The sequence below is a fragment of the Bradyrhizobium sp. NAS80.1 genome (assembly GCF_001908205.1).
GTDB lineage: Bacteria > Pseudomonadota > Alphaproteobacteria > Rhizobiales > Xanthobacteraceae > Bradyrhizobium.
This window is the reverse complement of record NZ_LGHL01000037.1, coordinates 1-113,967: the sequence shown is the minus strand read 5'-3', so window position 1 is coordinate 113,967 and position 113,967 is coordinate 1. Positions and strand designations below refer to the sequence as shown.

General features: G+C 63.7%; 108 protein-coding genes and 3 pseudogenes (1 of these 111 only partly in view). 52 read left to right on the top strand and 59 right to left on the bottom strand.

Features of this window, described 5'->3' with window-relative positions:
* A pseudogene (locus AC629_RS09585) lies at positions 1–574 on the top strand (cation diffusion facilitator family transporter) (its annotated part extends 98 nt beyond the left edge of the window); the annotation flags it as partial.
* 26 nt (positions 575–600) lie between these two features.
* Positions 601–804: a GDCCVxC domain-containing (seleno)protein gene (locus AC629_RS48480; protein ID WP_084804562.1), complete on the top strand. Its 204-nt coding sequence runs from the start codon at positions 601–603 to the stop codon at positions 802–804.
* A gap of 222 nt (positions 805–1,026) precedes the next feature.
* Here the strand turns inward: AC629_RS48480 and AC629_RS09575 are convergent, their stop codons facing one another.
* Positions 1,027–1,374: a hypothetical protein gene (locus tag AC629_RS09575; RefSeq protein WP_143199023.1), complete on the bottom strand. Its 348-nt coding sequence runs from the start codon at positions 1,372–1,374 to the stop codon at positions 1,027–1,029.
* Between the two features lie 16 nt (positions 1,375–1,390).
* On the bottom strand, positions 1,391–1,945 hold the full coding sequence (locus AC629_RS09570) for a hypothetical protein (RefSeq protein ID WP_245331777.1): 555 nt from the start codon (positions 1,943–1,945) through the stop codon (positions 1,391–1,393).
* 544 nt (positions 1,946–2,489) lie between these two features.
* Between AC629_RS09570 and AC629_RS09565 the strand changes: the two genes are divergently transcribed.
* The 7 genes from AC629_RS09565 to AC629_RS48475 all read left to right on the top strand — a co-directional run bounded on the left by AC629_RS09565 (position 2,490) and on the right by AC629_RS48475 (position 7,794).
* Entirely contained in the window at positions 2,490–3,224 is a 735-nt protein-coding gene (locus AC629_RS09565; RefSeq protein WP_245331782.1) for a phosphorylase family protein, read from the top strand.
* 154 nt (positions 3,225–3,378) lie between these two features.
* Positions 3,379–3,780 (top strand): hypothetical protein, encoded by a 402-nt coding sequence (locus tag AC629_RS09560; RefSeq protein WP_143199022.1) that lies wholly within the window; start codon positions 3,379–3,381, stop codon positions 3,778–3,780.
* An 86-nt stretch (positions 3,781–3,866) separates the two neighbouring features.
* On the top strand, positions 3,867–4,601 hold the full coding sequence (locus tag AC629_RS09555) for an MMPL family transporter (protein WP_084804544.1): 735 nt from the start codon (positions 3,867–3,869) through the stop codon (positions 4,599–4,601).
* Positions 4,602–4,738: 137 nt separating this feature from the next.
* Complete coding sequence (locus tag AC629_RS09550) at positions 4,739–6,010, top strand: hypothetical protein (RefSeq protein ID WP_084804543.1); 1,272 nt, start codon at positions 4,739–4,741, stop codon at positions 6,008–6,010.
* Between the two features lie 248 nt (positions 6,011–6,258).
* Positions 6,259–6,570, top strand: a complete 312-nt coding sequence (locus AC629_RS09545; RefSeq protein ID WP_084804542.1) for a hypothetical protein — start codon at positions 6,259–6,261, stop codon at positions 6,568–6,570.
* A 278-nt stretch (positions 6,571–6,848) separates the two neighbouring features.
* The gene (locus tag AC629_RS09540) at positions 6,849–7,508 is read left to right on the top strand and encodes a hypothetical protein (RefSeq protein ID WP_245331776.1); all 660 of its coding nucleotides are present in this window, start codon (positions 6,849–6,851) and stop codon (positions 7,506–7,508) included.
* Positions 7,509–7,521: 13 nt separating this feature from the next.
* Positions 7,522–7,794, top strand: coding sequence for a hypothetical protein (locus AC629_RS48475; protein ID WP_245331775.1), 273 nt, complete (start codon positions 7,522–7,524; stop codon positions 7,792–7,794).
* A gap of 885 nt (positions 7,795–8,679) precedes the next feature.
* Here the strand turns inward: AC629_RS48475 and AC629_RS09530 are convergent.
* Positions 8,680–9,081, bottom strand: coding sequence for a MerR family transcriptional regulator (locus AC629_RS09530; protein WP_245331774.1), 402 nt, complete (start codon positions 9,079–9,081; stop codon positions 8,680–8,682).
* Between the two features lie 90 nt (positions 9,082–9,171).
* On the opposite strand from AC629_RS09530, the gene AC629_RS09525 reads away from it, so the two are divergent.
* From AC629_RS09525 to AC629_RS09470, 12 genes and pseudogenes are all read left to right on the top strand, one after another.
* Positions 9,172–9,552: a mercuric transporter MerT family protein gene (locus AC629_RS09525; RefSeq protein ID WP_084804540.1), complete on the top strand. Its 381-nt coding sequence runs from the start codon at positions 9,172–9,174 to the stop codon at positions 9,550–9,552.
* A 13-nt stretch (positions 9,553–9,565) separates the two neighbouring features.
* Positions 9,566–9,796 carry a heavy-metal-associated domain-containing protein gene (locus AC629_RS09520; RefSeq protein WP_245331773.1) on the top strand — a complete coding sequence of 77 codons (231 nt, stop codon included), beginning with the start codon at positions 9,566–9,568 and terminating at the stop codon, positions 9,794–9,796.
* 61 nt (positions 9,797–9,857) lie between these two features.
* Positions 9,858–10,087, top strand: a pseudogene (locus AC629_RS48470) (GDCCVxC domain-containing (seleno)protein).
* Complete coding sequence (locus AC629_RS46645) at positions 10,077–10,232, top strand: hypothetical protein (protein WP_168195437.1); 156 nt, start codon at positions 10,077–10,079, stop codon at positions 10,230–10,232. The pseudogene AC629_RS48470 and the gene AC629_RS46645 overlap by 11 nt, the downstream one beginning before the upstream one ends.
* 650 nt (positions 10,233–10,882) lie before the next feature.
* Positions 10,883–11,626 carry a transporter gene (locus AC629_RS09510; protein WP_245331772.1) on the top strand — a complete coding sequence of 248 codons (744 nt, stop codon included), beginning with the start codon at positions 10,883–10,885 and terminating at the stop codon, positions 11,624–11,626.
* A 471-nt stretch (positions 11,627–12,097) separates the two neighbouring features.
* Positions 12,098–13,153: an alpha/beta hydrolase gene (locus tag AC629_RS09505; RefSeq protein WP_168195436.1), complete on the top strand. Its 1,056-nt coding sequence runs from the start codon at positions 12,098–12,100 to the stop codon at positions 13,151–13,153.
* 69 nt (positions 13,154–13,222) lie between these two features.
* Complete coding sequence (locus AC629_RS09500; protein WP_245331771.1) at positions 13,223–13,486, top strand: hypothetical protein; 264 nt, start codon at positions 13,223–13,225, stop codon at positions 13,484–13,486.
* Between the two features lie 537 nt (positions 13,487–14,023).
* A complete protein-coding gene (locus AC629_RS09490) occupies positions 14,024–14,233 on the top strand; it encodes a ferredoxin (RefSeq protein WP_018648108.1) in 210 nt (69 codons plus the stop codon).
* A gap of 58 nt (positions 14,234–14,291) precedes the next feature.
* Positions 14,292–15,512 (top strand): cytochrome P450, encoded by a 1,221-nt coding sequence (locus AC629_RS09485; protein WP_084804537.1) that lies wholly within the window; start codon positions 14,292–14,294, stop codon positions 15,510–15,512.
* A 32-nt stretch (positions 15,513–15,544) separates the two neighbouring features.
* Positions 15,545–16,867, top strand: coding sequence for an MFS transporter (locus tag AC629_RS09480; protein WP_084804536.1), 1,323 nt, complete (start codon positions 15,545–15,547; stop codon positions 16,865–16,867).
* Positions 16,868–16,870: 3 nt separating this feature from the next.
* Positions 16,871–17,533: a sulfite oxidase-like oxidoreductase gene (locus AC629_RS09475; RefSeq protein ID WP_084804535.1), complete on the top strand. Its 663-nt coding sequence runs from the start codon at positions 16,871–16,873 to the stop codon at positions 17,531–17,533.
* 26 nt (positions 17,534–17,559) lie between these two features.
* Positions 17,560–18,783 carry a bifunctional alpha/beta hydrolase/OsmC family protein gene (locus tag AC629_RS09470; RefSeq protein WP_084804560.1) on the top strand — a complete coding sequence of 408 codons (1,224 nt, stop codon included), beginning with the start codon at positions 17,560–17,562 and terminating at the stop codon, positions 18,781–18,783.
* A gap of 107 nt (positions 18,784–18,890) precedes the next feature.
* Here the strand turns inward: AC629_RS09470 and pdxR are convergent, their stop codons facing one another.
* Positions 18,891–20,318 carry a MocR-like pyridoxine biosynthesis transcription factor PdxR gene (gene pdxR / locus AC629_RS09465; protein ID WP_210419012.1) on the bottom strand — a complete coding sequence of 476 codons (1,428 nt, stop codon included), beginning with the start codon at positions 20,316–20,318 and terminating at the stop codon, positions 18,891–18,893.
* A 99-nt stretch (positions 20,319–20,417) separates the two neighbouring features.
* Here pdxR and AC629_RS09460 point away from each other — a divergent pair, with 99 nt between their 5' ends.
* Positions 20,418–21,332, top strand: coding sequence for a DMT family transporter (locus AC629_RS09460; RefSeq protein ID WP_084804532.1), 915 nt, complete (start codon positions 20,418–20,420; stop codon positions 21,330–21,332).
* Here the strand turns inward: AC629_RS09460 and AC629_RS09455 are convergent.
* The 16 genes from AC629_RS09455 to AC629_RS09380 all read right to left on the bottom strand — a co-directional run bounded on the left by AC629_RS09455 (position 21,311) and on the right by AC629_RS09380 (position 35,470).
* The gene (locus AC629_RS09455; RefSeq protein WP_084804530.1) at positions 21,311–22,366 is read right to left on the bottom strand and encodes a YeeE/YedE family protein; all 1,056 of its coding nucleotides are present in this window, start codon (positions 22,364–22,366) and stop codon (positions 21,311–21,313) included. The two genes, AC629_RS09460 and AC629_RS09455, sit on opposite strands and share 22 nt — an antisense overlap.
* 113 nt (positions 22,367–22,479) lie before the next feature.
* Positions 22,480–23,484 carry a quinone oxidoreductase family protein gene (locus AC629_RS09450; RefSeq protein ID WP_084804528.1) on the bottom strand — a complete coding sequence of 335 codons (1,005 nt, stop codon included), beginning with the start codon at positions 23,482–23,484 and terminating at the stop codon, positions 22,480–22,482.
* Positions 23,485–23,535: 51 nt separating this feature from the next.
* Positions 23,536–24,867, bottom strand: coding sequence for a phenylacetate--CoA ligase PaaK (gene paaK / locus AC629_RS09445; RefSeq protein WP_084804525.1), 1,332 nt, complete (start codon positions 24,865–24,867; stop codon positions 23,536–23,538).
* A 46-nt stretch (positions 24,868–24,913) separates the two neighbouring features.
* Positions 24,914–25,363 carry a hydroxyphenylacetyl-CoA thioesterase PaaI gene (gene paaI / locus AC629_RS09440; protein WP_084804559.1) on the bottom strand — a complete coding sequence of 150 codons (450 nt, stop codon included), beginning with the start codon at positions 25,361–25,363 and terminating at the stop codon, positions 24,914–24,916.
* Positions 25,364–25,464: 101 nt separating this feature from the next.
* On the bottom strand, positions 25,465–26,547 hold the full coding sequence (gene paaE / locus AC629_RS09435; protein WP_084804523.1) for a 1,2-phenylacetyl-CoA epoxidase subunit PaaE: 1,083 nt from the start codon (positions 26,545–26,547) through the stop codon (positions 25,465–25,467).
* Between the two features lie 2 nt (positions 26,548–26,549).
* Positions 26,550–27,053 carry a 1,2-phenylacetyl-CoA epoxidase subunit PaaD gene (gene paaD, locus AC629_RS09430; RefSeq protein ID WP_084804521.1) on the bottom strand — a complete coding sequence of 168 codons (504 nt, stop codon included), beginning with the start codon at positions 27,051–27,053 and terminating at the stop codon, positions 26,550–26,552.
* The gene (gene paaC, locus AC629_RS09425; protein WP_084804519.1) at positions 27,047–27,823 is read right to left on the bottom strand and encodes a 1,2-phenylacetyl-CoA epoxidase subunit PaaC; all 777 of its coding nucleotides are present in this window, start codon (positions 27,821–27,823) and stop codon (positions 27,047–27,049) included. The genes paaD and paaC overlap by 7 nt, the downstream gene beginning before the upstream one ends.
* Entirely contained in the window at positions 27,823–28,110 is a 288-nt protein-coding gene (gene paaB / locus AC629_RS09420) for a 1,2-phenylacetyl-CoA epoxidase subunit PaaB (RefSeq protein ID WP_015687593.1), read from the bottom strand. The genes paaC and paaB overlap by 1 nt, the downstream gene beginning before the upstream one ends.
* A 10-nt stretch (positions 28,111–28,120) precedes the next feature.
* Entirely contained in the window at positions 28,121–29,113 is a 993-nt protein-coding gene (gene paaA / locus AC629_RS09415) for a 1,2-phenylacetyl-CoA epoxidase subunit PaaA (RefSeq protein WP_084804558.1), read from the bottom strand.
* A 76-nt stretch (positions 29,114–29,189) separates the two neighbouring features.
* Positions 29,190–30,056, bottom strand: coding sequence for a phenylacetic acid degradation operon negative regulatory protein PaaX (gene paaX / locus AC629_RS09410; protein ID WP_084804557.1), 867 nt, complete (start codon positions 30,054–30,056; stop codon positions 29,190–29,192).
* A 201-nt stretch (positions 30,057–30,257) separates the two neighbouring features.
* Positions 30,258–31,028, bottom strand: coding sequence for an alpha/beta fold hydrolase (locus AC629_RS09405; RefSeq protein ID WP_084804517.1), 771 nt, complete (start codon positions 31,026–31,028; stop codon positions 30,258–30,260).
* A gap of 199 nt (positions 31,029–31,227) precedes the next feature.
* Positions 31,228–32,514 carry a DUF445 domain-containing protein gene (locus AC629_RS09400; RefSeq protein ID WP_084804515.1) on the bottom strand — a complete coding sequence of 429 codons (1,287 nt, stop codon included), beginning with the start codon at positions 32,512–32,514 and terminating at the stop codon, positions 31,228–31,230.
* 225 nt (positions 32,515–32,739) lie between these two features.
* Positions 32,740–33,195, bottom strand: a complete 456-nt coding sequence (locus tag AC629_RS09395) for a phasin (protein ID WP_084804512.1) — start codon at positions 33,193–33,195, stop codon at positions 32,740–32,742.
* A 222-nt stretch (positions 33,196–33,417) separates the two neighbouring features.
* Entirely contained in the window at positions 33,418–34,011 is a 594-nt protein-coding gene (locus tag AC629_RS09390; RefSeq protein WP_084804510.1) for a GNAT family N-acetyltransferase, read from the bottom strand.
* Positions 34,008–35,090, bottom strand: a complete 1,083-nt coding sequence (locus AC629_RS09385) for a PHA/PHB synthase family protein (RefSeq protein WP_084804508.1) — start codon at positions 35,088–35,090, stop codon at positions 34,008–34,010. Before AC629_RS09385 ends, AC629_RS09390 begins: the two co-directional genes overlap by 4 nt.
* Positions 35,087–35,470 carry a hypothetical protein gene (locus AC629_RS09380; RefSeq protein ID WP_084804507.1) on the bottom strand — a complete coding sequence of 128 codons (384 nt, stop codon included), beginning with the start codon at positions 35,468–35,470 and terminating at the stop codon, positions 35,087–35,089. The genes AC629_RS09385 and AC629_RS09380 overlap by 4 nt, the downstream gene beginning before the upstream one ends.
* Before the next feature lie 169 nt (positions 35,471–35,639).
* Between AC629_RS09380 and AC629_RS09375 the strand changes: the two genes are divergently transcribed.
* The 3 genes from AC629_RS09375 to AC629_RS50490 are packed head-to-tail and all read left to right on the top strand — an operon-like array spanning position 35,640 to position 37,017.
* Positions 35,640–36,554 carry an alpha/beta fold hydrolase gene (locus AC629_RS09375; RefSeq protein WP_084804505.1) on the top strand — a complete coding sequence of 305 codons (915 nt, stop codon included), beginning with the start codon at positions 35,640–35,642 and terminating at the stop codon, positions 36,552–36,554.
* Positions 36,555–36,571: 17 nt separating this feature from the next.
* Complete coding sequence (locus AC629_RS48465) at positions 36,572–36,811, top strand: hypothetical protein (RefSeq protein ID WP_245331770.1); 240 nt, start codon at positions 36,572–36,574, stop codon at positions 36,809–36,811.
* Positions 36,812–36,825: 14 nt separating this feature from the next.
* A complete protein-coding gene (locus AC629_RS50490; protein ID WP_502693004.1) occupies positions 36,826–37,017 on the top strand; it encodes an Imm63 family immunity protein in 192 nt (63 codons plus the stop codon).
* Between the two features lie 45 nt (positions 37,018–37,062).
* Here the strand turns inward: AC629_RS50490 and AC629_RS09365 are convergent, their stop codons facing one another.
* The 6 genes from AC629_RS09365 to AC629_RS09340 all read right to left on the bottom strand — a co-directional run bounded on the left by AC629_RS09365 (position 37,063) and on the right by AC629_RS09340 (position 44,900).
* Complete coding sequence (locus AC629_RS09365) at positions 37,063–37,737, bottom strand: spermidine synthase (protein WP_084804499.1); 675 nt, start codon at positions 37,735–37,737, stop codon at positions 37,063–37,065.
* Between the two features lie 125 nt (positions 37,738–37,862).
* Complete coding sequence (locus AC629_RS09360) at positions 37,863–41,099, bottom strand: bifunctional cytochrome P450/NADPH--P450 reductase (RefSeq protein WP_084804497.1); 3,237 nt, start codon at positions 41,097–41,099, stop codon at positions 37,863–37,865.
* Positions 41,100–41,230: 131 nt separating this feature from the next.
* Complete coding sequence (locus AC629_RS09355; protein WP_084804556.1) at positions 41,231–42,226, bottom strand: alpha/beta fold hydrolase; 996 nt, start codon at positions 42,224–42,226, stop codon at positions 41,231–41,233.
* A 22-nt stretch (positions 42,227–42,248) separates the two neighbouring features.
* Positions 42,249–43,799 carry a WS/DGAT/MGAT family O-acyltransferase gene (locus AC629_RS09350; RefSeq protein WP_084804495.1) on the bottom strand — a complete coding sequence of 517 codons (1,551 nt, stop codon included), beginning with the start codon at positions 43,797–43,799 and terminating at the stop codon, positions 42,249–42,251.
* A gap of 46 nt (positions 43,800–43,845) precedes the next feature.
* Complete coding sequence (locus tag AC629_RS09345) at positions 43,846–44,646, bottom strand: esterase/lipase family protein (RefSeq protein ID WP_084804493.1); 801 nt, start codon at positions 44,644–44,646, stop codon at positions 43,846–43,848.
* Positions 44,646–44,900, bottom strand: a complete 255-nt coding sequence (locus tag AC629_RS09340; protein ID WP_084804491.1) for a DUF6489 family protein — start codon at positions 44,898–44,900, stop codon at positions 44,646–44,648. Before AC629_RS09340 ends, AC629_RS09345 begins: the two co-directional genes overlap by 1 nt.
* Before the next feature lie 378 nt (positions 44,901–45,278).
* Between AC629_RS09340 and AC629_RS09335 the strand changes: the two genes are divergently transcribed.
* From AC629_RS09335 to AC629_RS09280, 12 genes are all read left to right on the top strand, one after another.
* Positions 45,279–46,880, top strand: a complete 1,602-nt coding sequence (locus tag AC629_RS09335) for an ABC transporter substrate-binding protein (protein ID WP_084804490.1) — start codon at positions 45,279–45,281, stop codon at positions 46,878–46,880.
* A 103-nt stretch (positions 46,881–46,983) separates the two neighbouring features.
* Positions 46,984–47,964 (top strand): ABC transporter permease, encoded by a 981-nt coding sequence (locus AC629_RS09330; RefSeq protein ID WP_084804488.1) that lies wholly within the window; start codon positions 46,984–46,986, stop codon positions 47,962–47,964.
* Between the two features lies 1 nt (position 47,965).
* A complete protein-coding gene (locus tag AC629_RS09325; protein ID WP_084804486.1) occupies positions 47,966–48,934 on the top strand; it encodes an ABC transporter permease in 969 nt (322 codons plus the stop codon).
* Between the two features lie 13 nt (positions 48,935–48,947).
* A complete protein-coding gene (locus AC629_RS09320; RefSeq protein WP_084804484.1) occupies positions 48,948–49,934 on the top strand; it encodes an ABC transporter ATP-binding protein in 987 nt (328 codons plus the stop codon).
* Positions 49,931–50,920 (top strand): ABC transporter ATP-binding protein, encoded by a 990-nt coding sequence (locus tag AC629_RS09315; RefSeq protein ID WP_084804482.1) that lies wholly within the window; start codon positions 49,931–49,933, stop codon positions 50,918–50,920. The genes AC629_RS09320 and AC629_RS09315 overlap by 4 nt, the downstream gene beginning before the upstream one ends.
* 81 nt (positions 50,921–51,001) lie before the next feature.
* Positions 51,002–52,807: a gamma-glutamyltransferase family protein gene (locus tag AC629_RS09310; RefSeq protein WP_084804480.1), complete on the top strand. Its 1,806-nt coding sequence runs from the start codon at positions 51,002–51,004 to the stop codon at positions 52,805–52,807.
* An 11-nt stretch (positions 52,808–52,818) separates the two neighbouring features.
* Positions 52,819–53,529 carry a DUF1028 domain-containing protein gene (locus tag AC629_RS09305; protein ID WP_084804479.1) on the top strand — a complete coding sequence of 237 codons (711 nt, stop codon included), beginning with the start codon at positions 52,819–52,821 and terminating at the stop codon, positions 53,527–53,529.
* Positions 53,526–54,515, top strand: coding sequence for an ABC transporter ATP-binding protein (locus AC629_RS09300; protein ID WP_084804477.1), 990 nt, complete (start codon positions 53,526–53,528; stop codon positions 54,513–54,515). The genes AC629_RS09305 and AC629_RS09300 overlap by 4 nt, the downstream gene beginning before the upstream one ends.
* Complete coding sequence (locus tag AC629_RS09295; protein WP_084804475.1) at positions 54,515–55,621, top strand: ABC transporter ATP-binding protein; 1,107 nt, start codon at positions 54,515–54,517, stop codon at positions 55,619–55,621. The genes AC629_RS09300 and AC629_RS09295 overlap by 1 nt, the downstream gene beginning before the upstream one ends.
* A 22-nt stretch (positions 55,622–55,643) precedes the next feature.
* Entirely contained in the window at positions 55,644–57,155 is a 1,512-nt protein-coding gene (locus AC629_RS09290; RefSeq protein ID WP_084804473.1) for an ABC transporter substrate-binding protein, read from the top strand.
* A gap of 10 nt (positions 57,156–57,165) precedes the next feature.
* Positions 57,166–58,107, top strand: coding sequence for an ABC transporter permease (locus AC629_RS09285; RefSeq protein ID WP_084804470.1), 942 nt, complete (start codon positions 57,166–57,168; stop codon positions 58,105–58,107).
* A 4-nt stretch (positions 58,108–58,111) separates the two neighbouring features.
* Positions 58,112–58,996 carry an ABC transporter permease gene (locus AC629_RS09280; protein ID WP_084804468.1) on the top strand — a complete coding sequence of 295 codons (885 nt, stop codon included), beginning with the start codon at positions 58,112–58,114 and terminating at the stop codon, positions 58,994–58,996.
* 141 nt (positions 58,997–59,137) lie between these two features.
* On the opposite strand, the gene cnbZ is transcribed toward AC629_RS09280, so the two are convergent.
* From cnbZ to AC629_RS09230, 10 genes are all read right to left on the bottom strand, one after another.
* Positions 59,138–59,890: a 2-amino-5-chloromuconate deaminase CnbZ gene (gene cnbZ, locus AC629_RS09275; RefSeq protein WP_084804465.1), complete on the bottom strand. Its 753-nt coding sequence runs from the start codon at positions 59,888–59,890 to the stop codon at positions 59,138–59,140.
* A gap of 9 nt (positions 59,891–59,899) precedes the next feature.
* On the bottom strand, positions 59,900–61,150 hold the full coding sequence (locus tag AC629_RS09270) for a response regulator (RefSeq protein ID WP_084804463.1): 1,251 nt from the start codon (positions 61,148–61,150) through the stop codon (positions 59,900–59,902).
* Positions 61,147–61,536, bottom strand: coding sequence for a response regulator (locus AC629_RS09265; protein WP_084804461.1), 390 nt, complete (start codon positions 61,534–61,536; stop codon positions 61,147–61,149). Before AC629_RS09265 ends, AC629_RS09270 begins: the two co-directional genes overlap by 4 nt.
* Positions 61,533–63,581 (bottom strand): sensor histidine kinase, encoded by a 2,049-nt coding sequence (locus tag AC629_RS09260; protein ID WP_084804459.1) that lies wholly within the window; start codon positions 63,579–63,581, stop codon positions 61,533–61,535. Before AC629_RS09260 ends, AC629_RS09265 begins: the two co-directional genes overlap by 4 nt.
* A gap of 54 nt (positions 63,582–63,635) precedes the next feature.
* The gene (locus AC629_RS09255; protein WP_084804457.1) at positions 63,636–64,619 is read right to left on the bottom strand and encodes an ABC transporter substrate-binding protein; all 984 of its coding nucleotides are present in this window, start codon (positions 64,617–64,619) and stop codon (positions 63,636–63,638) included.
* Between the two features lie 126 nt (positions 64,620–64,745).
* Positions 64,746–67,841: a MexW/MexI family multidrug efflux RND transporter permease subunit gene (locus AC629_RS09250; protein WP_084804456.1), complete on the bottom strand. Its 3,096-nt coding sequence runs from the start codon at positions 67,839–67,841 to the stop codon at positions 64,746–64,748.
* A 69-nt stretch (positions 67,842–67,910) separates the two neighbouring features.
* A complete protein-coding gene (locus AC629_RS09245; protein WP_084804453.1) occupies positions 67,911–69,104 on the bottom strand; it encodes an efflux RND transporter periplasmic adaptor subunit in 1,194 nt (397 codons plus the stop codon).
* 1 nt (position 69,105) lies between these two features.
* Complete coding sequence (locus AC629_RS09240) at positions 69,106–69,807, bottom strand: TetR/AcrR family transcriptional regulator (RefSeq protein WP_084804452.1); 702 nt, start codon at positions 69,805–69,807, stop codon at positions 69,106–69,108.
* Positions 69,808–69,943: 136 nt separating this feature from the next.
* Entirely contained in the window at positions 69,944–70,534 is a 591-nt protein-coding gene (locus AC629_RS09235) for a thiamine pyrophosphate-dependent enzyme (RefSeq protein WP_084804450.1), read from the bottom strand.
* Positions 70,531–71,082 (bottom strand): phosphonopyruvate decarboxylase, encoded by a 552-nt coding sequence (locus AC629_RS09230; protein ID WP_084804448.1) that lies wholly within the window; start codon positions 71,080–71,082, stop codon positions 70,531–70,533. Before AC629_RS09230 ends, AC629_RS09235 begins: the two co-directional genes overlap by 4 nt.
* Positions 71,083–71,189: 107 nt before the next feature.
* Between AC629_RS09230 and AC629_RS09225 the strand changes: the two genes are divergently transcribed.
* Together AC629_RS09225 and rocD are read left to right on the top strand one after the other, a co-directional pair.
* Positions 71,190–72,410, top strand: coding sequence for a cytochrome P450 (locus AC629_RS09225; RefSeq protein ID WP_084804446.1), 1,221 nt, complete (start codon positions 71,190–71,192; stop codon positions 72,408–72,410).
* 67 nt (positions 72,411–72,477) lie between these two features.
* Complete coding sequence (gene rocD / locus AC629_RS09220) at positions 72,478–73,695, top strand: ornithine--oxo-acid transaminase (RefSeq protein WP_084804444.1); 1,218 nt, start codon at positions 72,478–72,480, stop codon at positions 73,693–73,695.
* A 123-nt stretch (positions 73,696–73,818) separates the two neighbouring features.
* Here rocD and AC629_RS48460 read toward each other — a convergent pair whose 3' ends face one another.
* Positions 73,819–74,220, bottom strand: a complete 402-nt coding sequence (locus AC629_RS48460) for a hypothetical protein (RefSeq protein ID WP_245331769.1) — start codon at positions 74,218–74,220, stop codon at positions 73,819–73,821.
* A gap of 14 nt (positions 74,221–74,234) precedes the next feature.
* Between AC629_RS48460 and AC629_RS09210 the strand changes: the two genes are divergently transcribed.
* Positions 74,235–75,611, top strand: coding sequence for a Spy/CpxP family protein refolding chaperone (locus tag AC629_RS09210; RefSeq protein WP_245331768.1), 1,377 nt, complete (start codon positions 74,235–74,237; stop codon positions 75,609–75,611).
* 31 nt (positions 75,612–75,642) lie between these two features.
* Here the strand turns inward: AC629_RS09210 and AC629_RS09205 are convergent, their stop codons facing one another.
* The 9 genes from AC629_RS09205 to AC629_RS09165 all read right to left on the bottom strand — a co-directional run bounded on the left by AC629_RS09205 (position 75,643) and on the right by AC629_RS09165 (position 85,067).
* Positions 75,643–76,506, bottom strand: a complete 864-nt coding sequence (locus tag AC629_RS09205; protein ID WP_084804437.1) for a sugar phosphate isomerase/epimerase family protein — start codon at positions 76,504–76,506, stop codon at positions 75,643–75,645.
* Entirely contained in the window at positions 76,506–77,696 is a 1,191-nt protein-coding gene (locus AC629_RS09200) for a dihydrodipicolinate synthase family protein (protein ID WP_084804434.1), read from the bottom strand. Before AC629_RS09200 ends, AC629_RS09205 begins: the two co-directional genes overlap by 1 nt.
* A 10-nt stretch (positions 77,697–77,706) precedes the next feature.
* Entirely contained in the window at positions 77,707–78,858 is a 1,152-nt protein-coding gene (locus tag AC629_RS09195) for a Gfo/Idh/MocA family protein (RefSeq protein WP_084804433.1), read from the bottom strand.
* Positions 78,855–80,252, bottom strand: a complete 1,398-nt coding sequence (locus tag AC629_RS09190; RefSeq protein ID WP_084804431.1) for a beta/alpha barrel domain-containing protein — start codon at positions 80,250–80,252, stop codon at positions 78,855–78,857. The genes AC629_RS09195 and AC629_RS09190 overlap by 4 nt, the downstream gene beginning before the upstream one ends.
* Before the next feature lie 5 nt (positions 80,253–80,257).
* Positions 80,258–81,106 carry an ABC transporter ATP-binding protein gene (locus AC629_RS09185; protein ID WP_084804429.1) on the bottom strand — a complete coding sequence of 283 codons (849 nt, stop codon included), beginning with the start codon at positions 81,104–81,106 and terminating at the stop codon, positions 80,258–80,260.
* Positions 81,103–82,095, bottom strand: a complete 993-nt coding sequence (locus tag AC629_RS09180; protein ID WP_084804555.1) for an ABC transporter substrate-binding protein — start codon at positions 82,093–82,095, stop codon at positions 81,103–81,105. Before AC629_RS09180 ends, AC629_RS09185 begins: the two co-directional genes overlap by 4 nt.
* 52 nt (positions 82,096–82,147) lie before the next feature.
* Positions 82,148–82,957, bottom strand: coding sequence for an ABC transporter permease (locus tag AC629_RS09175; protein ID WP_084804428.1), 810 nt, complete (start codon positions 82,955–82,957; stop codon positions 82,148–82,150).
* Between the two features lie 268 nt (positions 82,958–83,225).
* Positions 83,226–83,933, bottom strand: a complete 708-nt coding sequence (locus tag AC629_RS09170; protein WP_210419011.1) for a TetR/AcrR family transcriptional regulator — start codon at positions 83,931–83,933, stop codon at positions 83,226–83,228.
* A gap of 285 nt (positions 83,934–84,218) precedes the next feature.
* Positions 84,219–85,067, bottom strand: a complete 849-nt coding sequence (locus AC629_RS09165; protein ID WP_084804424.1) for a VOC family protein — start codon at positions 85,065–85,067, stop codon at positions 84,219–84,221.
* Between the two features lie 209 nt (positions 85,068–85,276).
* Here AC629_RS09165 and AC629_RS09160 point away from each other — a divergent pair, with 209 nt between their 5' ends.
* Both AC629_RS09160 and rbsK read left to right on the top strand, forming a co-directional pair.
* The gene (locus tag AC629_RS09160; protein WP_084804422.1) at positions 85,277–86,170 is read left to right on the top strand and encodes a sugar kinase; all 894 of its coding nucleotides are present in this window, start codon (positions 85,277–85,279) and stop codon (positions 86,168–86,170) included.
* A 33-nt stretch (positions 86,171–86,203) separates the two neighbouring features.
* A complete protein-coding gene (rbsK, locus tag AC629_RS09155) occupies positions 86,204–87,112 on the top strand; it encodes a ribokinase (RefSeq protein ID WP_084804420.1) in 909 nt (302 codons plus the stop codon).
* Between the two features lie 45 nt (positions 87,113–87,157).
* Here rbsK and AC629_RS09150 read toward each other — a convergent pair whose 3' ends face one another.
* Entirely contained in the window at positions 87,158–88,378 is a 1,221-nt protein-coding gene (locus tag AC629_RS09150) for an NAD(P)/FAD-dependent oxidoreductase (protein ID WP_084804419.1), read from the bottom strand.
* A gap of 247 nt (positions 88,379–88,625) precedes the next feature.
* Between AC629_RS09150 and AC629_RS09145 the strand changes: the two genes are divergently transcribed.
* Together AC629_RS09145 and AC629_RS09140 are read left to right on the top strand one after the other, a co-directional pair.
* Entirely contained in the window at positions 88,626–89,420 is a 795-nt protein-coding gene (locus AC629_RS09145) for an enoyl-CoA hydratase/isomerase family protein (protein WP_084804417.1), read from the top strand.
* Positions 89,417–89,998: a histidine phosphatase family protein gene (locus tag AC629_RS09140; RefSeq protein WP_084804415.1), complete on the top strand. Its 582-nt coding sequence runs from the start codon at positions 89,417–89,419 to the stop codon at positions 89,996–89,998. Before AC629_RS09145 ends, AC629_RS09140 begins: the two co-directional genes overlap by 4 nt.
* Here the strand turns inward: AC629_RS09140 and AC629_RS09135 are convergent.
* The 4 genes from AC629_RS09135 to AC629_RS09120 form a co-directional block, all read right to left on the bottom strand.
* Entirely contained in the window at positions 89,991–91,331 is a 1,341-nt protein-coding gene (locus tag AC629_RS09135; protein ID WP_084804413.1) for a TRAP transporter large permease, read from the bottom strand. The two genes, AC629_RS09140 and AC629_RS09135, sit on opposite strands and share 8 nt — an antisense overlap.
* Positions 91,328–91,906 carry a TRAP transporter small permease gene (locus AC629_RS09130; RefSeq protein ID WP_084804411.1) on the bottom strand — a complete coding sequence of 193 codons (579 nt, stop codon included), beginning with the start codon at positions 91,904–91,906 and terminating at the stop codon, positions 91,328–91,330. Before AC629_RS09130 ends, AC629_RS09135 begins: the two co-directional genes overlap by 4 nt.
* 47 nt (positions 91,907–91,953) lie before the next feature.
* Positions 91,954–92,949, bottom strand: a complete 996-nt coding sequence (locus AC629_RS09125; RefSeq protein WP_084804409.1) for a TRAP transporter substrate-binding protein — start codon at positions 92,947–92,949, stop codon at positions 91,954–91,956.
* Between the two features lie 62 nt (positions 92,950–93,011).
* A complete protein-coding gene (locus AC629_RS09120) occupies positions 93,012–94,730 on the bottom strand; it encodes an IlvD/Edd family dehydratase (RefSeq protein ID WP_084804554.1) in 1,719 nt (572 codons plus the stop codon).
* Positions 94,731–94,906: 176 nt separating this feature from the next.
* Between AC629_RS09120 and AC629_RS09115 the strand changes: the two genes are divergently transcribed.
* On the top strand, positions 94,907–95,587 hold the full coding sequence (locus AC629_RS09115) for a GntR family transcriptional regulator (RefSeq protein WP_084804407.1): 681 nt from the start codon (positions 94,907–94,909) through the stop codon (positions 95,585–95,587).
* A gap of 301 nt (positions 95,588–95,888) precedes the next feature.
* On the opposite strand, the gene AC629_RS09110 is transcribed toward AC629_RS09115, so the two are convergent.
* Positions 95,889–96,713, bottom strand: a complete 825-nt coding sequence (locus tag AC629_RS09110) for an NAD-dependent epimerase/dehydratase family protein (RefSeq protein WP_084804405.1) — start codon at positions 96,711–96,713, stop codon at positions 95,889–95,891.
* Between the two features lie 91 nt (positions 96,714–96,804).
* On the opposite strand from AC629_RS09110, the gene AC629_RS09105 reads away from it, so the two are divergent.
* Positions 96,805–97,773: an SMP-30/gluconolactonase/LRE family protein gene (locus AC629_RS09105; protein WP_084804403.1), complete on the top strand. Its 969-nt coding sequence runs from the start codon at positions 96,805–96,807 to the stop codon at positions 97,771–97,773.
* A 285-nt stretch (positions 97,774–98,058) separates the two neighbouring features.
* Here the strand turns inward: AC629_RS09105 and AC629_RS09100 are convergent, their stop codons facing one another.
* Positions 98,059–99,489 (bottom strand): aldehyde dehydrogenase family protein, encoded by a 1,431-nt coding sequence (locus AC629_RS09100; protein WP_084804553.1) that lies wholly within the window; start codon positions 99,487–99,489, stop codon positions 98,059–98,061.
* A gap of 155 nt (positions 99,490–99,644) precedes the next feature.
* On the opposite strand from AC629_RS09100, the pseudogene AC629_RS09095 reads away from it, so the two are divergent.
* A pseudogene (locus tag AC629_RS09095) lies at positions 99,645–100,573 on the top strand (OB-fold nucleic acid binding domain-containing protein); the annotation flags it as partial.
* Between the two features lie 148 nt (positions 100,574–100,721).
* Here AC629_RS09095 and AC629_RS09090 read toward each other — a convergent pair.
* Both AC629_RS09090 and AC629_RS09085 read right to left on the bottom strand, forming a co-directional pair.
* Positions 100,722–101,492, bottom strand: a complete 771-nt coding sequence (locus AC629_RS09090; protein ID WP_084804401.1) for an SDR family NAD(P)-dependent oxidoreductase — start codon at positions 101,490–101,492, stop codon at positions 100,722–100,724.
* A gap of 219 nt (positions 101,493–101,711) precedes the next feature.
* A complete protein-coding gene (locus AC629_RS09085) occupies positions 101,712–101,999 on the bottom strand; it encodes a hypothetical protein (protein ID WP_084804552.1) in 288 nt (95 codons plus the stop codon).
* A gap of 135 nt (positions 102,000–102,134) precedes the next feature.
* Here AC629_RS09085 and AC629_RS09080 point away from each other — a divergent pair, with 135 nt between their 5' ends.
* From AC629_RS09080 to AC629_RS09070, 3 genes are all read left to right on the top strand, one after another.
* The gene (locus tag AC629_RS09080) at positions 102,135–103,535 is read left to right on the top strand and encodes a CoA transferase (protein WP_084804399.1); all 1,401 of its coding nucleotides are present in this window, start codon (positions 102,135–102,137) and stop codon (positions 103,533–103,535) included.
* A gap of 154 nt (positions 103,536–103,689) precedes the next feature.
* Entirely contained in the window at positions 103,690–104,934 is a 1,245-nt protein-coding gene (locus AC629_RS09075; protein ID WP_084804397.1) for an efflux RND transporter periplasmic adaptor subunit, read from the top strand.
* A gap of 28 nt (positions 104,935–104,962) precedes the next feature.
* Positions 104,963–108,079: an efflux RND transporter permease subunit gene (locus AC629_RS09070; RefSeq protein WP_084804395.1), complete on the top strand. Its 3,117-nt coding sequence runs from the start codon at positions 104,963–104,965 to the stop codon at positions 108,077–108,079.
* Positions 108,080–108,106: 27 nt separating this feature from the next.
* Here AC629_RS09070 and AC629_RS09065 read toward each other — a convergent pair whose 3' ends face one another.
* The 4 genes from AC629_RS09065 to AC629_RS09050 all read right to left on the bottom strand — a co-directional run bounded on the left by AC629_RS09065 (position 108,107) and on the right by AC629_RS09050 (position 112,382).
* Complete coding sequence (locus AC629_RS09065) at positions 108,107–109,018, bottom strand: amidohydrolase family protein (protein ID WP_084804393.1); 912 nt, start codon at positions 109,016–109,018, stop codon at positions 108,107–108,109.
* Between the two features lie 171 nt (positions 109,019–109,189).
* The gene (locus tag AC629_RS09060) at positions 109,190–110,620 is read right to left on the bottom strand and encodes a TolC family outer membrane protein (RefSeq protein WP_143199012.1); all 1,431 of its coding nucleotides are present in this window, start codon (positions 110,618–110,620) and stop codon (positions 109,190–109,192) included.
* A gap of 189 nt (positions 110,621–110,809) precedes the next feature.
* A complete protein-coding gene (locus AC629_RS09055) occupies positions 110,810–111,589 on the bottom strand; it encodes an enoyl-CoA hydratase (RefSeq protein ID WP_074119464.1) in 780 nt (259 codons plus the stop codon).
* Between the two features lie 139 nt (positions 111,590–111,728).
* Positions 111,729–112,382: a hypothetical protein gene (locus AC629_RS09050; protein ID WP_084804389.1), complete on the bottom strand. Its 654-nt coding sequence runs from the start codon at positions 112,380–112,382 to the stop codon at positions 111,729–111,731.
* A gap of 291 nt (positions 112,383–112,673) precedes the next feature.
* On the opposite strand from AC629_RS09050, the gene AC629_RS09045 reads away from it, so the two are divergent.
* On the top strand, positions 112,674–113,219 hold the full coding sequence (locus AC629_RS09045) for a sigma-70 family RNA polymerase sigma factor (protein ID WP_084804387.1): 546 nt from the start codon (positions 112,674–112,676) through the stop codon (positions 113,217–113,219).
* A 2-nt stretch (positions 113,220–113,221) separates the two neighbouring features.
* Positions 113,222–113,860, top strand: coding sequence for an NrsF family protein (locus AC629_RS09040; RefSeq protein WP_084804385.1), 639 nt, complete (start codon positions 113,222–113,224; stop codon positions 113,858–113,860).
* Positions 113,861–113,967 lie beyond the last annotated feature (107 nt).

Below are 113,967 nucleotides of genomic sequence, written 5' to 3'. Positions count from 1 at the left end.
GCTTTCGGCACCGCTCGAGGGGCTCGTTGTAAACGGAGCGGCGAGCGTTCTAAATGCTGTTTGGTGTTGGGTGCTTATCACCCGAGGAAAGCGGTTGCGATCGCCAGCTCTTGTCGCGGACGGACGACATCTGCTCTCGGATGTTCTATCGTCGGGCGGTGTCGTCGTCGGACTGTCCCTGGCCGTTGTTCTGGACTTGCCAATACTCGATCCTAGCTTGGCCGTACTCGTCGCTATCAACATTCTGTGGTCGGGGTGGCAAGTTCTAAAGGAATCAACGGGAGGGCTGATGGACCAAGCGGTGCCAGAGGCAACGCTTGCACGAATTAGACAGATCATCAGCGAACATGCCGAGGGAGCATTGGAGGCTCACGACGTTCGGACAAGGCACGCTGGCAGATTAATATTTGTCGAGTTCCACCTTGTCGTCCCCGGCGAGATGTCCGTCAATCAGGCCCATGATATCTGCGATCGGATTGAAGCGGCACTACGCGGAGACGATGAGCATAGCTGGATCACAATTCACGTTGAACCCGAAAGCAAGGCAAAGCACTCAGGCGTTCTCGTCCTTTGAGGTTCACGACGTCACGTGGAGAGCAGATGCAATTACAATCCACCCTTACCTGTCCCGCTTGCGGCCACCAAGCTATCGAGGTGATGCCACTAGATGCTTGCCTGTTCTTCTATGACTGCAAGGCATGCGGAACCCGGCTAAAGCCAAAGGCCGGGGACTGCTGCGTCTTTTGTTCATTTGCGACAGTCCAATGCCCACCCATTCAGATAGGCGCTAGCTGCTGCAAGTGAGGCTGTCTCACTTCGCGTTCTCCTTCTTTCGACTGGCCCCAAGCCACCACTGGTCGTCGGCTACGTCGGCTTGGCCGGAGGAACGACAAGGTCTCCTTTTGGGGCCTTAGCGGACAAGCCTTCGACCCGCTCTGATGTCCGATTTCGGGGCCAACGCGGACCGAGCCTAGGGCAGCCTCAACCTTCCGAACGGTTTTGAAAGGATCACGCTGGCGGGCTTCGTCAGAAGCCACAGGCTGCGTAGGTCTTGCGAGCAAGACGGTAGTGCGATCCGACTTCAACGAAGTCGACGTCGAGGCACTGATTGCCCTCGCGGAAATCGCGGGCAAGCCCTGGGCAATTGAGATATTCGATGTTGATCCTCCAGCGATGTTCCTGCGGGTTGTAGGTTGCAAAATCATGCTGCGCAGAGGCCGGTCCCTTGCAAAGCCCAGCGATGTATTGCCGGACCTCCGGGGGCAAATCAGAAATATGGTGCGCATCCCAGGGGTCGTGCTTGTTTATCGAGGCGGCTTGGATGACCGATCCTTGACATATCAGGACAGCCAACAGGCAGTGGCGCCAAGACATCAAAGCCTCCCTAAGGTCATTTGGTGGGGAGATTAATCTCCTCGCTGCTGGATTTCCATCCCGTATCGAAGTGCAGCTTCGAACGCTCATAAACATGGAGGTACAGCGGATAGACCTGCGCGATCACCGGGGTTGCGTCGTTGATGATGCTCATCTCCAGTGGGTCGGCTCGTTCTATCGCCTCAAACTTCGTGCGTAGCTTCTTGCGGGTCGCACTGTTGAGCGCGCGCTTCGTGTACTCGTCGAAGCTTGCGTAATCAATGCAAAGCCCGGTCATGGGGAGGCTCGGGATGCGCGTGAACCCGTTGTCAATCTGGCAGTCGAGGGCCGATCGGTATCGCGCCGGAAATTCCTTGAATACGATCAACTGTGCCCCGAGCCTATGAGCATGTCCCGCAATCCCTGAAGCCAGCACCTCGGCGCGGACACGATGGCAGGCTTCATCGCCATCAAGATGGCCTTCACCGGCGACGCAACCGATCATCAGCGTGCGAGCTCGCATCAGGCGCGGCCACAACCGACGAATGGCGTCGATGGGCACGCCAAACCGCGGGCTCGCTCCGACCAGCAAGTCCAGGTCCAGTAGGAAAAAAGGGCTGTACGGCACAAACCTGACCTACGGTGTCCTTGACGACGAAGTACCGATAATCGAACTCGGGATGAAGCGTATCCTCGACCAGTTCGTAATATCGATGATCCTTGCGCTCGTTCGCGAATGCGACCTGCCAGCGCGGACAGCACTGCAAGTCGCCACGCGCGACGACTTCGAGACGCAACGCGTATCGCATCGGCTCATTTCCCGAGACGTCGACAATTTGGCTAGTCGCGTGCGCAGTCATTGATTCCGACACGATCTCACGTTCGCTACGGTCCGCGCCCACAAGGCGTCATTTATCACGAAGCAACAACAACCAAATCTGACTTATCCGTCACAAAATAACTGACAACTCATTTGCAATTTGACATTCGAGCGGAACATTTCTGACAGTTCTGGAATGTGTTGACGCCGATATCCGTGTGCGAGCTTTGCGCAGCGCGTTGCGATCTTTTGGGGCACCTGCGATTTATCGTGAGCGCTGCCGGCTTGGCATTCTGGGAGTGGTCTCTTGGCAGCGGTGATTGGAGTCACGGGACTCGCAATTGAGGCGCGGATTGTTGCGGACCGGTACACGCACGCGATCTGCGGTGGTGATGGCCGCACACTCACGGAGTCTCTCGCATCCGCAATTGCCGGGGATTGCTGCGGTCTCATGAGCTTTGGCATCGCGGGCGGCCTTTCGCCTGGCCTCCGCTCAGGTACATGTATCGTAGGGTCCACGATCGTCGCGGAGACGATCGAGCTCGCAACTGACCGAAACTGGTCACAGGCGTTACTTCGACTAATCCCTGATGCCATTCATGGCGCAATTTCCGGCGTGCCAACTGTCGCGGCGCATCCGGAGGCGAAGCACCTGCTGCATATGAGCACCGGTGCGCTGGCAGTCGATAATGAATCCCACGTTGTGGCGAGCGTCGCCGCAGCACGCGATCTCCCCGTGACCGCCGTTCGCGTGATCATGGATCCGCTCACCCGCGAGCTCCCTGCTGCGGCTTTGGCTGCGCTGCGTGCGAACGGGACGATCGATCTCGCCGCACTGATCCACGCAATACTGAGGCGGCCTGGCGAATTGCCGACGCTGCTTCGGACTGCTCTGGACGCGTGGACCGGGTTCGATGCGCTGCTTCGCTGCCGTCGATTGCTTGGCCCGGGCTTAGGGCTACCTGCCTTGCAAGCACGCGAGCCAGAGCTAGCCCCGAGCATCGAAATTCCTATCTGCGGCTTGGACAGCCGCCACCTGGAGCGTTCATAAAGCGCGTTATCGCTGACCTGCCAATGGCAAAAGGTGCAAAGTGCCAACGAAAGGTCGTATGATCAGCCTTCAAATCAATCTCCGGTTAGTGAAGGGAGGCTGTTCCGCGACGGGCCTTGACCGAGAGATGGCGTAGATCAAGCAGCCGAGTTCGATGCTCAGATCAGCGATAGTTCGCGTCACCGACTTCTGCACACGCCATCCATGGTACGTGATCGCTCTCGCACTGGCTTTGTCGGCGTTCTCCGCCGGCTATACCGAACGGCACTTCGCCATCAAGACTGATGTCAACGAACTCATCTCGCCGGATCTGCCCTGGACCCAGCGGATAAAGGCCTTCCTGAAAGCGTTTCCGCAACGGGAGATCCTCGTCGTGGTCGATGCTCCGACACCGGAACTCGTCGAACAGGCGGCCAATCGACTCCAACAGGTGCTCGAAGCCCGTCCCGAGCTGTTCCCCTCGGTTCGCCAACCGGAGCGCGCGGAAGCTTTTTTGAGAGCAACGGGCTGCTGTATCTGCCGACTGCAGAGCTCAAGAAAGAAGCGGACTATCTGACGCGTGCGGACGTCCTGATTGGGACGTTAGCCGCCGACCCCAGTCTGCGAGGAACGCTCGATGCGCTGTCGCTCGGTCTCGCTGGCGTGCAGCGCAAAGAGGTCACACTCGACGACATGGCACGCCCGCTGACCATGGCCGCTGAGACGACCGAAGCCATCCTCGCGGGCCGGTTCGCAACCTTTTCCTGGCGGGCATTGGTCGGCGACAAACCCGCCGAACCGTCTGACTTGCGGCGCTCGATCGAGGTGCAGCCCAGGCTCGATTTCGGCGCGTTTGAGCCTGGCCGTGCCGCCACCGGTGCGATCCGGCAGGCCGCCGCGAGCGCGAATCTCGCAACAGACTATGGCGCACGCGTGCGCCTGACAGGGCTCATCCCAATCGCTGACGATGAATTTGATACTATCAAGCAAAACGCCGTGCTCAATGGCACGATATCGCTGCTCACGGTCTTGGCCATCTTGTGGGTGGCGCTGCGCTCGGCGCGTATCATATTTGCTGTGGTCGTCAGCATCACCATGGGCTTGGCAATTTCTGCTGCGTGGGGGCTGTTCCTGGTTGGCGCTCTGAATTTGATCTCGGCCGGATTTTTCGTCCTATTCGTCGGACTTGGCATCGATTTCGGCATCCAGTTCTCTATCCGCTATCGTGCCGAACGCCACGACTGCGAAGAACTGAGCACCGCCTTGCACAACACGGCAGTGAAAGCGGGGGGCCATTGGCGCTTGCTGCAGCGGCCACCGCGCTCGGCTTTTCCTCATTCCTGCCCACCGCCTATCGTGGTCTGTCGGAGCTCGGGCAGATCGCCGGCTCAGGGATGATCATCGCCTTCCTCACAAGCATCACCGTATTGCGAGCGCTGTTGGCCATCTTGAATCCGCACGCGGAGCAGCATTCGATTGGGTTTACGGCACTCGCCCCGCTGGATTGATTTCTAGAGCAGCATCGGACGGCGGTTGTGGCTTTCACGATTCCGGCCGTCGCGCTTGCCTCGCCGCTGCTGCTATTCCTGCTATTCGACTTCAATCCGCTGCATCTGCGCAGTTCAGAGGTCGAATCGGTCGCGGCCCTTCTGGAGCAGCGGAAGGACCCGCAGACGGAGCTTAATTCCATCGAAATCATTGAACCGAGCCTGGCTACAGCGGATCTGGTTGCGCGACGGCTCTCCGAACTCCACGAGGTCTCGCAGGTACTCACGCTCACCAATTTGGTGCCTGGCGATCAAGAGGAAAAGCTCAACCTCATTCGCGCATTGGCTGCGACGATCACCCCCTCACTCAATCCCCAGGATGTCGATCCTCCTCCGACTGACGACGAGACCATCGCGTCTCTGACCTCGACAGCCGATTTGCTTTCAGACGTCGCAGGCACCGAGCCAGGGCTGGGAGCAGATTCTGCCAGGCGGCTCTCCAGCGCGCTGTCGCGCCTCGCGAGGGCCGGTCCTGCGCTTCGGAAGAAGGCCGAGACCACAATCGCTGAACCGCTGCGGAACTTGCTCGAACGATTGAGGCAAGAGCTGAACCCACAGCCGATCATCACGGAAACTGTTCCTCGCGATATTGCCCGCCAATGGATCACTACTGACGGGCGTGCGCGGGCACGAGTGCTGCCGAAAGCAGATCCTGATGATACCCGCGCCCTGGGCGATTTCGTGACGGCTGTGCTGGCGATTGAGCCGAATGCGACAGGCGAGGCAGTGGCGCTTTACGAGTCAGGGAATACGGTCGTTCGCGCCTTCGTAGAGGCCGGGATTTTCGCATTGTCCGCGATCGCCGTGCTGCTGTGGATCACACTGCGTCGGATCGGAGATCTCCTGCTCACACTCGTACCGCTGCTGGTCGCGGGCGTCGAGACGTTGGAACTATGCGTCGTCTTTCGGCTTCCGCTGAATTTCGCCAATATTATCGCCTTGCCACTGTTGTTGGGCGTCGGTGTCGCGTTCAAAATCTACTACGTCATGGCGAGCAATGCCGCGCTTACCAATCCAGGCCGTCTTGCCAAAAATCCGGACCTGACGATGACCCTAAGTCGCTCCGATCTCGAAACCATGATGGCGGCCAGAGTCGAACTCAACCGCATGATCGCCTACGGAAAGCAGAAGCTCGACGCACACGAAGGTCCTTGGCGATCTACGATTGGCAGTCGTCGAGTTCGATCCGGGCTTCCAGATCATGCCAGGCACTGTCACGGGACAGACATTCGACGCAAGTGCATAGGCCAATCCCCTTGAGGAACTCGAATCGGAGTGGCTTGGCGAATAAGAGCGGACGCGGCCCCTGATGAAGCCGCATGTCTAATTGTCCTTCGGAGCCGCGCGCAAAGGACAGTAAGCCCGCTCCCCGGCCGCCCACCACTCGGATAGATCGGCCACTTCAGGGTTAATCGCTTGTTTACTTGGAGCGTGTATATTTCAAACTAATTTGTCGCGTCGAGTAAATAACCATGCCCGGTGCTCTCGGGTTACTTCGCTCGCGTGGCATGACCCAGGTCGTTGTGCTCGCGCTCATCTCGTTCGGCCTTGCTGGTTGCAGCGCCGACATGTCGACGCGCTTCTCGCAAGACTCCTATTCCGGTAATCCCCTTGCCTTCGACCCGCAGCCGACCGGTTCGGTGCAGTCGGCCGCGGCGGAGCGCCGTGAGCTGCCGCAATATGCGCCGCCGCAATCGCCATATCCGCAGTCGCCGCTCTATCAGTCTCAGCCCCTGCCGCCGCCTGCTGCTGCACTGCAACCCTCTCCGATGATAAGCTCCGGCAGGTCCGAGGGCGGGCACGGGGTGGCTCCCTATTGAAAGTCGGTGATTGCAACGCGCAATGCGCTGGCTCATAGAGGCAATTGGCCGAAGCAGTACGACACGGGCCGCCTGCAGGAAGAGCCTTGCGAGGGTAGGTTCCCACGTCGGCTGGTTGGGGTAGACCGGACATCGGCCCGCATTGCCTTGACCGCCGTTTTTGCCCCTTGGCGGACATCGGGTTGTCGCTAAATGACTGGTAAGTGAAGGCCCGCGGCCCATTCGACTGCTAATTTGGGCCGGCGCGATCCACTGTCTTCAGCCGGAACTGTTGCACCATGACCGATTATCACAATCCGGCATGGACAAAGGAAAGCCGCGTCCGCGGTACTCTCGACGATGTGATCATTGTCCCATTCGTTGTAGTTGCGCTCGCTGCCAACAAAATTCTGCGTTTCATCCTTTCAATCCTGATTCGGCTCCTCGACTACACCTTCCCTTTGGTAATAGAGATCGTCTGGCTTCCGTTCGTCGCTGCCAGGCTTCTCGGCAACGTCATCGTTGCTGCCATGAGCGGCGCGCTGCGTTTTGTTCCCCTTTCCGAGAGGAACTGTCGACGCTGGAGGATATCGATCCGCCGAAACTGGTCATGGCTCCGACGGAGGATAAGCTATCAAGCGTTCGAACGAGCTGTGCATCGTGCCTTTGAGAGCGGCATGGCGTGGGTATTCCGGAAATGCCGGCATCTCACGCCGGGCACGGCATTGCTCGTGATCCTGGGCGCAGTACTTTGGCTCCCGATCTCTTTTGGGGCAGCAACAGCGATGCACGCAGTATTGCTTTCGAAGGCCACGTCCTGGCCGGCATGGACGCAACTCTTGCATGCGCCGGCAACGGTCATCGCGAAGAGCAAGCTTTTGGTGCTACCGGTATACCCGGCAGCTTGGCCACAGGCCAAAAAAACACCCCCTCGTTCAGCTCGCATTCAAGGGCTATGAAACCCTCAAGCGCATGTATGTGATCAGAAAGGTCGGCGTTCGCTATCGGCAGGCGGAGCTCGCCGGCATCGCCATGATTGAGAGGCTCGAGCGCACCGTCGGCGTCGGATCGGCCGTGAGCTGGCTGCGCAACGCGCACGTTGCTGAGCATCTCGGCGTCGAGAAGCCCACTCAGAAATTGCGATCGTTCTTCTCTCGGTGGTCAATCAAGTTCTCTGCCGAATTTTACGAAGCAAAGGAACGGCAAGTCTCAGATGTCCGATCATCAAACAGCAGCGAGCTGTGAACGCGTGGAGGCGGCAGACGAGACCCACAGGGGTCTACCAAGCGGTCCTTGCGGAATCAGTAGAGAGTTGAGCTCGATTTACGGATCGTTAATTGTTTAAGTTGAATCCTAATAAGAGCGGGTCAGCGCGCCGGCGACAAATGACTGTCGCGTTCATTGGGAAAACCCGGATGGTTTTGCTGGGCACGGTACACCGACCAACTACGTGGGCGCTGGCAGCTAGCCTGCTGGTGTGGAGCGCCGGCACGGCCGGAGCAGAGAACGGTCAGATTGCAGCCGGGATTGCCGGCGGACTGATCGGCGGAGCCCTTATCGGCGGTGCCCTAGCCAGTCATCCTGTGTATGCACCCCCACCGCCGCCCGTCTACTATGAGCCAGCTCCTGTCGTTCTCGATGAGCCCTTTTGTCGGATTGTACGGGAAAGCTATTGGGACGGGTATGGCTATAGGGTACGCCGTGTTCAGGTTTGCGATTAAGCCTACTGCGCCACACCAGCGCCAGCCCGCGTACAGCCACGACGGATACGCGGCTCCGTTAATATCCCTAGCGTAATAGGCGCTGTGCTCCGCAAGAGCTGCGCTCAAATCGCAAGTAATAGACGGTACGTACCTAGCGTTGCTCGACTCTGAGTAAGATACAACCAAGTCCTGGTGATCGAGGAGCTTTATCGTATCCAGTCTCCCCTATGGGATTTGCACGGCTAGGGCGAGCAACATCTGTCCGGGAAGATTGCTCAAGGGATTTGTCAGAGACCGGCTGTCCCTTTGCTTCCGGTATCATTCACTTTCGCGGCCAGATGCAAGTCATTCGATGCGCGGCGGTTCTTGCATCGACAGGTTTTCACTCGGTCTACCGCGTGAGGAGCCGGTGGCCATCGGCTTCCAGTCATTTGGCGCGCTGAACGTCGAGAATATCCAGAACGGGGCATTCCGGAGCTGTTGTTGTCCCCGAACATCTGGCGACGGTCGCCGACAGCAAACGTTCCAACTTGCAGAGATCACCGATCTTCGCGCGGATATCGTCGGGATGGTGCGCCGCGATCTCGCGCACTTCGCGGCATGATGCCTTCTCGGGGCCGCTCAGCCGCAGAAGAGCGCGGATTTCATCAAGCGAGAATCCCAATTCGCGGGAGCGCCGCACGAATGCAAGGACGCGCCCTTCGCTCGGACCGTAGACACGCCGGCCGTTGGCCGCGCGCGAAGGAAGGGGCAGTAACTTGATCTTTTCATAGTAGCGAATCGTTTCGATGTTGACGCCGGTCAGTTCGGAAAGCTGCCCGATCGTCATCGCACTCGCATCCGCTCGCGAAGCAGTGATCCGGCCCATGTCCAATCCCCTTGATCCTGCAGTCGCTACAGGATCTAGGATGCCGCCATCATGGTCAAGGATGACTTCGCAAGCGAGTTCCAGCGTGGCCCGGTGTTGTTGGCGGCAAGCGCGCTCACCGGCGCGCTCGCTGCCTCGTCTTGCTGCATCCTGCCGCTGGTGTTGTTCAGTGTCGGCGTCAGCGGCGCATGGATCGGCAATCTGACGCGGCTCGCGCCCTATCAGCCTTACTTCATCGTCGTGACCTTGGGAGCGCTCGGCACGGGCCACTGGCTTGTGTACCGCGCCTCCGCCCCTGCCTGCGCCGACGGCGCTGCCTGTGTGCGTCCGCTACCAGGCCGCCTGCTCAAGGCCGTACTCGTTGTTGCGACTATCCTGGTCGTTGTTGCTCTCGGCCTGGACTTTCTCGCCCCGCTGCTGCTCAGCTCGTAAATGGAAGGTCACCATGAGCAAGTCTTTCGCATCTGCCACTGCGCTCGCGCTAAGCCTCCTGGCATCGTCGGTCGCGTCCGCCGCCGAGAAAACTGTCACGCTCGCGGTCGAGAACATGTATTGCGCGACCTCCCCCCACACCGTGAGGGCCAGTCTTGAAGCCGTCCCCGATGTCGTGAAGGTTGCTGTGTCGTTCAAGGAGAAGACTGCAATCGTGACCCTCACGACAACAAGGCCGATGTGAAGGCGCTCGCCAAGGCCACAACAAATGCCGGTTATCCTTCGGCGCCCAAGGGCTAACTGTCGTGATCCTTCAATCGGTCATTACCTGTCCGAGCTGTGGCACCGCCCGATCGGAGACGATGCCGACAGACGCCTGCCAGTTCTTCTATGTATGCACGGGCTGCGGAGAGCGGCTGCGGCCGAAGCAAGGCGATGCTGCGTGTTTTGCTCTTACGGCTCCGTGCCGTGCCCGCCCGTCCAGGCCGAGCGCGCGGTAACAACAGATGTCGCATCCTGTTGCAATGCGCCGTGACAAGCGCCGGCCCCGTCCGCTCCGCAGCGGTTTGTTGTGCGCTCGCGATGCCGTGCACGTGACCGGCCTGTCCGAGTTCACCCCGCCAGATCAGCAGATCGCGGTCGGCGAAATGCTTGCCAACCAGGAGCAGAAAATCTTCTGATGGATCAATCGCCACACCGACCGTAGTAGTTTCTCGCGAGTCGGTAGTGCGAATTCGAGCGTACAAACTCTTCGCGAAGGCAACGGTCCGAGTGGCGATAGGTGCGCGTTCCCTCGCAACTGAAATGTTCAAAGTGCAGTTTGACTATTCTCGCATTGTCGAGATAGGTCGCAAAGTATTGCGCGGCGGTCGGTCTCACTCTGCACATGCCAAAGACAGCATTTCGTACTTCTGCAGGGAGGTGATCGATACGCTCGGAACTCCATGGTTCGTCGTGCGGAAATCCGGCTCCCCGCGCAAGGGCGCTCGTGTGAGCACAAAGCACGAGCAATAGGATTGCAGAAAATCGAGGAAATGAGTGCGGTCTCCAAGCGGTCATTGCGCACCGCCTCCACTCAAGCTCACTCTCGAAGCATATCTGAAAATGCGGCCGAACCTAGCTTCTGCTTTCTAGAAACGTTCTTAAAACTACGTGCGGATTGTGCGGAATAACCGCCAAGCAAGGCTGTTTATCTCGCAACTGCATCGTTCTGGAGGCGGCGGGCTCCAGCATTGGAGCGCGATCACCTATGAGTTCGTATCAGCCGGGCCGTATGAAGCGGCTTGGGGCAGGTCTGCATTGTCGCGGATACGTTTTGGTTGCATTTCTCATGCTGACCGTCGCCGAAGCGCGAGCGGAGAGCTGTCCACAGCCGACCGATGAGATTGCTACAGACCGCCCGGACGTAACAAACTCAAGTCTCGTTGTGCCGGTCGGGAGCTTCCAGAGCGAAAATGGGGTCAACCTGAGTTGGCGAGACGGTGGCCGAACGGCGGACGGCACAAACACCCGGTGGCGGCTCGGTATTGCTCCCTGCCTGGAAGTCTTAGTGGACCTCCCAACCTTTTTCGCAAACGTGAAAGCGCCGGGCAGTTTGGGCTTCTCAGACATTGCTCCGGCCATGAAATGGCAAATCAGTCCAGTGCCTGGCAAGATCGATCTGTCGATGACGGTTGGTGTGGCGCTCCCGACCGGGGCCGTTGAAGTAGCTGGCCGTGGTGTTCAACCGTACCTGCAATTCCCGTGGTCATGGGAACTGCACGACGGCTGGGGTCTGAGTGGCATGTTCACCGAGTTCTTCCGTCCTGCTGACTTTACGAACAAGCAAATCACTGAGACGACATTTGTCATTGAAAAGAAGCTAACAGAGAAGATGAGCGTGTTTACGGAGTATGTCGGCGACTATCCAGCCGGTGGCAGTCCAAGCCAGCTCATGAACTCCGGCGGGTTGTACCATTTGACCCCAACGCAGCAGCTCGATTTCCATTTTGCGATTGGGCTTAACCACAATGCGCCGCGTTACATTGTTGGTGTCGGCTATTCGTTCCGCGTGGATGGCTTGTTTCGACAGTAACTCAGCATCGCTGTTGACGATCCGCGAGGAACCGAGTGCCCAACGACAGGAACTGTCCCGTTGGCGCCGCTGCAGCCGCAACCGGTTGCCGGCATCCCTCACTCCGTCTCACCTTTGTTTGCTGCTCCGCCGAGAGGCGGCTACTGGGCCGCTGGTCCCTCCGGGTGGCTGAGTCGGCGCCTGCATCAGTTGCTCGACGAAAAGCAGATTAGGCGCGCGTGGTCAGGCACATCCGAGCCCGACTCGAGCGGTTGAGGTTCTGACTTTTTCAACATATCCAGAAGGGCGGATGCGCTCGAAGCAGGCCCGGGCATCGACGACCCGAGGCCGCACATCCAAAGACCGCACGAGGTTACGTCCGTTGCGGCGCAAAAGAATGCTCGGCGATCGACCACCTGACGCGCGAAGCGCCCTATGGAATATGCGGATAGAAGTGGGTTTGATATCAGGGAGGAAAGAGGGAGGGACACTATGAAAAAATCAATCATCGCGCTGTTGGCTGCACTTGTCTGCGTGGCGCCTGCCTCTGCCCAGCAGGCGGCTATTGTCAAAAATGATATGCAGATCGACGGACTTGACGGGGGAATCAAGATCTTCATTCGCGAGAAAATGGTGCAAGGCAACACTCGGTTTGCCAATGACAACATCGTTCTTTTTCTGCATGGCGCGACCAGCCCCTCGACTTGCGACTTTGATCTCCAATACAAGGACTATTCCTGGGCCGACTGGCTCGTGAATCGCGGTTACGTCGTCTACATGGGCGACTATCGAAACTACGGTGGTTCGACCCGCGAGGCCGCAATGGACGAGCCCGCCACCAAAAATCAACCTGTCACGCGCTCATATCTTGCGCTGCGCGACATCGAAGCGATGGTCGACCATATCAAGCGTACGCGTGACGTACAGAAGGTAACACTGATCGGCTGGTCGTGGGGGGCCATGATGGGGGGCTATTATGCTTCGCTGCACTCTGAGAACGTGCAGAAGCTGGTAATGTACGCGCCGCTCTATAAGTTTAACGATCACACGAATCTTGGCCCAGGCAGCGGACTGCAGAACAAGCGCAAGCCGACGGAGTTCAACTTCGCATTGGGCGCGTATCGCGTGGCCTCTGAGGCGGCGAATACCGCGCGCTGGAACGGTGAGATTCCGGTCGAAAACAAGGACGAGTACCGCGATCCAGCGTTACCTGCCGCATTCTGGAACGAGTGTTTGGTGACTGACCCGACTAGCAACAGCCGAACGCCCCCAAGCCTGCGTGCGCCAAATGGTGTGCTGGAAGATTCGTTCTATCAGGCGACCGGCAGGCCCCTGTGGAACGCTGCGAATATATACGCCCCCACCCTGGTGATCGGCGGCGACTTCGACACCTGGTCGTTTCAGGAGGATCGCGCGGGCCTGATGCGTGAACTCATTCACGCTCCGATGAAGCGCAATGTTTTGGTCAAGGACGCCACGCATTTTGTTCTTTTCGAGAAGAACCGCGAGCAATTCCTCGAAGAAATCCTGAAATTCCTGAGAGAATAAATTGCGCGCGTCTGGCTGTGGTCCATGCATCAAGCAGCTTGACAATACAATCGTATTTGGGAGGGACGTATGTCGCGCGTTGCTGTATTGGCCGGAATTGCCTTGCTTGCTATTACAACGGCCACGGGGGCTCATACGCCAAGCCAGCCACCACATCAACTATTCAGCGAAGGCGACCTCAGACTGGAAAGCGGCGAGGTCATAAAGGATTTTTCGATTTCCTACGTCACCCACGGAACACGAAACGCTAAGAAGTCGAACGCGATCCTGGTCGTCACGGCGATCAGCGGTAATCATCACCGCATTGATTGGCGAGCGGCACCATCGCGATGAGACTGTCCATCATGTCGGGGTGACTGATGCCCCACTGCAGGACGGGTCCGCTCCTGGACCAGCCCGCTCATGACGGTGCGCATCTTCATGATCTCCTCGGCGACGAAGGTGCAGTCCTCGTCCCGCTTCATCTGCTCATGCATGATGGCTTCTGCCTCGAAAGCTACGAGCTTTCCGAAGTTTGGTCCGTGATTTCTGGGCGCTTGTTGTACGAAGGTTGTATGAGAATCGCAAAAAAATCCGCCTCGAGGATGCAGCAGAAGCGATTGCCGCCGCGGAACACTTGCCCGGCCTGTGTCTAGAGTATGCATTAAGCGTAGTGACCGCAGCGATTGTGCGTTTAGAAACTTTCGCAGCTTTTGGTGACGCTTTCGCAATTATTGCTGGACTGTCCACTATAAGTTTGCGCTTGACACGGGAAGCCTGTCGCGAATGTAATATACTATAACTTAGAACTCGCGGTGAGTGCCGCGAATAATCTCTGACACGAGGAACGCGCGGCCCTTTCAGGCCCGCACACACGCCGAGGAAGCCGCAATGGCAGAGCGACTCAAGGTTCACGTCGATCCCGACAAATGCCAGGGCCACGCGCGCTGCAAGGCGCTGGCGCCGGAGCTTTTCGAACTCGACGAATACGGCAACGCCCATGAGGCCGGAGACGGCACGGTCCCTCCGGGCCTTGAAGACAAGGCCTGGCTTGCCAAATCCAATTGTCCGGAAATCGCAATCGATGTGATCGAGGAGTAGCGCGCTCTCCGCCCGCTTGTGTGCCTTCAGCGACCACGCCCCCCGAGAGGTTCCCGAGATGTCCGACGTCAGCCAGCCCGCCGCCCATCCGCCCGTGACCGACTGGGTCCATGATTTCGACCACACCGATCCTCAGTGGACGGAAGATCCTTTTCCGATCTGGGACGAGCTGCGCGCCGCGAGCCCGGTCGTGCACACCGAGCGTTTCCTCGGCTGCTACATGCCGACAACCTATGAGGCGGTGCGCGAGATCGCCAACGACACCGAGCATTTCTCCTCGCGCCGAATCATCGTCCGTAATGTACGGCCCGAGATCGCCCGGAACGCCGCCCCGCCGATCACCTCCGATCCACCCGTGCACAAGCCGGCGAAGCAATTGCTGCTGCCGCCCTTCACGCCGGACGCGATGAAGAGGCTCGAGCCGCGGGTTCGCGCCATCTGCAACGAGCTGATCGACGACTTCATCGCCGCGGGCAGCGTGGATGCGGCAGCGCGGTACACAAAACACATTCCCGTGCGCGCGATCGCACATATGCTCGGCATTCCCGAAAGCGACAGCGACCTCTTCGTCAAGTGGATCCACATGATCCTTGAGCTCGGCATCAAGGACGAGAACATGCTGCTCCAGGCCGTGCAGGAGATGAGCGCCTATTTCAGCGGCCACATCGAGGAGCGCAAGAAGAAGCCGACTGACGACCTCATCTCCTACTTGATGAACGCCAAGGACAAGGAGGGCAACCCGCTCGAGGATTCGCACGTGCTGGGTTCGCTGCGGCTACTCCTAATCGCCGGCATCGACACCACCTGGAGCGCGATCGGCTCCTCGCTCTGGCATCTCGCCAAGACGCCGGCCGACCGCGAGCGCCTGATCGCCGAGCCCGGGCTGATCCCGACCGCTGTAGAGGAACTGCTGCGCGCCTATGCGCCGGTGACGATGGCTCGCGAGGTGGTCAAGGAGACCACGATTTCAGGCTGCCCGGTCAAGGCGGGCAACATGGTGCTCTTGTCCTTCCCGGCCGCAAACCGCGACCCCAAGATGTTTCCGGACGCTGACAAAGTCGTGATCGACCGGCGGGAGAACCGCCACGCCGCCTTCGGCCTCGGCATCCACCGCTGCGTCGGTTCCAATCTGGCGCGCATGGAGATGCAGGTTGCGCTGGAGGAATGGCTGAAGCGGATTCCGGACTTCCGGCTCGATCCGGCAGGCACGGTGACCTGGTCACAGGGCACGGTGAGAGGCCCCCGCCAGTTGCCATTTCTGCTCGGAAAGGCGATGTAAGCCTTTCCAAAAGACAAGCGGAGAGGCCGGGCGTGACCGAGTTAGCAACCAAACCGGCCTCCGAGCACTTTGACGTCGCCGACGCGAAACGGCGGATCAAGGCGATCTTCATCGGCTCGATCGGCAATCTGGTCGAATGGTACGATTTCTACGCCTATACAGCGTTCGCGCTCTATTTCGCCCCGGCCTTTTTCCCCGGCAACGACCCGGTCGTGCAGCAGTTGAACGCCGCCGTGGTGTTCGCGGCGACCTTCCTGATGCGGCCCCTCGGTGGCTGGTTCTTCGGCTACCTCGCTGACCATTTCGGCCGCCGCATCTCCCTGACGCTGTCGGTCGTCTTCATGTGCTTCGGCTCGCTGATCATCGCGGTGACGCCGACCTATGCCACGATCGGCTTTGCCGCGCCGGCGATCCTGGCCCTCGCCCGCGTGATCGAAGGCCTGAGCCTCGGCGGCGAATATGGTGCCAGCGCCACCTACTTAAGCGAAGTCGCAGATCCCAAGCACCGTGGCTTTTATTCAAGCTTTCAGTACGTCACGCTGATCGGCGGCCAGCTCACCGCGATCATCGTGCTGCTGCTCCTGCAAAAGGTCTTCCTCACCCCCGAGGAACTCAAGGCCTGGGGCTGGCGTATCCCGTTCGCCATCGGCGCGATGCTCGCGATCTTCGCTGCCGTGATGCGCCGCGGCCTGCATGAAACCGAGGCCTTCGAGGAAGCCAAGAAGAAAGTGCAGCCGACCGGCTCGCTCGCCAACCTGCTGCGCTATCCGCGCGAGCTGCTGCTGGTGGTCGGCCTCACCGCGGGCGGCACCGCGGCGTTCTACACCTTCACCACTTACATGCAGACCTTCGTCAAGCTCTCGGTCGGCCTGACCGAGGACCAGACCACGTTCGTGATCTTCGGCACGCTGATCTTCGCGACCATTCTGCAGCCGATCTACGGCGCCATCTCGGACAAGATCGGGCGCAAGCCGCTGCTGATCTTTTTCGGCGTGGCCGGCACACTCGCCACCGTGCCGCTCTTGATGACGCTGAAGGAGACCAAGTCGCCATTCATGGCATTCATTCTGATCTGCGCCGCCTGGCTGTTCGTGGCTGGCTACACCTCCATCAATGCGGTGGTGAAGGCCGAGCTGTTCCCGACCAACGTCCGCGCCCTCGGCGTCGGCCTGCCCTATGCCATCACGGTCTCGATCTTCGGCGGCACCGCGCCGGCGATCGCGCTTTACTTCAAGACCATCGGGCATGAGGAGTGGTTCTACTACTATCTCGCCAGCGTCATCTTCCTGTCGCTGATCATCTATTCCACCATGCGCGACACCAAGCACGCTTCCGCGATGCACCGCCACGAGTAGCTCATGGTCGACGACAGCGAGCCGCCCGACAGCAAGCTGACGCGCACCAAGGAGAAATGGGCGCGCGAGGGCCGCTTCCTCACGGGCCGGGTCACGCGCCCGGACGACCAGCGCCTGCCGCCCGGCCAGCATCTCACCAGGGATTGGCCGGTGCTCGATCTCGGGGTCGTGCCGCCGGTGCCGCGCGAGCGCTGGCGGCTCGACGTCTACGGTGCGGTTGACTATCCCGTGTTCTGGACCTTTGCCGAGTTCAGCGCGCAGAAGCAGGCACAATTCACTTCAGACATCCATTGCGTGACGACCTGGTCGCGCTACGACAACGAGTGGGAGGGGCTTGCGACGAGCGAGTTGCTCGCGGCATGCCAGCCGCGCGACGATGCGCGCTTCGTCGTGCTACATTCCTATGACGGCTACACCACCAACCTCGCGCTGGACGACTTCGCCGCCGAGGACGCTCTGCTCGCCCATAGCTGGTCAGGCCAACCGTTGACGGAGGAGCATGGCGGCCCGGTGCGGCTGGTCGTGCCGCATCTCTATTTCTGGAAGAGCGCGAAGTGGCTTCAGGCAATCGAATTCCTGACCAACGACGCGCCGGGCTTCTGGGAAGTCCGCGGCTACCATAACCGCGGCGATCCCTGGGCCGAGCAACGCTATTCAGGCGATTAGGTTCAAGCAACGACGGGGGGATGCCCATGCCGACGGAACGCTTTCAGTTCACGGGCGAAGGTGGCCATCAGCTCGCGGCCGCACTGGAGTTGCCGGACGGCGAGCCTGCGGCTTTCGCGCTGTTCGCCCACTGCTTCACATGCGGCAAGGACACGCTGGCAGCCAAGCGCATCTCGGTCGCGCTCGCGGCCAAAGGCATCGCGGTGTTGCGCTTCGACTTCACCGGGCTCGGCTCCAGCGAAGGCGATTTTGCCAATTCCACGTTCTCCTCCAACGTCGCCGATCTCGTGCGCGCCGCCGATCATCTGCGCGCGATGCGCAAGGCACCGTCGATCCTGATCGGCCACAGCCTCGGTGGCGCCGCGATTCTGGCTGCAGCCGGCCAAATCCCGGAAGCCAGAGCGGTCGCGACCATCGCGGCACCGTCCGATCCGGCACACGTCACCGGCCTGTTTAGGGAGCATATCGACGACATCCGCGCGCAGGGCGAGGTCGAAGTCTCGCTCGCGGGCCGCCCGTTCCGGATCAAGCGCGAATTCCTCGACGACATCGTCGAGCATGAGCTGATGAAGGACGTCACCGGCCTGCACAAGGCGTTGCTGGTGATGCAATCGCCGGTCGACGACACCGTCGGCATCGACAATGCGACCAGGATCTTCGTTGCGGCCAGGCATCCCAAGAGCTTCGTCTCGCTCGACCATGCCGATCATCTGCTGACGAAACCAGCGGACGCGCTCTACGCGGCTAACGTGATCGCGGCCTGGGCAAGCCGCTACATCGAAACGGAAAAACCCGCGAAGGCGATGGATGGCGCAGAAGAGCCGCGCAAAGTCGTGGTACAGGAGACCCGCAAGAGCAAGTTCAACCAGAACATCACAGTCGGCCCCCATCGTCTCGTGGCGGACGAGCCGGTGGCGGCCGGCGGCGAGGATGCCGGCCCCGGTCCCTACGACTTCCTACTCGCCGGTTTGGGCGCCTGCACCTCCATGACCATGCGCCTCTATGCCGACCGCAAGTCACTGCCGCTCGACCGCGTCACGGTCACGCTGAAGCATTCCAAGATCTACGCCAAGGATTGCGCAGAGTGCGAGACGCGCGAAGGCATGCTCGACCAGATCGAGCGCGACATCGCGATGGACGGCGCACTCGACGCCGAGCAGCGCAAAAAGCTGATGGAGATCGCGGACAAGTGTCCGGTACACCGGACACTGACCTCCGAGATCCGCATCGTCACGAAGGCTGTGGACTAGAGCCCCGTTCCGATGGAATCGGAACGGGGCTCTAGATTCTTGTCTGACGCGTTTTCTTTACGCGAACCGGTATCCACTTCGCTCGAAAACGCTTTGGCGCACTTGCACTAGAAGCACGACGCCATCGTCCGCACGGCCGCGCTGATCTCACTCTCGCGCCAGGCCGCAAAGCCGAGCAGCAGGCCGTGATCGCGTGGCCGGCCGAGCGACAGGCTGGACAAGGCGCGCGTTTCAACGCCCGCCTCGACCAACCGCTTGACCGCCGCCTGATCGACGCCTCCGCGCCTGAGGCGGGCGACGAGCTGGATGCCGCCCGAGGGCACTTCGACCGAAAGCACCTCCCCCAGATGGCGCTGAAGTCCCTCGACAAGATGATCGCGACGCGCGTGATAGAGCCGGCGCATCCGGCGCAGATGCGCGAGGAAATGCCCGTCGGCGATGAACTCGGCCAGCGCCTCCTGGACATGGCTGGCGGCGATCAGCCCGATGTGCCGCTGCGCGATCTCCAGGGTGCCGACCAGCGCCGGCGGCACGACGAGATAGCCGAGCCGGATATCCGAAGTCATAGCCTTCGAGAACGTGCCGACGTAGAAGACGCGGCCATGGGCATCGAGCCCCTGCAAGGACGGCACCGGGCGACTGTCATAGTGGAACTCGCCGTCGTAGTCGTCCTCCACGATCCAGGTCTTGCCGGGCCTGCTTAGCCTGAGAAACTCGGTTCGGCGGGCCAGAGACATCAGCCGGCCGGTCGGGTGCTGGTGCGACGGCGTCATGAAGATCAGCGTTGGCGCCGCCGCTCCCGGAATACGCTGCATACCCTGCTCGTCGAGCTTGATACCGGTCACGCGCGCGCCGGACGCGCGGAACGCAGCCGCGGCGCCGGGATAGCCGGGATCTTCGACCCAGACCTCGTCGCCTTGCGTTATGACAACAGCCGCTATCAACGTCAGCGCGGCCTGCGCGCTTGGCAGGATCAGGATCTGGTCCGCCGAGGCGCGGACACCCCTGCTGGTCGCGACATAATGCGCCAGCGCCTCGCGCAGGCGCGTTCGATTGACCGGTCCGAGCTCACGTTTGGCCGCACGCACGGCGCTGCGGCGCAGGCAGCGCGCCCAGACTTCATTCGGAAACTCCCGCGCATCTCCATGCCCTGGTCGCAGGGGCCGCAGCGGCGCCAGGTAGGACATCGGCCAATCGGTCTGTTTGAGCCTCGACGCCCAGGGTGAGAGCCGCGGCTTACCGGAGCGCACGCCGGATGCGACGGCGCCTGCCGCTTGACGTTCGCCGCCGTCGACTTTGACCACCGGACGGCGGCCGTGCGACGCCTCGAGATATCCCTCTGCCGCGAGCTGCTCGAATGCATAGGTGACCGTGTTTCGCGAGACGCCGAGATTGCTCGCAAGCCGTCGGCTCGACGGCAGCGTGCGCCCTTTACCGAGACGGCCGCTCGCGATCAGGCTTCGGAGCTGGCTCGTCAGTTGAGCCACCAGCGCCTCATCGCCGGTCCGCTTCAGGTCGATCAGGGCGGAGATCATGCCTTCAGAAACTGGCACCTAATTCCTTTACAATCTGGCACTTTTTCAGGTGCCAATCGGGATGCTATCCGCCGGACCGGACTGCTTCAAGGACCTCTGATGAACTCCCTGTCACCCCGAGCGGCCGTCGGCCTGTTCCTCATCGTCGTGCTGGCCTGGGGCGTGAACTGGTCGGTGACGAAGCAGCTCGTGCAGTTCGTCCCGCCGTTGTGGACTGCGGCGATCCGGAGCTGGATCGCGCTGGCCGGTCTCGCCGTGATCCTCGGACTGAGCAACAATCTGGTGATCCCGGAACGGCGCGACATTCCGGTCGTCCTGAGCGTGGCGCTGCTGCACATGACGCTGTTCTCGACCCTAGTCGCGGCCGGCCTGCGCTTCCTGCCCGCGAGCAAGGGCGTCGTGCTCGGCTACACCACGCCGCTCTGGGTCGCGATTGCCGCTCCCCTGCTCGGGAAGGACATGCTGACGGCGCCAAAGCTCGCCGGCGCCCTGCTCGGACTGATCGGCCTTGCCGTGATCCTGAACCCGGCGTCGGTGGACTGGACCAATGCAAGCGTCCTGCTCGGCGCCGGCATGGTGATCCTGGCCGCGATCTGCTGGGCCGCGAACATCATCTATATCCGCGCGCACCGCTGGATCGCCTCCCCGCTCCAGCTCCTGATCTGGCAGGTGCTGGTCGCCACGATCGTGTTGTCGGTCAGCGCGACAATCACGGACGGCCTGCCGCACGTGGAATGGTCGTGGAGGCTCGCATTACTGTTCCTGTACTCCGGACTGATCGGAACCGCGCTGGCCTATTGGGCGATGTCGATGGTCAACAAGAGCATCTCGGCGCTGACGACCTCACTCGGCACCACCGCAACGCCACTCGTCGGCATCGCCAGCGCTGCGATTCTGCTGGGCGAGCCGATCGACATCAGTCTTGCAGTTGCGGCCGGACTGATTGTCGCGGGTATCGGCCTTGCGACGCTCGGCGACCGGCTGCAGCGCGGTCAGAACATCGCGAGGGGCTGAACGCGCAGCGCACCGCGCAGGCCTGCCGTCGTTCCGAGCAGGATGCCGGCGACCGCAATGAACGAGCCTACCGCAAGCGTCGATACGCCCGTGAGCCCCTGCCCGATCGAACAACCGAATGCCATCACGCCGCCGATCCCCATTAGCGCCGCACCGCTGGCTGAGCGCAGCATGTGGCGTGGCGATGAATAACCTTCGAGATGGAAGCGACCGGTGGCAAGTGCGGTGACCAAGCTGCCGGCGAGGATACCGACAACCGTCGCGATGCCGAAATTCAGCGTCAGGCCGGTCGAGAGCATGGCGTATTGCAGCGCGTCGGCGATCGGCGCAATGAAGGTGAGCGAAGTCACCGGGACGGGATTGAAGTCGTCAGCACCGAGATAGCCGGTGACAAACCAGCCGGCGGCGACGAGGAGACCGACGATGACACCCGCAGCGATCTGGCCCGGCGAGCGGCGGAACGCCGGATGGGCAAAAGCAAACAGGACCAGCGCGACGACGGCCACGACAGCGGCCAACGCGCGCGAAACGACTTCGGAAGGTCCGAGCGATGCCAGCAGCGACGGCAGCGAATTGGCAATGACGGTGGTTTGGGAAGCCTGAACCAACGCAATACGTGCTGGTGCGATCAAGCCTTTGAGTGTCATCTGGGCGGCGATAGCGAGCACGATCACAACGACGAAGGAGCGGAGATTGCCACGACCGAGCAGCACCAGCGCGCGCGAGCCACAGCCGTTCGACAGCACCATGCCGTAACCGAACAGGAGGCCGCCGAGGAACAGCACCGGCACTGAAAAGGACTGTTGCAAATAGATCGACTTGCCGAGATCGACCGAGCCGCTGCCGGCGAGGAACTGGCTGGCGGCGATCGCAACCGCGACCGCCAGCGCATAGGTCCTCACCAACCGCCCATCACCCTTCGCAAGAATACCGCGCATGCTGCTCATCAGACAGAAACCGCTGAGCAGGCCAACGGCGCCGTAGACGAGGCCGATGACAAGGCCGGCGAGGATGACGAGTTGGGTGGATTCCATCGGTTGCTCTCAGACCTCTCGCCATTTTCTGTCATTGCGAGCGTAGCGAAGCAATCCAGACTGCCGTCGCGGAAAGACTCTGGATTGCTTCGCTGCGTTCGCAATGACGAGTTTCACGGCCGCAGGATCACCCTGTCGCGAGACGAGCTGGCGACGGCAACATAGGCCTCCCTGGCGCGCTCCAGCGGATAGACGGCATTCGCCTTGATCGGAAACGGTTTCAGATGACCGCTGGCAAAGCCGGGGCCGAGTTCGCGCAACACCGCACCGGTTGCAGCCGAGGACAGCCCGAGCGTGTCGATGCCAACATAGGTGTGCTGTCCCCGATAGAATTCGAGGATGTTGAACTGCACGATGCGGTCGATCGCGGCGATCAGGATCTGACGGCCACGCAAGGCGAGCGACTTGTGCGCGGCCTGGAAGTAGGGATCGCCGACCGTGTTGAAGACGATGTCGGCGCCCTTGCCGCCGGTCAATTCGCGCACGCGTTCCGCGACGTCGCTAGCGGAGGCGTCGATGACCTCGACGGGCGCGTTGGCATGGCCTTCATAGGCTTCCGCCTTGCGCACCACGCCGATCACGCGCGCACCCTGCCAGGTCGCGATCTGCACGGCGGCTTGGCCGACCTTGCCGTTGACGCCGAACACGAGCACCGTCTCGCCGGGCTTTGGAATGCCCGCGCGACGAAAGCCTTCCATCGCCGTGACGAAAGGCACGCCGATGCCGGCCGCCTCCTCCCACGACACCGTCTTCGGCTTCTCCACCACCGCGTCCGCCTCGACGACGAGATGGGTTGCGTGGCTGCCGTCGCGGCGGATGCCGAGATCGCCGGACGAGCCGAACACCTCGCGGCCCACCGTGCCGGCTGGGCCGTCGATCACCACACCGGCGTAATCGCGGCCAGGCGTGCGCGGGAACACGGCATAGGGCATCAGCCCGGTCGCGGCCTTGACATCGGATGGATTGACCGCCGCAGCCTTCACCTCGATCAGAAGGTCGTTCGGACCGCGCGTGAGGATATGGCGCTCGACAACCGGCGCAACCGCGGCAGCATTTTCGGCCTTGGCATTGAGGCGCACGCAGCGCGCTTCGACGGCTTTGGTATCGGTTGATGACATCGAAAGACCCACGATTTCTCGCGGGCCTTGTCGCCGTTACGGGTTGTCAAGTCAATCCTTCGGTCGCTTGTCGTAGAGCCGCTTGGCCTTGCCGAGCGAGCGCTCCAGGGTCGCCGGCGCGACCACCTGCACCTTGGAGCTGATGCCGATCGTATTCTTGATATGGGTTACGATCCGGTCGGCATGATCCACGAGCCCCCGACCGTCCCAGCTTTCCGGCCTTGCCTCGGCGATGATGGTCAGCTCGTCCATGCGGCCTTCGCGGGTCAGTTCCAGGATGAAGTGTCCGCCGCACCAGTCGGTCGCAAGCAGCACCTCCTCGATCTGGGTCGGGAACAGATTGACGCCGCGCAGGATGATCATGTCGTCGGAGCGGCCCGTCACCTTTTCCATCCGCCGCATGCCCGGCCGCGCCGTACCCGGCAGCAGCCGGGTCAGGTCGCGGGTGCGATAGCGGATCACCGGAAAACCTTCCTTGGTGAGCGAGGTGAAGACCAGTTCGCCCTTCTCCCCATCGGGCAGCACCGCGCCGGTCACGGGATCGATCACTTCGGGATAGAAATGGTCCTCCCAGATGTGCAGGCCGTCCTTGGTCTCGATGCACTCCTGCGCGACGCCAGGGCCGATCACTTCGGAGAGGCCGTAGATGTCGGTCGCGTCCATGTCGAAGGCATCCTCGATCTCACCTCGCATTGCATTGGTCCAGGGCTCGGCGCCGAAGATGCCGACCTTGAGCGAGCACTGGCGCGGATCGAGCTTCTGGCGCTTGAACTCATCGAGGATCGCCAGCATGTAGCTCGGCGTCACCGTGATGATGTCGGGCCGGAAATCGTTGATGAGCTGCACCTGCCGTTCGGTCATGCCGCCGGAGATCGGCACCACGGTGCAGCCGAGTTTTTCGGCGCCGTAGTGTACGCCGAGCCCGCCGGTGAAGAGACCATAACCATAGGCATTGTGGATGATCATGCCGGTGCGGCCGCCGGCCGCGCGGATCGAGCGCGCCATTACCTCCGACCAGGTGTCGATATCGCGTTGCGTGTAGCCCACAACGATCGGCTTGCCCGTCGTGCCGGAGGAGGCGTGCACGCGCACCAGCTTTTCGCGCGGCACGGCGAACATGTTGAAGGGATAGTTGTCGCGCAGATCCGTCTTCACCGTGAACGGAAATTTCGCGAGATCGGCGAGCTCGCGAAAATCGGACGGATGCACGCTGGCCTTGTCGAAGGCCTTGCGATAATGCGCGACGTTGTCATAGGCGTGCTTCAGCGACCAGGCTAGCCGTTGCGTCTGCAGCGCCATGATCTCATCGCGTGAGGCGCGCTCATGCGCATCCATCTCGGGACTATAGGCGTTGCCACCTTCCTTGAGCCTCGTCAGAGCCATCCTCGTTTCCCCACATCATTGGTTTGTTCTTTTCTTTATTGGCCTCTTATTGATCTTGCGGCGGCAGCCACGTGCCGGGAATGACACGCGAATGCCCGCGGAATTCCGCGATGACGGTGTCGCCCGCGGTGACGCGAACGTCATAGATCCCGGAGCGGCCGCCGCGGGTGATCTCCCTTGCCTTCGCAACGAGACGGTCGCCGAGCCTGCCCGGCTTGATGAAGGTGATCTGGCCCTGCGCGGCCACCACACGGTCATTGTGCGAGTTGCAGGCGAAAGCGAAGGCGGAATCGGCGAGCGTGAAGATGAAACCGCCATGGGCGATACGCTGGCCATTGACCATGTCCGGCCGCACCGTCATTGCGAGCGTTGCGAACCCCGGACCGACCTCGACGATCTCCATGCCGAGACCTTTGGAAGCATCGTCCTCCGCCCACATCGCCTCGGCGCAGGCGCGGGCAACGTCCTCAGGCGACAGGTCGGCTTTGACGTTCACGCGCTTCTCCCGGTCAAATATCTGCACATGATGTTCTGCTGGTTGGCTCAAGCTGTCAATTAATGCGACGCATTTGCATTGTTGGGATCTGATACGCCCGATCAGACATGGTCGTAGTCGACCACGACCCGCTCCGAAGATGGCTTCGCCTGGCAGGTCAGGACAAAGCCGGCCTTCAGCTCCCAGGGCTCCAGCGAATAGTTGATGTCCATCGGCGCCTCCCCCTCCACCAGCTTGGCGCGGCAGGTCGAGCACATGCCGCCCTTACAGGCGAAGGGCAGATCGACGCCGGCGCGCAGCGCAGCGTCGAGGATCGCCTCGTCCTCGGCGACCGGCACCTCACGGCGCTTGCCGTCGATGATCAGCGAGGCGATCGCCTTCGGCGGAGCGTCGGGAGCAACTTCCTTCTTCGGCCGCGGCTTGCCGCCAAACTCGGAGACAAAGCGCTCGACATGGATGCGCTCCTCCGCGATGCCGAGACTGCGGCACGTCGCCTCGATGTCCTCGCTCATGCCTGAGGGGCCGCAGATGAAGACGTGATCGACGCTGGCGGCCGGCACCAGCGAGCGCAACAGCACCCTCACCTTGTCGCCGTCGAGCCGGCCATGCAGAATCGGGATGTCCTGCTCCTCGCCGGAGATGACATGAAAGATCGAGAGGCGATCGATGAAGCGATCCTTCAGCTCCTCTAGCGCCTCGAGGAACATGATGTTGTCCGTCGATCGGTTGCCATAGAACAGGAAAAAGCGGCTATCCGGCCCGCGCGCGAGCGTGCCCTTGACGATCGACAGGATCGGCGTGATGCCGGAGCCCGCGGCAAAGCCGACGTGGATGCGCCCGGCATCATCAGGGGGAACCACGCCAAAGCGCCCTGTCGGCGTCATCACGTCGAGCTCGTCGCCGCATTTGAGTTCATCCGCCGCCCAGTTAGAAAACGCGCCGCCGTCGACCTTCTTCACGGCGATGCGGATCTCGCCGTCATCAGGGCCGGAGCAGATCGAATAGGAGCGGCGCACTTCCTCGCCATCCAGCGTGGTGCGGAGCGTCAGGTACTGACCGGGCGCGAAGGCGTAGTCGCCGGCGAGTTCGCCGGGGATGGCGAAGGTCATCGAAACGGCATCGGATGCCTCGCGGCGGAGATCGTTGACAGCGAGACGATGGAAACGTGGTGCGGCTGCTGACATGGTCAATGACACTTGAAATAATCGAAGGGTTCGCGGCAGGCCTTGCAGCGCCAGAGCGCCTTGCAGGAGGTTGAGCCGAATTCAGACAAGAGCTCGGTATTTTCCGAGCCGCATTGCGGGCACGTGACGGCCTGCTCGCCGAACAGCGCGCGCCGTGAGTTTGAAGCTTGCGGCGGCGCGATGCCGTAGGCGCGCAGCTTCCGGCGTCCCTCCTCGCTCATCCAGTCCGTCGTCCAGGCCGGCGACAGCACGGTGCGGACCTTTGGACGATGGAATCCTGCGCGCTCCAACGCGACCTCGATTTCGAGCGCGATCATGTTCATGGCCGGGCAGCCCGAATACGTCGGGGTGATCGCAACCTCGACATGATCGCCGTCGAGAACGACATCGCGAAGCACACCGAGATCGCCAATGGTCAAGACCGGAATTTCGGGATCGACCACGCCCGCCGCGGCGTCCCAGGCGCGCCGGCGCAGCTGACTATCGCGGTCGAGCACCGTCACCATGTCTGCCCCGGGAAGGTGCGCTGCATCGATTGCAGCTCGGACAGAAGATGGCCGAGATGCTCGCTGTGCCGGCCCGCGCGGCCGCCCTGCTGCATCCAGTCGTTCTGCGGCAGCACCAGCGCTGCTTCGCCGACGACATCCGAGAGCGTCGTCAGCCAGCGACCGCGCAGGGTCGCGGGATCGATGGCGATACCGGCATGGATCAGGGCGCGCTCGCCTTCATCGACGGCGAACATCTCACCGGTGAAGGCCCAGAGGTGATCGATTGCAGCCTGCGCGCGGGCATGGCTTTCGTCCGTGCCATCACCTAGCCGGATGATCCATTCCGAGGCATGGCGCAGATGATAGGCGCTCTCCTTCTCCGACTTGGCGGCGATGGCAGCGAGCGTCGTGTCGCGCGACGTCATCATCGCACGCCAGTACAGGTCGGCGAAGGCGGAATAGAAGAACTGCCGCACCAGGGTCTGGGCAAAGTCGCCGTTGGGCTGCTCGACCAGCAGCAGGTTGCGGTACTGCCTGACATCGCGCAAGTAAGCGAGCTTGTCCTCGTCGTTATCCTTGCCTTCGGCCTTGGCGGCATAGGTGTAGAGCTCGCGGGCCTGACCGATGAGGTCGAGCGCGATGTTGGAGAGCGCCATGTCCTCTTCCAGCATCGGCGCATGCCCACACCATTCCGACAGCCTGTGGCCGAGGATCAGCGCATCGTCGGCACGGCGCAGCGCGTAGAGCACCAGCAGCGTTTCGGAGACCTGGATGTTGGCGACGGGCATCACATGTGCCCCACTTCCTCGGGCACCTCGTAGAAGGTCGGGTGCCGATAGATCTTCGATTCCGCCGGCTCGAACATCATGCCCTTTTCGGCGGGATCGCTCGCGGTGATCGCGCTCGACGGCACGACCCAGATCGACAGGCCCTCGCCGCGGCGGGTATAGATGTCGCGCGCGGCTTGCAGGGCCATGGTGGCGTCGCTCGCATGCAGCGAGCCGACGTGCTTGTGCGCAAGCCCGTTTCGGCTGCGAATGAAGACTTCCCACAGCGGCGTGTTCGGCGTGGCCATCGTGATCTCCCTATTCCGCGGCTTGTGCGGTCTGACGCTGCGCGCGCTTTGCGGCATAGGCGGCTGCCGCCTCGCGCACCCAGGCGCCCTCCGCGTGGGCCTTGCGGCGCGCGGCCATGCGGTCGCGGTTGCACGGACCGTTGCCGGCGAGCACCTGCTTGAATTCGGTCCAGTCGATCTCGCTGTAACGCCAGTGCCCGTCGGCATCCTGCGTCATGCCGGGATCGGGGATAGTGAGGCCGAGATATTGCGCCTGCGGCACGGTGGCATCGACGAACTTCTGGCGCAGTTCGTCATTGGAGAAGCGCTTGATCTTCCACCTCGTCGAGGTGTCGCTGTGCTGGCTCGTGGCATCGGGCGGACCGAACATCATCAGGACCGGCCACCACCAGCGGTTCAGCGCATCCTGCGCCGTCGCCTTCTGCTCGTCCGAGCCGCGGCACAAGGTCAGCATGATCTCGTAACCCTGGCGCTGGTGGAACGATTCCTCCTTGCAGACGCGGATCATCGCGCGCGCATAGGGACCGTAGGAGCAGCGGCACAGCGGGATCTGATTCATGATCGCAGCGCCGTCGACGAGCCAGCCGATGGTGCCGATATCCGCCCAGGTCAGCGTCGGATAGTTGAAGATCGAGGAATACTTGGCCTTGCCCGCGAGCATGGCGTCGACCAGCTCCTCGCGCGATGAGCCGAGCGTCTCGGCGGCGGCATAGAGATAGAGCCCGTGGCCGCACTCGTCCTGCACCTTCGCGAGCAGCGCCGCCTTGCGGCGCAGCGTGGGTGCGCGCGTGATCCAATTGCCTTCGGGCAGCATGCCGACGATTTCGGAATGGGCGTGCTGGGAGATCTGGCGGGTCAGCGTCTTGCGATAGGCCGCCGGCATCCAGTCGTTCGGCTCGATGCGTTCCTCGGCATCGATGCGGACCTGGAACTGCGCAGCTCTAGCCGCGTCCTCGAGGCCGCGGTCGTCCGCCTCGGCCGTGTTCAGCGCCTGGGTATACATGCGCATCCTCCCATTTTATTGGGAGGCAATATATAACAAAAATTACTTCATGCAAGATATTTCTGTAACATAAAAATCAGGCCTCAAACCTCCTCTCCAGGAGCTTCCTTGCCGGCGGCAGCGGTCCCTTCTCGTTGGTTCCATGGCCATCAAGCCATTGTTCGGACGGGACGAGCAGCGCGCGATAGATCTCGCCGCAGAGGTCCCGCGCCGCCCTGCCCGGCCAATCCGCCGGCAGCAGGCTTTCGGGCAACAGCGGATCGCGCAGCACGACGCGGCGGTAATAGTGGATCAGGAGGATGCGAGCGGTGAAGGCGTCGGCTTCAGACAGCTCCGTGCCGCGCGCGATCGCGGCGCGGAGCGGCTCGAACGTCTTCATGAATTTCAGATAGGCGCCCGCGGTGCGGTCCAGAGGCCAGCTCGCGCTGAGCAGACGGCGGCCACTGGCATCTTCCGCCGAGATTTCGAGACGGATCGCGCCAGCGGCCTCGTCCGGCACCGGCACGCCCGACGGCGCGACCCAGACGCCGGGCAGCGGACTGCCGAAGCCGGCGTTGCGCAGCGCCTCGCGCGAGGCGTCGCGATCCTCGCCATTGCCGATCAGGAGCAGCTCAAAGCGACCGGTCCAGTCGGATGGCGGCGGATCGTAGATGTGGCGCGTCGCGGCCTCGAAGGTCTCGTGGCCCTTTTCGGCGAGGCGATAAAAGCTGTTGCGACCGACCTTTTCGCGCGTCAGCCAGCCATCGGCTGCGAGGCGCGACATCGCGGTACGGACGACGCCGCTGTCGATATCCAGGCTTTCGAAAAATTCCAGCAGCGTGCCGAGCCACACCGAACCGCCACGCGGCACGATGGCATCGCCGAACACGGTGATGACGATGGAGCCCGTACGCGACGGTTCACGCTTGAGCTGGTCGATGATGCGGGAGAGCGGATGCGCCATGCGCGAGGCATAGCGCGTTTGGTGCGGGCGCGACAATGGACGGGAGCGACAATGGAGGCGAGAGGCGGGCTCGATCCTTCGAGACGGCGCTTCGCGCCTCCTCAGGATGAGGTCTAATCGCGTTCGCGCGGCATCACCTACTGTCAATCCTCATGGTGAGGAGCGCGGCAAAGCCGCGCGTCTCGAACCATGCAGGCCTGCTCACCGGTGCGGATCGGGATACGCGAGGCTGCGCCAGCCACTGCGATCGAACGGCCGCCACTGGCCTTCCTTCTGCGCGAGGCGGTCGGCAACCGCATAGACGACGGCGGGATGATGGCCCATGCCGCAATGGCTGCTCTCGACCTCGATGCTCTCGGTCTGCGCTCCCGTTTTCTCCATGCAGCCCTGCCAGGCGCAAACGCCGTCGGTGCGGCTGAAGATGGCGGTGGTCGGCACCGGCGGCGGGGCGGCGAGCTCGCCGCCGAACTGCGGATCGACCTCGTCGGACTTCCGCCCGCTCGCCCATTCGTAGACGCGCCAGGCATTGGTCGAACGAGGGTCGCCCGCGAAGGGGCTGCCGAGCGTGATCACCTGACGCACGCGCTCCGGCATCATCTTGGCGAGCTGGCGCGCATAGAGGCCGCCGAGGCTCCAGCCGACCAGGCTGATCTTGCGGCCGTGCCTGTCGTTGAGCTCCTCGACCAGATCGACCATCGCATGCTGCACGCTCGGACGAAGGCCATAATTGCGGCCCTGGCGCCAGCCGCTTACCGCGTAGCCCTTGCCCGACAGAAACGTGCGCAGCGCGCGCGTGGACGCATCGGAGGCCACGAGGCCGGGCAGCACCAGCACCGGATGCCCGTCACCGCGCGGCGCGAGGCTGAGCAGCGGGAGCGCGCCGAGGAATGCGCCGAACTCGTGGATCGCACGCCCCTCCAGGAACATCAGGGTACGGGATGGCGGGCGCAGCGTCTGGGCAGTTGCGGTCATCAATGTTTCCCCTGGCAAGAATTCCTGGAAAGGCCGCCGGCGCGTGCCGGCAAATGGGCATGAGTCCAATACGCCGGCTTCTTGAACGTTCCGCAGCGCAACATGAATCAGCTAGGCGGCCGACTCCCGACATTCAAGCGGGAGAGACGCGCAGCGACAATAGGCCCGCGCGCTAATGCCAGCGTCCGTGACGCAAAAGTCACAGCAATCGGAGCAGGAGCTCGACGGAGTACAACGCGAGCCCGGCGAGGCCGCCGATCAGCGAACCGTTGAAGCGGATGTATTGCAGGTCGCGCCCGATGTTGATTTCGATCAGCGAGATCAGCTGCGCCATATCCCACGCCTTGACCTGATCGGAGATGAAGGTCGAGACGCCGCTCTTCTGGTCGGCGACAAAGCTGCGCAGCACCGTCACCAGACCCTTGTTGATCTCGCCGCGCAACTCGGCATCGCCGGCAAGCGCTTCGCCTGCGGCGACGAACATGCCGGCGAGATGATGCTGCAGCACCTGCGTCTCGCCGGAGGCGCTACGCTCGATGAAGGAGCGCGTGTTGGCCCAGACTGTGCGGGCGAGATCGGCGAGCTCAGGCCGTGCCAGCAGATCGCGCTTCAGGCCGTCGATGCGGTCGATATAGGCCTGGTCGGTGCCGAGCCGGTCGACGAAGCCCAGCACCATGCGGTCGAACTCGCCGCGGAACGGATGCTTGGGATCGCCGCGCACCTCCTCGAAGAAGGCGGTGGCAGACGCCACGATCTTGTTCACCAGAAACTTGTCGGCGCGATAGAGCCTGAGCAGGGTCGGCAACTCCGCGCGCACCTTCTCGCGGATCATCGCCATCGTCTCCTTCTGCTTCAGCGTGTCGTGTATCACGCGCAGGAAATCATCGAACAGGATCTGATGCCGTCCCTCGGCCACGAAGCCGCGCAGCGTGCCGGCCGCGAGCGGTGCGAGGTCGATCGACTGGAGCTGCGAGGACATGCGACGGATGATGAAGGTCATCAGGCCGGAGCTTTCGGTCGCAGAGACGGCCTCCGGCAGCAAGCGCAGCGCGAAGCGCGCAAGGTCATCGCTACGCTTGCGGTCGCGCAGCCAGTCCGCGACGAAGGAGCCGAAATCGATCTCCTTCAGTTTGGCCTCGACGGGACCCGCATCGAGGAAATGCACCTGGATGAATTCGCCGAGCTTGTCCGCGATGCGGGCCTGGTTGCTCTGGATGATGGCAGTGTGCGGGATCGGCAGGCCGAGCGGCCGCTTGAACAGCGCGACCACGGCATACCAGTCGGCGAGCCCGCCAATGGTTGCAGCTTCCGCAAAGGCAGCGATGAAGCCGAACACGGGATGCACGGGGAGAAGCCATTTCGCGACGATGAACAGCAGAAGCGTCGAGGCCAGCACCAGTGTCGCCAGCGCCTTGACGCGGCGTAGTTCGGCCGCGCGTTCGGCATCGCCGGGGGTGTCGAAGGAGAAGGTGGCAGGCGGAGTCATGGCTGAGGCCTAACGTGTCAGTCTCCGCGTGTCCCGGACGCGGTGCAGCGTGCAACGATGCACCGCAGAGCCGGGACCCAGCAAGCATCCGGCGCCGGATGGACCCCGGATCAGCAGTGCACCACGCCGCAAGAGCGGCGCGCTGCACACATCCGGGGAACGCAAGAGAAAAACAAAGGCCCGCCGAAGCGGGCCTCAAACTCAGTTTCTCGTCTCAGCGCCAGATCAGGCGGTCTTGGTGTAGACCTTGGCGAAGTTGTCCTGAGCAGACTTCGCGCCGTTGGCAGCGAGCTTGCCGAGATAGTCGGCGGTCGCCTTGGCGCGCGAGACGAATACTTCGCCGCGGGCGCGGAGTAGGCCCGATTGGATCTCGACGGCTTCGCTGATCGACTTGGCCGAAGCGAGCTTGTCGATGCCAGAGAAGAACGCCTCAGCGTCCTCGTAGATCGCCTGCTGGATGTTGCGGCTGATCTTGCCGGCCTCGGCGACGGATTCGGTCACCGCGTTCTCGACGGCGGCGGTCACGCGCTCGGAGCCTGCGAAAGCCTCGGCAGCACGGTCCTTGGCGGTATTGGCGGTCTTCTTGACGAACTCGCGAGCAGCCTCGGGAACTTCCAGATTTTGGATGTTCTTGAAAGCGTCCTTGAAGCCGTCGAAAGCAGTGTTCGTTTCAGTGGTCACAGGGGTCTCTCCATCCTCATTGGTTTGAGCTATGGGCTCACCCCGTCCGCATTGGCCCGGGGCACGTCCTATATGGCACAGTTAATTGTGCGGCGCAACATTCATGTTGCGACGCAATATCACGAAATCGTGAAAAATCTTAACGAGAGGCAATCTGCTGCCTCCCTCATCGTTCAGGTTCCCTGACACCGTGGGCCGGATACCTAGCGCTGGACGGCGCTCTTAGTGCTGGACGGCGCCTGGCAACCCATAGGCTTCCATCTGGGCCTGGACCTGCGCGATGTTGTGCCCGAGCACGACTATGTCGTGGGTCTTGCCATCGACGTCCCGGACGTGGTCCCGCAGCAGCGCCTCGGCCTTGAAGCCAAGGCTTTCGAACAGGGCGATCGCTGCCTGCTGGTCGACCGTCATCTGGACCGAGAGCTTTTCCAGGCCGGCGCCAAGCGCGAGCGCAAAGGTCTCCTGCGACAGCGCCTTCCCTACCCCCTTCCCGCGGACGTCGGGTGACACAACCATCCGGATCTCGCCGACATGCGGCGACCAGGAATGCGGATCGCGCACCAGCGTGCCGCAGCCGACGACCTTGCCATCTCTCACCGCGAGCAGGCTCCTGATCGCGCCGCGCTCGATCTCCTTGACCCAGGCCGAGAGCACCTTCGGCTCGCTGATATTGCGCGGCAGAAACAGGAGATCATGGGACGGCAGGCTTTTGCCGAAGGCAAGCACCGCGGCCTCGTCCGCGGGTGACATCAGGCGGATCTCGATGTCACCGGCGTCCGTGCTGACGTGACGCGGATAGGAACGCTGTTCGCTCATGTCGATCTCTTCCCCAGCCAGGAGTCCAGTTTCGGCCACAGCCGTTTCACCGCGTTGGCGCCGGCGACGAGCGAGACGTGGCCGCCCTTCAGCATCACCTCTTCCTTGTCCTCGGATCCGATCTTCGCGATCAGATGCTTTGCCGCGTCATAGGGCACGATGTGATCGTGCTCGGCGACCGCATGCAGGATCGGCACCTTGATGTTCTCGAGCCTCGCTGCGCGGCCACCGACCGACATGGTGTCGTTGAACAGCTTGTTGTCCCACATCAGGTCCTTGGTGATGGTGCGGAAATATTCACCGGCCAGCGGCAGCGTATCGGTCGCCCAGCGGTCGAACATGCGGTACGACTTGACGAACTCGTCGTTCCAGATGTTTTCCCAGAGCTGGATCTGGCTCACCGTACGCGAGGCCGGGCGCAGCATCTCGAACGACGACAAGATCATCTCCGGCGGCACGTTGCCGACGCTGTCGACAAGGCGGTCGACGTCGAAATAGCGTCGGTCGGAGAAATTCGAGAACAGCTTCATCTCTCGGAAATCGATCGGCGTGGTGAAGCAGATCAAATTCTTCATTGGCCCGTCCTTGAAGATCGAGCCGTAGAGCAGCGACAGCACGCCACCGAAGCAATAACCGATGACGGAGACGTCCTTCTCGCCGGAATCCTGTTGCACGCGACGGACGCAATCCGGAATGAAGTCGAGGACATAATCCTCCATGCGCAGGCTCTTCTCCTCCGGCCGCGGCGCGCTCCAGTCGAGCATGTAGACGTCGTAGCCGCGCCTCAGCAGAAACTCGATGAAGCTCTGGCCAGGCACGAGATCGAGAATGTAGCCGCGGTTGGTGGTCGCCATCACGATCAGAACCGGCACGCGGTAGATCTCGTCCGACATCGGCCGATAGTGATAGAGGCTCATCGTGCCGCGCGAATGCAGCACGTCCTTCGGCGTCGAGCCGAGCGTCGGACCGGAGGTCGAAAAATATTCGACGCCCTTGATGCTGCGCTGGATTGCGCGCTGCACCTCGGACTGGATGCGCTCCGGGATAGATGCGAAATCAAGTCCCGTCGGCGCGTTCATTTTTGCTCTCCGCTTTCGGAGGGCGGACGCTTCGTCCGTGGCGGCCGCGGCGCACCGTCGGAGCCTTGCGATATGCCAGAGCTTGCCGCCATCTGGCTGAGCATCGACTTCATCTCGCCGATCTGGGCCTCAATGGACTGCAGCCGCTCCGCAAGACCCGTCACCTGTTCGCGGCTCGGTAGGTTCATCGCGACGAGGTACTTCTCCATGAGCTCGCCCAGCTGCTTCTGAGCACCTGCAGCAACTCCTCCCGCACGGTTCATCGCTTGTGAAAACTCGGGCGATGACATGGCCTGGTTGGCAAAGGAGTTGAACCCCTTCTCCATCTCGCCAATCATCTTCTGCCACGTGGCGACCGGGTCGTTGATCTTGTCGGTCATCGGCGTCCTCCGGATGTCGAGAGCTGCGATGCCCTTCTTTTTTCGCCATACCACACCGTTGCGCCGTGCCGGTCAACCGGCAAGCAGCGGATGGGATGTCGCGTACACGGCTTCATTGCGACCGGAAACCGTGCGATACAGCATTCGTCAGCAGCAAGGGAACGCAGCCGTGATCGCCCATCAGCCGCCCCAGACAGTCCGCGCCAATGGCATCGACATCTGTTACGAGATCTTCGGCAACGACAATGCCGAGCCGCTGCTGCTGATCATGGGGCTCGGAGCGCAGATGATCCATTGGGACGATGCGTTCTGCGAGCAGCTCGCCGTGCACGGCTTTCGCGTGATCCGTTTCGACAATCGCGACATCGGCAAATCGAGCCATCTGACAGGCGGCAAACGATTGACGCCACTCGAGCTGTTGAAGCTGCGCTTCCTCAGGATTCCCGTTGCGGCGACTTACAAGCTGATCGACATGGCCAAGGATACAGTCGGCCTGATGGATGCACTGGGCATCAAGTCGGCGCATCTGGTCGGCGCCTCCATGGGCGGCATGATCGCGCAGGAGGTGACGCTGTCGTTTCCCGAGCGCGTGCGCTCGCTCACCTCGATCATGTCGACGACGGGCAATCCGCGCGTGCCGCCGCCGACACGTGAGGCTTCCGCGATGCTGATGGCGCCGCCGCCACGCAGCAAGGAAGAATTCATCTTCCGCTTCGGCGAGACCTGGAAGGTGTTGCGCGCGGGGTCTTTTCCGGAAGAGGAAGCGCTCGACCCTGATCGCGCCGAGCGCGTGTTCGCGCGCGGGCTCAATCCGGCCGGCGTCGGCCGGCAGCTCCGCGCTGTGCTTGCCTCCGGCAGCCGCAAGGAACGACTGCATGGCGTGAAGACGCCAACGCTGGTGATCCACGGCACGGTCGATCCCCTGGTCCATCCCGAAGGCGGCAAGGACACGGCAGCATCCATCCCCGGCGCAAAGCTGCTGATGATCGAGGGCATGGGCCACGCCCTGCCGATGCGCTTCTGGCCGGAAATTATCGGCGCCATCGACAAGCACGTGCGCGGCGCGGCGGCGCAGGCGGCGTGAGCGTGGGCCGATTGCGCATGAAGACCTTGCAGGAAGTCGAATCCGACGTCGCCGCGCTGGCAACCCGGGTCGGAGCAAATCGGAACGAGCTACCGACCTACGGCCACTCTCGCGACCTTGGATATCCGCATGTCGAGATCGATGCCAGCAGCTATCACTATGTGGTCGTCGAGCGCGGCCAGGAACTCGATCGCCAGTCGACCGTCGACTATGGCGACTGCTTTATTGGATATTCAAGGATGTCACTCACAGCCTAGCATTCTCGTACGAGTTGACCCATCGCGTTGAAGACCAGGACTGCCGCCGCATAGCCTTTCCACGACAGATCGAGCTTATGGGGCGCCTTGGTGCGGACATGGGCAAGCGCCTTGAACACGAGATTACTGATATTCTCATACGTTCGCCTTACGATGACGAGCCAACCAAAGCCGTCAATCGGATGCGGAAAGACAGCAAAACATAGCCAGACCACGCGAAGAGCAGTAAGGGCGGGCCGAGAGAATGCGGCCTAGCTCTTCCTCGCGATCCAGATCACATGGCGCGCGCCACCGCCTCTGCCGGTGGCGCGGACGTTGACTTCGTTGACATCAAAACCTGCGCTGCCAAGACGCTTGGTGAATGCCGGGTTGGGCCCCGACGACCAGACAGCCAGCACGCCGCCCGGCCGCAGCGCCGCCTTCGCCGCTTTCAACCCGCTCGCGTTGTAGAGCGCGTCATTACCCTTCCGGGTCAGCCCTTCCGGCCCGTTGTCAACGTCGAGGAGAATGGCATCGAAGGCCGAGCGCTGCGCCCGGATGATTTCGCCAACGTCAGTCTCCCGAATACTCACCCTGGGGTCATCGAGACTGTCGCCAAAGACCTCCGCCATCGGTCCGTGCGCCCAGCTGACCACCGCCGGCACGAGCTCTGAGACCACGATCTTTGCCTTGCTTCCGAGCACCGCGAGCGCCGCACGCAGCGTAAACCCCATACCCAGTCCGCCGATGAGGACGGCCGGCTTGGCGACCTTCTCGATCTGTTTCGCGGCAAGCGTCGCGAGCGCGGCTTCCGAGCCGGACAGGCGGCTGTTCATCAGCTCGTTGGTGCCGAGCTTGATGGAAAACTCCTTGCCGCGCCGCATCAGGCGGAGCTCGCTGTCGGAGCCGGGAATCCGGGCGGTATCGATCTTTTCCCAGGGAATCATGGGAGAGCTTTAGCACGATCGCAAATCGTAGGGTGGGTTAGCCGAAGGCGTAACCCACCGCTTTGCTCGCCGCCTGTCGCGAAGATGGTGGGTTACGCTTCGCTAACCCACCCTACGGTCTGAAGCTAGCCGCCCGCCCAGACGTCCAGCACGTAGCGGTTCTTCGCGCCCATCCCCTCGATCCAGCGCGCACCGGCGGCAGCATCGCTGCCGCTCTTCTCGCGACGGATCGCGACGAGGGCCGCCTTCACGTCGGGCTCCATTTTTCCGCCGTCGCCGCAGACATAGATGATCGCACCCTGCTCGACCAGCGGCCAGAGCTTGTCCTTCTGTGCGGCCAGGACATGCTGCACATAGGTCTTCGGCCCGTCCGCGCGCGAGAATGCCGTGAAAAGCTCGGTGATGCCGCTTGCCGCCAGCGCCTTCAGCTCGTCCGCGTAGAGAAAATCCTGGTCGGGATGGCGGCAGCCGAAGAACAGCATGGCCGGGCCGAGGACAGCCCCTTTCGCTTTGCGCGCGGCGCGCTCCTGGAGGAAACCGCGGAACGGCGCGAGTCCCGTGCCCGGGCCGATCATGATAATCGGCACGGATGGATCATCCGGGAGTCGGAAGCCTGCCTTGGTCTCACGCACCGTTGCGTGGATCGCATCGCCGGCACGCCGGTTGGCGAGATAGTTCGAGCAAATGCCCTTGTAGGTGCCGCGGCCCGAAGCAGCCGGCCCTTCGACCACGCCGACCGTGATGCTGCAGCGAGTTGGATCGACCGACGGCGAGGACGAGATCGAGTAATAGCGCGGCGCCAGCAGCGAGAGCATCTCCAGATAGACGTGGAACGGCAGTTCGCAGGCCGGATATTCGAGCAGCAAGTCGAACACCGATTTGCGCCTGGCTAAAACCTCGGTCCGATAGCGCTCGAGCGGCTCGGCCTCTTCTCCGACGAAGGCCAGCAGCTCCGGCTTGGTGATCGGGCAGCGGGTGTGCTCGGCCATGATCTGGATCTGCTTCCGTGTCGCCACCTGCTGCAACTCGACGAATTCGCTGAGCAGGCGGCCGACCGATACGGCCTCGCCGACCGGCAGCTGCGCGCGACGGCCTTCGGCGACCTGAAGCCTGATCTGGTCGGCGGGCAGGAAGCCGAAGCGGCGGGCAACCGAGTCCACCAGCGTCGGATCGTTGCGCGGGACGACGCTCAGATGATCGCCAACACGGTAGGCGATGCTGGACGGCAGCTGCACTTCAATATGGCGCGTCGAGCGCTCCGACGGATTGGACCCGCTCCTGTTCTGAAGTTCGTCATTGATCAGCACCTTCATCGCCACCGCGCCGCCCTGGGCCACGATGGTGTTGACGGCGGTCACCGCCACCGGCTCGATCGCGTAGAGCGGATCATCCTCCGCAGTGCGGGTGAAATTCCAGTCGATGCCGAATTCCTTGGTTGCGACCTGTGCGGCGGCCGGGAACCATTTCTGGAACTGGTCATCGAGATCGCCGCGCGCGTCCCCTTCCCCGCGCGGATAGACCGCGCGCGCACCATGCGCCGACAATTGCTCGTCGATGAAACGCGGCACCGATTGATAGGTCGCGGCCCAGTCGCTGTTGCCGCAGCCGAACACAGCATAGCGCACATTGGCAAAGGCATCCTTCGGCAAGTCGCCGCCGAGCCATTTGACGAACTGCGTCGCATTGTCTGGCGGCGCGCCGTTATAGGAGGCGCAGATGATCAGCACACCGCCCTCTTGCGGCAGCTTGCCGACGTAGTCGTCGAGCGGCCCGAGCTGCACGGCAAAGCCGTTGATTTCCGCAAGGTCCGCCATGCGCGTCGCAAGCTCCTCGGCGGTCCCGAGATTGGAGCCGTAAAGCACCAGCATCGGCGTATTGTGCCCGGGACGCGTCGTCGGCTGGCGCGGCGCCTTGGGCGCCGAAGCCGCCGCAGCAATAGGCCCGCCATAGGCGCCGCGCTCGCGATCAGCGCGCGGACGAACCCTGATCTTGAAGCCTTCCGGCTTCATGGTCAGCGTCTCCTTCAGATGCATCTGGTAACGCTGGTGATCGATCAGCCTGAAGCGCTGCAGGATCATGCCGAGCGCGAGCGCCGCCTCGTGCATGGCAAAGCCGCGGCCGATGCAGGCGCGCTGACCGTTGCCGAACGGCTTCCAGGCATTGACCGGCCGCTTGGCCTCCTCCTCACGGCTGAAATTCTCGGGGTCGAAGGCGTCGGGGTTCGGGCCCCAGACAGAGGGATCGCGATGCAGCGCCGTCACCAGGATCGTGGTGAACGTGCCTTTCCTGAGCTTGTACTTGCCGCCGCCGATGATCTCGTCCTGCAGCGGCGAGATGCCATAGGCGGGCGCCGGCGGCCACAGCCGCAGCGCCTCTTTCAGGATCTGCGTGATGTAGGTGAGCTGCGTCACCTGCTGGTAGGTCGGCTTCGCATTGACGTCATGGCCGAAGACGCGGTCGACCTCGTCATAGGCCTTCTTGAGGATATCCGGATGCTTCAGCAGCGCGTAGATCGTGTACGACAGCAATCCGCTGGTGGTCTCGTGACCCGCGATCAGAAACGTGTTGATCTGGTAGCGGATGTTGACGTCGTCGAGTTGCTCTCCGGTCGAGCGATCAACCCCGGTCATCATCGCAGCCAGCATGTCCTTCTTGTCGTCGACCCCCTCCGCGCTCTTGCGGCGCTCGGCGATGATCTCGTCGACCATCTTGTTCATGAAGGCGACGTCCTCGGCGAGCGTCTTGCGCCGCTTCTGCATCCACAGCTGCTCGAACGGCAGGCCGCGTGTCATCATGATGGTTTCGAGCGAGCGCACCAGCGACTCGACGAAGGGATGGTAGTCGCGCCGGTAGAAGGAGTTGAAGCGGTAGTCGAAACCGCACAGGCCGATCGTGTCCAGCGTCAGCGCGGTCATGTCGTGGACGACGTCGATCTCCTCGTCGGCGTTGAGGCGCTCCCATTTCTTCACAAGCTGATCAGCGATGTCGACCATGCTCGGATGGTAGGACTGCATGGCCCGATTGCCGAAGGGCTGGAGCAGGATGTTGTGCGCCTTGCTCCAGTTCGGTTCCCTGGTATCGGCCGTGAACAGGCCGTCACCGCCGACCGCGCGCACGCGCCGCAGCGCGCCGCGCACCGTCTTGTCGAAGCGCTTCTCGTCGGAGAGCTCGTCAACGAGATCGTGGCCCGACACGACGACGATCGGCGAGCCCATCATGTCGAGCCAGAAGATCGGACCGAGCTCCTTGGCCAGCCGCGTCAGGTGCTGCACGGGGGCGGCCGAGTCCAGCGACAGCATGTTGCCGACCACTGGCTTGGTCAGCGGCTGCGGAATCGGGTCCAGACGGTTCTTGGACGACATCGAAAGCGCTTCCCCCTGATCGCGTCATTCCGGGGCGATGCGCAGCATCGAACCCGGAATCTCGAGGTTCCGGATCTGGTCCTTCGGACCATCCCGGAACGACGTTGCCAACTACACTGACGACCGCGTCGTCATCCAAACCGCCTTCTACGCCACTCGATCAGCTTGGCGCTGACTTCTTGCGGCTTCTCCTGCTGCGTCCAATGGCCGCTGTCCCTTACCAGGTATTTCTCCAGATCGGCGACCAGCTTCTCCATGCCGTCGGCCGCCGAAGGCGGCAGCACGGCATCGTTCTCGGCCATGATCATCAATGACGGGACATGGATGTGGTGGTCGAGGCCTTTCGACTGCTCCCAGTTGCGGGTGAAATTCCGATACCAGTTGATGCCGCCGGTGAAGCCGGTCTTCGTAAAGGTGTCGACAAACACCTTCTTCTCCTCGGCCGACAGGATCGGCGTGCGCGGATCGTGCCCAGCATCATAGTTCGCAATCATCTGCGGAAACGCCAGGTTGATCCGCGGCGAGGCGCCGATGCCGGCAATCGGCTGTTCCGCCGGTGTGCCCTCGGGGCGCGCCACGGGCTTGCGCATGAAGGCATCGAAGGTCTGCTCGACGCGGCTGCCGAAGATCTTGTCCGGCTCACGCGCAGGATCCTGGAATTGCACGACGTACATCTGGTCACCGAAGCGCTGACGGAACAGCGCGATCGGATCGATCGGCGCGCGGTCCCAATGCGGCGTGTTGACGCCGACGACACCGGCGACGCGCGTGGGATGACGCAGCGGCATCTGCCAGACGACGAAGCCGCCCCAGTCGTGGCCGACGAAGATCGCCTGGTCGATCCCGAGATGATCGAGCAGACCGACCAGATCGCCAGTTAAATGCTCCATGTCATAGGCTTCGACCGGCTCCGGCCGGTCGGACGCACCATAGCCGCGCTGGTCGGGCGCGATCACCCGGATCCCGGCATCGCTCAACGCCTTGATCTGGTGGCGCCAGGAAAATGCGAGCTCGGGCCAGCCATGGCACAGCACCATCGGCGGGGTGTCGGTGACCGGGCCCGCCTCGTAATACCCCATGCGGATTCTGTTCGTCTGCGCGAACTTGAGCGGCGGCATTTCAATCATCATGAGAATCCTGGCAAATTCCCTATTCAGCCGCGCCCTTGATATCGGCCGCCGGCGGCGCGTAGGCTGCTTCCAGCGCTGCAAACTCCTCCGGCAGCATGTCGCACATCACCTGCACGTGCGGAATGATGTTTGCGCCGACGATGAAACCGAAATCGAGCTGGTCGCGATAGCTCTGCACGGTGATGTTGAGCGCCTGCCCGTGCGTCGAGATCGACACCGGGAAGATATGCAGCAGTTCCGCGCCGGCAGCATAGAGCGTCTGCCGCGGCCCCGGCACGTTGGACACCGTAATGTTGGCGGCCGGCGGCAGCACATCCGACAGGTTGGAGCGGCTGTAGAGCAAGGCCAGGATCTGGACCATGATCGGCGCGCCCAGCATCGAGATGTTGGAAACCTGGGGCATCAAGGCACGCAATGGATGCGACATCTCCTTGGACTTGGTCGATTGCGCGATGATGGCTTCCAGACGCGCCTTGGGGTCCGCGATGTTGGTCGCGATCGCGCAGATCATGCCGAACACCTGATTGTTGGCTTCGGTGTTGCCCTCCTCGCGCAACGAGATCGGCACCGCTGCGGTCAGTGATTTCGCCGGCAGCGAACCATATTGCTGAAGGTAACGCCGGACCACGCCCGAGGCGAGCGCCAGCACCACGTCGTTGAGCTTGCCGCCAGCCTGCTTCGCCAGCGCCTTGGATCGCGACAGCGAGATCGATACGCCGGCAAAGCTCCGCTCCGACGAGATCGTCTTGTTGAGCATGGTCGGTGGCGACATCATGCTGGCGAGGCTTTCCCGCGACTTCGGATCGGAGACCTTGCCGAGAACGTCGGACATGCTCTTGAGCACGGTCGGGATGTTGCCGGCAAAGCGCACCGCGCTCTCGATCTGGTACATCGCATTGTCAAACAGGATCGAGCCGATGTCGCTCTTGCCGGTGCGCGGCAGTTGCAGGTTCTTTGCGGCGGCCGAAGCGTCGAGCGGCTGGCTGAAGAGTTGCTGATAGGAATCGAGCAAGTTCGCCGCGATGTCGCGCGGCTCCTGTCCAGGCTTGGTACCACCGACCGGCGGATCGACCTGCCGCGGGATCGGCGAGATATCGTAGATCATGCTGGTCAGCGCCGCACCGGCGCCGCCGTCGATGGCGGCATGGTGCATCTTGGAATAGAGCCCGACCTCGTTGTCCTTCATGCCCTCGAACACATAGAACTCCCACAACGGGCGAGCGCGATTCAAGAGCTTGGCATGCATCCAGCCGACGATGCGCTCGAGCGTGGCGCGGTCGCGCGGCTGCGGCAGGCTGGCACGGAAGATGTGGCGGTCGATGTCGAACTGGTCGTCCTCGACCCAGGAGGGATGGTCGATGTCGAGCGGCGCCTTCTCCAGCCGCGCTTTCAGGATCGGCGCGATGTGCAGGCGCGAGACAATCATCGCCTTGAAGTCTTCGAAGAAGTCGCCCTTGTAGTCGTCGGGGAGGCGAAAGATCGCCATGCTGCCGACATGCATCGGCATTTCCGGCGTTTCCAGATAGAGAAACGACGCGTCCAGCGACGACAGCTTCTTCCCGTCAGCCATGGTTCCCTCCGCTCATATCGACGGGCGCCTTGGCCGGCACTTCTCGTCAGGCCGATACTGCCTGTTCGGGCGGGGCATATGCAATGGCAAACGGCCCTGCCCGGTCAAACGGCCAGAACTCACCCTCCGGCTGCGCCAGGCGGTCCGCCACCGCCCACAGCGCCGCGGGGTTCACACCGAGCCCGACGTGGCTCGCCAGGTAAACCTCGACGTTCTCGGCACGGTCCGAGGGACGTAACAGACAGGTCCGCCAGTTCACGATACCGTCGGCGCGCGAATAGATCGACGTCGCCGGGACCGGCAGATCACCGGCGATCGCCTTGCGCAGTTCGGCAAGATCCTCGACCCGCTCGCCGGACAGCGCCTCGTAGAGCTGCGTGGCGTTGGTCGCCCGCACGTCGTTGGCGAAAGGGCTGCCGAGCGTGACAACGTAGCGGACCATCTCGGGCGCCTGGAGCGCGAGATCGCGGGCATAGACGCCGCCAAGGCTCCAGCCGACCAGGCTGACCTTGCGCCCGGTCGCGGCATGGATCTCGGCGAGACGGGCATGCAAGGCCTCCCGCATCCGCCCCAGCCCGCCGATGTTGCGGCCCATCCGCCAAGCCTGCGCATCATAGCCGAGTTCGCTCAGATAGCGCCGCATCGGCGCCATCGAGAGATCGCTTGCAAGAAAGCCCGGCAGCGCCAGCACCGGATGGCCATCGCCCCTGGGCGCGCGCATCAGGACGGGCGACAGCAGCAAGCTCGCATTGAGTTCGAACAGCCCACGGGCCTCGGCAAGCAGCAGGCCAAGACCCGGCGGACGAAGCTTGCCTGACGCCTGCGATCCGTCCGGCCTCGATGGCATTACTTCTTGTCGCCGCTGCGCGTGCCGCCGAGGCCGGCCATTGCGACGAACATGTCCTGAAACCGCTCGGCGAGCTTCGGATCGAAGGTGAACCAGCTCTGGATCAGCGATTCCGGCGAGATCTTCTCGATGTTGCTTAAGACCTGCTGCTGCAGCTTGTCCATCACCGCCGTCTGCATCGGTGCCACGTCAGGCAAACCAAAGAACTGGCGGGCTTCGAGGGGGGTACAGTCGATTTCGATGTTAACTTTCATGTCCCCTCCAGGTGAGATTCGAGCGGCCTGTCGCAGTATCGCCGCGACACGGTGGGCAACGCAAGCGACCTGAGGGAGGCGACCGGGCTCCGGCTTCGGCGATCGGCAGGTATGGTCAATCAAATTAGCGCGGATGGCCGCTACGCCGGCGGGCGGGATTGTCCATCCCCCCGCACCGGAGGCTTCGCAAGCCCAAAGTCGAATATCACCCGTGAACCTTTCGCCCCAGATTGCCGGTCAGCATTGCTGCACAGCGGCGCAACTTGGCGCGTTCCTTGCTGGAATGTCGCTTGCACGGGTCGATAACTCTGGGCAACATGGATCGGGCCGCCCACCGAACAATCAAAAAACCATGGTGCGGCATGGAGAGGGTCAAGGATGTCAGTCGGACGAAGTCTGTTTGCGGCGACGCTCGCCGGTATGCTTGCGTTGACAGTCACGCCGGCGTCGAGCCAGACGCTGCGCTATGCCAACCAGGGTGAGCTCAAGTCGCTCGATCCCTATACGCTGAACGAGTCGACGACCCATGCGCATCTCGGCCACGTCTATGAGGGCCTCATCGAGCGCGACAAGGACTTGAAGATCATCCCGGCTCTGGCCGAAAGCTGGGAAACGCCGGAGCCGACCCGCTGGCGCTTCCATCTGCGTAAGGGCGTCAAGTTCCACAATGGCGATCCCTTCACCGCCGACGACGTGGTGTTCTCGGCAGAGCGCGTGCGCGCCCAGGGTTCGAACCTGCAGAACCGCCTCCCCGCCGACGCCAAGGTGATCAAGGTCGACGACTACACCGTCGATTTCGTCCTCAGTTCGCCCAATCCCATTCTCATAGGGCAATGGGACGTCTGGTACATCATGGACAAGAAATGGGCAGAGGCGAACAACGCGGTCGCACCGACGCCGGTCGCCGCCACAACGCCGAGCTACGCCTCGCTGCACGCCAACGGCACCGGTCCCTTCATGATCGACAGCCATCAGCCAGGCGTGAAAACCGTGTTCAAGGCCAATCCGAACTACTGGAAGAAGCCGGAACACAATCTCAAGGAGATCGTGTTCACACCGATCGCCTCCGACGCAACGCGCGTGGCGGCGCTTCTGTCCGGCGAGGTCGATGTCATCGAGCCGGTTCCGATCCAGGACATCCAGCGCGTCAATGCGAGTCCCAATGCAACGGTGCTTTCCGGGCCGGAACTGCGCACGATCTTCATCGGCATGGATGAGTCGCGCGACGAGCTGCTGTACTCGAACGTAAAGGGCAAAAACCCGTTCAAGGACGTCCGTGTCCGCGAGGCCGTCTACAAGGCAATCGATGTCGACCTGATCAAGAATCGCGTCATGCGCGGCCTCTCCACTCCGTCCGCCCTGATGATCGCACCGGAGCTCTATCCGCTCTCGAAGGAGTTCACGCGGCCGAAATCCGATCTGGAGGGCGCCAAGAAGCTGCTGACGGAAGCAGGCTATCCCGATGGCTTCGAGGTCACCATGGACTGCCCGAACGACCGCTACGTCAATGACGCCGCGATCTGCCAGGCCGTGGTCGGCATGCTCGCCCGCATCGGCGTCAAGGTGAACCTCCTGGCGCAGCCGAAGGCGCAGTATTTCGCCAAGGTGCTGAAGCCCGGCGGCTTCAAGACCTCTTTCTTCCTGCTCGGCTGGACGCCGGCCACGATGGACTCCCAGAACGTCCTGCACGACATCATGGGCTGCCGCGACGATCCCAAGGACCCGAACCGGGGCGAGGCCAATCTGGGCGGCTATTGCAACAAGCAGCTCGACGAGCTCACGGACAAGGTTCTCGTGGAGGCAGATCCGGCCAAGCGGGATCTCCTGATCAAGCAAGCCTTCGACATCGCGATCAAGGATTACGCCTACATCCCGCTGCACCAGCAGGCGCTCGCCTGGGGCGTATCGAAAAAGGTGAAACTGGTTCAGCGTGCGGACAACCAGGTCCTGCTCTACTGGGCCACCAAGCAGGAAGAGTAAGTGCAGGAACGTTGCGAAGTCCCGGAAGCCCTGGCTTCCGGGACTTGTCATTCAGGGTCGCGCAAAGATGCGCGTCACCGCTGAAGGGAGCTGAAAGGAAAAGATGCTCGCTTTCACGCTTCGCCGGGCAATCCAGGCCATCGGCGTCATGATCGCCGTCGGGATCATCGCGTTCTCGATGTTCCGCTTTGCCGGCGACCCCGTGAACCAGATGGTCTCGCTGGATACGTCGGGCGCCGAGCGCGCTGCGATCCGCCAATCGCTCGGGCTCGACGATCCCGTGATCGTGCAGTTCGGCCGCTATGTCGGCAACGCCGCGCAGTTCAAGTTCGGCATCTCCTACCAATTCCGCCTGCCCGTCACGGACCTGCTGATGGAGCGGATGCCGGCAACGCTGGAACTCGCGATCTGCGCGACCATCTTTGCGATGGTCTGCGGCATCCTGATGGGCGTCTATTCGGCGCTGCGCCGCGACACCTGGCTCGCGCATGCGTTCCAGGCGATCTCCCTGATCGGCATCTCGCTGCCCACCTTCCTGATCGGCATTCTCCTGATCTACCTGTTCTCGGTCACGCTCGGCTGGCTGCCCTCGTTCGGGCGGGGCGAGGTCGTGCATATCGGCTGGTGGACGACCGGACTGCTGACGTTGTCCGGATTGAAGGCGCTGATCATGCCGTCGATCACCCTCGGCCTGTTCCAGATGACGCTGATCATGCGGCTGGTGCGCGCCGAGATGCTGGAGGTGATGCGCACCGACTACATCCGTTTCGCCCGCGCCCGCGGGCTCACCACACGCGCGATCCACTTCGGCCACGCGCTGCGGAACACGCTGGTGCCCGTGATCACGGTTGCCGGCCTGCAGTTTGGCTCGGTCATTGCTTTTGCGATCATCACCGAGACCGTGTTCCAGTGGCCCGGCATGGGGCTCCTGTTCGTGCAGGCCGTGCAGAATGTCGATATCCCCATCATGGCGGCCTATTTGATGATGGTGTCCCTGATCTTCGTCACCATCAACCTCGTGGTCGATATCCTCTACACCATCGTCGATCCGCGTCTGCGCTCGACGGTCAGCCGGGCACACTGAGATGAGCGACGCGGTCGTCCAGCACAAAGTAGAACAACGCGGCCCGCGCGAGGCTCGCCCGAGTTGGCTCAAGCGCGCCCTCGACAGCGACCTGTTCTATTCGTTCCGCCGCTCCAGGATCACGATGATCGCCGCCGCGGTGACGCTGCTGTTCTTCCTCGTGGCGATCTTCGCCTCCTGGCTTGCCGTGCAGAATCCCTTCGACCCGGCGCAGCTTCAATTGATGAACTCGCGCATCGCCCCGCTCTGGACCGCCGACGGGCAGAGCCCGTTCCTGCTCGGCACCGACGAGCAGGGCCGCGACGTCTTTTCCGCGATCCTCTACGGCCTGCGCATCTCGCTCGTCGTGGGAATACTCGGCGTCCTGTTCTCCGGTGCGCTCGGCATCCTGCTCGGATTGACCGCCGGCTATTTCGGCGGCGCCGTCGACGGCCTGATCATGCGTGTTGCCGACGTGCAGCTCTCCTTCCCCGCGATCCTGATCGCGCTTTTGATCAACGGCATCGCCAAATCGGCGCTCGGCAACAAGCTCGACGAGATGAGCATGCTGGGCGTGCTGGTGTTGGCGATCGGCCTGAGCTTCTGGGTGCAATATGCCCGCACCGTGCGCGGCTCGGTGATGGTCGAAAAGAACAAGGACTATGTCGCGGCCGCGCAACTAATCGGCCTTCCGGCCCCCGTGATCATGTTGCGCCATGTGCTGCCGAACACGATGGGACCGATCCTCGTCATCGCCACCATCAATCTCGCGCTCGCCATCATCACCGAGGCGACGCTGTCCTTCCTCGGCTCGGGCATGCCCGAGACCATGCCCTCGCTCGGCACGCTGATCCGCATCGGCAACAACTACCTGTTCGCGGGCGAATGGTGGATCGTGGCCTTTCCCGGGTTCGCGCTCGCCGCGCTGATCCTCTCGATCAACCTGCTCGGCGACTGGCTGCGCGACGCGCTCAACCCGAAGCTCCGATGAGTACGCCGCGCCCATGACCGAACCCGTTCTCTCCGTCCGCAATCTTCAGGTCGAGTTCGCATCCCGCCGCGGCACGCTGCGCGCCATCGACGGTGTCTCCTTCGACATCGCCAAGGGCGAGGTGCTCGGCGTGGTTGGCGAATCCGGCGCCGGCAAGTCCGTCACCGGCCTCTCGGTGATCGGCCTGATCGACCCGCCGGGTCGCATCGCCGGCGGCGAGATTCATCTCGCGGGCCTGCGCATCGACAATCTGCCGCCGGAGGAGATGCGCCGCGTCCGGGGAAAACGGATCGGCATGATCTTCCAGGATCCCCTCACTTCGCTCAACCCGTTGTACCGGATCGGCGACCAGATCGTGGAGACGATCCGAACCCACCTCGATCTGTCCGAACAGGCGGCCCGCCGCCGCGCCATCGACCTGCTGGCCGAAGTCGGCATTCCCGCACCCGAAAAGCGCATCGACGGCTATCCCCACGAATTCTCCGGCGGCATGCGCCAGCGCGTGGTGATTGCGCTGGCGATTTGCGCCGAGCCGGAACTGATCATTGCGGACGAGCCGACCACCGCGCTCGACGTCTCCGTGCAGGCGCAAATCATCTCGCTGATCAAGCGGCTCGGGCGCGACCACGGCACCGCGGTGATGCTGGTGACCCACGACATGGGCGTGATCGCGGAAACCTCGGACCGCGTCGCGGTGATGTATGCCGGCCGCATCGCCGAGATCGGCCCGGTGCAGGACGTCGTGAAGAATCCGCTGCACCCCTATGCCAAGGGCCTGATGGGCGCGATCCCGACGCTCGCCGGCGACGACAAGCGCCTCGTGCAGATTCCCGGCTCCATGCCGCGGCTCTCGGCGATCCCGCGCGGCTGCTCGTTCAATCCGCGCTGCGCGTTCGCGTTCGACCGCTGCCGGGTGGAGCGGCCGGAGCCGTTGCCGCGCGGCGCACAATCGGTCGCCTGCCACCTTTATGACAGCGTGCCCGCGGAGAGCGCGGCATGAGCACCCCGTTCGTCCAGGCTACAAATCTGCGCCGCGTCTTCGACGTCTCGAAACCCTGGCTCAACCGCGTCCTCGAAGGCGGGCACCTCGAATATCTTAGGGCGGTCGACGGCGTCACCTTCGACATCCGGAAGGGCGAGACCTTTGCGCTGGTCGGCGAGTCCGGCTCGGGCAAGACCACGGTGGCGCGGATGGTGGTCGGCCTCTTGCCGCCCAGTTCCGGCGATGTCCTGATCGACGGCGTCTCCATGACCGCCCCGCGGCAGGCGCCGGCACGGCGAAAGCTGCGCCGCCGCATCCAGATGATCTTTCAGGACCCTTATGCGAGCCTGAACCCGCGCTTCCGGGTCGATGCCATCATCTCCGAACCGATCCGCGCCTTCGACCTGATCCAGGGCGAGCGCGACATCCAGGCGCGGGTTGGCGAACTCCTCACTCTCGTCGGCCTGCATCCCGACGACCGGCTGAAGTTTCCACACGAATTCTCCGGTGGCCAGCGCCAGCGGATCGCGATCGCCCGGGCGCTCGCCTCTGACGCGGAATTCATCGTCTGCGACGAGCCGACCTCCGCGCTCGACGTCTCCGTGCAGGCGCAGATCCTGAACCTGATGCGCGACCTCCAGGACAAGTTCGGCCTGACCTACATGTTCATCAGCCACAACCTCGCCGTGGTCCGTCACATGGCGAGCCGTGTCGGTGTGATGTATCTCGGCCGCATCGTCGAGATCGCGGAAGGGCGCGAATTGTTCGCCCGCCCACGCATGCCCTACACCAAGATGCTGCTGGGCGCCGTGCCTGATCTGGCCATGAGCGGCCGCCAGCGTATTCCGGTCAAGGGCGAGATCCCGAACCCGATCAATCCGCCCTCCGGCTGCGCTTTCAATCCGCGCTGCCCGCTCGCGTTCGACCTCTGCCGCAAGGAGACCCCGGAACTGATCGACGGCGTCGCCTGCCACGCGGTTAACACCGCGCCGGTACCGGCGTGACGCGCGCGTGCCATGCGGCCTGCGCATTTGGCCGCGGCCTAGCCCTGTGATCAAGTGCGCGCGCCGAAAATGAGGTAGCCCATGGCCAGCAAGATCAATCCCGATCCCTTCACGACGCGCCCCGAGATCGAAGGCACGTTCGGGGTCGTCGCCACCACGCACTGGATCGCAACCGCCGTCGGCATGGCCGTCCTGGAAAAGGGCGGCAACGCCTTCGATGCCGGCGTCGCCACCGCCTTCACGCTCCAGGTGGTCGAGCCGCATCTGAACGGTCCCGGCGGCGACGTGCCCATTATCGTGCATGACGTAAAGCGCGGCCGCACCGAGGTGATCTGCGGCCAGGGCCCGGCGCCGGCGCGCGCCACCATCGCGCATTACAAGAGCGAGGGCCTCGACATGGTGCCCGGCACCGGCCTGCTCGCCGCCTGCGTTCCAGGCACCTTCGAATCATGGATGATGCTGCTCCGCGACTACGGCACGATGCGCGTGCGCGACGTGCTGGAGCCGGCTATCTCCTACGCACGTGACGGCTACCCGCTGGTCGAGCGCGCCTGCGCCACGATCCAGACGGTCGAGCAGCTGTTCCGCAAGCACTGGCCGACCTCGGCCGCGGTCTACCTGCCCAACGGCGAGGTGCCGAAGCCCGGCACGCTTTTCACCAACAAGACGCTGGCCGCGACCTACGCCCGCATTCTCAGCGAGGCTGAAAGCGGCGGCGGTGGCCGCGACGCCGAGATCGAGCGCGCGCGAAAAGCCTGGTCGCAAGGTTTCGTCGCCGAAGCCATCGACAAGTTCTGCCGGACCCAGGAAGTGATGGACGTCAGCGGCTCGCCGCACCGAGGCGTCCTCTCCGCTGACGATATGGCGCGCTGGCAGCCGACGATCGAAGCGCCCCTCACCTACGACTATGGCCGCTACACCGTCTGCAAGGCAGGCGTCTGGAGCCAGGGTCCGGTGACGCTCCAGCAGCTCGCGCTCTTGAAGGGCTTTGCGCTCGACGGGCTCGATCCGACCGGACCGGAATTCATCCACCTCCAGATCGAATGCGCCAAGCTCGCATTCGCCGATCGCGAAAAATTCTACGGGGATCCGAAGTTCAGCGAGATCCCGATCGCGACGCTGCTGTCGGACGCCTATAACGACGAGCGCCGCAAGCTCGTCACCGACAAGGCCTCTCTCGATTTCCTGCCGGGCTCGGTCGAGGGCTTTGGCGGTGTGGTCAAGTTGCGCCGTGCGGAAGGCCAACGCGAGGCGGTCGGCGCGCTCGGCGCCGGCGAGCCGACGGTGGGCCGCTTCGGCGAGGTCCGCGGCGACACCGTGCATTTCGACATTATCGACAAGGCCGGCAACATGGTGTCCTCGACGCCGTCGGGCGGCTGGCTGCAATCCTCTCCGATCATTCCCGAGCTCGGCTTCTGCCTCGGCAGCCGCGCGCAGATGTTCTGGCTGGAGGAAGACCACCCCGCCGCGCTGGCGCCGGGCAAGCGGCCGCGCACCACGCTCTCGCCGACCATGGCGCTGCGCGACGGCGAGCCGTACCTCGCCTGGGGTTCCCCCGGCGGCGACCAGCAGGATCAATGGATCACGCAGCTCTTCCTGCGCCACGTCCATTGCAACCTCAACCTTCAGGAAGCCATCGACGCGCCGGCCTGGCACTCCGAGCATTTCCCGATCTCGTTCTGGCCGCGCACCGCGCGGCCCGGCGTGCTGGTGGTCGAGAACCGCGTGCCGAAGGCGACCATCGAGAATTTGCGCGAGCGCGGGCATATCGTGGAAGTTGGTCCCGACTGGTCCGAGGGCCGTCTCACCGCGGCCTCGCGCGTGGGTGTGCGACGGCGCGCCGCCGCCAATCCGCGCGGCATGCAGGGCTACGCCGCAGGGCGCTGACGGACAACGACATGACCTGGTCGATCATCGCGCGAGATCCTGCCACCGGCCAATTCGGCATCGCCGTTGCGACTCGCTTCTTCGCGGTCGGGGCGCGCGTGCCTTATATCGCAGCCGGCCGTGGCGCCATCGCGACGCAGGCCTTCGTCAATCCCTACTACGGCATCGATGGCGTCAGGCTCTTGCGCGAGGGCCTGAACGCGCATGACGTGCTGTCCACGCTGCTCGCGACCGACGACGGCCGCGAGAGCAGGCAGCTCCACATCATGGACGCGAGCGGCGAGATCGCAGCGCATACCGGTCGCGACTGCGTTGACTGGTGCGGGCACATCGAAGGCAGCGGCTTCTCGGTCGCCGGCAACATGCTTGCCGGCGCCGGCGTGCTCGACGAGACCGCAAGAACCTACATTGCTAATGGCAGCCTGCCCTTCCCGCGCCGCCTGCTCGCCGCCATGCGCGCAGGCGAGGCTGCCGGTGGTGACAAGCGCGGCAAGCAGTCCGCCGCGCTCCTGATCCACGGCGAGGAGGAATGGGCGGCGCTGGACTTGCGTGCCGACGATCATCCCGACCCGCTCGGCGAGCTCGAACGGCTCGAGCAAGTGAGCCAGGAGCTCTGGGTCCACTTCCGTGACTCGCTGCCGACGCGGCAGAACCCGGCCGGCAACACCGATCGCAGCGTCATCGACGCCAGCGTCGCCGCAGCACGTGCAGCGCGATCATGAGCGTGAGCCCTCTCATCGAGATTAGGGATCTTCGTATCCGCTTTCACGGTGACGACGGCCGCATTACCCACGCAGTCGACAGTGTCGATCTCAGCGTCGCCAATGGTGCGACGCTTGGCCTCGTCGGCGAATCCGGCTGCGGCAAGAGTGTCACGTCGCTGGCGATCATGGGGTTGCTGCCGAAACAAAGCGCGGAAATATCAGGCGCGATCCGCTTCGACGGCCTCGATCTCCTGCAGACGCCGGACCAGACCCTGCGTGACCTCCGCGGAAACCGGCTGGCGATGATTTTTCAGGAGCCGATGACCTCGCTCAATCCGAGCTTCACCATCGGCGACCAGATCATCGAGACGATCTTGCGCCATCGCGGTGGCTCGCGTCGTAGCGCGCGCGAACGGGCAGTCGAGCTGCTGCGGCGCGTTCACATCCCCTCGCCAGAGCGGCGGATCGATGAATATCCGCACAAGCTCTCCGGCGGCATGCGCCAGCGCGTGATGATCGCGATGGCGCTCGCTTGCGATCCACAGCTCCTGATCGCGGACGAACCGACCACCGCGCTCGACGTGACCTTGCAGGCGCAGATCCTGGAGCTGATGCGGGAACTGAAGGCGGCGAGCGGCGCCGCGATCATCCTGATCACCCACGACCTCGGCGTGGTCGCCGAAGTCTGCGACGAGGTCGCGGTGATGTATGCCGGCGAAATCGTCGAGCGCGCACCGGTGGACGAATTGTTCTCTGCGCCGCAACACCCCTACACTGTCGGCCTGCTCGGCTCGATCCCGCGGCTCGACCATCGCACCGAGCAGCTCGCGACGATCGAAGGCATGGTGCCTAACATGGCGCAGCCGCCCGCTGGCTGCCGCTTCGCCGCGCGATGCCCCTTCGTGCTGGACGCCTGCACCAGGGCGCCGCCGCCGCTGGTGGAAGTCACCCCCGGCCATCTCTCGCGCTGTATCCGCGCGCCGCTCGAACGCCTGGTGTCGTGATGGCGTTGCTCGAGGTCGAAGGCCTGGTCAAGCATTTCGTCGCCGAGCGCTCGCTGTTCGGCCGGGCGCTGGCGCACGTCAGAGCAGTCGACGGCGTTTCCTTCTCGCTGGAAGCCGGAAAGACGCTCGCTCTGGTCGGCGAATCCGGCTGCGGCAAATCCACCGTCAGCCGCCTCGTATTGCGGCTTATCGAGCCGGATGCGGGCACCGTGCGGTTCGACGGGCGCGACCTCCTCGCCCTCGACGCCAACGATTTACGGGCCTTTCGCCGCGAAGCGCAGATCATCTTCCAGGACCCTTACGCCTCGCTCAATCCGCGCATGACTGTCGGCCAGATCCTGAGCGAACCGCTGGCACTGCACGATCTCGTGCCGGCGGCGCGACGGCGCGAGCGCGTCGAGGAGCTGCTGCGGCTGGTGGGCCTCGAGCCGCGGCTCGCGCGGCGTTATCCGCACGAGTTCTCCGGCGGCCAGCGTCAGCGCATCGCCATTGCCCGCGCACTCGCGGTCGAGCCGAAACTGATCATCTGCGACGAGCCGGTCTCGGCACTCGACGTCTCGATCCGCTCGCAGATCCTCAACCTGCTGCGCGAGCTCCAGGGCCGGCTGGGACTGGCCTATATCTTCGTCTCGCATGACCTCGCGGTGGTCAAGCACATCGCCGACCGCGTCGCCGTGATGAATCTCGGCTGTATCGTCGAAGAGGCTGACGCGGACGCGCTGTTCGCCCAACCCCGGCATCCCTATAGCCGCGCCCTGTTGTCTGCGATTCCCCTGCCGCAGCCTCACGCCAAGCAAGCGAGAGTCATGCTGGAAGGCGAGATCCCGAGCGCGCTCAATCCGCCGGCCGGCTGTCGCTTCCACACCCGCTGCCCCTTCGTGGTCGATCGCTGCCGCACCGAGGCGCCGGAGCTGGTGGCCGACGGCGCTGGCCACGCCACCGCCTGTCATCGCGTGGGCGAGCTGCCGTCGGCCGACGCCATCCTGCCCGCAGCGGGCAGGTTCACTCCGGAACTGGCAAAACTAGTCGCAGCCTTCAGCCGAAAGACGGAAGGCGCGGGGCCGGCCGGTGTTGGTATACAGAGTGCAAAGCCTACGACGACGTAGCCGAAGCAATGGGGACTGTCCGATGAAGATGTTTCGCCTGGCCGCAACGTCCGCCGCTTTCCTGCTGTCACTTGCCGTAGCCGCGCAGGCCCAGACCACGCTGCGCATCGGCCTCGCCGAAGACCCCGACATCCTCGATCCCTCCATGGCGCGCACCTATGTCGGCCGCATCGTGTTCTCCGCGTTCTGCGACAAGCTGTTCGACATCGACGAGAAGCTCAACATCGTGCCGCAGCTCGCCCTGTCGAGCGAGACCCTCGATGACGGCAAAGGCCTCGTCATCAAGCTCCGCCCCGGCGTGAAATTCCACGACGGCGAGCCGTTCGATGCGGAGGCCGCCAAATTCTCACTGGAGCGCCATCTGACCTTCCCCGGCTCGTTCCGTAAACCGGAGCTCGCCTCGGTCGACCACATCGAGGTGGTCGATCCCCTCACCATCAAGCTGGTGCTAAAGTCGCCGTTCTCGCCGCTGCTCGCCCAGCTCACCGACCGCGCCGGCATGATGATGTCGCCGAAAGCGGCGAAGGAAGCCGGCGACAAGTTCGGCCTGCGCCCGGTCTGCGCCGGTCCCTACAAATTCGTCGAGCGCGTTCAGCAGGACCGCATCGTTTTCGAGAAGTTCGCCGACTACTGGAACAAGGACAACGTCTTCATCGACCGCATCGTGTTCCAGCCCATCGTCGACGCCACCGTGCGGCTGGCGAACCTGAAATCCGGCGGCCTCGATCTGATCGAGCGCGTGCTCGCCACCGACCTCAAGGAAGTGCGCGCGGATTCACGGCTGAAGGTCGCCACCGCCATCGAGCTCGGCTATCAGGGCATCACGCTCAATATTGGCAAGGACAAAGCCAAGGGGCCACTCAGCCAATCCGCCAAGGTGCGGCAGGCACTCGACCTTGCCATCGACCGGGAAGCGATCAATCAGGTCGTATTCAACGGCGAATTCCAGCCTGGCAATCAATGGGTCAATCCTGATCATCCCTACTACCAGAAGTCCCTTCCGGTCCGCGGCCGCAACGTCGACAAGGCCAAGGCGCTGCTGAAGGAGGCTGGCGTGACGCCGCCGGTCAGCGTCGATTTCCTGGTGCCGAAGGGCGCTGAGACGGAGACGCCGGCGCAGGTGATTCAGTCGATGGCCGCCGAAGCCGGGTTCGACATGAAGATCCGCGTCACCGAATTCGCGACCGGGCTCAAGCAGGCCGAGGCCGGCGACTATCAGGCCTATATGCTCGGCTGGAGCGGCCGTGTCGATCCCGATGGCAATAGCTATGTCTTCCTGCACAGCAACGCCCCGCAGAACTACAGCGCCTGGAACAACGCCCAGGCCGACAAGGCCCTCGATGATGCGCGGCTCGTCACCGACCCCACCGAGCGTAAGGCCATCTACGAAACGCTGGCGAAGCTGGTCCAGGACGAGGAGCCGCTCCTTTATCTCTATCACCGCCGCATCATCATCGCGCACACCACCAAGCTCGAAGGCTACAAGCAGATGCCCGACGGCCTCGTGCGTGTCATCGGCCTCAAGCTGAAGTGACGATCAGAGGATGCTGAACTTCCTCGCCCGCCGTCTTGCGCAGATCGTACCGACACTGTTCTTCGTCTCGGTGCTGATCTTCTCGCTCCAGCAACTGCTGCCGGGCGATCCGGCGCTGGTGATGGCGGGCGAAGAGCGCGATCCGGCCGTGATCGAGCAGATCCGGCACCAATACCGGCTCGATCAGCCCGTCCCCGTGCAGTACGCCTACTGGATCAAGGGCGTACTGGCTGGCGATTTCGGCGAGTCGCTGCGCAACAAGATGCCGGTGCGCGAGCTGATCGCACAGAAGCTGCCGGTGACGCTCCAGCTCGGCTTGATGGCGATCGTGATCGCGTTTCTGATCGGCATTCCCGCCGGCATCGTCGCCGCCGTGAAGAAGGGGTCCGCTTGGGACTACGGCGCCAATCTGTTCGCGCTGTGGGGTATCTCGACGCCGAACTTCTGGCTCGGCATCATGCTGATCTTCCTGTTCTCGATCGAGCTCGGCTGGTTGCCTGCCTCGGGCTATGTACCGCTCTCCGAGAACTTGCGCGCGAGCCTCGCCGCCACCGTCATGCCGGCCTTCGTGCTCGGTAATGCAATTTCCGCGATCCTGATGCGGCACACGCGCAGCGCCATGCTTCAGGTGCTGGAAAGCGACTACGTCCGCACTGCGCGCGCGAAGGGACTTTCGGAGCGCTCGGTGATCCTCAAGCACGCCATGCGCAATGCACTGACGCCGATCATCACGCTGAGCGCGCTCGAACTCGGAACACTGTTGTCAGGCGCGGTTCTGACCGAGCAGATCTTCTCCATTCCCGGCTTCGGCAAGCTGATCGTGGACGCCGTCTTCAACCGCGACTACGCGGTCGTGCAGGGCGTGGTGCTGGTGACAGCCACGGTCTACATCACGCTGAACTTGGTCGCCGACATCGCTTATATCCTCGTCAATCCGCGGCTACGGGGCTAGATCCATGAGCGATGCCGCGCTGCCAGGACCCGTCATACAAGCTTACGAGCTGGACAGCCCGGCACGCCGCGCGCGTCGGCGGCTGTTCAAGCGCAAGGCGGCGGTACTCGGTCTCGTCGTTCTCACGATGTTCATCGCTCTTGCAATCCTCGCGCCGATCATCGTGCCCTACGATCCCGTCGCGACGAGCTGGAGCCTGGTGCGCAAGCCCCCCACCGCGGCGCACTGGTTCGGCACCGACGAGTTAGGGCGCGACATCCTCAGCCGTGTCGTCTACGGCGCGCGGGCCTCGCTGCTTGCCGGCCTGATCTCGGTCGCGATCGCGCTCGGCGTCGGCGTGCCACTCGGCCTGCTCGCCGGCTATCGCGGCGGCTTCACCGATGCGCTGATCAGCCGGATCACCGACGCGATGCTGGCCTGCCCGTTCCTAATCCTGGCGATTGCGCTGGCGGCGTTCCTCGGTCCGAGCCTCGGCAATGCCATGATCGCAATCGGCATCTCGGCAACCCCGATCTTCATCCGCCTGACCCGCGGCCAGGTGCTGAGCGTCAAGGCCGAAGACTATGTCGAGGCCGCGCGCGCTCTCGGAAATCCGCCCTGGCGGATCGCATTCTCGCACATCCTGCCGAACATCCTGCCCGCGCTTCTGGTGCAGGCGACGCTGTCGATCGCGGCCGCCATCATCGCCGAGGCGGCGCTGTCCTTCCTCGGCCTCGGCCAGCAGCCACCGGCTCCGTCCTGGGGCAGCATGCTCAACGCCGCGCAGCGCTTCCTGACCCAGGCGCCATGGATGGCGATCTGGCCAGGCCTTGCGATCTTCCTCGTGGTGCTGTCGCTGAACCTGCTCGGCGATGGCCTGCGCGACGCGCTCGATCCGCGCCAGCGCTAGACGTCCCTCATGGTGAGGAGCGCGCTCTTCGCGCGCGTCTCCGGACAATGCTTCGCATCGCCGGTAGAACCAGAGGCCCCGCTCTCGCCAACGGCCATCCTTCGAGACGCGGCCTGACGGCCACTCCTCAGGATGAGAACCTCAAATGACAACCTCGCGCATCACGCGGCGGCAATCCATCTCATATTCGAGATCGACCACCGGGGGACGTGCAAAATGCCAGGTCAAGCCCGACCGCAGTGCCCCGCGGCGGACCAGCTCGTCGACGAGCGCGTGGTGGAAGTCGTGCACGGAATAGGCCTGCACCCCGGTCGTATCCTTCCAGCCGAAGCCGAAGCCGAAGGCGGCCATCCGGCTCTCCATCTGCGAGGTGGTGGTGAAACGCACCTTCTCGCGTAGCCCTTCCAGGCTGAGGTCGCGGTAGCGCACCGTGCGCTCGACATAGGTCCCGCTGCCCTCGCGTGCTTCGGCACCGCCGGCGATCACGAAGGTCGGCGCCGTCGAGCGTGTCGGGCGCGTGAAGGAGAAGGCATAGAACGACGGCTCGGACGGCGGGTCGATCTCGGGACAGACATTGCTGCGCGCAACCGGATTGGTGGTGCCGTCGAAGACGCCCCATTCGGACAGCGTCTTCACATAGTGCAGGTTGAACGCGCGAAAGCCTTCTTCGCTGAAGGCCGCCGGTGAGCGCAGCTCGCAGGCGCAGAACGCGGTCAGCGGCCGCCCTGCCTCCTGGATGAACTTCGCCGCGAGCGCAAATCCCTCGGCCAGCGGCACGAGACGGTCAAAGCGAACGCGCTCGATCTCATAGCCGTCATCCGCGGCCGCGCCGGCCGAATACTGGAACACCGACGGAATGAAACGGTAATTGCCGAGCGAGAATTCACGCGTCATGTCGAACCCCTATTCCAGTTGAATGCGAATGCCCTTGGCTCCGTTGAGAAGGCGCCTCAGGTGAAAGCCGGCCAGCGCATCGTCTGCATGCATACCGACCAGCGCGGCAAAGGCCGGCATGGCCGCAGCGTCGCCGGCCTCCATCTTGGCAAAGGCCCGGGAATACAACGCGGTTTCCGGCGCATCGAATTTGGCCGGTGGCAGCGGCTCGAACGCGCGCAGCGGCTCGCTGCGTCCGCGCAGCATCAACTCGCCCACGGGGCGGCCTCGAAAATTCTCAGCCGCCTCGGCGACGCTTGAGCTGACGCAGATGCGGGTACCCAGTTGCTTGTTGGCAGCTTCCAGCCGCGCCGCGATGTTGATGGTGTCCCCATACGCGGTGTAGTCGAAGAAGCGGTTGCCGCCGAAATTTCCGACCAGTGCCGGCCCGACGTGAATGCCGATGCGAGTGGCGCCGAAATTCACGCCCCTGCCTTTCTGGCGCGCGCAAAAGTCCCGTGCCCAGGTATCGAGATCATGGGCGCAGGCGACCGCACGCGTCGCATAGTCCGGCTGATCTCCGGGCGCGTTGAACAGCACCTGGATCGCATCGCCGATGATCTTGGCCACCGTCCCCTCGTGCGCGAAGACGACTTCGGTCATCCCGCCAACATATTCGTTGAGGAGCTCGCCCAGCATCTCGGGCGGTGTGCTCTCGACCAGCGACGTGAAGCCGGTAATGTCCGTGAAGATGGTCGCGATATCGCGCCACTGCACCTCGATCCCTTCACCCTCTCCGGCCGCCGCTAAGCGCTTGGCGAGCTCGGGAGAGAAATGGCGCGACAGCGAGGCGTGGGCGCGTTCGGCCTCCATCTGGCGGCGCCGCACCTCACGCAACATCTCGACATGGCGGATCGTCTTCTGGATCGTCATTTCCAGGTCGGAAAAGTCGATCGGCTTGGTGAGGAAGTCGAACGCGCCGCGGTTCATCGCGGTCCGGATGTTGCTCATATCGCCATAGGCAGAAACGATGATGGTCGACTTCTTGTCCTCCGCCTCCTGAAGCTTCTGCAACAGCGACAGCCCATCCATACGCGGCATGTTGATGTCCGAGACTACCATGTCGACGTGCGGATTCTGTTCGAGCGACTCCAGCGCCTCAAGACCATCACGCGCGAACATGATGGCGATGAGCCCGTCGCGGATCTGCCTGCGGAACTTTTGCAGGATCAGCGCCTCGAGATCCGGCTCGTCATCGACGAAGAGGATGGTCGCAGTCATGCGGCTTGCTCGAGCCTCGTGTCGATCTCCTGCCGCAGCAACCCGAAATCGATCGGCTTGGTGAGAAGTGCGACCGCGCCGCGCTCGATCGCCTTACGGCGCGTCTCGGCATCGCCATAGGCCGTAATCATGATGACGGGAACGTCCGGACGTTCTGCGCGCACCTTGGGCAGCATGTCCAGCCCGCTCATGCCGGGCATGTTGATGTCCGACAGGATCAGGATCAGCGAGGGTTCGCGAACCTCGGCGGCGCGCTTCAGCGCGTCGGGCGCGGACGGCGCGAATTCCATCTGGAAACGGCCGGCACGCAGGTCTCGCCGGAACTGCTGCCGGAACAGCGCCTCAACGTCGGGCTCGTCATCAACGACCAGGATGTAAACGTTCAAGGCTTGCCTCCGGTAGTGTCCCCTGCCGCCATCACACGCGGCAGCGTGATGATGAACTCGGTGAATACACCGGGCTCGGTGCTCACGTCGATCGTGCCGCCGTGCTGTTTCACAACGATGTCATGGCTCATGGAAAGGCCGAGCCCGGTCCCTTCGCCGGCCGGCTTGGTGGTGAAGAAGGGATTGAACATTTTCTCCTTCACCTCAGGCGGAATTCCGATGCCGTTGTCGCGGATCCGGATCTCGACCTTGCTGCCGAGGGTTCTGGTCGTCGCGCTCAGGGTCGGTTCGAACCCGGCCGCTGCGCTCTCCTTGTGCTTCGTGGCGGCATAGAAGCCGTTCGAGATAAGGTTGAGAAAGACGCGCGTAATTTCCTGCGGATAGATGTCGATCAAGCCGGCGGCGGGGTCGAAGTCGCGCTTGAGCGTAACGTTGAAAGCGGGCCGTTCGGCACGTGCGCCGTGATAGGCCAGATTGAGGCTCTCTTCCACGATCGCGTTGATATCGGTCGGGCGATGCTCGCCTGAGCCCTCGCGCGAATGCAAGAGCATGTTCCGGACAATGGAATCGGCGCGCTTGCCGTGCTGCACCACCTTCTCGAGATTGCTCTTGAGCATGGCGGTCAGCTCGTCGATCTCTTCCTTGGTCTTGCCGTCGAGCGCTGCCGTTTGCAGGACCTCGTTGAGCTCGTCGATCAGCTCGGTCGACACCGAGGAGAAATTGTTGACGAAGTTGAGCGGGTTCTTGATCTCGTGGGCGATCCCCGCCGTGAGCTGGCCGAGCGAGGCGAGCTTCTCGGTCTGGATCAGGCGATCCTGCGCGGCGCGCAGATCGTTCAGCGATTGCCGCAGTTCCGCGGTCCGCTGCTCGACCTTGTTTTCGAGGTCGGCATAGGATTCCTGCAAGCGCGCCCCCATGTCGTTGAACTGATGGGCAAGCCCCTCGAGCTCATCGCCGGTCTTGATCGAGATGCGCTGCGAAAAGTCGCCGCCGCCGATACGCTCGGCGCCGCTGCGCAGCGCCTGGATCGGCCCGACCATGCGGCGCGCGAGGAAGATTCCGGCGAGCACCGCGAAGATCGAGGCCACGAGCAGCACGAGTGCAAGCCGTTCCAGCGAGGCATAGAGCGCCGCATAGGCCTCCTCGACCGGCAACTCGACGAACATGGTCCAGCCAAGCGGGGTGATCGGTGCGGACGCTGTCAGGACCTTCTGTCCCTCGATATTGGTCGCCTCCTGCAAGGCGTCCGGCATGACGCCGCCGCTGGCTTGCGCGGCGCGCACCTGCGCCAGTCCCGACATGTCGGTGTTGCGCAGCACCAGGCTGATGTCGGGATGTGCGATCAGACGCCCCTCCGGGCCGACCACATAAGCGTGGCCGTGCTCGCCGACCTTGATCTGGGACACGACGTCCCAGATCAGCTTGAGGTTCACCTCGGCGATGCTGACGCCGGCATCCTTGCGCGCACCGGCGAGCGCCAGCGTCATGTAGGGCTCCGACTCCCGGCGAAAGTAGACCGGCCCATAATAGACCTTGTGCGCGACCGCCTCGGTGAACTTTGGATCGCTCGAGAGGTCAATCCCGCTGTCGATCGTGTCCATGGCGAGCCGCGAGACGCGCAGGCGCTCCTTGCCGGTCGCGTCCACCTGAGCAAGCTCGGTGATCGCAGGCACCTGGCGCAAGAGCCGCAGCGCGTCGAACCGGCGCTGCTCGATCGAGCCCGCCGACCACGGCAGTTGCGTCGTCCAGCCGAGCTGGCTCTCGATTTCCTTGACGAACTGGCTGATCTTGGCGGCCGCCGCCTCGGCCTGCTCGTGCTGGACCCGGATCAGCGCCGCCTTGTGTTCGCGATAATAGAAGAGGACCTCGAACAGGCCGTTGGCAAGCAGCGCGATGGCAACGACGGCCACGAACAGCGCGACATATTTGGTGAACAGCCGGGTCCGGACCCGCGGCTCCCCCGCCGCACCGGACACGGCAGCTTCCGTGGCTGCGTTCGGCAGCGGCCCGGCCTGCGGGGTATCGGGGTGGACGGAGATGCTCATCCCGGCAAGCCTAGCAAGAAGGCCGGACCTTGTCTCTCGCCGCGGTGAACTAGGCTACTCGATCACTTCATCCGCCAGCGCAAGCAATGTGGGCGGAACGTCCAGTCCGGCCTTTCGGGCGGCCTTCAGGTTAACGGCAAGCGGGTAGCGGACGGGCCGCTCGAACGGCAGATCGGCCGGCTTGGCGCCGCGGAAGATGCGATCCACGAAGGCCGCCGCGCGCACCAGCGACTCCCCGACATCGGCCCCGTACGACATCAGGCCCCCGTCGCGGACCAGGAAGTCATACTCGTAGATCGCCGGAAGCCGCCTGGATGAAGCGAACTCGAAGATGCGCTGGCTGTTCGAAATGGTCAGCGCGTCCGCGACCATCAGCATGGCATCCGGCGGATCGGCGGTCATCGCCGCGAACGCCTGGTCGAGATCGCCGGATTTCCTGACGCCGAGCGCCTGCACGGTGATCCCGGTATCCCGCGCCACTTTCGCCGAGGCCTCGTAGCGCAGGGTCATGCCAAGGTCATGCTCGTTCCACAGCATGGCAACCTTGTCGAGCCGCGGAGTGATCTCCTCCAACAGCTGGAGCCTCTTCGTGGTCAACTCGGCCGCAACGTCCGAGATGCCCGTGATGTTGCCCCCGGGATGCGTTAGGCTCTCGATCAGATGCGTCTCGACAGGATCGCCGACACCCCAGCCGACAACGGTCGGGATGCCCGCGGACTTTGCTGCGACAGTCGCGGCGTAGCCAAAACTCACGAGGACCTCGGCGCCGACCGCTTTCAACTCGTCGATCAGGGCCGGCAGCTTTTCGACATCACCACGAGCGCCGCGCGCCTCGAGGACAAGATTCTTGCCGAGCACATAACCTCGTTGTGCCAGCGCGTCGACGAGCATCTTGCCGAGCTGATCCGTTCCGTTCAGCGGCACGACCGGCTGGATCGTACCGAGGCGATAGACACGGTCGGCGGTGTCCGCCGACGCAATGTTCGGCGTGGCCAGAGCGGCTCCACCAAGAAGTGCCAGAAAATCGCGCCGTTTCATCCAGACGACCTGTCCCAGCGCCCATCACGGCGCCGGAGCCATCATATTACGAGATCTCGAACGATAAAAAAGCGGCAACAGCCATCGCTGTTGCCGCTTCGCACGTAACCTTGCTCGATCCTTGGGTCAGGTCGGCCGCAGCGCCTTGGAGCCGACGTCGAGATCGTTGACCTGCTTATTCCGCTCGGAATCCGCCGCCGCGCGGTGGTCGGTCGCCAGCACCACATAGACCGCCGGCAGCACGAACAGCGTGAACAGCGTGCCGATCGACATGCCGGCGACGACGACCAGACCGATCGAGAAGCGGCTGGCTGCGCCCGCACCAGACGCGGTCAACAACGGGATCAGACCGGTCACCATCGCGGCCGTAGTCATCAGGATCGGCCGGAGGCGGATGCGGGCCGACATTTCGATGGCCGAACGGCGGTCGAGCCGCTCATTGATCTGGAGCTCGTTGGCGAACTCCACCATCAGGATGCCGTGCTTGGTGATCAGGCCGACCAGGGTGAGCAGACCGACCTGGGTGTAGATGTTCATGGTCGCCACGCCGAAGAACAGCGGGATCAGCGCGCCGACGATCGCCATCGGCACCGAGATCATGATCACCAGCGGGTCACGCAAGCTCTCGAACTGCGCCGCCAGCACCAGGAAGATGATGATCAGCGCGAAACCAAAGGTGATCGCGAGCTGGTTACCTTCCTGCACGTATTGCCTGCTGTCCGCGAGATAGTCGTGGCTGAAGCCCTGCGGCAGCTTCTTGGCCTCGCCTTCGAGGAAGTCGACCGCAGCACCGACGGTCACGCCGGGCATCGGCACGGCCGAGAAAGTCGCCGAATTGAGCTGATTGTAGTGCGTCAGCGAGTTCGGGTCGGTCTTGGTCTTGATCGAGACAACAGTCGACAGCGGGAGCTGCTGCCCCGTGTTGGTGGTCACATAGTAGCCGCCGAGCGATTCCGGCGAGAGCCGGTCGCTGCGCGGCACCTGCGGGATCACCTGGTAGGAACGGCCCTCCAGATTGAAGCGGTTGATGTAGTTGCCACCAAGCAGAACCGCGAGCGTGCTGCCGAGGTTCTGCATGTTGACGCCGAGATCCTGCGCCTTGGTGCGGTCGATCGTGACTTCCACGTTCGGCTGGTTATAGGCGAGGTCGCTGTCGGAGACGATGAACATGCCGCTCTTGCGCGCGGCGTCCTTCAGCTTCTCCATCTGCTCATAGACGGTCTGGAAGCTGGCGGTGGAGTTGATCACCATCTGGATCGGCAGACCACCCGGCCCGCCCGGCAACGGCGGCAGGTTGAACGCGAACGCCTGCACGCCCTCAATCTTCGAGAGCTCGGCCTGTACCAGCGGCTTCAGCTGGATCGACGAGCGCTTGCGCTCCTCCCAGGGCTTGAGCAGCATGCCGGCGATGCCGCCCTGCGGCCCGTTGATGCCGTTCAGCACGAAGCGCAGATCGGTCTCGGGGAATTTCTGGAATTCCTTGTCGAGCTTCTCGCCGTAGTAATCGACATAGTCGATGTTGGCGTATTTCGGCGCCTTGGTCACCGCGAACACGATGCCCTGGTCCTCCTCGGGCGCCAGCTCCTTCGAGGTGTGCATGTAGAGGAAGCCGACGAGCCCGAGGATCGTCACCGCGAACAGGCCGGTGATGGCCTTGTAGTCGAGCGAGCGATCGAGCCTGCGGCCATACCACCTCGTCAGCGCGCCGAACACCTTGTTGACGAGCTTGGCGAAGCGGCCCTCTTCGGTGTTCTTCAGCAGCACCGAGCACATCATCGGCGACAGCGTCAGCGCGATCACACCGGACACGATGACCGAGCCCGCGAGCGTGAAGGCGAATTCGCGGAACAACGAACCGGTGAGGCCGCCGAGGAAGCCGATCGGCGCATACACCGCAGCGAGCGTGATGGTCATGGAAACGACGGGCCCGACGATCTCGCGCGCGCCCTGCAGCGCCGCCTGGACCGGCGTCTTCCCCTCTTCCAGATGGCGATGGATGTTCTCCACCACGACGATGGCGTCGTCGACCACGAGACCGATCGCAAGCACCATCGCGAGCAGGGTCAAGAGGTTGAAGCTGAAGCCCAGCGCCAGCATCAGCGTGCAGACGCCGATCATAGACAACGGGATGGTGACGACGGGAATGATCACCGAGCGGAGCGAAGCCAGGAACAGGAAGATGACCACGATCACGATGACCACGGCTTCGCCCAGCGTCTTCTCCACCTCGTCGATCGAGGATTGGATGAATTTGGTCGAGTCGTAGGCCACCTTCATCTTCATCGACGGCGGCAGATTACGTTCGAGCTCGGGGAACAGCGCGCGCACGCCCTTGACCAGCGTCAGCGGGTTGCCCTGCGGCGTCGCGTTCACGCCAATGAAGATTGCATGCTCGCCGTTGAAGGCGACGCTCGCATCGGTGCTCTGCGCGGCGAGTTCGACAGTGGCGATGTCCTCCATCCGCACGAAGCCGCCATCCTTCGCCTTGACGATCATCTTCCTGAACTGGTTGACGTCGGTCAGGCTGGTGTTCGTCGAGATGTTGGAAACGATGAGGTAGCCCTTGGTCTGGCCCGCCGCGGACTGAAAGTTGTTGGCGGTGATCGCGGCCGCGACATCGGCAGGCGACACATTGCGGCCGGCCATCTTCACGGGATCAAGCCAGAGCCGCATCGCAAAGGTCTGGCCACCGAGAATATCGGCCGAAGCCACGCCGTCGACGGTCGACAGCACCGGCTGCACCACGCGTGTCAGATAGTCCGAGATCGCCGAGCCCGACAGCTCCTCGGATGAGAAGCCGAGATACATCACGGCCGTGGTCTGGCCCGTGGACTTGGTGACGATCGGATCGTTCGATTCCTTCGGGATCAGATATTTCACCGAGTTCGTCTTCGCCAGCACCTCGGTCAGCGCCTGGTTCGGATCGAAGTTCAGCTTGATGTAGACCTGGATCGTCGAGGTGCCGAGCACCGAGGACGAGGTCATGTAGTCGACGCCTTCGGCGGAGGCGACCGCCTGCTCGATCGGCGTCGTGATGAAGCCCTGGATCAGATCCGCGGACGCGCCGGGATAGACGGTCGTGATGTTGATGACCGTGTTCGACAGCTTCGGATACTGCCGGATCGGCAGCACCATCGCCGCGCGCAGGCCGATCAGAAGGATCAGCAGGCTGACGACGACCGACAGAACCGGGCGCTTGATGAAAATATCGGTAAAGGCCATCGCGGCGATCTCGATCTCTATGTCTCAAGAAACGTGATCCGGCAGAGCCGGATCACGTGAGTGTATTTGTCAGTAGCGCGGCGGCTGCGCCGGGATCTGCGGCGGCGGGTCGGTCGAAATCGACACCGCCGCGCCCGACTGAAGCTTGAGCTGGCCGACAGCGACGACCTTGTCGCCCGGCTTCACGCCCTTGATGATTTCGACGCGACCGTCGACCCGCTTGCCGGTCTGCACGAAGGTGCGCACCGCGTTCAGGCTGGTCTTGCCGTCCTCTTCCTTCTTCTCGGCGATCACGAACACGGAGTCGCCGTACAGCGTGTAGTCGACCGCCGTCTCAGGCACTGTGATCACGGCCGGCTTGTTCGGCAGTACCACCGTGGTGGTCACGAACATGCCGGGCTTCAGGATCTTCTCCGGATTGGCGACGGTCGCCTGCACGCGGATGTTGCGGGTGTCGGACGCAATCTGCGGCTCGATCGTGGTGACCTTGCCGTCGAAAGTGCGGCCCGGATAGGCATCGACCTTGAGCCGGACCGGCTGGCCGACCTTGAGGCTGGCCGAATCCTTTTCCGTCACAGTGAAGTTCGCCCACAGCTCCGACAGGTCGGTCAGCGACACGATCGCCGTACCGGCCGTCAGATACTGGCCGAGCTCGACCTTGCGGACGCCGAGATCGCCGGAGAACGGCGCACGGACCAGCTTCTGCGAGATCAGCGCCTCGGTCCTGGCGATGCCGGCCAGCGCCTGGTCGTAGGCGGCCTGCGCGGAATCGACGGTCGCCTGCGGACCGAACTGGCGTGACGCCAGTTGCTTGGCGCGGTCGAGCGAAAGCTGCGCGACGGTCGCCTGTGCCTTGTAGTTGGCAAGGTCGGCCTGATCAGGTGCGTCGAACAGCTGCACCAGCGGCGTGCCGGCCTCGACATGCGAGCCCGGCTCGAACTTGATCTCGGTAACGCGGCCGTTGACGTCGGCGCTGACGTCGACCTGGTGCACGGCTACGAGCCCACCGACTGCAGTCAAGAGGTTCGGCACCACCTCGGACTTCGCCTCGGCCGCGCTGACCGCAACCGGCGGCGGCTTGTTGTTGGCGAAGAACTGCTTGATCATCTCGCCACGGAAATAATTGAACCAGACGAGGCCGCCGACGAGCACGCCCAGGAGCGTGCCGACAATGATGAACCAGAGCACCGGGCGGACCGGACGCTTGGGAGCCTTGTTGTCGATCGGTTCGCCCGAAATCTTGTGTTCGGCTACGATGTTCATGTCATGCACTTTCTGCAATCGCCGTCTTGCCGGCACCCGACGCCAATTCGTGGCCCAAATGCGCAGCAATTGCGGCGTCGTTAAGTCCAATACCCCTCAGGAGAAACTCGCAGAGCTGGCGCTCCAGATCGTTCGCCTTGCCGTACGCCAGACAGGGCACGGCCGGTAGCCTGGTCAGCGCCGCCGTCATCACTGTGTGATGCGCGAACCAGAACAGGTTGAGCGGCTCGTTGCTGCACGGCCGCGCGTCGCCGGCGGCGACCGCCCGCTCGAGCGACGCGACGAAGACCGCCCCGATTAGCTTCTCGATCTTGGCATATAGCAGACGGGCGAACTCGCCATCATCCAAATGACTAGTGGCCATCAGTCGCAGGCGCTGCGCCTCTTCCTGGTCGGGGCCGTCGGCGATGTCCATGAAGTGCCCGACCATGCCGCGAATCACTTCAACCAGGGTGGTCGTTGACGGCTCCCGCTCGAGGAGCCCGGTGAGCGCCGGATCTGCCTCGCATTCGTCACTGAGGATCTCGGCGTAGAGCGCTGCCTTGGACGGAAAATGCTTGAACAGTAGCGCTTCGGAAATGGCAGCGGCGGCAGCCACGCTCTTCGTCGTGGTACCGTTATAGCCGTGTCGGGCGAAGCAGCGTTTCGCGGCACCGAGGATCAATTGACGCCTCAGGTCGCTCGTCATACGCAATGAGCTCATGCTAGTGAGTAAGCACTCACCCACACAAAAAGTCAAGCATTATGTTGCACCGCAACCTTAGTGGGTTGCAGATTCTGCAGAAAATGGCTCCGCCTTCCCCTCTTGAGGGGGCCGGCGTCGCCTGAGGCGGGCGGAATCAGATCGGCTGGAAGCCGAGGTCGCCGCGGATCCGGTTGACGATGTAAGTTCCGTCCCGGCTCGGCAAAATCCGTTCGACGTTGGCGCTGTCGATCTTCACATTGGCAAAACGCGGCCCGGCCGAGACGTCGTGGACGGCTTTGGCAAAGGCCTCGACCTCGGCCATGGTCGAGATCGACTGGCTGTCCTTTATGCCGCAGGCCCTGGCGACGCCAACGAGATCTGCGGCCGCGGAAGTGTGGCTGGTCTGGCCGCCGGTCTCGCCATAGACCTCGTTGTCGAGCACCACGATCGAGAGGTTGGACGGCTTCTGCAGGCCGATGGTGGCAAGGCTGCCCATCCCCATCAACATCTCGCCGTCGCCGGTGATGACCAGCACCGGTACCTTCGGCTGCGCCAGCGCGAGGCCCAGCCCGATCATCGCGGCGCCACCCATGCCGCCCCAGAGATAGAAGTTGCGCGCGTGGTCGCCAGCGGCGGTGATGTCGTTGGTCGAGGCCCCGAGGCCGCCGATCGCAACGACGTCCTTGCGGTTCGCAAGCAGCGCGGACACCACGCGGCGGCGGTCGAGGAGATTGGCCTTGCTCATTTGGTGAAAACCTTGGCGCCAATCAGGCGCTGCGACAGAAGGACGGCGGTGGGGGTCAGGGCGTTGTAGGCCTGGGCTGCAGCCGCTTCGAGCACGGCCGGCACCTCGGCCGCGTTCGAGGCGCGCAGCACCTTGACGCCCGACAGTTCGAACACGCCCTGCGTGGTCGATCCCATCGGCACCTGCCACGGATTGAACTCGCCCCACTCGCCGCGCATGGTCACGAGCGTGAGGAACGGAAAGCGCAGGATCGGGATCAGCGACAGCATGTTGATGCAATTGCCGACGCCGCTCGATTGCATCAGCAAGACGCCGCGCTGCCCGCCGGTCCAGGCGCCGGCCAGCAGCGCCACGCCCTCCTCCTCCGTCGTCAGCGGAATGCCGCGCATCGTGGGCGAAGCCAGCACCCGCTGTATCAGCTTCGAATGGCCGGCATCGGGCACGTAAGGCACCTGCCGAACGTTGAAGCGTTGCAATGTCGCAAAAATTTCGTCGGGCCAAAGAGTGCTAGACTCGGGGGCCGTATCGGCATCAGCGCGGGCGTGCATTTTCCTGTCCGGTCGACTTGCAAATCACGGCACGACTGTAGACGGTGATCCGAAGCGCTCGAAAGAGCGAAAACGGCATATCGGTCTCAACCGGCGAGTATGGCGGCATGAACGCAAGTGCGAAAGAACTGGCGGCCAATTTCGATCTGGAGAAGCTGACGCCCGAATTCTACGACGATCCCTACCCGACCTATCGTGCACTGCGGGAGAACGAGCCGGTCAAGCGCCTGCCGAACGGCACCGTGTTCCTGACCCGCTATGACGACCTCGTCACGACCTACAAGAACACCAAGTCCTTCAGCTCGGACAAGAAGCGCGAGTTCGCGCCGAAATACGGCGACACACCGCTCTACGAGCACCACACCACAAGCCTCGTCTTCAACGATCCGCCCTCGCACACCCGCGTGCGGCGCCTGATCATGGGCGCGCTGTCGCCACGCGCGATCGCAGGGATGGAGCCTGATATCATCAAGCTGGTCGACGGCCTGCTCGACGCCATCGCCGCCAAAGGAAGCTGCGAGCTGATCGACGACTTCGCCGCCTCGATCCCGATCGAGGTGATCGGCAATCTGCTCGACGTGCCCCACGACGAGCGCGAGCCGCTGCGTGACTGGTCGCTGGCAATCCTGGGCGCGCTCGAGCCGGTGGTGTCGTCCGAGGTCGCTGCGCGCGGCAACAAGGCGGTGAAGGATTTCCTCGCTTACCTCAAAACGCTGGTCGCGCGCCGGCGCGAGAAGCCGGGCAATCCCGAGCGCGACGTGCTGACGCGCCTGATCCAGGGCGAGGAGAATGGCGAACGGCTGACCGAGAAGGAACTGCTTCACAACTGCATCTTCCTGCTCAATGCCGGCCACGAGACCACCACCGATTTGATCGGCAACGGTCTCGTGGCACTGGACCGGAACCCGGACCAGAAGCAGCGGCTGATCGACAATCCCGAACTCATCAAGACCGCCGTCGAGGAGATGCTGCGCTACGAGAGCTCGAACCAGCTCGGCAACCGCATGACCACGGAGCAGGTCGAACTTGGCGGCGTCGTGCTCGATGCCGGCACGTCGGTGACGTTGTGCATCGGCGCGGCCAATCGCGACCCTGCACAGTTTTCGGACCCCGAACGCTTCGACATCGCGCGCACGCCGAACCGGCATCTCGCTTTCGCCACCGGCGCGCATCAATGCGCCGGCATGGCGCTGGCGCGGCTCGAAGGCGCCATCGCGATCTCGCACTTCCTGGCACGATTCCCGGACTATGCCGTGAGCGGCCAGCCGGTGCGAGGCGGACGGGTGCGGTTCCGCGGCTTCCTGAGCGTGCCCTGCTCCATCGGCTGAGAATTTCTGAATGTGCCGCGCATGATCGGTTAGAATACGCGAGACGTATGAGCTGGAGTGACGAAGGATGAGTAGTCCGCCAGTGACCGATTTCATCGCGAGGGAGGCGCGCTTCGGCGCCCGCAATTACGAGCCGCTCGGCGTTGTCCTGTCGCGCGGCGAAGGCGTGTACGTCTGGGACACCCACGGCAACCGATATCTTGATTGCCTCTCCGCTTATTCGGCACTCAACCAGGGCCACTGCCACCCGAAAATCCTGGCTGCGATGGTCGAACAGGCCGGCCGACTAACCCTGACTTCGCGTGCATTCCACAACGACCAGCTCGCTCCCTTCTACGAAGAGATCGCGGAGCTGACCGGCTCCCACAAGGTGCTCCCGATGAACAGCGGCGCCGAGGCGGTGGAAAGCGCGATTAAGTCCGTGCGCAAGTGGGGCTATGAGGTGAAGGGGGTGCCCGACGGTCAAGCCGAGATCATCGTCTGCGCCAACAATTTCCATGGACGCACCCTCGGCATCGTTGGTTTCTCGACCGACGCGGCGACGCGCGAACATTTCGGACCCTTCGCGCCGGGCTTCAGGATCATTCCGTTCGGCGATCTCGCAGCGCTGGAAGCGGCGATAACGCCGAACACAGTCGCGTTCCTGGTCGAGCCGATCCAGGGCGAAGCCGGCGTCATCATTCCACCGGCAGGCTATTTCACGGGAGTGCGCGAGCTCTGCACCGCGCACGAGGTGATGCTGATCCTCGACGAGATCCAGACCGGGCTTGGCCGCACCGGCAAGCTGCTCGCGGAGCAGCACGAGGGCATCGAGGCGGATGTGACGCTGCTCGGCAAAGCCTTGTCCGGCGGTTTTTATCCGGTCTCGGCCGTGCTTTCCAACAACGAGGTCCTCGGCACGCTGAAGCCCGGCCAGCATGGCTCGACATTTGGCGGCAACCCGCTCGCCTGTGCGGTGGCGCGCGCGGCGCTGCGCGTTCTCGTCGAGGAAGGAATGATTGAGAACGCTGCGGTGCAGGGCGAGCGCTTCCTGCAAGGCCTGAAAAGCATCCGCGCCAACACCGTCCGCGAGGTGCGCGGACGCGGGCTGATGCTGGCGGTCGAGCTCAATCGCGAGGCCGGACGCGCGCGTCGCTACTGCGAGGCTCTGCAGCTCGAAGGCATCCTCGCCAAGGATACCCACGAGCACACGATCCGCTTCGCCCCGCCGCTGGTGATCACCAGCGACCAGGTCGACTGGGCACTGGAACGGATCGCGGCCACCCTTACACGGGATTTGGCGTAAGGCCTGCCTGCGTCGGAATACGGCAATGCCGGCGGCGGTCGAACCATTTGGTCGCTCGCGCGTTTAACCGTTGCGGGCGACTGGACAAGCGGAGAGCTGCCATGCTTTCGCGTGGCGTTTGCCTTACGGCTTTCCTGATTGGCGCCTCCATGCTGGCGGCGAATGTCGGCGCGCCCGCCCAGGAACATGGAAGAGGTGGACCACCAGCACGGCCGGCAGCGCCGGCTGCTCGACCGGCCGCACCACCGCCGATGGCCCGTCCGGCGGCGCCGCCAGCCATGGCGCGTCCTGCCGCGCCGGCGTTCCATCCACCAGCCATGCCGCAGCGGCCGGCAATGGCACCGCATCCAGCGCCTCACATGGCCTCACCGACGCCGCGGCCGGTTCCTCATATCGCGGCACCGCGGCCTGAAATCCGTCGCGCGCCGACTGCGCCACAACGTCCGGCCATGGCACCGCGGCCGACACCGCACATCGCCGCCCCCTCACCCCGACGCGCACCGCCGGCCGTGAGCGCGCGGCCATCGCGACAGGAGCAGGTGGAACAGCGCGCGCAACAGCGTCAGCAGCAAATCCAGCAACGCCAGCAGATCACGCAACAACGCCAGCGCGACGCGCTGACGCGCCAGAGCGCGGAGCGGCAGAGCCGCATCGATCGCATGCAGCAGCGCGTCCAGCAATTGCAGTCGCAGAAGCCGGAAGGCCTACGGGCCCAGCGTGCGCAGGAGCGGGCGCTGCAGACACAGAACCGGCTGCTCCAACGCGAACAGAGCATGCAACAGCGGGATCAGGCGCGCCTGCAGCGGTTCGGACCTGAGCCGACGACAGTTGGGCGAGCCGCCACTGCCGCCGCCGTCCAGGCCGCCGAGCGCGGGCGATTTACGGAGCGTTTCCGCGAGCATGCCACTTCGCAAAGCGAAGCGGCGCTCATCACCCGCCAGAGCGGCTGGGCTCCCCGGCAGGCCTGGCGGCACCGTCATCCTGCGGTCTTCGTGGCGTGGCTTGGGCCGGTGTTCTGGCCGTATGCCTATTCCGATATTTTTGACTACACGTTCTGGTCCTACGCGTACGACCCCGGCTATTGGGCCTATGCCTACGACGACTTCGTCGACACCGTGTTCTGGGGCGGGGATGGCGCCTATTCCGCCTATGCCAGCATCAACCCGAATGACTATCCGCAAGCCGGTGCCAGCTACCGCGCGCGCCGGGGCGCCAGCGTAAGCCCGCAGACGCTACGACAATTGTGTGATGCTCCGGACAAGGGCGTGACCGCATGGCCGTTCGCGTCGATCACCCAGGCAGTACGGCCGACGCCCGAGCAGCGCACCTTGCTCGACGACTTGAAGACCGCCGCGGCACAGGCCGCCGATGCATTCAAGCAGTCCTGCAATGATTCCTATGCGCTGACGCCACCCGGCCGCTTGCGCGCGATGACGAACCGCGTCAGCGCCACGCTGGAGGCGGTGAAGATCGTGCGACCGGCGCTCGAAAAGTTCTATGGCTCGCTCAGCGATGAGCAGCAGGCGCGTTTCAACACGCTCGGCCCCAATATCGGCGAGCGCCCGCAACAGCAGGAAGCCAATGCTCAGTCCGAAAGCTGCGGCGATCCGAAATCCAGCCTGACGCAGCTCCCGATTGAGCGGATCGAGGCGGTGGTCCATCCGGCGGGCAAGCAAAAGGAAGCGCTCGAGCGATTGAGCGACGCAACCAATCAGGCGGTTAAAGCCCTGCAGGCTGCCTGCCCGGATGACGTGCCGCTGACGCCGGTGGGGCGCCTCGAAGCAATGCAGAAGCGGCTCGAAGCCATGCTGGAAGCAGCCAATCGGGTGCAGCCGGCATTGGACGAGTTCTATGCGACGCTGAGCAGCGAGCAGAAGGCGCGCTTCAACACGCTGCCCCAGACGGCAAGCCAGTGACCGCCACCAACATTGCTTGAGGTGCCGATTCCTAAACCACGCTTCGGTGCCGTTCGATGCAGGTGCGCAGTACCTCGTCGATCAGCTTGCCCCACCAGTCGTTCGAGAAAATCTCGATCTCCGAATAGCCGGCATAGCCTTCCGCCTCGACCGCGGCGCGCACCGATTTGATGTCGATGACGCCGTCGCCCATCATGCCGCGGTCATTGAGGATGTCCTTCGTCGGTACCATCCAGTCGCAGACATGGAAGGCCAGCAGGCGATCCTTGCCGGCGCGCGCGATCTGGCCCATCAGCTCCGGATCCCACCAGATGTGATAGACGTCGAGCGCGACTCCGAGCAAGCCGGTACGACCGGGATCGAGCCGGTCGCAGATGTCGAGCGCCTGCTTTGTGGTGTTCACGCAGGCGCGGTCGGCCGCATAGGCCGGGTGCAACGGCTCAATGGCCAGCGGCAGCTTGGCCTGTCTGGCGTAGTCCAGCATGTCGGCCAGGGCTTCCTCGACCTGTTCGCGCGCTCCCGTGATGTCCTTGGACGCCTTGCTGCCCGGCCGCGAATATTGCGGCAGGCCGCCGACGACCAGCACGATGCAGGAGGCGCCCAGCGCCTTGGCTTCATCGACGCAGCGCCGGTTGTCGTCACGCACTTCGCCCCGGCGCGACGCGTCCGAGGTGAACATGCCGCCGCGGCAATAGCCCGAGAGATCGAGGCCGGCATCGCGCACCGCGCGCACGGCGCGATCGAGACCGACGGAAGCCACCTGGTCGCGCCAGGGGTCGATGGCACGAATGCCATGCCTTGCACAGGCATCGATGATCTGAACGAGGTCACCTTGCTTGCGGACTGTCGCCGTGTTCAGCGACAGCCAGCGATGGTCGGACGAGAAATCGCGCATCAGGATTCGATCCCGTGCGAAGCCAGCACGGTCTTCATCCGCCGCGTCGCCAGCTCCGGATTCGCGAGCAGGCCCGCCTGATCGGCCAGGCGGAATAGCTCCGCCAGATGCAGCATCGAACGCGTGCTCTCCTGGCCGCCGGCCATGGTGAAGTGATCCTGATGGCCGTTGAGGTAAGCCATGAACACAACGCCCGTCTTGTAGAAGCGCGTCGGCGCCTTGAAGATGTGGCGCGACAGCGGCACCGTCGGCCCCAGCACGTCGTGGAAGCCGGCCTCGTCGCCCGCAGCTAACCGCGACAGTGCGTAGGAGGCAGCGGGCGCGATCGCATCAAAAATGCCGAGCAGTGCGTGCGAAAAACCCTGCTCGTCGCCGGCGATCAGCTCCGCGTAGTTGAAGTCGTCGCCGGTATACATCTTGATGCGCTTGTCCAGCCGCCGGCGCATGTCGATCTCGCGCTGCTTGTCGAGCAGCGAGACCTTCACCCCGTCCACCTTGCCGGCATTGCCGTTGATGATGGCCACCGCCGTGTCCATCGCCTTGTCGAGATCCCTGGTGCCCCAATAACCCGTCAGCGCCGGATCGAACATGTCGCCGAGCCAGTGGATGATCACGGGCTCACGAACTTGCGACAGCACGCGGTCATAGACCTTTGCATAATCGTCGGCGTTGCGGCCGAGCTTGGCCAGCGCGCGGGATGCCATCAGGATGATGCGGCCGCCGACCTTCTCGACCGCCGAAATCTGCTCCTCATAGGCGCGGATCACATCATCGATGGTCTTGGCATCCTCGACCGCGAGGTGGTCCGTGCCCGCGCCGGAGAACACCAGCGCGTTGCGCCGCTTGGCGGCAGACACCGAGCGGGTGATCAGCTCCAGCGAAGTCGGCCAGTCCAGCCCCATGCCGCGCTGCGCAGTGTCCATCGCTTCCGCAACGCCAAGGCCGAGGTCCCAGACGTGCTCGCGGAAGGCGATGGTCTTGTCCCAGTCGACGGCAACCGAGAGCCAGGGATCGTTGTCCGCGAAGGGATCGACGACCGTGTGCACGGCCGAGAAGGCGATGCGGTTCAGCGCACCCTCGAGCTTTGCGGGAAAGCTCCGCGACGCCGCGAGCCGATAGATCTCGATGGACCGGTCAGCTTTCGGCAGCTTCAGCGATAATGACGACATCGGCTGGACGGGCTTGTTCATGGCTCCCTCCTCAGGCCTTGATCGGAGCGACGTCGATCCAGCGCCGCTCCTTCCAGCTTTTCAGCGCGCATTCGGCGAGCTGGACGCCCTTGGCGCCTTCGAGCAGGGTGAACTTGTACGGCGCATCCTCGTAGACGTGGCGGATGAACATCTCCCACTGCTCCTTGAAGCCGTTGTCGTAGGTGACGTTGTCCGGCAGCTTCTGCCAGTCACCGTAGAAATCGTGCAGCCGCTTCTCGTCGGGATTCCACACCGGCCGGGGCGTCGCCTGCCGCGCCTGGATCATGCAGTCGGTCAGCCCTGCAACGGCCGAGCCGTGCGTGCCGTCGACCTGGAAGGTGACGAGGTCGTCGCGATAGACGCGCGTCACCCAGGACATGTTGATGTGCGCGATGACGCCGCCCTTGAGCTGGAACGTCGCATAAGCGGAGTCGTCCGCGGTCGCCTTGTACTTCTTGCCCTGCTCGTCGAAGCGCTCGGGGATGTCGGTGTTGCCGATGCAGACTACGCTCTCAACCTCGCCGAAGAGATTGTCGAGCACGTAGCGCCAGTGGCAGACCATGTCGAGGATGATGCCGCCGCCGTCCTCGTCGCGGTAATTCCAGGACGGCCGTTGCGCCTCCTGCCAGCCGCCTTCGAACACCCAATAGCCGAACTCGCCGCGTACCGAGAGGATGCGGCCGAAGAAGCCGGAGTCGCGCAGGAAGGCGATCTTCTTCAGGCCGGGCAGGAACAGCTTGTCCTGCACGGTGCCGTGCTTGACGCCCTTGGCGTTCGCAAGTTTCACGACTTCGACGGCTTCCTCGAAGTTCGTTGCGATCGGCTTCTCGCAATAGACGTGCTTGCCGGCATTGATGGCCTGGGTCAAAAGGCCCGGCCGGGCCTGCGTGGTCGCGGCATCGAAGAACATGGTGTCGTTCTTGTCGGCGAGGGCCGCATCGAGATCGGTGGTCCAGCGCGTGATGTTGAACCGCTTGGCGAGCGCCTCGACCTTCTCGGCGCTGCGGCCGACCAGGATCGGATCGGGCATCACGCGGTCGCCGTTCTTCAGCCTGACGCCGCCCTGGTCGCGGATCGCGACGATCGAGCGGATCAGATGCTGGTTGAGCCCCATGCGGCCGGTGATGCCGTTCATGATGAGGCCGAGGCGTTGGGTGGTCATGCCGAGTGCTCCTGAAGTGATTTTGGCTGTTCGAGCGGGCGAAGCGCCGACCAGTCCGGATGGACCGACGTCGCAAAGCCCGTTGCGTTGAGCGATCCCGTCAGGAGATCGCCGTTGTGAATGGAGAGGCGGATGCCCTGCCCGGCATCGGCATAGAGATCGGGATGCGCGGCTGCGAAGGCCTGCGCTTCAGCGGCCGGCGTCTCGCCAAAGCCGTCGACATAGTGATGGCCGTTGCGCTCGGCGTGGGTGAGGCCGATCAGGGCACCAAGCGCGAGATCCTGCTGCACGGCAAGGCCCGCCTGGCAGGTGAGGTCCTCACCGGTCACGAAGAACCTCTCGCCACCCGCTCTCCATTTCGCCGCACGCGTCGCGTTGACGACGGACTTGTAGAGGCCCTTGCACGACTTCGAGGAAATGCCGCAATAGCCGAGCGCCCGCGCCGCCGGAAACGCATCGTAGGAATCATCGGCTTCGTCGATGATGAAGCCGTGTGCCGCCAGCGAGCCGAGCGGCGATTGCCGCGTAATGTCGCGCGGCATCGGCTGTTCGACATAGAGCAATCGCGACGCGATCGGTCGCAATGCGGCATCGAGATCGAGCTGGTCTATCAGCGCGCGCAGCGCGGCGAGATCGGCGTACTGTTCGTTCGCGTCGAGCGTCACCTTGTAGCCGCGTCCCAGCGTATCGAGCTCCTTGCCGATGCGCGCCAGCCGTGCCGCATCGGCGGCGGGATCGCCCGACAGCTTCAGCTTGAAGTAATTGGCACCGGCGTTCTCGCGTGCATCGGCAACACCGCCCTCGCCCTCGACGGTGTCGTCGAGGCCGACAGTATGCCTGATCGCAACGTGCTGCAGCGGCTTCCGGCCGGAGAGAAACGCTGTGATGTCCATTTCCGTCAGGTCTGGCGAGAGCCGCGCATCGATGCCCGCGATGTTGCCGGCCATTCCATCGAAGAAGTTGGTCTCCGCGGCGCGCAGCAGCGCATCGAGGACCGCCTTGTCGATTTCCGCGGGACCATAAGCCGCGGCAAGCGCCGGGATATTCTTTTTCTCACAAGTCGCGACCTGGGCACCGATGCACGAGGCATGCAGATCGAACGCCGTCAGAAATCCAGTCCGAGCCAGATAAAGGCCGCGCGCGATCTCCAGCGAGCGGCGCAAGCCGTCGACCGTCTGCGCCGGCGATAGCTCCGGTCGCTTGTCGAACCATTTTGGCACCAGCAGCTCGGCGCTGGCGCCGATCGCCGTTCCCCTGCCCTCGACCTCGATCTCGACCCGCACGAAGAGTTGCTGGGTCGCGTTGATGGTGATCGCGCCAAAGCGGAACGGCCGCGCGAAATGCACGGGACGTTCGAAGAATGCGATGTCTCGCAGCTTCAGACGCGGTGCCATGGTGGTCAGTCCAGCGAGCCTTGCGAGAAGAAATGCTTGCGGATGCGCTGCACGAGCTCGGTGAAGACAGGGTCGGCCATCACATCGAGCGAACGCGGGCGCGGCAGCGGCACGTCGTAGATCGCAGCGACCGCACCCGGCCGCTCGGTCATGACCAGCACGCGGTCGGCAAGGAACACCGCCTCCGGAATCGAGTGCGTGATCAGGAGCACGGTCTTCTTCGTCTCGCGCTGGATTCGCATCAGCTCGACATTCATGCGCTCGCGCGTCAGCGCATCGAGCGCGCCGAACGGCTCGTCCATCAGCATGATCCTGGGATCATGTACCAGCGCGCGGCAGATCGACGCCCGCTGCTGCATGCCGCCGGAGAGCTGCCAGGGCAGCTTCTTCTCGAACCCTTCGAGACCGACCAGCTTCAGCAGCGCTTTGGCGCGATCGAGATATTCCTGTCGCGGCAGCCGCTTCATGTCGATCGGCAGCATGACGTTGGAGAGGATGTTGCGCCATGGCAGCAGCAACGCGTTCTGGAACACGATGCCGACATTGCCATGCGGCTTCGTCACCTTCTCGCCCTCGACCAGCACCTCGCCGGTGGTCGGCGGCAGCAAGCCCGAGATCAGTTTGAGCAGCGTGGACTTGCCGCAACCGGACGGGCCGACCACGACGAAGAACTCGCCGTCGTTGATGTGGAAGTCAAGCGGCCGCAGCGACGGCACATCGCCGTCGCGCGTCCGATAGGTCTTCGACACGCCGGACAGCTTGATGCCCGACGCATCGCCACCAGCCCGGTCGCTCACCAGTCTCAGATGCGCGGCCGGCTGCACGGTGTCACTCGATATTGTCGCTGGTTTCACGAGCCGCTCTTCGGCAGATAGTCGTTGGTGTAGAAGGCCTTCGGGTTCTCCTTGGCCTTGGCGTCGAGCCCGCCATATTCGACCATCAGATTGACCGAGTCGGTCATGTTCTGGTCGGTGACCTGGAACGGCCGCTTGGACTTGGTCTCGGACGTCCGGTAGAGCGGAATGGTCAGCTCAAAGCCCTGCGTCAGCGTGTCGATCTTGCCGCCCTTCGGGTTGGCATCGAGGATCGACTGGGCCGCGGCCTTCGGCTCCTTTTCGGCGGCCTCGACCGCCTTGGTCGTCGCCGACATGAAGCGGCGGACGAGATCGGCGTTGGCCTTCACATAGTCGGAGTTGGCGATGATGCCCGAGGAGACCATGTTGATGCCGTAGTCGGCGAACTTGATCGGATAGACGTCCTTGCCGGTGGCGTCCTTGATCTTCATCGACTGGTCCATGACGTAGCCGAGCAGCAGATCGGCCTGGCCGTTGATAACTGCATTGAGCTTGGTCTGGCCGTCGCCGGCAACCGTGTGGAAGTCGCTCTCTTTCAGGCCCGTCTTCTTCAGGAACAGCGGCCAGATCTGGGTCATGGAATCGGCCGGCGTGATCGCCACTGTCTTGCCCTTGATGTCCTCGGGCTTCTTGATGTTCTTGTCGGCAAAGCCCATGGCGGACATCGGGCTGGTCTGGAGCAGCACGCCGGTCGCGATCACGGGCGCGCCCTTGATCGCCGCGCGCATCATGGTGGGAACGTCGACATAGCCGAAATCGGCGGTCTTGGCGGCGACGGCCTGCGTAGTCGCTGCGGAGCCGCGGCCTTCCTGGATCTCGAGGTCGATGCCCTCGGCCGCGTAGATGCCCTTGGCCTTGCCGTAATAGAACGGCGCGTGCTCGCCATAGACGTACCAGTTGAGCATCAGGACGACCTTGTCAGCTGCCTGCGCCGGCATGGCCGCGAATACCAACAGCGCCGCCGAGACAGCCCCAATCAATCGCTTCATCATCAGTCTCCCTTGCCCTTGTTGCTTCGGCCGTTGGTGGCCGTTCGTTGGTTTACGAGGCGAAAATGACGTCTTCGCGCTGGCTGACATGCCAGGGAATGATCAGCTTCTCGATCCGGTCCACGATCCAGAACAGGATCACGCCGAGCAGCGCCAGGATCACGAGGGCTGCGAACATCGTCGGCAGGTCGAAGGTTCCGATCGAGCGCTGCATGACGTAGCCGATGCCGGAATTGGAGCCGACGAACTCGCCGACGACAGCGCCAACCACGGCCAACGTCACCGACACTTTGAGCCCGGAGAAGATCGCCGGCAGGGCATGCGGCAAGTTCACCGCGCGGAAGACCTGGAAGCGACTCCCCTGCATCGCGCGGGCGAGATCGACCATATCAGGGTCGACCGATTTGAAACCCTGCACGGCGGAGACGACCACCGGGAAAAAGCCGAGCAGGAAGGCGGAGATCACCTTCGGAATGATGCCGAAGCCGAACCAGACCACGAACAGCGGCGCGATCGCGATCTTCGGCACAGACTGGGAGAACACCAGAAGCGGATAGACGTAGCTCTCCACCGTCTTGGAGCCCGCGATCAGCATTGCGACGGGAATGCCGAACAGCGCGGACAGCAGAAAGCCGCAGACGGTTGCATAGGTCGTCGGCCAGGACTGGCGCAGCAGTTCGGGCCAGTCGGTGCGCAGCACCGCGACGACATCGGCAGGTGACGGGATCTGATAGGCGGGGATCTTGAACAGCCGGATCGAAAGATCCCAGGCGACCACGATGAAGACGAGGAACAATAACGGCCGCACCCAGGCCGCATTCAGCATCTTGGACACCGCACCTTGCGGCTTCGGCTCGGCCACGTCTCACTCCCGGCATTCTTCGTCGTTCGTGGGAGTAATTAACCCGTTGGATAAATACTGTCCAGCGCTTTCCCTGTGACGTTTTGCGCCGGTTCCAGACCTTTGGCGGGTGGTGGGACTATCCGTGTCCCGGACGCGCTGCAGCGCTCGCGCGCTGCTGCGCAGAGCCGGAACCCAGAAAACAGCACGGCAAGCGCGGCGACATGGGCCCCGGCTCTGCAGCGCACCGCAAGGGCGCTGCGCTGCGTCCGGGGCACTGACTGCGCAACTAGACCGTCTGTGCCACGGCCGCGCGCGACTTCGGCGCCTTCGCGATCTCGAACAGCGCGGCCGACCGTCCCGTGAGCGCGGCCACCACGAGGCCGACCATGTGCGCCAGCCGCTCGTCCTTGGCGTCCTTGGCGAGCAGGTCGCGGCCGAAGATCACGCTGAGCGTCGCCGAGTTGGAGAGATAGAAGAAGCTGAGCGCCGCGATCGAGATGTAGAGCTGCACGGGATCGACGGCGACCTGGAAATCGCCGCTGTCAACGCCGCGCCTGACCACGGTTCGAATCATCTCGACGAAGGGCGAGTGCATCGACTTGACCTTGGTCGAGCGCTTCAAATGCTTTGCGCGCGCAAGGTTCTCGGTCTGCAGCAGCGACAGGAATTCCGGGTTGCGGAGAAAGTAGTTCCAGGTGAACTCGATCAGCCGCCGGATGGCCTCGGGCGGATCGAGATGTTCGAGATCGAGCCCCCGCTCCTCGCTGCGGATCTTGTCATAGGCGCCTTCGAGCACCGCGAGGTAGAGCTCGTCCTTGTTGCCGACGTGATAGTACAGCATGCGCTTGTTGGCGCCGGCCTTGGCCGCGATGCGATCGACGCGCGCGCCGGCGAGCCCATGGGTCGAGAACTCCTGCTTGGCGGCTTCGAGAATGCGCAGCCGCATCCCCTCGGGATCGCGCTGCCATTTCAGATTTCGCTTTGCCTTTGCCAAACCGCTTGCTCGCTGAGTGCTCACAAGACGCATGTAACATGCGCGCGGGCGTTTGAGAATGATCTCGTGCCCCGGACGCAGCGCAGCGCCCTTCAGCGATGCGCTGCAGAGCCGGGGCCCATTGCACAGAGATTCTCTGTGCGGCTTCTGGGTCCCGGCTCTGCGCAGCAACGCCATAAGCGCGTTCACGCGCGTCTTCGACGCGCTATGGAGCGTTGCAGCGCGTCCGGGACACGAAAGCTTTTGCGCGGCTACGCTCACAATGACGAGCGGAGAGACTGACCATCAATCCACCGGCTTCGGCGAACGCTCCAGCAGCACGGTCTGGATGCCGCAGGTGCCGCTCCGCACGGTCATGATCCGCGTGCCCGGCTTGCGGCCGTTCCGCACCTCGGTGACGTCGAGGCCGGCGGCGATCAGGCGGGCGCGCGTGGCGTCGATGTCGGCCACCCGCCAGCTCAGGCCCCAGAGGCGGTCATGGTTGGAATCGCCGCCCGCCACCGGCCGGCGCACCACCTCGACGATGAGGTCGCCGCAGCGGAAGAACATCAGCTGGCCCCAATCCTGGTGCGAGCGATCGAGCGCCAGGTCGAGCCCGAGCCTCGCGCCATAGAGCGCGGCGGCGCGGTCGCAATCCTCGGTGGTGATCACGACGTGGTCGAGCCCGTCGATCGGCGCGATGTCGGTCACAGCCGAGAGTGGCCGCTCCGTGGCGAGCTCGAGGAAGAACATGCGCACGTCGCGTGTGAGTTCGGTGGCGGCGCGCGTGCGCTTCCAGTGCAGAACCGCACCGCTCTCGACGTCAGTGCTTTCGACCTCGGCGACGCCACCCGGCTTGAGCGCCACCCGCTCCAGCCGCCGGTGCATCTTGCTCATGTCTGCGACACGAAAGCACAGGCTGGCGAGCACGCCTTCATGGTCGTCGAGCAGCGCGCGCATGCGGTCCGCGGTCACGCTGGAGCCGCTCGGCGCCATCAGTTCGATCGACATGTTTTCCAGCGTGAACAGCACGCGGTCGGCGCCTTCGCCGGAATTCTGCCAGGCCGGCGCGCGCCCAAGCAGCGTCTGATAGGCCGCCTTGGCCGCCCCGATATCCTTGACCAGAGCGACGACGTGATCGAGGCCGGTGATCATATTTCCCCCATTTGATCGACCTGGAACAATGGACCGAAAGACGGCGTTTGTCCGGGCTTGGCATTGGCCGGTGACGGTCGTATTCCGGCACCATGCTGACCTCAAGCGCTCCGGCGGCAGTTTTGCGAATAATTTCAGCGTCCCCGGAGCGGAACCGGTGTTAGAGTAAGCCCGCCGGCCGGGACCACCCAGCGCATCACGGACAACCAATGCAGGCTCTCTTTATCGGACAGACCTATATCGACGTCGTCTTCATCACCGACCACATGCCGACCGGCGACGAAAAGCACGTGGCAAAGGACTACGCGGTCTCCTTCGGCGGCAATGCGGTCACGGCGGCGTTCTGCTGCGCCAAGCTCGGTATCGTGCCCGATCTCATCGCCACGGCAGCCAATGACTGGCTGGGGCGCATGTTCCAGGACATGTGCGCGAAATACGCGATCTCGCTGCACGGGCGGAAGGTGAACCAGTCCTCGCTGTCCTTCATCATGCCCAAGGACGGCAAGCGCGCCATCGTCCGCTGCCGCGACGACGAGCACATCCATCCGTTCCCGATGCTCAATCTCGGCGGCTGCCGCGCGCTGCACATCGACGGCCACCAGCCGGACGCCGCGATCCACTATGCAAAGGTCTGCCGCGAGGCCGGCATCCTGACCTCGCTCGACGGCGGCGGCCTGCGCACCAACACGCATGAACTCCTGGAATTCATCGACGTCGCGATCGTCGCCGAACGGCTTTGCGAGCAGATGGACCTGACGCCGGAGAATATGCTCGACTATCTCAAGAGCCGCGGCTGCAAGATCGGCGGCGTCACCATGGGTGAGAAGGGCCTTCTCTGGTACAACGAGACCGGCGCGGTCGAGACCATGCCGGCGATGCCGATCCCGCGCGAGCGCGTGATCGACACCAACGGCGCCGGCGACGTCTTCCACGGCGCCTACGTCTATTCCTACCTCGCCCATCCCGGCAAAAGCTGGCGCGAGCATTTCGACTTCGCCCGCGCCGCCTCGACCTTCAAGATCCAGCGCCTCGGCAACGAGGCCGGCCTGCCGACCCTTGTCGACATCGCCAAAGTCAGGCACGAGTTCGAAGTCAGGGTCTGAGACTTCGTAGGGTGTGACTTCGTAGAGGGATTCATGGGGCGCGTCTTCATCGCCGGCAGCATCAACATGGATGTGGTGGCCACGGCCGATCGCCATCCCAAGGTCGGCGAGACCGTCGCCGGCCGGCAGGTGCTTTATTTTCCGGGCGGCAAGGGTGCGAACCAGGCGGTCGCCGCATCGCGGCTCGGTGCCGAGACCGCGCTGATCGGCCGGCTGGGCAAGGATTCATTCGGGGCTGAGCTGAGGACGTTCCTCGGCAATCAGGGCATCGATCTCGGCTCTATCCGCGAGACGGCCGAGGCGCATACCGGCACCGCCATCATCACGGTGGCGGAGGCGGACAACACGATCGTCGTCATTCCCGGCAGCAATGCGCTGGTCAGCGCTGATGACGTCGCGGATGCGCCGCTGGCGAAGGGCGATGTCGCGGTCAGCCAGTTCGAGATTCCGTTGCCGACGATCGCAGCGTTCTTCCGGCGGGCTCGTGCGGCCGGCACCACCACGTTGCTCAACCCGGCGCCGGCGCAGACAATGTCCAGCGAGCTGCTCGCGCTCGTCGACATCCTCGTGCTGAACGAGACCGAGCTCGGCTTCCTCGCCGGCACCGAGCTCTCCGAGGATGATGAGCCGGAGCGGATCATCAATGTGGCGCGGCAGCTTCAGGCGCGCGAGGACCAGACCATCTGCGTCACGCTCGGCAAACGCGGGGTGCTCGCGCTCGCCGGCCGCGAGGAGCTTTCGGTGCCCGGCCGCGTGGTGAAGGCGGTCGACACCACTGGCGCGGGCGATTGCTTCGTCGGCGCGCTCGCCGCGCAACTGGCTGGCGGCGCGGCCTTGCGCGCCGCGCTCACCTTCGCCAACGCCGCCGCCTCGATCAGCGTACAGCGGATGGGCGCAGGTCCGTCGATGCCCACGGCGGCGGAAGTGGCGGCGGTGTTGTAGGCGCTTCCTTCACCTCGCCCCGCTTGCGGGGCGAAAGAGAAAATCTCACGCCAGCGCGCTCTTCAGGTCGAAGCGCTCGTCCGCGGCCTGCTCGGGCGTGATCGAACGGTCCATGCCCTGCAGCCTTCGGCCGAACATGTGATCGCCGGCGCGGTTGATCGACTCGATGCCGAGCAGCTTCTCGCCCTTGTAACAGAACGCCGAGAACGCCGTGCCGGCGGGATCGCCGCGCAGGACGACGCGGTCATAGCCGGTGGTGAGACCTGCGATCTGGAGCTTGTCGTCGCCCTGGTCGCTCCAGAACCAGGGATGGCCGTCATAGGCCTTGCTGTCGCCGGTCAGCCGCGCCGCGAGGCATCGGGCGTGGTCAGTGGCGTTCTGCACCGATTCCAGCCGCAGCGATCCGCCAAAGCGCGGGCTGGCGAACAGCGCGCAGTCGCCGATCGCCGAGATGTTCGGATCAGCCGTCGAGAGATGCTCGTCGACGATGATGCCGGCAGCGACCGGCAAGCCCGCTTCGGCCGCGAGCTCGATATTCGGCAGCACGCCGACACCGACCACGACGAGGTCGGCCGGCAGGTGCCTTCCATCACTAAGACTGACGCCGGTGACCTTGCCGCCCTCTGCCTCGATGCTGGTTGCCTGCACACCGAGGTGAATGCGGATGCCGGCCTCGCGATGCCGCGCCTGAAAATACTCCGAGACCTCCGCCGTCACCGCACGCGCCATCACGCGGGGGGCGAGTTCGAGCACGTCGACCTCAAGCCCCTTGATCCGCGCGGTGGACGCGAATTCGAGACCGATGAAGCCCGCGCCGATGATGACGGCCCGCTTCTTCGACGGCATGACTTTGCGCAGCGCCTCGCTGTCATCGAGGATGCGTAAGTATTTCACGTCAGGCAGATTCGCATTGGGTAGATCGAGCAGCCGGTTGCGTGCGCCCGTCGCCAGCACAAGGTGGCCGTAGGAGAGCGTCTCGCCCGAGGCGAGGAGCACCTTGCGCCCCTCGCGGTCGATCGAGACGGCGCGGCCCGCGATCAGCTCGATCTTCTGGTCGTGGTAAAATTTCTCCGGCCGGAACATCAGGCTCTCCGGTCCGGCGGAGCCCTTGATATAGCCCTTGGACAGAGGCGGCCGCTGATAGGGCAGATGCGCCTCGTCATTGATCAGGCAGACACGGCCGGAAAAGCCCGCCTGACGCAGGGATGCCGCGACCTGGTAGCCACCATGGCCGGCACCGACGATGATCACCGGACCCTCCGTCATTGGAACAGCCCATTTCCGGAGACACGAGCGTGACCCATGTCGTTTCCTCTCTCGCTGATATCGGCTAGCTGGCCCAGGAGGAGCCGGCGCTCGTGTCCGTCCCTAAACGAAGGCCGCCCATTTGAGCCTATCGCCCGGGCTTAGGCAAGGGCATCGGAAGCAGTACGGCGAGACCACGGCGAGGGGATTGTCTCCCCTCGCCTTCTGCGATTTAGTTGCGCCAACGACCTCTTGCCGGGGATTTCCGATGCCAGCTCCCATCTCCCAACCCGATGATCCCGCCTTGCTGCGGATCGACGGTCCGATTGCGACCATCACGCTCAACCGCCCCGCCGCGTTCAACTCGATCAACCTTTCGATCGCGCAGAAGCTCGAGCAGCTCGCGGCCTACATCGAGAGCACCGACGAGATCAGGGTCGTGGTTCTTGAAGGCGAAGGCCGCGCCTTCTCTGCCGGCGGCGATCTGCAGACGATCGGTGCAGCCGCCGAAGCCAACACGGTGACGCCGGTCGTCGGCGAACTCTTGAAGCACTATCATGCCTTCATCGAGATCATCCGGCGCATGCCGAAGCTCTCCCTGTCCAGTGTGCACGGCTCGGCTGCCGGCGCCGGCATGGGCCTGGCCTTCGTCACTGATCTCTGCATCGCCGCGGATGATGCCAAGTTCACACCGGCCTATGCCAAGATCGGCGTGTCGCCGGATGGCGGCAGCACGGTCGGCATCGTCGGCACGGTCGGCTCGCGCCGCGCGCTGCAGATCTTCCTGTCCGAGGACAATTTTAGCGCACAGCAGGCCCATGAATGGGGCCTGGTTGCGAAGGTCGTTCCCGCCGCGGAGTTGAAGGCGGCCACGCGAAAACTCGCCGAGCGCCTCGCGCAGAACCCGCCGGCGGCGATCGCCGGCACCAAGTCGCTGGTCTACCAGGCCGCCACCACGCCGGTGAAGCAGCAGCTCGACGCCGAGGAGCACAAGATCATCATGGCGATGAACACGGAGGAGTTTCGCGTCGCCGTGAAGAAATTCACGAGCAAGGGCAAGTGAGCGTGCCGACGCCGACACGCTCGTTCTACGGCCTGCGCCATGGAGCGACCAACTGGAATCGCGAGGGGCGATTCCAGGGGCGCACCGACAACCCGCTGAACGAGGACGGCCTCGGACAGGCGCACGCTGCTGCGGATGTGCTGCGGGGCATCGGCATCAGCCGGATCGTCAGCAGCCCGCTGGTCCGTGCGCTGAAGACGGCGGAGATCATCGGCGCGGCAGTCGCGGTGCCAGTGGAGGTGGACCCTGGTATCATCGAGTTCGACTTCGGCAGCTTTGAAGGCCTCCCCGTCCGCGACATGATGGCCAGGCATGGCGTGAAGTCGGCGGAAGGTCTCGTGTCCATCCTGCCCGCCGACGGCGAGCATTGGAGCGCCATGACCGAACGCTCGCTACGCTGCGTTTCCGGTTGGCTCGACCGTCATCCCGGCGACGACCTCCTGTTCGTCTGCCATGACGCGGTGATGCAAGGTATGGCGAAATCGCTCAGTGGCAGCTACTTCAAGAACAGCCACGGCACTCCGTTTCGCTACGTCCGCGAAACAGCGCACTGGCGCGTCGAGCAAGTCATCACTTAGGACAGATGTAGCCGATCCCCGCCGGCGACTTGAAGCAGCCGACCGATTCCGGCAGCACGTATCGCGGCAGCCACAGCACCACGCTCGGGAAGTAGATCGCGAACGCAATCGTGGCGAAGAACACGAGGTAGATCGGCGCTGCCGCACGCAATGCCTTGGCAAAGCTGATGCCGACGAATTTCGAGGCCATCAGCAAGACCAGTCCGTAAGGCGGCGTGATCAGGCCGAAGGCGAGCGTGGCAATCAGCACCACGCCCATGTGCACGCCGTTGATGTCGCCCGCTTCCGTCAGCGCGTTGACCAGGGGCATGAAGATGATGATGGTCGGCACCGGCTCGATGAAGTCACCGACCACGGTAAACAGCAGCACCATCAGCAGCATGATCAGGTGCGGATCGTTGCCGGCAATCGAGGTGATCATTTCGGCGATGTAGCTTGCTCCGCGCAGATAGGCGAGCATCCAGCCGAAGGCGTTGGCGGCGCCGATGGTGATCAGCGGCAGCGAGAAGATCAGGCCGGCAAGACAAAAATCGTACGGGATATTTTTGATATGCCCGCGGTTGAGCGCGGGGATCACGACGAGCACGATCCAGGCCACGGCGACGACGCCGGCTTCCGTCGGCGTGAACCAGCCGGTGAGAATGCCACCTAGCAGGATCACCGGGATCATCAGCGGCAGGGCTGCGTCGCCGGCCGCGAACACCACCTGGCGCAGCGGAGCGCGCGGCTTGCGCAGGCCCGAGGGGCCGAAGAAATAACAGTAGATCATCAGGCCGAAGCCGATCATCAGGCCCGGCACGACGCCCGCCATGAACAGGCCGGCGATCGAGACGTTGCCGACCGCGCCATAGACGACGGCCGTGATGCTCGGCGGCACCAGGGCCGCAATCGTCGAGGCGGACGCAATAATCGCTGCGATGAAGGCGGGCTCATAGCCCTCACGCCTCATCGGGCCGCCCAGCGCGCGGCTCATCACGGCGACGTCGGCCGTGGTCGAGCCCGACATCTCCGAGAAGAACATGCTGAAGACGACGACGACCTGCGACAGCCCACCCCTGATGTGCCCGACCAGCGACACCGAGAGGTTCGCGATGCGCACCACCACGTTGGCCGAGCTCATGAGCTCGCCGACCAGGAGGAAGAACGGGATTGCCAGCAGCGCCTCGGAATCCACGCCGTCGAAGATCTTCTGGATGATGGCGGCGAGCGAAACATCCGACAGGACCGCGCCGATGAAGACGCCGGCCATTAGCGAGAACGGCACGGGCACGCCGAGATAGCCGAAGGACAGGAAGCAGACCGACATCAACACCAGGACAATTGGTGCGCTCACGGCTGCGCCCTCATCTGCGCGTCGCTGACGACAGGTGCCGCTCCCTCATCCGGCGGCTCGGGATGGTCAAAGCCGTTGCGCAAGCCATTGACGAGTTGCTCGATGGTGAACAGGCCGATCATCACGCCTGACAGCGGAATGATCGCATAGAGCGATGCGATCGGCGTGCCCGACGGCAGCCTGAAACTGCCGAAGCCGCGCAGATAGTTCTGATAGCCGTACCAGATCAGGCAGAAGGCGACGCCGAGCACGACAATACGGACGAGCACTTCGACGATCAGCCGCGGCGTGCCGTGCATCGCCTCCGAGATCGCCGTGAGATAGAGGTGATCGTTGCGCCGGGTCGCGGCCGCGGCCCCGATGAAGATCGCGTAGATGAACAACGTCGAGGTGACTTCCTGAAGCCACAGCCAGGGGTGGCCGATCGTACGGGTGACGATGTCAGCGGTCACCGACAGCGAGAAACCGAAGCAGAGCACGCCACAGAGGATCATCAGCGTCAGCTCGAGCCAGTCGAGCCAGCGCCATTTCAGGTGACGTTGCCGTTGCACCAGCAGTTTGTCGGCGATGGCCATTGGAATTCCTGAACCGAGGGATGGCGCACGCTCCTCATCATGAGGGTTCAGTTGATCGACCGGATCAGGTCCTTGATCTTCTCGGCATGCGGGCCGAGTTCCTTGGCGAGCTTGTCGAGATAGGGATCGGCGATCGTCGTAAAACTCTTCTTGTCGACATTATCGACGATCTTGACGCCCATCTTCTTCAGCTTCTCGGCCGCGGTCCGCTCGAGCTCGAACGCCTTTTGCGGCTCCTTGGAGCTGATCTCGTTCGCCGCGGTCTGGACCCACTGTTTCTGTTCGGCCGACAGGCCCTGCCAGAGCTTGTCGGAGATGAATACCAGGGCGTTGTTGGCCTCATGCTCGGTGATGTTCAGGACCGGGGCGACCTCGTAGTGCTTGTTGACGAGGTAGACGTTGATGCTGTTCTCGGCGACGTCCACCACACCCGTTTGCAACGAGGTGTAGACGCTGCCGAACGGCATATGCACGGTCTGGGCGCCATAGGCCGGAAACATTGTGTCCTCGGTCGCGGTCGCCTGCACGCGGACCTTCAGGCCCTTGATGTCGCCGACATTGTGGATCTCCTTCTTGGAGTACATGTGGCGCACGCCCTGCGAGCCCGTCGCGATGACGTGCAGGCCCTGCGTGGTCTCGTCGATCATGGTCTTGAGCGCCTCGAACACACGGGGATCGGCCAGCCCCTTGATCACGTGGTTCTCGTCGCGGAACAGGAAGTGCAGCGACATCACGCCTGCCTGCGGCGAGATCGTCGCGGTATTGGCCGACGAGATGATCGCGAATTCGATGTCGCCGGACTTCACGAGCTGGAGCACCTGCGGCTCCTGTCCGAGCTGCGCGCCCGGATACTGGTCGATGATCATGGTCCCTTTGCTCAATTCCTTGAGCTTGTCGGCAAAGAGGTCGCCGGCGATCGAATAGCCGGTATTGCGCGGCTGGTCATAGGCGAAGCGATAATGCTTCACCTCCTGCGCCCCGGCTCCGGTGACGAACAGGACAGCGGCTGCTACCACCAACCCACGCATGGATCGTGCAATCATCGTCTCCCCCTGTTTTGATCGCCCGCCGCTTTAGCGGTCTGAGCGCTCGCTCGAGTGGTTGATCAACCCTTTTCGGTCTTCTTGCCAGTCCTCTGCATGAAATCGAAGTCGCAGCCCTCGTCGGCCTGCATGATGGTCTCGTTGAACAGCCAGGCGTAGCCGCGCCGCGCCTCCTCCGGCGTAGCGGCCGGCTTCAAGGCGGCGCGCCGCCGCTCCAGCTCCGCGGCATCGACCAGCAGCTCGATGCTGCGCTTGGCAACATCCAGACGGATCATGTCGCCGTTCTGGACCAGCGCGAGCGGTCCGCCGACGGCGGATTCGGGCGTGATGTGGAGAACGATGGTGCCGAACGCGGTGCCGCTCATGCGAGCATCCGAAATACGCACCATGTCCTTGGTGCCGCCACGCGCGAGCTTCTTCGGAATCGGCAGATAGCCCGCCTCGGGCATGCCCGGCGCGCCCTTGGGGCCGGCATTGCGCAGCACCAGCACGTCATCAGCGGTCACATCGAGATCGGGATCGTCGACCCGCAGGGTCATGTCCTCGACGGATTCGAACACCACCGCGCGCCCGGTGTGCTGCAGCAGCCTGGGGCTCGCGGCCGATTGCTTGATGACGGCGCCGCGCGGCGCGAGATTGCCGTGCAGGACGGCAAGACCGCCTTCCTTCTTGATCGGATTGTCACGCGGACGGATCGCGTCCTGACCGGGCACGTCTTCCGCTTTCGCGACGACGTCGCGCAGCGTCTGGCCCGTGATCGTCTTGGCATCGAGATCGATGAGGTCGCCGAGTTGCGCCAGCAGCTTCGGCACGCCTCCGGCGTGATGGAAATGCTCCATGTAATGCTCGCCGGACGGCTTGAGGTCGACCAGCACCGGCACTTCGCGGCCGATCTGGTCGAAGGCCTCAAGATCGAGCCGGTGCGGCGAACGATGCGCAATCGCGGTCAGATGAATCAAGCCGTTGGTCGAACCGCCGATCGCCTGGAGCACGACCTGCGCGTTCTTGAAGGAGGCCGGCGTCAGCACTTCGCTCGGCTTGGGGCCCTTGGCCTTGGCCATCTCCGCAGCAACCCGGCCGCTCGCCTCCGCGAGGCGGAAGCGCTCGGCATGCGGCGCGGGAATGGTCGCGCTCATCGGCAGCGAGAGGCCCATTGTTTCAATCATACAGGCCATCGTGGAGGCCGTGCCCATCACCATGCAGGTGCCGACGGACGGCGCCAGGCGCCCGTTCACCGCCTCGATCTCGGCATCGTCCATGTCACCGGCGCGGTATTTCGCCCACAGCCGGCGGCAATCGGTGCAGGCGCCCAACACCTCGCCCTTGTGATGGCCGACAACCATCGGGCCCACGGGGATGACGACAGTCGGCAAATCGGCGCTGACCGCCGCCATCACCTGCGCAGGCAATGTCTTGTCGCAGCCGCCGATCACAATCACCGAATCCATCGGTTGGGCGCGGATCATCTCCTCGGTATCCATCGCCATCAGATTGCGCAGATACATCGAGGTCGGATGCGCAAAGCTCTCCGCGATCGAGATGGTCGGAAATACGAACGGCATCGCGCCGGACAGCATCACGCCGCGCTTCGCCGCCTCGATGATGTCAAGGACATTGCCGTGGCAGGGATTGTAGTCGCTATAGGTGTTGATGATGCCGACGATCGGGCGCTCCAGCGCGTCGTCGGAATAGCCCATGGCCTTGATGAATGCCTTGCGCAGGAACAGCGAGAAGCCGGCATCGCCATAGCTCGTCAAACCCTTGCGCAAACCACTCGTCATCATGCCGCTCCTTCCAGGTTGCCATTGTGGTACAGCCTGCCCTTCGATTGTCAATAAGACTGGTCCATATCGTCGCACTTTCTGCCACAGACACCGTTTGGTGCCACGAATTATTGACAACCCGCACCTTCCCTGCTCCACAGGACGGACCGGCCGGGCGCCGGGAGGCTGAGGGGATGTCCGACATTCGCACCGCAGACGCCATGACGGTCCGGCGCGACGATCCGGACGATGTCGTCGCGCGTCTGGAGGAGGACATCATCTTCGGCCGCCTGCCGCCGGGTGCGCGTCTCACCGAAGACGCGCTGATGTCGCGCTACGGCACCTCCAGGCATTTCGTGCGCCAGGCGCTGGTGGATGCGGAGCGACGCGGCATTGTCCGCCGCGAGAAGAATGTCGGCGCCGCCGTCCGGTTCTACTCGGCCGAGGAAGTCCGGCAGATCTACGAAGTCCGGGAGATGCTGACGCGGCAGGCCGCACTGATGATCCCGCTGCCCGCAAAGCAAGGCCTCATCGACGAATTGACCATTCTGCAGCGGCAGTATTGTGCGAAGGCCGACGCGCAGGATCTGCGCGGCATCCACGAGGCCAACGACGCCTTCCACCTCGCGCTGTTTTCGGCTTGCGGCAATCCCTATCTGGTGCGCTCGCTCCAGGACTACATGAACCTGACGCTGCCGATGCGCGCGAAGAACCTCGCAGACCGCGACGGGCTTGCGCAATCGCGGCGCCAGCACGAGCTGATGATCGAGCTATTGAAGGGCCGCGACAGTTGGGCGTTCGCCCAGCTCTGCGTCGATCACATGCAGTTCAGCAAGTCGGATTATCTGGCGCGGATCGCGGGCGAGGAGAGCTAGCGCGGCAGCTTGCGGCAGCGCTATCGCATATGAAGAAAAACGTGGCGGGAAGCTCGCCTGCGGCCATCCTTCGAGGCGCCCGCCTAGGGCGGGCCCTCAGGATGAGGTCGCGTTTCGCGGCGAGATATCAAACCCTCATGGTGAGGAGCCCGCCGAAGCGGGCGTAGCGGACGATGCTTCGCATCGCCGCGAGAACCATGCAGGCCGAGCACGGTCGGCAACCTCTCGACCGTTATATGCGATAGCCCGCCCCTCTCCCCGCAAGCGGGGCGAAGGAGCACACCTGCATTCACGTCAAGCCTTAACGCTTATTCCAGTCGATGATGCGGCTCGTGTCGCCATCGAACTCATTGCTGCAGAACGCACCGCCCTGGTAGTGGTCGCCGATCGGGTCCGGCTTCAGCTTGGCTTGCTCGGCCATCGCATGCTCGCGGAAGTCCTCGGCGCGTCCCGTCGGGCGATAGCCGAATTCGTAGGCGCGATGATTGTCCCACCAGGCGCGCTCGTTGAGGGAGGCGCCGTAGAAGACCTCGAAATGGATGTCGGGATGTTCGAGCCCGATACGGCAAAGCTGAACGAGATCCTCGGGCTTCAGCCAGATCGCGAGCCGGCGCTGGTCGAGCGGCATGTCGCCGAAATTGCCGATGCGGAGGCAGGTCACCTTCAGGCCGTGCTTGTCGGCATAGAGCGCGCCGACCGCCTCGCCGAACACCTTGCTGACACCGTAGCGGCTGTCGGGGCGCGCCGTGACGTCGGTGCCGATCTTGTGGTGGCGCGGATAAAATCCGACAGCATGGTTCGAGGACGCGAAGACCACGCGCTTGACGCCCTTCTTGCGTGCCGCCTCGAATAGATTGTAGCCGCCGATGATGTTGGCCTGGAGGATGTCGTCCCAGGGGCCTTCGACTGAATAGCCGCCGAAATGGATGATGCCGTCGACGCCGTCGCAGATCGCCTCGACCTGCGCCATGTCGGACAGGTCCGCCGCCTTGAAGTTCTCGTTGGGGCCGAGATCGGCGGGCTCGCGGATATCGCTGAGCAAGAGGTTCGGATAGATCGGCGGCAGCAGCTTCCGCAGGCGCGTTCCGATTCCGCCCGAAGCTCCCGTCATCAAGATGCGCGGCATGTCTGTCCTCTTATATGGCGACCGATTTGCGGTCGTGGATCACTGATGATAGCAGACTTGAACAGAGGGAACGCAACAACGAGAACTGCACATGAACGATGCATCGTCCCACACTCAAGGCTGGCGGCCGGCGACTTATTACCCCGATCCGGCGATAAGTGCACTCAATCCCCGCTTCGAAAAATACTGGCTGAAGCTTTCGGCCGTGGAGCGACTGACCACCGGCCTGCGCTGGGCCGAGGGCCCGGTCTGGTTTGGCGATGGGCGATACCTGCTCTGCAGCGATATCCCGAACCAGCGCATCATCAAATGGGAAGAAGAGACCGGAGCGGTCTCGGTCTTCCGCAAGCCTTCCAATTTCGCCAACGGCAACACCCGCGACCGCCAGGGCCGGCTGATCACCTGCGAGCACGGCGGCCGGCGCGTGGTGCGCACCGAATATGACGGCACCATCACCGTGCTTATGGACTCGTTCAATGGCAAGCGACTGAACTCGCCGAACGACGTCGTCGTGAAGTCCGACGGCTCGATCTGGTTCACCGATCCGACCTTCGGCCTGCTCGGCAACTACGAGGGCTACAAGGCCGAGCCCGAGATCGACCCGAACGTCTACCGGCTCGATCCCGCGACCGGCAAGGCGACCATCGTCGCCGAGGGCGTGCTTGGTCCGAACGGGCTGTGCTTCTCGCCGGACGAGAAGATCCTCTACGTCGTCGAATCCCGCGGCGTTCCGAACCGCAAGATCCTCGCCTATGACGTCTCGTCCGACGGCACCACGATCTCCAACAAGCGCGTCTTCATCGATGCAGGTCCCGGCACACCCGACGGTATGCGCTGCGACATCGACGGCAATCTCTGGTGCGGCTGGGGCATGGGCGATCCCGAACTCGACGGCGTGGTGGTGTTCGCGCCCGACGGCGTCATGATCGGCCGCATCGCCCTGCCCGAACGCTGCGCCAATCTCTGCTTCGGCGGCGTCAAGCGCAACCGCCTGTTCATGGCGGCGAGCCAGTCGATCTACGCGCTGTATGTGAACACGCAAGGCGCGCTGGGGGGATAGTTGCTCCGCCGCCGTCATTCCGGGGCGCGCCTCTTCGGCGCCGAGCTACGGTGCGCAATTGCGCACGTGAGAATCCATCGTGCGACGGGGCCCGTGGACGAATAGATTCCGGGCTCGTCGCTTACGCGACGCCCCGGAATGACCGGAGAGCGACGGTTTCCGGATTGCTTGGTCGCTTCAGCGCAAAATTGCTTCGCAATTTTGTCGCGAGCTCCCCGCAATGACAAAACAAAAAACGCCGGAGCGGCTTCCCGCTCCGGCGTCATTCTGTTCAGGCGCTAACGCTTACGCCGCGTTGAAGCCGGCGACGGCCTTCACTTCGAGGAAGTCCTCGAGGCCGTACTTGCCCCACTCGCGGCCGTTGCCGGACTGCTTGTAGCCGCCGAACGGCGCGGTGCGGTCATTCGGCACGCCCTGGAGGTTGACGTTGCCGGCGCGGATCTGGCGACCGACCCGCTTGGCGTTCTCGACCGTATCGGCCGTGACGTAGCCGGCAAGGCCATAGGGCGTGTCGTTGGCGATCTTCACGGCGTCGGCTTCGTCCTTGGCGCCGATGATGGTCAACACCGGTCCGAAGATTTCTTCACGGGCAATCGTCATGTCGCTGGTGACGTCGGCGAAGATGGTCGGACGGACATAGAAGCCCTTGTTGACGCCTTCGGGCAGGCCCGGGCCGCCGGCGACGAGCGTTGCGCCCTCGTCGATGCCTTTCTTGATCAGCGCCTGGATCTTGTCCCACTGGCCGCGGTTGACGACCGGGCCGATGGTGGTGCCTTCGGCGCGCGGATCGCCCGCCTTGGTCTTGTCGGCGACAGCCTTCGCGATCGCGGCGACTTCCTTCATCTTCGACAGCGGCACGATCATGCGCGAGGGCGCGTTGCAGGACTGGCCGGAGTTGTTGAACATGTGCATCACGCCGCCGGTCACCGCCTTCTGCAGGTCGGCGCCTTCGAGGATGACGTTCGGCGACTTGCCGCCGAGCTCCTGACTGACGCGCTTCACGGTCGGGGCCGCGCGCTTGGCAACGTCGATGCCGGCGCGGGTCGAGCCGGTGAAGGAGATCATGTCGATGTCGGGATGCTCGCTCATGGCGGCGCCGACCTCGGGGCCGAGACCGTTGACGAGGTTGAACACGCCCTTCGGCACACCGGCTTCATGGAGGATTTCCGCGAAGATCAGCGCCGAGGTCGGCGTGAACTCCGACGGCTTCAGGATCATGGTGCAGCCGGCAGCGAGCGCGGGCGCGACCTTGCAGGCGATCTGGTTCAGCGGCCAGTTCCAGGGCGTGATCATGCCGACCACGCCGATCGGCTCACGCAGCACCATGGCGGTGCCGACCGGCTCCTCGAAATGATAGTTCTTGAGCACGTCGAGCGTGGTCATGAGATGGCCGAGGCCGGCGCCGGCCTGGAGCTTCTCCGCCATCGGCAGCGGCGCGCCCATCTCGTCGGAGACGGCGGCACCGATCTCCTTGAGACGACCCTTATAAACCTCGATGACCTTGGTGAGCAGCGCGACGCGCTCCTCGCGGCTGGTCTGGGAGAAAGTTGCAAAGGCGCGCTTGGCGGCGGCGACGGCCTTGTCCACGTCAGCCTTGGAGCCCAGTGCAACCTCGTACATCGCCTCTTCCGTCGCCGGATTGACGACCGGAGTGGACTTCTTGACGGCGGGATCGACCCAGGCGCCGTCGATGTAGAATTGCATACGATTGACCATCATTAACCTCTTCTTGGGGCATGGAGGGGGCGTTTCGGCAGGTATCCTTGCACGAAAGCACCCGCAATTGAACCCGCCATATGCGGGGCCAGCGTTGCGGCAGACGGAGACTATATGAGCGGATGGCGGGGACGTGGCAAGGTGGCACACCACCGTCATTCCGGGGCGCGACGAAGTCGCGAGCCCGGAATCCATACTCCCGATCGGGGTTATGGATTCCGGGCTCGACGCTGGCGCGCCGCCCCGGAATGACAGTGTGGAGAGAGCCCAGGACTGGGCCGACCGCATCATCGCCGCCCGCAGCCGCCGTCCCTTCACCTCACTCGAAGACTTCGCGCGCGATACCGGCCTGCCCAAGCGCGCGCTGATCCTGCTGGCGGACGCCGACGCGTTCCGCTCGCTCGGGCTCGACCGCCGCGAGGCGCTGTGGCAGGTGCGGCGGCTGCCGGACGATGTGCTGCTGCCGCTGTTCGAGGCGGCGACCGCGCGCGAGCAGCCGGACGAGCACGCCAAGCCGCTGCCTGTGATGCCGCGCGCCGAGCAGGTCGTCGCTGACTATCAGACCATCCGGCTATCGCTTAAGGGCCATCCGATGGAATTCCTGCGCGAGATGTTCACGCGCGAACGGGTGGTCGCTTGCAAGGACATCAGTCATGAGAACGAGCGGCGCCGCGTCCGCTGCGCCGGCGTGGTGCTGGTCCGGCAGCGGCCGGGCAGCGCCAGCGGCGTCGTGTTCATGACGCTTGAGGACGAAACCGGCATCGCCAATGTCGTGGTGTGGCCCAAGATCATGGAGCAGTACCGCAAAGAGGTGATGGGCGCGCGCCTCATCCTGGTCGAGGGCTATATCCAGAGCAGCCCCGAGAAGGTGACGCACCTCATCGCGCAGCGCATGACCGACCGCTCGCACGATCTGGTCGGTCTTGCCAACGATGCCCTGAGCCGCAAGCATCCGGTGCCATCAGGCGCCGCCCTGATCGAGCCCCTCAATGACGACCGTCGCGATCACGCGGATATGCCGGCGCAAAAGCTCCGCCACCCCCGCAACGTCCGCATCCTGCCGCCGTCGCGGGATTTTCATTGAGGCTGTGACGCAAGGTGCCGCCACACTCTCAGTCGTCATACCCCGCGAAAGCGGGGTATCCAGTACGCCGCGGCCTTTCGGTTCAATCACAGTCGCCTCTGGAATACTGGATCGCCCGATCAAGTCGGGCGATGACAGAGTGCCGCCCCTAAAAATTCACCCGGTTCGAGATCGCGCCGTCCACGACGAGATTCGAGCCGGTGGTGAATGACGACACCGGGCTTGCCAGAAACACCGCCGCGCTCGCGATTTCCTGCGGCGTTGCCATTCGGCCGGTCGGATTGCGGTTCATCGCATCCTTGTAGCGCTCCGGCATGTTCTTCTCGACCATGTTCCAGACGCCGCCCTTGAAATAGACGGTGCCGGGCGAGACCACGTTGACGCGGATTTTCTTCTTCGCATATTGCCGCGCCAGTCCCTTGGCCATGTGGATCAGTGCCGCCTTGATCGGTCCGTAGGAGCTTGCGAGGTCAGCCTGCGCCGCCGAAATCGAGGAGATGATGACGAAGGCGGAATCGCCGCTTTTCTCGCCGCTGGCTTCGAGGAACGGCCGCGCGGCATCAAACGCGTGCACGGCGCCGAGCACGTCCAGCCGGAAGTTCTGTTCCCATGATGCGGCATCCTGGCCTTGCGCCATCGCGCCGGCATTGGAGAACAGCAAGTCGATGCCGCCAAGCTCTTTTGCGGCGCCCTCGATCCAGGACTTCAGCGCAGCGCCGTCGGTGACGTCGACCGGGCTGCCGATGGCGCGAACGCCGCTCGCCTTCAGTTCGGCAACAGTGGCCGCGACCTGATCCGCGTTGCGCGCGCACACCGCGACATTGGCGCCTTCACCGGCGAGCGTTGTCGCAATCGCCCGCCCGATACCGCGCGTGCCGCCGAGGACGATGGCGTTCTTTCCTTTGAGACCGAGATCCATTGTTTGGCTCCTCTTTGTTGATCGCAGGGAGCTTAGTTGTTTGAGCGAGGATGTCGAATTCGTTCTCAGTGTCATACCCCGCGAAGGCGGGGTATCCAGTACGCCGTGCCATCTCGGCTCTATTACTTTGGTTTCTGGAATACTGGATCATCCGCCCCAGTGCGCAAGTGCGCACAAGGCGGATGATGACACAGTGCGAGATGGTCGGACGCCCGCCCCTCACTCAGGCGCAGCTCCCACCGGCGGGCCGCCGGACGGGCGGTGCAGGAAGGTCATCGACGCGTAGGCGCCGACCCAGGAGCCGGCCGCGGCGAAGGCGACATAGAAGGCGTTCTCGGTGTAGCTGATCACCGCGTAGGATGAGAGCAGGTACCAGATCGCGCTCCAACTCGCGGCCGGCACGCGCTTGCGTGCGATCACGGCGGATGTGAACATCACGTAGACCGCGTCGGTCGCCGCCGTTGCGACGAACACGGCGCCTGCGGTGAGGGGGGCGATGGCGGCCATTGCATTCCTTTCCGCGATCATGAATGGTCGAAAAGTAGAGCATGATCCGGAAAAGTGCGCAGCGGTTTTCCGAAAAGATCATGCTCAAACAACAACCTAAAGCGCGATGACGATCATCGCGCTAGAGAAGCGGTCATGCAAAGTCCCGCTGATATTCTCAAGGACATCTGGACCTCCGTCGGCGGCGACGCCGCCGCGCTCGAGCGTGTGCACCTGACCGGCGATGAGCCGCAGATCCCGTCCTCGTTTCGCGTTGCCGTTGCCGGCCAGACGACGATCGCCGCTGCTGGCCTCGCCGCCGCTGAAATCTGGAGACTGCGCAGTGGCGTGGCGCAGGAGGTCACCGTCGACATGCGCCACGCCGTCGCCGAATGCCGCTCCGAGCGTTATCTGCGCCTCGACGACAAGCCGCCGCCACCGGCCTGGGACGCCATCGCCGGAGTCTACAAGACCGGCGACAGCCGCTTCGTCCGCTGCCACACCAATTTCCCGCATCACCGCGACGCCGTCTGCAGGGTGCTCGGTTGCGAACCCGAGCGCGAGAAAGTTCAAGCAGCGTTGATGCAATGGAAGGGCGAGGATTTCGAGACCGCCGCCTATGCCGCCGGCGGCGTCGTTGCCTTGATGCGGAGCTACGACGAATGGTCGGCGCTGCCGCAGGCGTGCGCGCTCGCTGAGCTGCCGCTGATCTCGATCGAGAAGATCGGCGACGCCCCGCCAAAGCTATGGCCCAAAGGTCATCGTCCGCTCGCCGGCCTTCGCGTGCTCGATCTCTCCCGCGTCATCGCAGGCCCCGTCGCCGGCCGCACGCTCGCCGCGCACGGTGCGGATGTGCTCCTGGTTTCAGGGCCTGAGCTGCCCGCCATTCCCTGGCTCACCATCGACACCGGCCGCGGCAAGCTCACGACGTTGGTCGAACTGAAGAGCGAGGCGGGACGGGCGCAACTGCGCGACCTTCTGAAAGACGCCGACATCTTCTCGCAAGGCTATCGCCCACGCGCGCTCGCTGCTCTCGGCTTCGCGCCGGAGGACGCAGCCAAAATCAATCCCGGCATCGTCTACGTCACCCTGTCGGCCTATGGCCATGCCGGCCCCTGGGCGGAGCGGCGCGGCTTTGATTCTCTCGTGCAGACCACGACCGGCTTCAACCATGCCGAGGGGCAGGCCGCCGGCATCGACGGGCCGAAGGAATTGCCGGCACAAATGCTCGACCACGCCACCGGCTATCTGATGGCGTTCGGCGCGATGATAGCCAGAGCCCGCCAGGCCCGCGAAGGCGGCAGCTGGCACGTCCGCGTGTCGCTGGCCCAGACCGGGCGCTGGCTGTGGCATCTCGGCCGGCTCGAAGGCGGCCTGAATACCCCGGATCTTGCGGGCGAGGCTGTACAGGCTGTGTTCATCGAGAGCGTGCCATCTGGCTTCGGCACGTTGAAGGCGGTGCGCCATTCGGCGGTGCTGTCGAAGACGCCGGCCAGATGGAGCCGTCCGGCGATGCCGCTCGGCAGCCATCCGCCGCAATGGCCGGCGCGAAGCTGACATGAAGCTGACAAGGATCTGACATGTCGCAAATTTTAACGTAACCGAAGGACGCCCAGCGTTTTTTAGGTTGTTTGAAATCTCGATTCAGCACTATTAGCGCGACCGATGAGGCAGTCTTCTGCCGAGATCATCGCAGATATGACCGGGCCCCATGGTAGCTAAAAATACCAAGCGATTGCAGGTGCTTACAAAACAGCGGGTGATTACATCCGTGGTTTTACTGGCACTTGCCGGTGCCGGGGCCTACGGCTTCCTCTATGCGGGCGCCAAGGAGAAGAGGCACTCCGAAATCTCCAGCCAGTCGCGCAGGAACGCCCAAAACTTCATGCCGACACCGTCCGAATGGGCGACGCTGACGATTGAGCCGGTCAAGGAGAAAGCCTTCCGCGCCGAGTACGTCACCGAAGGCAAGATCGCGGTCGACGAGGACCGCTCGACACCGGTGTTCTCGCCCTATGCCGGCCGGGTGACCAAGCTGCTCGTCAAGCCGGGCGAGAGCGTCACACAAGGTCAACCGCTGTTCACAATCGAGGCCGCCGACACCGTGCAGGCCCAGAACGATTTCATCTCGGCGATGACGTCGCAGAACAAGGCGAAGTCGGCCCTCGAACTCGCCGACATCCAGTTCAAGCGTGCCAAGGACCTCTATGAGGGGCACGCCGTTCCGCTGAAGGATTATCAGCAGGCGGAGGCGACCCAGGTCCAGGCGCAGAACGACATGCGCTCCTCAGTGACGGCGCTGGAGGCCGCCCGCAACAAGTTGCGCATCCTCGGTTTCACCGACGAGTCGATCAAGTCCTTCCAGGACAAGGGCGCCATCAATCCGGAGATCACGATCTATTCGCCGCTCGCGGGCACGGTCGTGCAGCGCAAGATCGGCCCCGGCCAGTATGTCAGCGCGGGCGCCAGCGACCCCGTGTTCGTGATCGGCGACCTGTCGACGGTCTGGCTCACGGCTTTCGTCCGCGAAAGCGATGCGGCCTCGGTCAATGTCGGTCAGGATATTGCCTTCAATGTCATGGCGCTGCCTGGCCATCCGTTTACGGCCAAGATCAACTACGTCGCCGCAGCGATCGACCCCAACACCCGCCGCCTGTTGGTTCGCGCCACCTTCGACAACAAGGACGGGCTGCTCAAGCCGGAGATGTTCGCCAATGTGACCATCTACTCGGCCAGCGGCCGTGCCGCACCGGCCGTGCCGAAGCAAGCGCTGATCTACGAAGCCGACCAGGTCCGGATCTGGGTCGCGCGCGAGGACAAGTCGGTCGAGCTGCGCCACATCAAGATCGGCCTCATCAATGGCAATGTCGTCGAGGTCACGAGCAACCTGAAGCCCGGCGAGCAGATCATCACCCGTGGCAGCCTGTTCATCGACCGCGCGGCGTCCGGTAGCTGATCGACGACAGAAGAAACTGAAGACCTGAATGGATCGCCTCGTCGCCTTTGCCGTCAACCGGCGCTTCCTGATGGTCGGCATGTTCGTCGCCGTGCTGATCGGCGGCGTGATCGCGTTCAACCAGCTCAACATCGAGGCCTATCCCGATCCGACCCCGCCGATGGTCGACATCGTGACGCAAAGCCCGGGCCTGTCGGCCGAGGAGATCGAGCGCTACATCACGATCCCGATCGAGACCCAGGTCGCAGGTCTGAAGAACCTCACGACCATCCGCACCATCTCGCTCTACGGCCTCTCCGACGTCAAACTCCAGTTCTCCTTTGCCTACACCTATGAAGAGGCGCTGCAGCAGGTCTTGAACCGGCTTGCGCAGCTCGCGCCGCTGCCGGGTAACGTGCAGCCGCAGATCTCGCCGCTCAGCCCGATCGGCGAGATTTTCCGCTACCGCCTCATCGGTCCGCCGAACTACAGCGTGCTCGACCTCAAGACGATCCAGGACTGGATCCTCCAGCGCCGCTTCCGCGCCGTGCCCGGCGTGATCGATGTCACCGGCTGGGGCGGCAAGAGCAAGACCTATGAGCTCCAGGTCGACAACAACAAGCTGGTGGCCAACGGCTTGACGCTGCCGCAGCTGCTCCAGGCGGTCAGCAATTCCAACGTCAATGTCGGCGGCAACACCGTCGATATCGGCCAGCAATCGGCCGTCGTGCGCGGCGTCGGCCTGATCCGCTCGATCGACGACCTCGCCAATACCATGATCGCCCAGACCAATGGCAATCCGGTGCTGGTCAAGGATGTCGCCACAGTCACCGTCGGTCAAAAGCCCCGTCTCGGCATTGCCGGCCTCGACGATGCCGACGACATCGTGCAGGGCATCGTCCTTATGCGGCGCGGCGAGCAGAGCACGCCGACCATCAAGCGCGTCGAGCAGCTCGTTCACACCATCAACGAATCCAGCATCCTGCCGCCCGGCGTGCGCATCGAGCGCATCTACGACCGCAAGGACCTGATCGACCTCACCACCCACACCGTGCTGCACAACATGGTGGTCGGCATTCTGCTGATCGTGCTGTTGCAGTGGATATTCCTCGGCGATTTGCGCAGCGCGCTGATCGTCGGCGCGACTATTCCATTCGCGCTGTTCTTCGCCGTGATCATCCTGGTGCTGCGCGGGGAATCGGCGAACCTGTTGTCGGTCGGCGCCATCGACTTCGGCCTGATCGTCGACGCCACCGTCATCATGGTGGAGGCGATCTTCCGCCGCCTGACGCAAACGACGCCGGTGTCGGAATCCGAACAGATGTCGCCCGAGACGCTGTTCGGCATGAAGAGCCACGCCATCCTCAGTGCCGCGGCCGACGTCTCGCGCTCGATCTTCTTTGCCGCGGCCATCATCATCGCCGCCTTCCTGCCGCTGTTCACGCTCTCCGGCGTCGAGGGCAATATCTTCGGGCCGATGGCGCGCACCTATGCCTATGCGCTGGCCGGCGGCCTGCTTGCGACGTTCACCGTCACGCCGGCGCTGTCCGCGATCATCCTGCCCGCGCATGTCGAGGAGACCGAGACCAGGGTCATGCAGATCCTGCACCGGCTCTACATGCCGGTGCTGAACTGGGCGGTCGCCAATCGCAACATCGTGCTCGGTGGCGCGGTCGGCCTCGTGCTGATGACGGTGGCGCTCGGCCGGCTGCTCGGCCTCGAATTCCTGCCCAAGCTGGAAGAGGGCAATCTCTGGATCCGCGCCACGCTGCCGCCGACCATCTCGCTCCAGGAAGGCAACAGCTACGTCAACGAGATGCGCAAGCTGATCCGCGCCCGGCCCGAAGTGGAATCCGTGGTATCGCAGCACGGCCGTCCCGACGACGGCACCGACGCCGCGGGCTTCTTCAACGCCGAGTTCTTCGCGCCGCTCAAGCCCGCGAGCCAGTGGCCCGGCACCCGAGACAAGGAAGAGCTGACCGCGCAACTGCTCAAGCAGCTCGACGATCGTTTCCCCGGCGTCGAGTTCAACTTCTCGCAATACCTCCAGGACAACGTCTCCGAAGCCGTCTCCGGCGTGAAAGGCGAGAACTCGATCAAGCTGTTCGGCAGCGATCTCCAGGCGCTCACCGACACCGCCAACAAGATCAAGTCGGTGCTGGCCACCGTGCAGGGCGTGACCGACCTTGCGGTGTTCACCTCGCTCGGCCAGCCGACCGTTCAGATCGACATCGACCGCGCCAAGGCCGCGCGCTATGGCCTCGCGCCGGGCGACATCAACGCCACGATCAAGGTCGCGATCGGCGGCGATACCGCGGGTGATCTCTACGAGCCGGGAAGCGACCGCCACTTCCCGATCATCGTTCGCCTTGCGCCCGAATATCGCAAGAGCGCCGAGGCGATCCAGAATTTGCGGATCGGCGCGCCCGGGCCGAACGGCACTGTCACGCAGATTCCCCTCAGCGAGGTCGCCAATATCAGCCTCGTCTCGGGCGCGGCCTACATCTATCGCGAGCAGCAGGAACGCTATCTGCCAATCAAGTTCTCGGTGCGCGAGCGCGACCTCGGCAGCGCGATCCGCGAGGCGCAGCAGAAGATCGCCGAACAGGTGCAGCTGCCGCCCGGCTCGCACATGGAATGGGTCGGCGAGTATGGCAATCTGCAGGACGCGATCAGGAGGCTGTCGATCGTGGTCCCGATCTCGCTGGCGCTGATCGCCATCCTGCTCTGGTTCAATTTCAGCTCGATGACGGACACGCTGCTCGCCATGAGCGTGATCCCGATGGCGATCTTCGGCGGTGTGCTTGGACTGGTGATCACCGGCACCGCCTTCAGCGTCTCCGCGGCGATCGGCTTCATCGCGCTGTTCGGCATCGCCGTGATGGACGGCATCATCATCATCTCGCAGTTCAACCAGCTCATCGAAGAGGGCATGGACCGCATGAGCGCGGTGATACGAACCGGCGAATTGCAGCTCCGTCCCGTGCTGATGACCTGCGTGGTCGCCGGCGTCGGCCTGTTGCCGGCGGCGCTGTCGGGAGGCATCGGCTCGCAGGTGCAGAAGCCGCTCGCGGTCGTGGTCGTCACCGGCATGATGCTGGCGCCGGTCGTGATCCTGGTGACCTTGCCGGTCCTGATCTCCTTCTTCTCCCGCCGCGCGCGCTGATCGCCGAAATCCGTCGCCCGCAGCGTATCAGAATCCGTAGAGGCGCGCCGGATTGTCGGCCAGGATCTTCTTGCGCACATCCGCATCCGGCGCCCACACAGGAAGCTGGTTGAGCAGAAGGCCGTCGTCGATGTTGTAGAAAGGCGCGACGTCAGTCGACTTTCGTCCGGGCACTGGAACGGAGTCGGGATGCGGCCAGTCGGTCCCCCAGACGATGCGGTCCGCGTTCGCTGCGATCAGTGCCCGCGCATAGGGCGCCATGTCCTGATAGTCGGGCCCGAGCTTTGACGAGCGATAGGCGCCGGAGATTTTGACATAGGCTTTGCCGGATTTCACGAGCTCGATCAGATCGGAAAATCCAGGCTGTTCCAGCCCGAGCGAGGCTTCAGCGCCACCAAAATGGTCGAACACCGCCGGCACGGGCGCAGCCAGCACGAGATCCCTGATCGCCGAGATCATCGGCAGCGTCGTGTAGAGCTGCACATGCCAGCGACGGGCCTTCATGCGCTCCACGGCGGCGGTTAAGCGGGCACGGCCGACATTGGGATCGTTGACGCCGTCGGTTGCGAGATTGATGCGGATGCCGCGGAAACCGGCCGCTTGCATCGCGTCGAGTTGGGCTTCCGTCGTCTTGTCGTCGATCACAGCCACCCCGCGCGCGGTCGCGCCACGCGCCTTCATGCCGAACAGGCTGGAGGAATTGTCCATGCCGTAGACGCTGGGGGTGACGATCACCACCCGCTCGATATGCAGCGCCCTGTGCAGCGCCGCCATCTCCTCCGGGGAGGCTGGCCCCGGCGTATAGACGCGCCCAGCGAAGAACGGAAATTTTTCGACATCGCCATGGATGTGAGTGTGGCAGTCGCAGGCATGGGCCGGGACGTCGAAATTGATCGTCGTCGCGGGTTGGGCTGCACGCGCGTGGACTTTGTCGGTCATGGCTACTCCGGCGGCGTAGAGGACGAAGACAGCGAAATGTCGAGCTACAGCATGATCCGGAAAAGTGTGCAGCGGTTTTCCGAGAAGATCATGCTCAAACAACAACCTAAAGCGCGATGACGATTCATCCCAATCTTATCGCGCTTTAGGGTGCTACCCTACAGCAGGATATCACTGCCCCGAGGGCGTGCGCAGGCCGTGCCAGGCGTCGCGGACCTGGTGGTAGTGCACCTCGGGCAGGTAGTCCGGCGTGTTCAGGCTCAAGGTCTTGACGTCGAGATGGCCCACGGCGCTGAGCAGCGTGTAGGAGGCGATGACGCGGTCGCGCAACGCGCCGATCAGGCGGGCCTTCGCCTGGATCAAATCGGCCTGTGAGTTCAGCACATCGACCGTCGTGCGCTGTCCGCCGGCGGCCTCGCGCTGCACGCCCTGGAGCGCGACGGTCGCCGCCTTCACCTCGGACTCCGAGGCCGAGACCGCGATCTTGGCGCCCTCGTTGGCGACCCAGGCGCTGACCGCCGCCGTGCGCGCCTGGTTGCGCACCTGGTCGAGCACGAGCCGGCTTTGTGCCGTGACCTCCTTGGCCTGGCGTGTCTGCGAGGCGGCCGTGCCGCCGTCGTAGATCGGCGCGGTGACGCTGGCGACGATCGATGCCTGGTTCTCGGCGAGGGTGCTCAGCGACGGGTCGTTGTCGCGGCTTTTGCTGGCGCTGCCCTGGACGCTGGCGCTCGGCAGCAGCGCGCCCTCCGCGACGCGGATATTGGTCGAGGCGACATCGACGTCGAAGCCTGCCGCCATCACCGCCGGATGCTGGCGGATGGCCATCGTCATCGAGTCCTCGCGGCTCTTCGGCAGATAGCGGTCGACGACCTCGGCAGGCCGGAGCTGCGACGGGGGATTGCCGATCACCTGGGCGTAGGTCGCCTGGCTCACGGCAAGCGCGACTTCGGCGGCGTTGAGATCGGCAAGGCCGCGGTTGAGGCGCGCCTCGGCTTGGGCGGTATCGGTCGGCGTGACGTCGCCGGCATTGAGGCGGCGTTGGGTGACGGCGAGCGTCTCGCGCAGGAACGCGACGTTGGAGCGCTGCGCCTCGACCAGCGACTGGTTCGCCAGCACGTTGGTGTAGGCAGTGACCGCGTCGAGCAGCACGCCCTGACCGACGTTGCGCAGCGCCTCGCGGCCGGACTGCACCTGGAGTTCCGCGACCCGCACGCTGTTGGCGGTGCGAAAGCCGTTGAACAGGGTCTGCGTCACCGTGACGCCGATGACCCATGGCTTCAGACTAGCGGTCTGGATGGTGTTGTCGGGAAGCAGGTTGCGCACCGTCTGCAGGCCGGCGCTGAGGCTCGCCACGATCTGCGGCCGGTAGCCGGCCAGCGCCTGCGGCACGTTTTCGTCCGTCGCGCGCTGCCGCGCACGCGCGGCATTGAGCTGCGGATTGGTTTGGTAAGCCTTGACGAGCGCCTCCGGCAGGGCTTCAGCCCATGCGGCCGAGGGTAGGGCGCAACAGACCGCCAGCGTGGTCCATGTCGCCAACACAGGACCCAAGCCCGATCGATGTCGCGTCATCACGCGACCAGCCCTGGCGGCACGCCCAATCATGTAATCCTGCAAACCCCGCCTGTCCGTCCCCGCCGACGGCGGCCTTCATACCTTTTTAACCAGCGCCGGTCCCGCAGGCAAACTGCCACGGGGAAAACCCCTGTGTATTCCCTGCTTGTTGCAGGTGCGTCACAGGGGGCCTCCGGGATAGCGGGAGGGACTTAGCCCAGCACTGCCGGGGGCCCTGCCTTACCGGTTCTTGTTCACCGGCTTCCGCTTCTCGATGAACGCCGCCATGCCCTCGGAGCGGTCTTCCAGCGCGAAGGTCGAGTGGAACAGGTTGCGCTCGACGCTCATGCCCTCGGCGAGCGTGGTTTCGAAGGCGCGGTTCACCGCTTCCTTGGCCATCGCGGCCGCAGGGCGCGACATCGCGGCGATCTTCTCGGCCGCTGCCATGACTTCGTCCATCAGCTTGTCGGCCGGCACGATGCGGCTGACGAGGCCGCTGCGCTCGGCTTCTGCTGCATCCATCATGCGGCCGGTGAGGCAGAGGTCCATTGCCTTGGACTTGCCGATCGCGCGCGTCAGGCGCTGGGTGCCGCCGATGCCGGGAATGGTGCCGAGCGTGATTTCGGGCTGGCCGAATTTGGCGGTGTCGGCGGCGATGATGAAGTCGCACATCATGGCGAGTTCGCAGCCGCCACCGAGCGCGTAGCCTGCGACCGCGGCAATCGTCGGCTTGCGGCAGCGCGCGACGCGATCGCCGCCGATCGCGGCGAAGTCCTCCGAGAACATGTCGATGAAGCCCTTCGGCTGCATCTCCTTGATGTCGGCGCCGGCGGCAAAGGCCTTCTCGCTGCCGGTCACGACGATGCAGCCGATGGCATCATCGGCCTCGAGGTCGTCAACGGCCGCGGCAATCTCGCGGAAGACGCCGAAGGAGAGCGCATTGAGCATCTTCGGCCGGTTCAGCTTGACGATGCCGACCGCGCCTTTGCTCTCGACGATGATGTGTTCGAACGTGCTCATGCTCCACCCACGCTTTTGATTGGGCGGGCAATGTGCCCGCTGGCGCGGCGGGCTTCAAGGGGGCCCAAAAAGCTCTGGGAACAAGGCCGCCGGAACACGCAAGATGCGTGTTCCGGACGAGGTCCCCCCAGGCCTTGATTCAGGCCATGAACATGCGTGCGGCGGAGGCCAGTGTCAGGAACGCGCCGAAGCCGATGAAGATCTTGCCGATCAGGGAGCTCTGGTCCCAGGCCGAGCTCTGGCTGCTTGCCATCACCGGCGCCGGCCGCGGCTGCGCGTCGGTTGCGGCAATCACCGCCTTTTGCGCCGCCGGGTTGTCCTGTTGCAGGGCGCGGTCGAGGTCGTTGAGCTGATCGGGCGCCACCACTTGGGCCTCGGCATCAGCGGTATTATCGGCCGCTGCCTGGACATTGTCGTTGGCGCGGCCGGCCATCGCGGAGGCCGCGGCAGCCGTCGGCGTATCAGCGGCGGCGACCTGTGCATTGGCGTTGGCGACTTGCGGCGGCATCTGGCCGGACGCCGGCACGTCATTGTTGGCCTTGGCCTCGTCGGTCTTCGGCGCGGCGCCCGTCTTGTCAGCCTTGTCGTCGGATTTCTGCGCCGCCTTGCTGCTGCTATGGCTGGAGGTGTGGCGCCGGTGCTTGCTCGGCTTGGCCTCATCGGTCTGCTTGTCTGCGCTGTCGGATTTGCTGCTTGCAGCCGAACTCGGCGCTGCCTGTGCAACGCCTCCGAACAGCAAGAAAAGTCCGGCGACAAGAAGGATCGATGCCGCGCGTTCGCTGGCTTTCATCATGTTGACGATCTCCCCAATTCCGCCCGTCCCGGGACCGAACAGAGACGCTGCGGCGTGACCACAGCGGGGCAGAAAATGGGAATCTTCGAGCTACACCGGGCGAAAAGGGGGCAGGGCGCCCTTTCGTGACCGGCCCTCGGGTGCGGACGCGACCGATCGATGTTATGAGCCGTCGCGGAACTTCCGCGGCTGCTCGGACAGCGAGGCTTGGCGCAGATCACGAATTCGTGATCTGCTGGCGCCGACGTAACAAATTGAAAGAGTGGCCGAATTCTATGGTGAGGGGCGCGCGTGCGCGGACGTGAGGACGAGTGGACCGGCCTGATGCGGTCGGCCATGGCGGGCGATGATGCAGCGTATCATCACCTGTTGAAGGCGGTCACGCCGGTGCTGCGTGCCGCTGCGAGGCGCGGTCTGGCGCGGGCAGGCCAGCCTCCCGACCAGGCCGAGGATATCGTGCAGGAGATTCTGTTGGCGGTGCATCTGAAACGGCACACCTGGGACAGCGAAGCTCCCTTCGCGCCGTGGCTGTTCGCGATCGCCCGCAACAAGCTGATCGATGCGCTCAGGCGGCGCGGCAAGCGCGTCTTCGTCAACATCGACGATTTCGCCGAGGCCCTGCCGGGCGAGGTGCCGGAGGAGACCGCGTCGGCGGGCGAGGTCGCAGCACAGCTCAACACCCTGCCGCAGCGCCAGCGCGACGTGTTGCAGTCGATCGCTGTCGATAGCGCTTCGATCAAGGACACGGCGGCAAAATTTTCGATGAGCGAAGGTGCGGTGCGGGTCGCGCTGCATCGCGGACTTGCAGCGCTCACTGCCAAACTGCGGGACCACTAGTCATGGATACCGATCAACTCATTCGCACGCTCGCGGCCGACAACGCCCACCGCGCTCCGCGCGTCGGCGCCATGCTGACGATGGCGCTGCTGGTGGCGGCGCCCCTGTCGATCCTGATCTTTGCGACGACCCTCGGCGTGCGCGCCGACGTGATGAGCGCGATGCACAACCCGTTCTTCGACATGAAGTTCGCGGTCACGCTGTCGCTCGCGATCCCCGCCATCATCGTCAGTCTGCATCTGTCGCGGCCCGAGGCCTTGATGCGCGGCTGGGGCTGGCTGCTGCTGCTTCCCGTGGGCCTGCTTGCGGTTGCGATCGGCAGCGAAACGATGATGGCGCCGGCGATGCCGATGACGATGCGGCTGATGGGCAAGAATTCCAGGGCCTGCCTGTTGGCAATCCCCGCGATGTCGCTGCCGCTGCTCGCGGGCGCATTGTTTGGCCTGCGGCACGGCGCACCCTCGCGCCCCGCGCTTGCGGGAGCACTGGCCGGCTTGCTCTCGGCGGGGCTCGCCGCGACGCTCTATGCGGCGCATTGCACTGACGACTCGCCGTTGTTCGTCGCGACCTGGTACACGATCGCAACCGCGGTGGTGACGGCGATCGGCGCGGCGGTCGGCTCGAAAGTCCTGCGGTACTAGAGCGTTTTCGAGCGAAGTGGATACCGGTTCGCGTAAAGAAAACGCGTCAAAACAAGAATCTAGAGCCCCGTTCCGATTCCATCGGAACGGAAATGGCTCTAGCTCCG

What these genes read in the sequence shown, in the direction of transcription:
- AC629_RS48480 (WP_084804562.1), top strand. Translation starts at nt 601, where the DNA reads ATGCAATTACAATCCACCCTTACCTGTCCCGCTTGCGGCCACCAAGCT.
- AC629_RS09575 (WP_143199023.1), bottom strand. Translation starts at nt 1,374, where the DNA reads ATGTCTTGGCGCCACTGCCTGTTGGCTGTCCTGATATGTCAAGGATCG.
- AC629_RS09560 (WP_143199022.1), top strand. Translation starts at nt 3,379, where the DNA reads ATGCTCAGATCAGCGATAGTTCGCGTCACCGACTTCTGCACACGCCAT.
- AC629_RS09545 (WP_084804542.1), top strand. Translation starts at nt 6,259, where the DNA reads ATGACCCAGGTCGTTGTGCTCGCGCTCATCTCGTTCGGCCTTGCTGGT.
- AC629_RS09540 (WP_245331776.1), top strand. Translation starts at nt 6,849, where the DNA reads ATGACCGATTATCACAATCCGGCATGGACAAAGGAAAGCCGCGTCCGC.
- AC629_RS48475 (WP_245331775.1), top strand. Translation starts at nt 7,522, where the DNA reads ATGTATGTGATCAGAAAGGTCGGCGTTCGCTATCGGCAGGCGGAGCTC.
- AC629_RS09530 (WP_245331774.1), bottom strand. Translation starts at nt 9,081, where the DNA reads ATGACGATCGGGCAGCTTTCCGAACTGACCGGCGTCAACATCGAAACG.
- AC629_RS09525 (WP_084804540.1), top strand. Translation starts at nt 9,172, where the DNA reads ATGGTCAAGGATGACTTCGCAAGCGAGTTCCAGCGTGGCCCGGTGTTG.
- AC629_RS09520 (WP_245331773.1), top strand. Translation starts at nt 9,566, where the DNA reads ATGAGCAAGTCTTTCGCATCTGCCACTGCGCTCGCGCTAAGCCTCCTG.
- AC629_RS46645 (WP_168195437.1), top strand. Translation starts at nt 10,077, where the DNA reads ATGCGCCGTGACAAGCGCCGGCCCCGTCCGCTCCGCAGCGGTTTGTTG.
- AC629_RS09510 (WP_245331772.1), top strand. Translation starts at nt 10,883, where the DNA reads ATGCTGACCGTCGCCGAAGCGCGAGCGGAGAGCTGTCCACAGCCGACC.
- AC629_RS09505 (WP_168195436.1), top strand. Translation starts at nt 12,098, where the DNA reads ATGAAAAAATCAATCATCGCGCTGTTGGCTGCACTTGTCTGCGTGGCG.
- AC629_RS09500 (WP_245331771.1), top strand. Translation starts at nt 13,223, where the DNA reads ATGTCGCGCGTTGCTGTATTGGCCGGAATTGCCTTGCTTGCTATTACA.
- AC629_RS09490 (WP_018648108.1), top strand. Translation starts at nt 14,024, where the DNA reads ATGGCAGAGCGACTCAAGGTTCACGTCGATCCCGACAAATGCCAGGGC.
- AC629_RS09485 (WP_084804537.1), top strand. Translation starts at nt 14,292, where the DNA reads ATGTCCGACGTCAGCCAGCCCGCCGCCCATCCGCCCGTGACCGACTGG.
- AC629_RS09475 (WP_084804535.1), top strand. Translation starts at nt 16,871, where the DNA reads ATGGTCGACGACAGCGAGCCGCCCGACAGCAAGCTGACGCGCACCAAG.
- AC629_RS09470 (WP_084804560.1), top strand. Translation starts at nt 17,560, where the DNA reads ATGCCGACGGAACGCTTTCAGTTCACGGGCGAAGGTGGCCATCAGCTC.
- pdxR (WP_210419012.1), bottom strand. Translation starts at nt 20,318, where the DNA reads ATGATCTCCGCCCTGATCGACCTGAAGCGGACCGGCGATGAGGCGCTG.
- AC629_RS09460 (WP_084804532.1), top strand. Translation starts at nt 20,418, where the DNA reads ATGAACTCCCTGTCACCCCGAGCGGCCGTCGGCCTGTTCCTCATCGTC.
- AC629_RS09455 (WP_084804530.1), bottom strand. Translation starts at nt 22,366, where the DNA reads ATGGAATCCACCCAACTCGTCATCCTCGCCGGCCTTGTCATCGGCCTC.
- AC629_RS09450 (WP_084804528.1), bottom strand. Translation starts at nt 23,484, where the DNA reads ATGTCATCAACCGATACCAAAGCCGTCGAAGCGCGCTGCGTGCGCCTC.
- paaK (WP_084804525.1), bottom strand. Translation starts at nt 24,867, where the DNA reads ATGGCTCTGACGAGGCTCAAGGAAGGTGGCAACGCCTATAGTCCCGAG.
- paaE (WP_084804523.1), bottom strand. Translation starts at nt 26,547, where the DNA reads ATGTCAGCAGCCGCACCACGTTTCCATCGTCTCGCTGTCAACGATCTC.
- paaD (WP_084804521.1), bottom strand. Translation starts at nt 27,053, where the DNA reads ATGGTGACGGTGCTCGACCGCGATAGTCAGCTGCGCCGGCGCGCCTGG.
- paaC (WP_084804519.1), bottom strand. Translation starts at nt 27,823, where the DNA reads ATGCCCGTCGCCAACATCCAGGTCTCCGAAACGCTGCTGGTGCTCTAC.
- paaB (WP_015687593.1), bottom strand. Translation starts at nt 28,110, where the DNA reads ATGGCCACGCCGAACACGCCGCTGTGGGAAGTCTTCATTCGCAGCCGA.
- paaA (WP_084804558.1), bottom strand. Translation starts at nt 29,113, where the DNA reads ATGTATACCCAGGCGCTGAACACGGCCGAGGCGGACGACCGCGGCCTC.
- paaX (WP_084804557.1), bottom strand. Translation starts at nt 30,056, where the DNA reads ATGGCGCATCCGCTCTCCCGCATCATCGACCAGCTCAAGCGTGAACCG.
- AC629_RS09405 (WP_084804517.1), bottom strand. Translation starts at nt 31,028, where the DNA reads ATGACCGCAACTGCCCAGACGCTGCGCCCGCCATCCCGTACCCTGATG.
- AC629_RS09400 (WP_084804515.1), bottom strand. Translation starts at nt 32,514, where the DNA reads ATGACTCCGCCTGCCACCTTCTCCTTCGACACCCCCGGCGATGCCGAA.
- AC629_RS09390 (WP_084804510.1), bottom strand. Translation starts at nt 34,011, where the DNA reads ATGAGCGAACAGCGTTCCTATCCGCGTCACGTCAGCACGGACGCCGGT.
- AC629_RS09385 (WP_084804508.1), bottom strand. Translation starts at nt 35,090, where the DNA reads ATGAACGCGCCGACGGGACTTGATTTCGCATCTATCCCGGAGCGCATC.
- AC629_RS09380 (WP_084804507.1), bottom strand. Translation starts at nt 35,470, where the DNA reads ATGACCGACAAGATCAACGACCCGGTCGCCACGTGGCAGAAGATGATT.
- AC629_RS48465 (WP_245331770.1), top strand. Translation starts at nt 36,572, where the DNA reads ATGAAGACCTTGCAGGAAGTCGAATCCGACGTCGCCGCGCTGGCAACC.
- AC629_RS09365 (WP_084804499.1), bottom strand. Translation starts at nt 37,737, where the DNA reads ATGATTCCCTGGGAAAAGATCGATACCGCCCGGATTCCCGGCTCCGAC.
- AC629_RS09360 (WP_084804497.1), bottom strand. Translation starts at nt 41,099, where the DNA reads ATGTCGTCCAAGAACCGTCTGGACCCGATTCCGCAGCCGCTGACCAAG.
- AC629_RS09355 (WP_084804556.1), bottom strand. Translation starts at nt 42,226, where the DNA reads ATGATTGAAATGCCGCCGCTCAAGTTCGCGCAGACGAACAGAATCCGC.
- AC629_RS09350 (WP_084804495.1), bottom strand. Translation starts at nt 43,799, where the DNA reads ATGGCTGACGGGAAGAAGCTGTCGTCGCTGGACGCGTCGTTTCTCTAT.
- AC629_RS09345 (WP_084804493.1), bottom strand. Translation starts at nt 44,646, where the DNA reads ATGCCATCGAGGCCGGACGGATCGCAGGCGTCAGGCAAGCTTCGTCCG.
- AC629_RS09340 (WP_084804491.1), bottom strand. Translation starts at nt 44,900, where the DNA reads ATGAAAGTTAACATCGAAATCGACTGTACCCCCCTCGAAGCCCGCCAG.
- AC629_RS09335 (WP_084804490.1), top strand. Translation starts at nt 45,279, where the DNA reads ATGTCAGTCGGACGAAGTCTGTTTGCGGCGACGCTCGCCGGTATGCTT.
- AC629_RS09330 (WP_084804488.1), top strand. Translation starts at nt 46,984, where the DNA reads ATGCTCGCTTTCACGCTTCGCCGGGCAATCCAGGCCATCGGCGTCATG.
- AC629_RS09325 (WP_084804486.1), top strand. Translation starts at nt 47,966, where the DNA reads ATGAGCGACGCGGTCGTCCAGCACAAAGTAGAACAACGCGGCCCGCGC.
- AC629_RS09320 (WP_084804484.1), top strand. Translation starts at nt 48,948, where the DNA reads ATGACCGAACCCGTTCTCTCCGTCCGCAATCTTCAGGTCGAGTTCGCA.
- AC629_RS09315 (WP_084804482.1), top strand. Translation starts at nt 49,931, where the DNA reads ATGAGCACCCCGTTCGTCCAGGCTACAAATCTGCGCCGCGTCTTCGAC.
- AC629_RS09310 (WP_084804480.1), top strand. Translation starts at nt 51,002, where the DNA reads ATGGCCAGCAAGATCAATCCCGATCCCTTCACGACGCGCCCCGAGATC.
- AC629_RS09305 (WP_084804479.1), top strand. Translation starts at nt 52,819, where the DNA reads ATGACCTGGTCGATCATCGCGCGAGATCCTGCCACCGGCCAATTCGGC.
- AC629_RS09300 (WP_084804477.1), top strand. Translation starts at nt 53,526, where the DNA reads ATGAGCGTGAGCCCTCTCATCGAGATTAGGGATCTTCGTATCCGCTTT.
- AC629_RS09295 (WP_084804475.1), top strand. Translation starts at nt 54,515, where the DNA reads ATGGCGTTGCTCGAGGTCGAAGGCCTGGTCAAGCATTTCGTCGCCGAG.
- AC629_RS09290 (WP_084804473.1), top strand. Translation starts at nt 55,644, where the DNA reads ATGAAGATGTTTCGCCTGGCCGCAACGTCCGCCGCTTTCCTGCTGTCA.
- AC629_RS09285 (WP_084804470.1), top strand. Translation starts at nt 57,166, where the DNA reads ATGCTGAACTTCCTCGCCCGCCGTCTTGCGCAGATCGTACCGACACTG.
- AC629_RS09280 (WP_084804468.1), top strand. Translation starts at nt 58,112, where the DNA reads ATGAGCGATGCCGCGCTGCCAGGACCCGTCATACAAGCTTACGAGCTG.
- cnbZ (WP_084804465.1), bottom strand. Translation starts at nt 59,890, where the DNA reads ATGACGCGTGAATTCTCGCTCGGCAATTACCGTTTCATTCCGTCGGTG.
- AC629_RS09270 (WP_084804463.1), bottom strand. Translation starts at nt 61,150, where the DNA reads ATGACTGCGACCATCCTCTTCGTCGATGACGAGCCGGATCTCGAGGCG.
- AC629_RS09260 (WP_084804459.1), bottom strand. Translation starts at nt 63,581, where the DNA reads ATGAGCATCTCCGTCCACCCCGATACCCCGCAGGCCGGGCCGCTGCCG.
- AC629_RS09255 (WP_084804457.1), bottom strand. Translation starts at nt 64,619, where the DNA reads ATGAAACGGCGCGATTTTCTGGCACTTCTTGGTGGAGCCGCTCTGGCC.
- AC629_RS09250 (WP_084804456.1), bottom strand. Translation starts at nt 67,841, where the DNA reads ATGGCCTTTACCGATATTTTCATCAAGCGCCCGGTTCTGTCGGTCGTC.
- AC629_RS09245 (WP_084804453.1), bottom strand. Translation starts at nt 69,104, where the DNA reads ATGAACATCGTAGCCGAACACAAGATTTCGGGCGAACCGATCGACAAC.
- AC629_RS09240 (WP_084804452.1), bottom strand. Translation starts at nt 69,807, where the DNA reads ATGAGCTCATTGCGTATGACGAGCGACCTGAGGCGTCAATTGATCCTC.
- AC629_RS09235 (WP_084804450.1), bottom strand. Translation starts at nt 70,534, where the DNA reads ATGAGCAAGGCCAATCTCCTCGACCGCCGCCGCGTGGTGTCCGCGCTG.
- AC629_RS09230 (WP_084804448.1), bottom strand. Translation starts at nt 71,082, where the DNA reads ATGCACGCCCGCGCTGATGCCGATACGGCCCCCGAGTCTAGCACTCTT.
- AC629_RS09225 (WP_084804446.1), top strand. Translation starts at nt 71,190, where the DNA reads ATGAACGCAAGTGCGAAAGAACTGGCGGCCAATTTCGATCTGGAGAAG.
- rocD (WP_084804444.1), top strand. Translation starts at nt 72,478, where the DNA reads ATGAGTAGTCCGCCAGTGACCGATTTCATCGCGAGGGAGGCGCGCTTC.
- AC629_RS48460 (WP_245331769.1), bottom strand. Translation starts at nt 74,220, where the DNA reads ATGGCCGCGCGCTCACGGCCGGCGGTGCGCGTCGGGGTGAGGGGGCGG.
- AC629_RS09205 (WP_084804437.1), bottom strand. Translation starts at nt 76,506, where the DNA reads ATGCGCGATTTCTCGTCCGACCATCGCTGGCTGTCGCTGAACACGGCG.
- AC629_RS09200 (WP_084804434.1), bottom strand. Translation starts at nt 77,696, where the DNA reads ATGAACAAGCCCGTCCAGCCGATGTCGTCATTATCGCTGAAGCTGCCG.
- AC629_RS09195 (WP_084804433.1), bottom strand. Translation starts at nt 78,858, where the DNA reads ATGACCACCCAACGCCTCGGCCTCATCATGAACGGCATCACCGGCCGC.
- AC629_RS09190 (WP_084804431.1), bottom strand. Translation starts at nt 80,252, where the DNA reads ATGGCACCGCGTCTGAAGCTGCGAGACATCGCATTCTTCGAACGTCCC.
- AC629_RS09180 (WP_084804555.1), bottom strand. Translation starts at nt 82,095, where the DNA reads ATGAAGCGATTGATTGGGGCTGTCTCGGCGGCGCTGTTGGTATTCGCG.
- AC629_RS09165 (WP_084804424.1), bottom strand. Translation starts at nt 85,067, where the DNA reads ATGATCACCGGCCTCGATCACGTCGTCGCTCTGGTCAAGGATATCGGG.
- AC629_RS09160 (WP_084804422.1), top strand. Translation starts at nt 85,277, where the DNA reads ATGCAGGCTCTCTTTATCGGACAGACCTATATCGACGTCGTCTTCATC.
- rbsK (WP_084804420.1), top strand. Translation starts at nt 86,204, where the DNA reads ATGGGGCGCGTCTTCATCGCCGGCAGCATCAACATGGATGTGGTGGCC.
- AC629_RS09150 (WP_084804419.1), bottom strand. Translation starts at nt 88,378, where the DNA reads ATGACGGAGGGTCCGGTGATCATCGTCGGTGCCGGCCATGGTGGCTAC.
- AC629_RS09145 (WP_084804417.1), top strand. Translation starts at nt 88,626, where the DNA reads ATGCCAGCTCCCATCTCCCAACCCGATGATCCCGCCTTGCTGCGGATC.
- AC629_RS09130 (WP_084804411.1), bottom strand. Translation starts at nt 91,906, where the DNA reads ATGGCCATCGCCGACAAACTGCTGGTGCAACGGCAACGTCACCTGAAA.
- AC629_RS09125 (WP_084804409.1), bottom strand. Translation starts at nt 92,949, where the DNA reads ATGATTGCACGATCCATGCGTGGGTTGGTGGTAGCAGCCGCTGTCCTG.
- AC629_RS09120 (WP_084804554.1), bottom strand. Translation starts at nt 94,730, where the DNA reads ATGACGAGTGGTTTGCGCAAGGGTTTGACGAGCTATGGCGATGCCGGC.
- AC629_RS09115 (WP_084804407.1), top strand. Translation starts at nt 94,907, where the DNA reads ATGTCCGACATTCGCACCGCAGACGCCATGACGGTCCGGCGCGACGAT.
- AC629_RS09110 (WP_084804405.1), bottom strand. Translation starts at nt 96,713, where the DNA reads ATGCCGCGCATCTTGATGACGGGAGCTTCGGGCGGAATCGGAACGCGC.
- AC629_RS09105 (WP_084804403.1), top strand. Translation starts at nt 96,805, where the DNA reads ATGAACGATGCATCGTCCCACACTCAAGGCTGGCGGCCGGCGACTTAT.
- AC629_RS09100 (WP_084804553.1), bottom strand. Translation starts at nt 99,489, where the DNA reads ATGGTCAATCGTATGCAATTCTACATCGACGGCGCCTGGGTCGATCCC.
- AC629_RS09090 (WP_084804401.1), bottom strand. Translation starts at nt 101,492, where the DNA reads ATGGATCTCGGTCTCAAAGGAAAGAACGCCATCGTCCTCGGCGGCACG.
- AC629_RS09085 (WP_084804552.1), bottom strand. Translation starts at nt 101,999, where the DNA reads ATGGCCGCCATCGCCCCCCTCACCGCAGGCGCCGTGTTCGTCGCAACG.
- AC629_RS09080 (WP_084804399.1), top strand. Translation starts at nt 102,135, where the DNA reads ATGCAAAGTCCCGCTGATATTCTCAAGGACATCTGGACCTCCGTCGGC.
- AC629_RS09075 (WP_084804397.1), top strand. Translation starts at nt 103,690, where the DNA reads ATGGTAGCTAAAAATACCAAGCGATTGCAGGTGCTTACAAAACAGCGG.
- AC629_RS09070 (WP_084804395.1), top strand. Translation starts at nt 104,963, where the DNA reads ATGGATCGCCTCGTCGCCTTTGCCGTCAACCGGCGCTTCCTGATGGTC.
- AC629_RS09065 (WP_084804393.1), bottom strand. Translation starts at nt 109,018, where the DNA reads ATGACCGACAAAGTCCACGCGCGTGCAGCCCAACCCGCGACGACGATC.
- AC629_RS09060 (WP_143199012.1), bottom strand. Translation starts at nt 110,620, where the DNA reads ATGATTGGGCGTGCCGCCAGGGCTGGTCGCGTGATGACGCGACATCGA.
- AC629_RS09055 (WP_074119464.1), bottom strand. Translation starts at nt 111,589, where the DNA reads ATGAGCACGTTCGAACACATCATCGTCGAGAGCAAAGGCGCGGTCGGC.
- AC629_RS09050 (WP_084804389.1), bottom strand. Translation starts at nt 112,382, where the DNA reads ATGATGAAAGCCAGCGAACGCGCGGCATCGATCCTTCTTGTCGCCGGA.
- AC629_RS09040 (WP_084804385.1), top strand. Translation starts at nt 113,222, where the DNA reads ATGGATACCGATCAACTCATTCGCACGCTCGCGGCCGACAACGCCCAC.